Genomic DNA, 115,343 nt, shown 5'->3' on the forward strand with positions numbered 1-115,343 from the left:
AGATGGTGCGCATCCACCACAAGCTCGCCAACCGCTCGACCAAGCTTTCGGGTGGCGAAATGCAGCGCGTCGCCATTGGGCGCGCGCTGGTGCGCAAGCCGTCGATCTATCTGATGGACGAACCGCTGTCGTCGCTCGACGCCAAATTGCGCGCCGATCTCAGGCTCGAACTCAAGCGCATCCAAGCCGAGCTCGGCGCCACCATGCTCTATGTCACGCACGACCAGATCGAGGCGATGACCATGGCGGACCGCATCGGCATCCTCAACAATGGCGTGCTGGTGCAGATCGGCACGCCGCGCACCATCTATTCCGAGCCGGCAAACCTTCATGTCGCCGCACGGCTCGGCCAGCCGGCGATCAATCTGCTGCCAGCGGGACTGCTGCCTGATGGTGGGGCGCCGACCGGAACCAAGACCATCGGCGCGCGCACCGAGCATCTGTCGATCGAGAAGACCGCAAACGGCCATGCCGACGGCGTCGTCGACTGGGTCGAACATCTCGGGGACCAGAACCATCTGCATGTTACGGTCGGCCCGAAGAAACTGGTGACGCTCACCGACCCCGATACGGATCTGGCCGAGGGCGACAAAGTGGTGATCCGCTACCGCTCGCCACTTTATTTCGGCGCCGACGGACAAAGACTGATGTGAGGTTTTCGGTGTCTCGCCAAGGGCACGGCACCGGCTTCTGATTGACGAATACAGGACGAATTCGATGAAGCACTTTTTCAACCGCAGGGAAACGATCGTCACCGAGGCGCTGGACGGGCTGTTGCGGACTATCGGTTCCGGCGATCTCGCGCGCCTCGACGGTTACCCCGAGATCAAGGTCGTGCTGCGCGCCGACTGGGACAAGGCGAAAGTTGCCGTCGTCTCCGGTGGCGGCGCCGGACACGAACCGTCCCATGCCGGCTTTGTCGGCAAGGGCATGCTGACGGCGGCGGTTTCGGGCGAGATCTTCGCCTCGCCGAGTGTCGAGGCCGTGCTGGCCGCCATCCGCGCGGTGACCGGCCCGGCCGGCTGCTTGCTGATCGTCAAAAATTACACCGGCGACCGCCTCAATTTCGGCCTGGCGGCCGAGAAAGCGCGCGCCGAAGGGTTTCGCGTCGAGATGGCAATCGTCGCCGACGATATCGCCCTGCCGGATATCAACCAGCCGCGCGGCGTCGCCGGCACCTTGTTCGTGCACAAGATCGCCGGCCATTTGTCGGAGACCGGTCAGGATCTGGCAGCCGTTGCTACAGCCGCTCGTGCGGCGGCAAAGGACATCATCTCGCTCGGCATGTCGCTGTCGTCCTGCTCCATCCCCGGCCAGCCACATGACGAGCGGTTCGGCGAAAACGATGGCGAACTCGGCCTCGGCATCCATGGTGAGCCGGGCGTCGAGCGCATCGCAGTGCAAAGCGCCGACAAGCTTGTGGCGATCATGGCGGAGCGGCTGGCCGCGCGGCTCGACCCGAACGCCAGCCACGCGTTGCTCATCAACAATCTCGGCTCGGTGCCGCCGCTCGAAATGTCGCTGGTCGCCAATGCCGTGCTGGCCTCGCCGCTGGCCAAGACCGTGAAGCTTGCGATCGGCCCCGGACCGCTGATGACGGCGCTCAACATGAACGGTTTTTCGCTGTCGCTGATCAAGCTCGATGCGGCGCGCGAGGCAGCCTTGCTGGCGCCTGTCGGCCCACATGCCTGGATGCCGGCCAAAACCGTCGTCGCGCCGGCTATCGTGCCTATGGCGAAAGCGGCTGGAAACAGCGCAGCCCAAAGGGCCAGCCAGGATTCCGGCACCAGGCGTTTGATCATCACGGTCTGCGAACGGCTGATCGCGCTCGAAGAGACACTGAACGGGCTCGACGCCAAGGCGGGCGATGGCGATACCGGTTCGACGGTTGCGACCGGCGCGCGCAGCGTGTTGGAGAAGCTCGATGCGCTGCCGCTGGCCGACCCTGCCGCCACGCTTGCGGCTATAGGCGATAGTCTGGGCGTCGCAATGGGCGGCTCCTCAGGCGTCTTGCTGTCGATCTTCTTCACGGCGGCGGCTCAGGCTTCGAACGGCGGAGCAACCCTGTCCAAGGCGCTGCTTGCCGGGCTTGACCGGATGACCTTCTATGGCGGCGCCAGGGTCGGCGACCGCACCATGGTCGATGCCTTGGAGCCGGGGCTGAAGGCGCTCGATGCCAAGGGGCTGGATGCCGCGGCTACAGCGGCACGGCACGGCGCCGAGGCGACCGCTGCCATGGAGAAGGCGAAGGCCGGACGCTCCGCCTATGTTGGCGCCAAATTGCAAGGCGTAGTCGACCCTGGCGCCCATGCCGTGGCCGAAGTGTTCGCGGCCGCCGCCGCGCTGCATGCAGCGGCCTGACGGCATGCTTCGATTGTCGAATGAAAACTCTTGCGATACTGCCGGCAGGATCGAAACCGGGAATCTGGACATGGCAGCGTTCGACCTTGCCAGGCTGATCACCGCCGCCGCGGACACGATCGCCGCTCACTCGGAAGAGTTGACCGCGCTCGACCAGGCGATCGGCGACGGTGACCATGGGCTGAACATGAAGCGCGGCTTCGAGGCTGTGCGCGCCGATGCCGGGGCGTTCGCTGCAAAGCCGCTGCCCGAGGCGCTGAAGGCGATCGGCACCAAGCTGGTGATGACGGTCGGCGGCGCGTCCGGGCCGCTGTTCGGCACATTGTTCCTGGCGCTGGGCAAGGAGATTTCAGGAGAGCCGGATCGCCCCAAGCTGACGGCTGCTTTCGGCAAGGCAATCGAGGCGGTGGCCGCCAGAGGCAAATCGCAGGTCGGCCAGAAGACGATGCTCGATGTGCTGTATCCGGTGCATGACGCGCTCGCGAATGGAAAGACAGGCTCGGAAATCGCTGATATTGCCGACGCGGCTGCCGAAGCGACCGTGCCGATGAAGGCAACACGCGGTCGCGCCTCATTCCTCGGCGACCGCTCAATCGGTCATATGGATGCCGGCGGACGCTCTGTGGCGCTGCTGGTGCGGATCGTCGCCGAAACCGTCGAGGGCCAAGCATGAGCAATGTCGGCATCGTCATCGTCTCGCATTCGCCGCTGGTTGCCGAAGGCACGGCCGACATGGTGCGGCAGATGGTGGGCGACGAAGTGCCGCTTGCATGGTGCGGCGGAAACGGCCATGGCGGGCTCGGCACCAGCGTCGAAGCGATCATAGGCGCCATCGACAAGGCGTGGTCGGAGGCGGGCGTCGCCATACTGGTCGATCTCGGCGGCGCCGAGACCAATTCGGAAATGGCGGTGGAAATGATCGGCGAGCCGCGGGCGCAGAAGATCATCGTCTGCAACGCGCCGATCGTCGAAGGCGCGGTGATGGCGGCGACCGAGTCCTCCGGCGGCGCCTCGCTGAAGGAAGTGGTGGCGACGGCGCATGAATTGTCGCCGTCGTGAGTGAACGGGAATTTTGACCTGATGTCCGCCTTTGCCGAAGCGACCGTCCTGATCACCCACGAGGTGGGTCTGCATGCGCGCCCTTCGGTGAAGTTCACCAAGCTTGCCAAGAGCTTTGCGGCCGAGGTGGAGATTGCGCTTTCTGCCAACGGCCCATGGTTCGACGCCAAGAGCATCGTCAAGGTGATGGCGGCCAGGGCGCCGAAAGGCACCATGCTGCACATCCGGGCCACAGGCGACGGCGCCGATGATGCCGTGAGAGCGCTGGTCGAGCTGGTGCGGCGCGATTTCGACGAAGGCGCGGGCCATGCCCGAACCGCTTAGGCTGCAAGGCATTTCGGCCTCCGCCGGCTACGCCGAGGGGCCGCTGTTCAATCTCGACAACGGCACCGCGCACTACTCACGGAAGGCGACAGCCGGCGAGGAAAAGGCTGCATTGGAAGCAGCTATCGCCAGTTCGGCTGACCGGCTCGCGACCCTGATTGAAACCGCCGATGAGGAGGCCGCCGGCATTCTCGAATTCCAGCTCGCCATGCTTGAGGACGATGCCCTGACCGGCCCGGCTTTTGCCGCGATCGCGTCCGGCATGCCGGCTGACATGGCCTGGCGACAGGCGCTGGACGCCGAGATCTCCGGCTACGAAACGTCAGACCAGGACTATTTCCGGGCTCGCGCCGCCGATATCAGCGATATCCGCGACCGCGTGCTGCGCGCCCTTACCGAGGAGCAGGAGAGCGCTCCACCAGCGGGCGCCATTCTCTATGGCGAGGACATCGCGCCGACGCGCTTTCTCGAGACCGACTGGAGCACCGGCGGCGGCATCGCGCTGAGGGCCGGCAGCGCCGCCAGCCACGTCGCCATGCTGGCGCGCTCGCGCGGCGTGCCGATGGTGGTGGGGCTTGGCGCTTCGCCGGCTAATCCCGTCGGTCTGGCTCTGCTCGATGCGGAGCATGGCGGTATCGTGCTTTCGCCGACCACGACCGAGATCGAAGCGTTCCACCGGTCCTCGTCCTCGTTTGTGGCACATCGAGACAAGGCCGGAGTCTATCTCGCGAAACCGGCGGTAACCCGGGCCGGGACGACAGTGCGCGTGCAGGTCAACATCGCCGATCCGTCCGAGGTCGACGGCATCGACATTTCGACCTGCGACGGGCTCGGGCTGATGCGCACCGAATTCCTGTTCGGCAAGGCGCCGCCGGACGAGGAGACGCAATACCAGGCCTATCGCAAGGTGCTGGAATGGGCAGGCGACAAGCCGGTGACCATCCGTACCGTCGACGCCGGCGGCGACAAGCCGGTGCCGGGCTTCACCGTCGAAGAGAGCAACCCGTTCCTCGGGCTGCGTGGCATCAGGCTGTCGCTGGCAAGGCCGGAGGTGTTTCGCGTACAGATCCGGGCGCTGCTGCGCGCGGCGGTGCACGGCAATCTGAAGGTGATGTTTCCGATGATCGCCGTCGCGGAGGAATACCAACGCGCCGCCGCTCTGTTCGTGGAGGAGCAGGCCGGGCTTGCCGCGCGCGGCATCGCGCAAAAAATGCCGCCGCTCGGCATCATGGTCGAGGTGCCTTCGGTGGCGATCGCGCCGGAGGCGTTCGCCGATGTCGCCTTCTTCTCGATCGGTTCGAACGATCTGACCCAATATGTAATGGCGGCTGCCCGCGATAACGCAGCCGTGGCGCATCTTAATTCTGTCCGCCATCCCGCCGTGTTGCGGCTGATCGGCTCGGTTGCCGCTTTTGGCCTGCGCGCGAAAATCCCAGTCAGCCTGTGCGGCGATGCCGGCGGCGATCCGGCATCGATCCCGGCACTGCTCGAGGCCGGCCTGCGGGATCTCTCGGTGGCTCCCGCCCAACTCGCCATGGCCAAGGCGGCCATCTCGGATGCATCGGTCTAGGATGACTGAGATGGCCGACAAGACACCAGAAGCCGGCTCCGAAGAGGCGATCCGCGCCTACAAGACGATCCTGTCGCAGGTCATCGACCAGCGACCGTCGGGTATGCGACAACGCCTTGCCGACGCGCTTGGCAAGCACCGCAGCTTCGTCACCCAGATTTCCAGCGCGGCCTATTCGACCCCGATCCCGTCAAAACATCTGCCGGCTATTTTTTCGGTCTGCCATTTCAGTCCGGCCGAGCGCGATCAGTTTCTGGCTGCCTATCATCTGGCGCATCCCGGCAAGATGTCGGTTGCGGCAGGCATGCGCAAGACCCGGCATGTCTCGCTGATCGTGCCCGATTTCGGCGACGACAAGCAGAATGCAGCGCTCGACAAGGCGATCAACGAATTCATCCAGAAGATCACCAGCATCACCGGCAGGAGTGGTGGCTGATCGTGTTGTGTCGGGAGGACACATGAAGAAGTTTATGAATTCCGTCGACACGGTGCTGACCGAAAGCCTCAACGGCTTCGTTGCAGCTCATGCCGACATCCTGGTGCTGGGCGAGGAGCACAAATTCATTCGCCGCAAGGTGATGAAGCCGGGGAAGGTGGCGCTGATCTCGGGCGGCGGTTCCGGCCACGAGCCGTTGCATGCCGGCTTTGTCGGTCACGGCATGCTGGACGCCGCCTGCCCCGGCCAGGTCTTCACCTCGCCAACGCCGGACCAGATACTGGCGGCGGCCGCCGCCGTCGATACCGGCGCCGGCTGCCTGTTCATCGTCAAGAACTATGAAGGCGACGTGATGAATTTCGACATGGCCGGCGAAATGGCCGACGGCGTCCTGCAGGTGGTGATCAATGATGACGTCGCCGTCGAGAATTCGTCCTTTACGACCGGCCGGCGCGGCGTCGCCGGCACGCTGGTGGTGGAGAAGATCGTCGGCGCCGCCGCCGAGCAAGGCATGGCGCTGGCGGATCTCAAGGCGCTCGGCGGTCGCATCAACAGCGCGACGCGTTCGATGGGCGTGGCGCTGACCAGTTGCACGGTGCCGGCGGCCGGCAGGCCGACCTTCGAGATTGGTGATGGCGAGATGGAATTCGGCGTCGGCATTCATGGCGAGCCCGGCCGGCGTCGCGACACGTTGAAAAGCGCCGATGCGATCGCCGAAGAGATTTGCGCCGCGATCCTGGGCGATCTCGGCGACAGGGCGAAAGGCCCGGCACTGTTGTTCATCAACGGCTTTGGCGGCACGCCGCTGATGGAGCTCTATCTGATGTACAACAGCGCCCGAAACATCTTCGAAAAACAGGGCGTGACGGTGACCCGCTCGCTGGTCGGGTCCTACGTGACATCGCTCGACATGGCCGGCTGCTCGATCACGCTGACCATGCTGGATGACGAGGTAACGTCAATGTGGGACGCGCCGGTGCACACAGCCGCGCTGCGCTGGGGACTGTAACGGAGGGGCCTTGCCCATATCCCGAACAGGCGGCTTATGAACTTGCCTTAGCCTGCGGGACCGGACGGACCGTTACCCGCAGTCACGCCGACAGATTGCCCGCCTGCAGCGCGGCTTGCCTTGCGGCCGACCGCTCCGGCTTCATCCAAACCGAAGCCGTAGAAGTCTTATCGCGGTATCGGCAGCGACGGCCCGGCCACCACGCTGGACAACTTTCCTGCCTTGCGCAGCACGGGCGCTTCATACTTTTTCTTGGCCATTCCAAACACCCTTTTCAGTCAAGTGCAAAAGAATGGACCGAAACCGTGGAAAGTCAATTCATGAGCTGGTTCTGCCACCACACGCTGGCTTCATGCATGCTTTTCTGCAACATACGCTCCTCTGAGTTGGTTGTTTGACGCAATTCCGGACGGGAATTGCTGATGTGGGCGAACGCAATCCGGGTTTGATGCTGCCATCTCTTGCGCCTGCCGATGAAAAACTGCTGCTGACCTTCGCCGACCCGGAGGCGACGGTTGCCATTGGCCGTGACGTTGCTGCCGAAAGCTTGCTGGCACTGCTCGCCAATGCCGAGTTCCACGGCGTGCTGCCGATCATGCTGCGCAAGCTCAGCGAGATCGGCGACGCCCAACTGCCTGCGGACGCAGCCTTGCGGCAAAAGCTGTCGGAACTGCGTGATCGCTCGACGCTGGCGACCGGCCAATCGATGCTGCTGCAATATCATGGCGACCGCATCATGAAGGCATTGGCGGCGAAAAATGTTCCGGCCCGCATCGTCAAGGGTCCGGTCTTCGCACGCAAACTTTACCGCCACGCCGCTGACCGGCCGTTCACCGACATCGACATTCTGGTCGAGCCGGCCAGCATCATTGAAGCCAACACGGTGATTGCCGGATGCGGCTTCGAGCTCTGGAGCGGCGAGGCGCAGTCGCAGGATCTGCAGGAGTTCAAGTGGCTGGAGAAGGAGAATACCAGCCTGCTGATCGAACTGCACGGCAACCTGGTGCATGATTCCGGCATGCGGCGGCGGCTGTCGCTGGGCTTTCGCGAATTGCAGATCATCGACGGCAGCGAGGCCGACACGCCGGCCGCGCTGCTGACCATCGCCATTGTCCACGCCGCCGGCGGGCACAAGTTCCACCGGCTGCAGCTTTGCGTCGACGTGCTGCAGGGCGTGCGCGCGCTGCGGTCGCCCGCGGATGAAGACCGGCTTTTCGAGGCGGCGCGCATCAGCGGCATCGAGCTCGAACTGGCGACGGTTCTCAATGTGACGGGGCGGCTCTTTGATGCACCGCGCGCGATCGAACTGGCCGACCGCATCAAGCCCGACCTCTCGATATTTTTGGCCAAATGGCTGATCACCGGCGATACGCTGCTCGGCGTCAATTCCAGGGACAAGATGCATTCGCGCCTGCGCCGCGACGCCTTCCGCTGGATCCAGCGCCTCGCCAGGCCAAAGCCGCATTCTGCCTGAAGTGTGCTTTAGTCCCGCGCCGCCAGCGCCGAGCGGATCAGCGGGGCCGCCTCGGCCGGGTTCGCGCCGACTTCCAGGGTAAATGTCGGGACGCCTTTGACCAGCGTTGCGATGGTTGCCATGCGGCGCTTCTGCGCCGGCAAAAGGCCGGTCATGCCGGTCCTGACATTGTCGGTGGCAAGCGCCACCATGGCGTCTGTCCTGGTCATGGGCACGAGCCGGGTTTGCGCGTCCGCCGAGCGGGCGAGATGAAACAGTGCCGCAACCGGTCTGCCGACAGTTTCCTCGATGCGGATGATCTCGGCGAGACGTTCCAGCGAGACGGCCTGCTCGCCATTGGCGTCCCATTTGTCGCCAAGGCAAGGCGCCACGAAGGGCAGCATTGCCGCGGTGTGGCGGTGGACCTTCACCTTGCGCGGCAAGCCCCAGGCCGTGATGCCGCCACCGGCCAAAACCTTGAGGATCATGGCGTCATCCGAGCACAGGCCGAAACCTTGCGACGCCAGCGCCAGCGACGTCGTCGACTTGCCGGTGCCGCTCGGCGCATGGATCAGCACGAGCGCCTCGCGGCCGGGCAATGTCAGGCCGGCGGTGTGCAGCATGTGCTGGTCGCCGGCATCAAGTGCTGCATCCAGCACCATCATCAGCACCGTCCATTTGACCTTGGCATCGGGATGGACTCGTATCTCGGCCCAGCCTCCATCGGCATTGATCGAGACGGTCTGCAGGCCGGGAAAGACCAGATGAACGGTGCCGCCACCGTCGATCAGCCGGCAATGGCCGTCCTCCGGCACCTCGCCGTCGAAAGCGAGTTTTCCGGCAGGCGATTCCGGTAACTCCCGCGTCTCGACGATGTCGACGTGGAAATCGGGCTCGACCGGCCCGCTCACGCGCAACGTGCCGAGCAAGAGGTCGAAGCTCGGCCAGAGATCGGCCCGCGAGGCCGATATGCTGATGACCTGGCCCTGGAGATCATAGCAGAAGGTGGTCGCCGGACCGGTCAAGCAGCGTGCGCCTTTCCGGCATCGGCGTGATGGCGATAGATCTGCACCATGCCGGGGAGGCTGTCCGAGACCACCGGGCGGCCATCGAGACAGACCCAGCAATGGGCAGACATACGCGGCGCCTGCATCGACTTCGGATCGACGCCGAAGCGCAGATCCGGATCGAAGCCGGCAAAGCGCAGGAAGCGGTGGGCGAGCAGGCCCTCGCGCAGGCATCTGCGGTCGCGCATCAGCCAGGGGTGCCGGACGGTCCGGTTGACGGCAGCGACGATGTAGGCTGACGACAGGCCGCGATAAGGGGTGGGTGCGCTGAGCGGCGCCCATTTCAGCACCGATTCGAAGCTGCGGCGGCCGATCAGGGTCGGCATCAGCCGCGCGCTTGCCCATAAATGGACACGAAACAAAGCGCGCAGGAGAACGCCGTCCACCATCAGGGAGCCGGGTCGGCGAGAATGCCTTCGCTCACCAGTTCGGCGGCCAGCGCCGCCATGTCCTGGTCGAGCGTGCCCTTGTCGACCTCGAACTCGTCAGACAACAGGACGACGATCTGGTCAAGGCTGCGGGCGCCGTCCACCTTGTCGAGAAAGGCTTCGGTGGTGCCGTTGCAGGTGTAAAGCTGGCCGCTGCGCGCCAAGAGCACGACGGCGCCATCGCCGACATGCTGGACCGAGGCGTCGTCCGCCAGCCGCAGAACCATTTCAGAACCGATTTGGGCCATGGAGCCCCTCCACCATTTTCCTGGAGAGCAGATAGCGTGGCGATGCGGGTCTGTCCATTGCGCGGACGAGAGGGAGAACAGGCCGGCCTGACCGTTCTGTGGCAATCCGGAAACGCCACCATCCTCACGACACAGGCAACCGAAGACGGCGGGTCTTAAAACAGGGAAGCACCCCAGAAATAGTCGGTGATTGCAGCTGGTAATCACCGCCGCAAGCCGTCAAGCCGGCTATCTCGCAGGGTCAAGGTCTTGCTTTTCTTACCTAAAGTAAGCTATGCAGTCGCGGGGTTTTGGGAGAGCATTGGGTATGCGTTACAATTGGGAGCGGGCGCCGACCGCGTTCGAACGTCATCGAAAAGCGTTGGCAGCCGCCATATTGATTGCGGGTGGCGTCGGGCTGATGCTGGCGGCCTTGCCGCTTTAAGACTGATATCCGACACGAACGCCCTGCTTTCTCCGGGCGCATGAGCTTTTTCTGCCTGCCACAAGACGGGCCGCGGCTTAGCGTGCCTGGCCGGTTACGGCGATGAAGCGGCGGTCGCGTCCTTCGAAGCCCTGGCTGAAGCGCTGCACCAGCACCGCCACTACCGCCGGCCTGCCGGGCGGGGTGTATTCGTAGGATTCCGACAGGCTGTAGGAAGTCGGGCAGTTGCGCGAGCCCGGCACGGCCTTGTCCTCGTGCAGCACCTTGAACGGCTTGCCGTCCTGCCCCTGCAGCGACAGGCGGAAGCCGCGCGCCTTGCCCGTCTTGTCCCCTTGAAGTGTCTTGTCGCCCGGAAGAACCTGGTCGCTTGGCTTGGCGTCATCAAAGCTTGCCAAGCAATCCTCCTTGCTGTCGGCAAGGATCTCATCGAGCTGGATGGTCGAAATCGGTGTTTCGCCATAGAACGGCGACAGCCATTTCTGCGCGGCCTGCTCGAGGCGGGGGATGTCGTTGTACTCGACCGTGTCGTCCGGGAAGGTGAACCTGTCGGAGGCCGTGCGCGTGCCGCGCTCGGCGATGCCGTATTTGGCCAGGATTGGCGCGGCCTGCTTTGCGGCCTGCGCCCGTGCCTGCTCCACCGTCGTGGTCGCCTCTTCCGATTCATCGAGGACAAGGATCGGCTTGCCGCCGACGAACTCGTCTGTGCTTGTGTCGATGATGTCGATCTGCGACCAGCCGGAAACGGCAGCGTCGAGCTCGCCATATTGCTCGAAGGCGAAATATTTGCCGTCGGGGGAAAAGCCGATGATGCGCCGCGCGGCGGCATCGCCGGCCTGGGCGGCGGAAACGATCGTCAACAGCAGCGCTGCTCCAACGGCAGATCCAACCCCGTATCGTACCGTCATTGCGCGCCCTGCCCCGAATTCAAACCCGGCCATGGTGCCTGCAATTTATGGCCAAGGCGAGATCGGCCAAGCCCCAAATTTCGGGAAAGACATGGCATTTGGGGAAAGACGTGGCCGGGAAAACCCGCATAGGCTATTGCAAGATAGAGAGTTTTCCCGAGGAGGGATGAATGGCGTCACGCTACCACGAGGTCTATGACGGCTGGAAACGCGACCCGGAACAATTCTGGGCCGATGCGGCCGAGGCGATCGACTGGTATTCGCCGTGGACCAGCGTCTTCGATGCCAAGGCGGGCGTTTACGGGCGCTGGTTCAACGGCGCCAGCTGCAACACCTGCTTCAACGCTCTCGATCGCCATGTCGCAGGCGGCCGCGCCGACCAGATCGCACTTATCTACGACAGCGCGATCACCGGCACGGTCAAGAAATTCACCTATGCCGAATTGAAGCGCGAAGTGGTAGCGCTGACTTCGGTGCTCAAGAACCGCGGCATTCGCAAAGGCGACCGCGTCATCATCTACATGCCGATGGTGGCCGAAGCGGCGGTCGCGATGCTTGCCTGTGCCCGCATCGGCGCGGTGCATTCGGTGGTGTTCGGCGGCTTTGCCTCGCACGAGCTCGCCACCCGCATCGACGACGCCAAGCCAAAGCTGGTCATCTCCGCGTCCTGCGGCCTGGAGCCTGGACGTGTCGTGGCCTACAAGCCGCTGCTCGACAAGGCGATCGAAATGTCCCGCCACAAGCCGGACGCCTGCCTGATCCTGCAGCGCGACCAGCTGCGCTGCGATCTGAGGGAGCATTACGATATCGATTTTGCCGACGCCGTTGCCCGCGAGCGCGCCGCGGGCGCCAACGTCGATTGCGTTCCGGTGCTCGCCACCGACCCGCTCTACATCATCTACACCTCCGGCACGACCGGCCAGCCTAAGGGCATCGTGCGCGACAATGGCGGCCACATGGTCGCGCTCAAATGGACGATGGAAAACGAGTTCGGCGTCAGACCGGGCGAAGTATTCTGGGCGGCCTCCGATGTCGGCTGGGTGGTCGGCCATTCCTACATCGTTTACGGACCGCTGCTGCATGGTGCGACAAGCGTGCTGTTCGAGGGCAAGCCGATCGGCACACCCGACGCCGGCACCTATTGGCGGGTGATCGCAGAACACGGCGTGGTCGCGCTGTTCACCGCGCCGACGGCCTTCCGCGCCATCAAGGGGCAGGACCCCAAGGGCGAATTCGTGCCGAAATACGATCTGTCGAAATTCCGCACTCTGTTCCTGGCCGGCGAACGCGCAGACCCGGAAACCATCAAATGGGCGGAGCAGAAACTCAACGTGCCGGTGGTCGATCATTGGTGGCAGACCGAGACCGGCTCGCCGATGACCATCAACCCGGCGGGCCTCGGCCTGCTGCCGGTGAAATACGGCTCGCCCGGCGTGCCGATGCCGGGCTACGACATTCGCGTGCTCGACGATGCCGGCCATGAAGTGCCGCGCGGCACACTTGGCAATGTGGTGGTGAAACTGCCGCTGCCGGCCGGCTGCCTGCCGACGCTGTGGAATGCCGACGAGCGTTTCCGGCAGGCCTATCTCGAGGAGTTTCCCGGCTTCTACAAGACGGCCGATGCCGGCATGATCGACGAAGACGGCTACCTCTATGTCATGGCGCGCACAGACGACATCATCAATGTCGCCGGACACCGGCTGTCGACCGGGGCCATGGAGGAGGTGCTTTCAGCGCACCCCGATGTTGCCGAATGCGCCGTCATCGGCGTCGCCGATGTGATGAAGGGCCAAGTTCCGCTCGGCTTCGTCGTGCTCAATGCCGGTGTGTCGCGCGATACAGCCGCCATCGAAGGCGAAGTGGTGGGGCTGGTGCGCGAACGGATCGGCCCGGTCGCGGCCTTCAAGACCGTGGTGACGATCAAGCGCCTGCCCAAGACGCGCTCCGGCAAGATCCTGCGCGGCACCATGCAGAAAATCGCCGACAAGGAAGAATGGACGATGCCGGCGACCATCGACGATCCCGCCATTCTTGACGAGATCACCGCGGCGCTCAAAGCCCGCGGCATCGGGGTCTGACGGCCCCAGTGGCGTTGTTTCAGCGGTCCAGACCTCCCCGGCCGGCGCCGCGCGAGCGCCTGGAAATGGATATGGACGACACCGTCGTCTACGCGATCGGCGACGTGCATGGCTGCTACAAGGAATTGCTGTCGCTGGAGCAGAAGATCCAGCTCGACGCGCTGCAATTTCGCGGCCGCAAGATTATCGTCATGCTCGGCGACTATATCGATCGCGGGCCGCAATCGGCGCGCGTGCTCGACCACCTCTTGGCGCTGCCGCCAACAGGGTTCCTGCGCGTCTGCCTGGCGGGAAACCACGAAGTGGCGATGTTGAACTATCTCGACGGCTATCTGTCGCGGGACCGCTGGCTGGCGGTCGGCGGCCTCGAGACGCTGTTTTCCTATGGGGTCGATCCGGCGCGGCTTGCCAGCCTCTATGCCTCGAGCGACGCGGTCGACCGGCGCGTGAAGGAAGTCATTCCGGCCAGCCATATCGACTTCCTGCGCAGCCTGCCGGTGCTGCTCTGTTCGGATAAATTCGTTTTCGTCCATGCCGGTATCAGGCCGGGCATCGACCTGGCCGCACAGGATGAGCAGGACCTGCTCAACATCCGCGACGAGTTCTTCAACGCCGCCCATCTGCTCGACCGCTTTGTGGTGCATGGGCACACGCCGGTCGATACCCCCAGGCTTGACGGGCGAAGGCTCGGCATCGACACCCGCGCCTTTCAGAGCGGACGGCTGACAGCGCTCAGGATCGCCGGTAAGTTCGGCAAGCTGATCTTTTCCTGACCTGCCGTGCTCCTTCGTTTGAGCGTGATCCTTTCCGAAAACCGGATCCGCTTTTCCGGATCACGCTCCTTTTCAGGATCGCGCTCCGTTCAGGCGGCGGTCTTGGCCCGCACGTCCGATTTCTCCAGATAGTAGGTCGAATAGCGGTCGAAAAACTTTTCCGAGCCGCCGAGGGAGCCGTATTTCGGCAGCTTCTTCAGATCGACCTTGTTGAGCACGGCGCCGACGACCTTGCTTGCGACGTAGGGTTCCTGCTCCAGCAGCGAGCGCACCATGGCGCGCGGCGTGCGGCCCCATTCGGCAACCAGCACGAAGCCGTCGACCAGCGGCGCAAACGCCTTGGCGTCGACCACGGGGCCGAGCGGCGGCAGGTCGACGATTATGTACTTGAACGTCTCCTTGGCGTTGTCGATGAAGCGCCGCATGCCGGCCGACGACAGCAGTTCGCTGGTGTGCGAGAACTGGCCGCGCAGCACGGCCGGGATGATCGCCAGCTTGGTCAGGCGGTCGACCTTACCGACCGACTGCCATGTCTGGCCGTTGACCACCGCCTCCATCAGCCCCTGCTCGGCCTCCATGCCGAGGTTGCGGCTGAGACCAGGATTGCGCAGATCGGCGTCGATCAAAAGCGTCTTCGAGCCGTTGGCGGCCAGCAATCCGGCGAGATTGGCGGCGACCGTAGACTTGCCCTCGCCGGGCAGGACCGAGACCACGCCTATGACCCGGCTGCCCTGCCCTTCCATGACGACGTCGAAGGCGATCTTGGCGTTGCGCAGCGTTTCGGAGAACATCGATGCCGGCGCATCGACGCTGACCCGCATGCGCGCCCGTTTCTCGGCCGCCGACAATGTGTTGGCGCCTTTGGCATCCGCCGCACCGCCGTCGGCGTCCTTGCCGAGCCTGCCGCCGATCATCGGCAAATAGCCGAGGAATTTGAGGCCGACGCGATCGCGAATGTCCTCGCCGGTCCTGAAGAAGCGCTCGTTGAACTCATTCAGGCCACCAAAGCCGGCGCCAAGCAGCACGCCAAGCACCAGCGACAGCGCCAGCACCCTGGAGGTGCGCGGGCTTGAGGCGGAAAGCGGCGTTGAGGCATCCGAGATGATGCGGACCTTGCCGACCGGGAAGGATTGCTGCTGCGAGGCCTCCTCGTAGCGGCTAAGGAAGGTCTGGTAGAGCGTGGTCAGCGCCTGCGCCTGCTGGTCGAGTTCGCGCAATTTGACCTGGCTCTGGTTGTCGATGGAGCTCTTGCCGGCCGCGTCGGCGATCTTCTGCCTCAGTGAGGTCTCGCGTGAAAGCGCGACTTCATATTCATTGCGATAGCTTTCGGTCAGTTGCTTCAACTCGCCGAAAATCTGGGTCGACAGATCGGCCTTTTCCTTGGCCAGCGCCACCGCCTGCGGATGGTCGGCGCCGAAATTGGCCGTCACGTCCTGCAGCCGCTTGGCGACTGTGAGATAGCGGGTCTTGAGCGTTGCAATGACCGAGCTTGCCGGCTGATCGCTTGAGATGGCGGAATCGTTGAAGGCATTGTCCGAGCCGCTTTCGACGATGGTCTTGTATTGCTGATAGCGGGCGCTGGCGCGCGCCGTATCGGCCTGCGCGACGATCAGTTGCGCGGTGAGATCGGCAATCTGCTTGTCGCTGATCAGCTGGCCGTCGCTGTTGGCGGCCAGACCATGCTCGGCCCTGAATTTCTCGACCGCCATAGCGGCCGCCTGTGAGTTCTGACGAAGCTCGGTCAGCCGGCCCTGCAGCCAGACCGCAGCGCGTTCGGTGGCGTCGAAACTGGCGTTGAGCTGGTCGGCGAGATAGGCGTCGGCATAGGCCTTGGTGATGGCGGTGGCGAGCGCCGGATTGGTCGACTGGTAACCGATGGCGAGCACATAGGAGCGGCCGTTGCGCTGCGCCAGCACCTCGCTCTGCAGCTTCAGCACGGCATAGTCGTGGCGCGCCGTCTGCATCATGGCCTGGCGTGTCGCCTCATCGACGTTTTCCATGCCGGGAATCTGCTCGGCGGAACTTGAGCGGAAATAGCCGATCACGCCGCGCACGAAGCCGATGCCCTTGACCAGCGCCGATTGCGGCGGGTTCATGAACTCTGCGTTCTGGTCGAGTTTCAGCTTGTCGACCACCACCGAGGCCAGCCGCGCCGAGGTGATGATTTCGATCTGGCTGAGCAGGGCGGCGTCGGTCTGCATGGTGACGGATGCAGCCGAGATGTCGTCGATGACCTTGTTCAGGCCTTCGTCGATCAGCACGCTGGCGACCGACATGTATTGCTTGGGCGTGGTCTGCAGATAGAGCAACCCCAGGAACAGGCCGATGATGGCGCAGACCGCCACCACCTTGACCTGACGCGCCGCCATGCCAAGCAGGCGCTCGACGTCGATGAAGTCTTCACCCTTTTCCTGATCGGGGTTGGGCAATGGCATCCTCTTGTCGAGAGGAAAGCTGGCATAATTCATCTTCGATCCAATTCTAGGTTACAGGCGCCGGAGCGAGACGGGTCAGGTCCCACCTCGTCCGAAGCTGCGGAGATCGGGGGCAAGATATGCAACGCAAGCTTCATGCCATCCGGCGCCGGGCCTGAGCGGCCAGGCGTGCAGGCATGAGCCGCGCCATCGTCCAAACGCATATGCCCTCGAAAGATGGGCATTATGCGGCCACTTCCTGACGCTCATGCGACCGCACCAACGCCTGCAGCATTTCCAGCACAGGTCCCTTCATGTCGTCGCGCGCCAGCGCGAAGGCGATGGTCGCCTCTATGAAGCCTTCCTTGGAGCCGCAGTCGAACATGCGGCCATTGAAAGGCTGGGCAAAGAAAGACTGGCTTTTCGCCAGCCGCACCATGGCATCGGTAAGCTGGATTTCGTTGCCGGCGCCGCGCTGCTGGTTGCCCAGCAGCGAGAAGATCTCGGGCTGCAGGATGTAGCGGCCGTTGATGTAATAGTTCGACGGCGCATTGGCCGGCGCCGGCTTTTCGACCATGGCCGTCACCTCGAAGCCGCTGCCTGTCTCGGCGCCGCGCCCGACGATGCCGTATTTGCTGGTCTCGCTGGGATCACAGCGCTCGACGGCGATCACATTGCCGCCGGTCTGCTGATAGAGATCGACTGTTTCAGCCAGGCAACCTCGGCGACCGAACGACACCATATCGGGGAGCAGCAGGGCGAAGGGCTCGTCGCCGATGACTTCGCGTGCGCACCACACCGCATGGCCGAGACCATGTGGCGACTGCTGGCGGATGAAGCTGGTGGCGCCGGCCACGGGCAGCATGCTTTCGAGCGCCTCCAGCTGGGTCTTCTTGCCGGTTTGTTCGAGCGTTCCAATCAGTTCGGGGTGCAGGTCGAAGTAGTCCTCGATGACAGCCTTGTTGCGGCCGGTGACGAACACGATGTGCTCGATGCCGGCTTCGAAGGCCTCGTCCACCGCATATTGGACGACCGGCCGGTCGACCACGGGCAGCATCTCCTTCGGAATCGACTTGGTTGCCGGCAGGAACCGTGTTCCAAGCCCCGCCACAGGGATGACTGCCTTCCTGATTTTCTTCATCGCAAATTCCTTCTGAGCAGATCGATTTCAGCCTGTTGCAGGCCACGAACAAACGTCTTCATGTACTCGCCCTCCTTACCTCTCCGCGCCGACGGCAAACTGCGCCGCCACCCTTTTGAGGCGGACGGCGATCGGCATCGACATGTGCCTGACAGCCGCCGGATCACTTAGCGCGGTGCGTATCGCTTTCAACGGCGAACGCGCCTTGATGTGCTGGACCAGCGACAGGAACGATGCCGCCTTGCGCAGGCTGCGGGCGCGTTTGGCGAAGGCGGCCGCAGCAGCAGCGTCCATGGAATTGGTCTCGGCGAAGACCGCGTCGGCCTTGCGCATCGCCTCGATATGGTGAAGCTCGAGCACGCGCGAGATCGAGCCCGTGCGGATGTGGTAGATATAGCCGGTCGTCGGCTCGACGACGCATTTTCCGCTCTTGGCCAGCGCGTTGGCGAGCAGGATGTAATCCTCGCCTATGCTCAGACTTTCATCATAGCGAAGCCCGTTTTCGATCAGGAAACGGCGCTGGAAGATCGGCTTGAGATAGCCAAGGTTGAACGTGGATTCGAAAACGATGTTGCCAGCGATGTAGTCGGCGAGCGTGATTTCACGCAGGCCCTCCAGATATTTGGCGGGAAACATCGTCGCTTCGGCAATGCCGTCCTCGCGCACCACCTGGAGGTTGTCGACGGCGATTACAGCGCCCGCACTTTCGGCTCGCGCGATCATGGCGGCGAGCCGCCCGGGCAGGACGGCATCGTCGGAATCGAGCACCGCGACCCAGCGGCCTGTGGCGAGGTCGAGGCCGGCATTCCTGGCGCCGCCAGGGCCACGATTTGCCGGCAGCGCAACCACTTTGACGACATCTTTTGGATAGGCTCTTGCGACGTCGAGCGTGTTGTCGCGCGACTGGTCATCGGCGACGATGATTTCGACGCTGACATCGCGCTGGGCCATGGCGCTTGCGATCGCCCGGTCGAGCGTGGCCGCGGCATTGTGGGCTGCGATGACAAAGGAGACGTCAGGCTGCACGCTTGCCTCCTTGCTGCGGGGAAGACAGTCCGTATTGGCGAATTTCGCTGATACCGACCAGGCCGCTGACGACGCCGACATGCATGATGCCGCGCAGCACGCTGCGGTTGCGGCGGACCGGGCTAATCGCAGTCAACGCCGCCATGCCGAAGCAATAGGCGGCCTTGGCCGAGGCAAGGCCGACAGCCTTCGCACGCTGTATCACGCCTGCGTCATGGCCGATGAGGTGGCCGTGCGTCTGGCCGAAGCGGAAGCGGCGGCGGCGCAGCCAGTCGAAAGCGGCTCGCGAACGCGGCACGACTTCCTCGACCCACGCCTCCGGCGCAAAGGCGATGCGACCGCCTGCCTTGACCATGCGGTCGAAGAATTCGGTGTCCTCGCCGCCGCTCTGGCCGCGCGCCAGGCTGAAACGACGGTCGCGCAAGCTGTCGGCGCTCATCCTCAAAAGGACGTTGCAGGTGTAGCCGGTGCGGATTTCGCCCTGCACCCAGACCGGCAAGGTCGAATGGAAATCGCCCTTGCGCATCCAGTCCGGCGCATCCGAGCGGTAGAGCGCCCGCACCGGACCGAGCACGGCCTCGGCGCCGCTTGTCTCCGCGATAGCAATCAGTTCGGCCAGCCATTGCCGGGAAGCGGTTTCATCGTCGTCGATGAAGGCGACAAAATCGGCCGTGCTGGCATCAAGACAGGCGTTGCGGGCAACCGAGATGTTGCGCGCCGGGGCGTGCCGGTAGCGGGCCACGAGCTTCAATTCGCTCGCCAGCGCGGTCACCAGCGGCTCGGCGGTCGGCTCGTCGTCATTGTCGGCGACGATGACGCCGATGCCGAAACCGGCAGGCATATCCATGGCAGCGAGCGACCGCAGCGTGTCGGCCAGTTCCGGCCGCCGGAACGTGCAGACGCAGATGTCGATTCGGCGGCTGTCGGCGACCATCATGCCACCCCGCGCTGCGATCGCGAGCCGAGCAGTTGCAGCCAAAACCCGAGCGACCAGCCGAAATGCATGACCATCGCCGAAATGCCCGCCAGCACATTGTTGGGATTGCGCTGGCTGATGGCGGTCACAGCGCCGTAGCCCAGACAGACCGAAGCCCAGACCAGCAGCGGCACCGCCGCCAGCCAGTGGATAAAGGAAAATACCGCGAGAAGGACGACCGGCGCCACCAGCAGCGGGATCATCTGCCGAACTTTCGGGATCATGCGGTGCTTGAGCACATTCTTGGCGCGGCCGCGGCCATAGCCGAGATATTGGAAATACAGGCCCTTCAGCGACGAACGCGGATAGTAGACCATCTGCGTCTTGCCGCTCATCCAGATCCGGTAGCCTGCCCGGCGCAGGCGGTAGTCGAGTTCGGCATCCTCATTGTGGCTGAAGGTCTCGTCATAGCCGCCGACCGCGGTGAAGGCCGAGATCCGGATCAGCGCGTGATGGCCATGGTCCACCCATTCGCCGGCCGAGAAGTGCCGATGCTTGGAGCCGCCGGTGCCGAGCTTGGAATTCTGCGCCGCCGCGACCGCTTTCTGCACCGCGCCGCTGCCGCTGGTCAGCATCGAGACGACGACCGAATCGGCTGAAGTGGCGAGCGCCTCCTCGACCAGCCGGTCGCAATAATCGGCGGGATAGCCGCCATGGGCATCGATGCGGATCAGGTATTCGGCGCCGTCACCGAGGCTGGCGACGGCGAGATTGATCGCCGCGCTCTGGATACGTTTTGGGTTGTGCAGGAGGACGACCTGAGGGTCCTTGGCCGCAACCGCTTCGACAATGGCCAAAGTACCATCGGTGCTGCCGCCATCGGCAACGACGATGCGGGCGCCGAGCCTTAGCGCTGCCGGCCTGAGCTGCTCGAGCAACGCGCCGATATGGGCTGCCTCATTCAGGCACGGAATGACGATCAGGCTTGGCGGCAGCGCTTCGGTTTGCGTCATCGGCGCCTTTCCATGAACTGCACTTTTGTCATTGGTCATCCTTCAGGCCAGTGCCTCGGTGGCGAACGAACCAGGGGCAACCGCAAGGCCGCGCAGCCTGTCGACAAAGGCGCGGCAGTCGCTGCGGTCGTAACTCCAGGTTCGTGGGTTGCGGGCCAGCACACGCGCCTTGGCCTTGCCGAAGTGCTCCTGGTCCATGCGGCCGAGCGCGGTTTCCAGGATTTCGGGCGTGGCATCGGAAAGCAGGATGCCAATGTCCTGCTGGTTGAGAAAGCGCCCCGTCTCGGTAGTGCCCATCGAGATCGGTACGGCGCCGAAGCGGCAGCCCTCATAGAGGCGGTTGGGCAGCAACCATTCCGAATTCTGCCCTTCCTCGAAGAAATCGATCGCCCAGGAAAAATGCACTTCGCCGTAGATCGCGGCCATGTCTTCCGGGTTGCGGTAGGGGCCACGAAAGGAGAGATAGGGTTCGGCCTCGACAAAAGCATGGAAATCCGGGAATTCCGAGAGTGCCGGACGGCCCCGGAGGACGACCTCGAAGCGCCCGCCCTGACGGCGCGTGAAGTCGGCCAGCAGCTCCAGCGAGCGGCGGCAGCGCAGCGCGCCGAACCAGCCGATGCGCCACGGGGGTGCTGCAGGGTTTTCGGCCTTTGACCTGTCATCCAAGGCGATCGGCGCGGTTTCGAAGTATTTGTTTTCGACCAGTTCCACCGGTGCGGCGACCTGCCCGAACGGCTTGAAATAATTGGCGATGAAGGCCGGTGAGCTCGTCACCAGAAGCTTCACGTCGCGGGCGAGATAACGCTCCGCTGTGCGCAGTGCTTTGCCCAGCATGTCATTGCGCAGCACCAGGCGATGAATGTCGAGGCATTCGTAGACGATCGGCACGCCGCCGCGAAAGGCGGCCTTGGCGCGCCTGGCCAGCGCCAGCATTTCCAGATTGCGCGCGATGATGAGGTCGGGCTTCGGCATCGCCGCAAGCTTCGAGCCTATCGACAGCGCCGCCTTGGCGACCGCCGCCAGACGCTGGCCGAATCGGCCGTCACGCGTCGCGCCGAGGTCGACCGGCTGCAGCCCCTCGACGTCGGGAACAGCATTTGTGGTCCGACGGAAGCCGGCCAACGTGACCCGCGCGCCGCCTGCCTTGAGCATTATGATCCGCCGGCGCACGGCCGGGTCGGAAACATCGTGCACAAGGTACAAGACATGCAGCATGAAAACTCGACCGCTGTTGGCCCACCCACGGGAATGCTAACCCAGCTTTTGCTGCATCGCAACATTTTTGGTGCGCCGTAGCATAAGTGCACGTTTTTTGTTGCACTGCAAAATTGATGCGTTACCCTTCGGGCTTGAGCGCCGCTCTGACTGGTCACCCAGCCCGATGCAGCGATGAATTGTGACGCGAGCCGCATCGGGATCGTCCTGGCGTTGGTGTTTTCGGTCACCATGCCCGTCCTAGGCACCGCAGGCCCCGCCGCGGAATCTGCTGACGAAATGAGGTATCCCATGAAGATCGTCGTTGAAAACACAGTCTGCCTGAATACCGGGGATGCGGCGATTCTGCTGGCGATCCGCCACATTCTCAGGACGATCGTGCAAGGCGACGTGCGGTTTGCCGTCTTCGACAGCCAGCCCGAGGTTGCGGAACGACTCTATCCGAAGACGGATTATCCCGACCTCGAATTTCATAAGCTGCTGTCGGAATCTCTGTTCCGATACAAGAATGGCAGCGGGCTGAGGGACCGGTTCAAGCCGATCTACAATCGGCTCGTTCTCCAGGCCCTGCGCTGGTTTGGCAGCAGCGCGCTAGGCAATTTTTTCAGCCATCGCGACCGGCGCGGTCTCGATATCTACGCCGACGCGGACATGGTGGTCACCACAGGGGGAACCTATCTCGTCGAGAACTACAATCTCGAACGACGCCTCAATCAGTTCAGGCTCGATGCCGTATTTGGCAAAGATCCGGTCTTCTTCACGCAATCCCTCGGTCCGTTCGACAAAAGTTACAACCGCCAGGAGCTCGGCCCGATCTTTGACCGCAGTCCGCTCATCCTGTTGCGCGACGAACGGTCGCGGACCCATATCCGGGACTTGGTGAAGGATCTCGGAAAGTGCCACGTGGTGGCCGATGCCGTATTCGCCTTGGCCGATACCGACAGGATCGGCAAGCGTCTCGCTTCCAGCCAGCCGCCGGCGTCGACGGGCCGCGTCGCTATTTCGGTCCGCCACTGGAACTACGTCAGCGACGGTGAGGGCGGCATGCGCCGCTATCTGGATTCGATCCGCGAGATCGCCACAATTCTTGTCAGGGACCTTGGCAAGGAGGTGACCTTCGTCTCCACGTGTCAGGGCGTGCCGGAATATGCCCATGACGATTCCAAGACCGCACAGGCCATCGTTGCCGAGCTCGATCCTGAGATCGCCAGCCACGTGACAGTGGACGCTTCGTTCCACACGCCGGACCAGTTGATGGGGCTGGTGAAGGGCTTCGACTTCGTCGTCGCGACGCGCATGCATATGATGATCATGTCGCTTTGCGTCGGCACGCCGGTGCTGCCGATCGCCTACGAGTTCAAAACCAAGGAAGTGGCCAAGCGAATCGGTGTCGACGATGTGCTGCTCGACATCGACACCGTGACGCCCGAAGAGGCGCGCGAAAAGCTCGGCCGGTTTGCGGGAAATCTCGACCGCTATCGCAAGACAAGCCTTCAGGCCGTGCTCGAAGAACATGCTTCGGCAATGTCGGCCACAAACCTGCTGGCGCCGCTGATCGCCGGCCGCTCAGCGGATATTGCGCGCGGCGTTGGACAGGGTGGTGAACAAGGCGCGTCGCGACTGCGGGACGGCAAGCATGAAAACGAGACCGATGCCGTAGTTGAGGGCAAGCGCCAAAAAGACCGCGAGCAGGTCTGACTGGCCCGTTAGAGACGCCGGCAACCACAGGTACAGGAACCAGGCAAGCAGGGACGAGGCGATGAAAAGCCCCTGCATGAGCAGGAAGTCGGCGGCGGTCACCGGACCGACGCGATGGACCAGTAGCGCCAGCACGGGAACGCGCAGCACGTAACCGCTGATGGCATAGGCCGCGGCAACGCCGACGGCGCCCCAGTGCAGGCCGACGACGAAGGCAGCGACGGTCGTCAGCGACGAATAGATGCCCCAATGGAACATGGTCTTCGTCTTGCCCTGACAGATGAATATCCATCCCGTCGTGCTTGAAACGGACTGGACCAGGCTGGCGATGCCCAGCCAGGCAAAGATCGGTGCGACCGGTGCCCAGCCCGCGCCGAAGAGAAGTCCGACGATCTGATTAGAGGTCAGCGTCAGCGCCGCGATGCCCGGCATGGTAACGGCCGCCAGCATCCAGTTGGTGCGCACATAGATATCGCGAAAGCGGGCCTTGTCATCGTGAATGCGGCTGAGCAGCGGCACCATGACCCGTGTCAGCGGCTGGTTGATGTTCTGCAGCGGGAACAACAGGAGCTTGTAGGCGCGGTCGTAATAGCCGAGTTCGATCGCACCGGAATATTTTCCGATGAGAATGTTGTCGAGATTGCGCGAGAAGAAGTTGGCGAGGTTGAAGCCGGTCAGGTTGGCGCCGAACGACAATATATCGGCATCGACCTTCAGGTCCGGCCGCAAAGGCGTCCAACGCGCCACCAGCCAGGCGGCAGCCAAGGCGATAGCTGCCGAAACCGCCGGGCCGATGACCAGCGACCAGTAGCCCAACCCCGCATAGGCCGCGATTGCGGCGGCCAGAAGTCCGGCGGCGGCGCTTATCACGTCGTTCAGTGCGAGCTGGCCGAACTGCAGGTGCCGGTTCATCAACGCCAGCGGCACTGCGGCGAGACTGCCGAGAAGCAGCGGCAGGGCGGAGCCAAGGGTGATGCCGGACATACGTTGATCGCCATAGAACGCGGCGATGGCAGGCGCCAGGCCGGCCACTACCACGGCACTACCCAGCCCGACGAGCGCGCTGATCCAGAACACCTGGTTGAGCTGCTGGTTGCTGATGTCCTTGCGCTGAACCACAGCCTGCTGCAGGCCCAGATTCTGAAGCAGCCCGACGAAGGCCACGATCGGCCCGACGGAAGCCACCAGACCGAAATCCTCGGGGACGAGCAGACGGGCCAGCACGATGACGGAGAGAAACTGGATCGCCATCTTGAAGCCCTGGGCGCCGATGGTTACCAGCCCGCCGCGCAGGGCGACACGACCGAACTGGGGGGGCGGATTGGCGTTCATGCAAGCGACCTCGTTTCGCCAAGCCGCATGGCGATTTCCACGAAATGTTGGTTCAGCAGATCGGAGTTGAACTCGGCCTCGATCTTCTTGCGCGCCGCGAGAGCGATCTCTTCACACGGCTTCGGATTCTCGGCGATCCAGGCAAGCTTTCCGGTCAGCGCCGCAACGTCCCGCTCAGCCACGAGAAAACCCGTCTTGTGATCGTCGATCAGTTCAGGGATCCCGGAATGATATGTGCTGACCACCGTCAGGCCGGCGGCCATCGCTTCCATCAGCGAAACCGGAATGCCTTCCAGATCGCCATCGCGGGCGCCGACGCTGGGCAGCAGGAACACATGCGCATCGCGCAGACGCTGTTTGACTTCGCTGTGCGGCCGGGGCCCAAGAAAATTCACCCTGTCGGCAATGCCGAGCTCTGCGGCGATCCCCTTCAGCTCCTCGAGAAGTTCTCCGCCGCCGATCACCGAGTAGATCCAGTCTCGCCGCGGCAGGCCAGCAAGCGCGCGAAGCGCATATTCGATGCCCTTCTTTTCAGTCAGGCGGCAAACCGAGATGAAAGAGAGCGTAGCCTGCTCCCATGAACGCCACCGATAGTCGATGTCACTCGGCCGCACCCCCATATGGTGAACCACAACCTGCTCCGGCGATGCACCGACCTCAATCAAGGCATCGCGGAAAAACGCATTCACCGGCAGTTGAAGAACGCCCTTTTCGAACACAATCTTGTAGCGCGCGAGCGTATTGTCATGCAGCGGTTCGCCGACATCACGGCCGTGAAATATCGTCACCAGGGGAGCGGAAATCCTCCCGCGCTTGATGGCGCGGGCCACGCGCATGCCGTTGTTGCCGAAATGGGCAACGATGACGTCGGCGCCCTGCAGTTTTCGCGCATGAGCAATGTCGATGGCGGTCGAGAGCTTGTCCCAGAACCTGCCGGACCACTTCCTGAGCAGCGGGCGATAGCGACCCAGGCCACCCCACCAGCATACGACCTTTCCTGGCAGCGCCTGCCAGCGCGGATCATCGATGTTGCTGTCCCTGCCGAAGGACGTCTCGTTGCAGACGACGCCGACTTCCATGCCGCGCTCAAGGCATCCGGCTATCTGGTCGAGAACAAAGGTTTCGGACAATGAGGGGAACTTGTCGACTACGAAGCAAATCTTCATCGGCAGGATGCGCTCGTGCGGAGAGCCGGTGTGCCCTTGACAAAAGCCGGGCCGAAAACAGGGTGCCGGAGGCACAAGACATGCAGCATGGAACTCTACCGCTGTTGGCCCACCCGCAGGGACGTTAGTATAGGTCTTGCTGCACTGCAACATTTTTGGTGCAGTGTAGCAAGATTTCCCTCGGCTTGGCGTGTCTGCCGATCAAACGCAGAGCAGCAGTGTCAGCCGGCAGATGAAGGATCCGCCAAGCCCTCGGAAACCCCGACATGACCGGCAGGTTCATGCGCAGGGCTCGATGTGGCCAGTTGGGTAACGATCTGCGCAAAACGTTCATTCAGAACATCTGCGTTGAAGTCGTCCTCGACTTTGCGGCGTGCGGCAAGCGCGATACGCTCGCATTCGGTCGGGTGCTCCCCGGCCCAGGCAAGCTTGCCGGCAAGCGCTGAGATATCTCGCTCGGGCGCAAGCAACCCCGTCTCCCCATCCTTGATGAGCTCCGGGATTCCCGAATGATACGTGCTGACCGCAATCAATCCGGCGGCCATGGCCTCCATGAGCGCGACCGGAATGCCTTCCATATCCCCGTCGCTGGCAGTGATACTTGGCAGCAAAAAGAGATGGGCCATGCGAAGCAGTCTTTTCACCTCCGCGTGAGGGAGGCTGCCGAGGAACGTTACGCGACCAGCCAAGCCCAGCTCTACGGCCAGCTTCTCCAGATTCATCCGCAGAGGACCGTCGCCAACAATGTCGTAACGCCAGTCTAGCTGCGGCTGGGAGGCGTTGAGGGAGGCCAAGGCTCGCAAGGCGAACTCGACGCCTTTCTTTTCGACCAGGCGGCAAACCGTCGTCACGACCAGTTGGGTGCCTTCCCACGATTCCCAGCGATAGCCGATTTCGCGGGCGTCAATTCCCATATGGTGGACCGTCGTGCTCGCCTGCGACAGGCCGGCTTCCAGCAGCATCGTGCGGAAGTAATCGTTGACGGGCAGGTTCAGGGTCCCATGCTTGATCAGCCCGGCATATTGTGTCGCGAGCACTGCCTGCCGCGCCGGGATCGCCACGTCCGCGCCGTGAAAGATGGTTATGATCGGTGGTTTGAGCACCTTCCATTTCTTCAGTGCGGCTGCTCTCTCGCCGTTCTGTCCGAAGTGGGCGACAATCACGTCGCAGCGGTTCAGGCGGCGTGCAAAGGCGATGTCGAGAACGGTCGAGGCCTTGTATCGCAGACGCGGCGGCAGACGCTGTACAAATTTGCTGATTACAGCGGCCCATCGCCACCAATGTCGGGTTCTGGCGAGCAGCGTCGCCATCGGCTCGCTTTGCCGGTCAATTCGGTGGTCACCTTGCATCTTTTCGCAGACCACTTCGACCTGAAAGCCCCGCGCCAGCAGCCCAGCCATCTGGTCCACGACGAAGGTTTCCGAAAGCAGAGGGAATTCGCCGACGACAAAGCCCACGCGCATGACCCGCCCATAAGGTTGGGGCTTGCTCGGACCAAGCGGTCCATATCGCACAAGCCCTAATGTAGACAGGCAGAATACACGTTGATTGCTGCAGTGCCACAAAATATTGCACTGCAGCAATTAAAAGTGATCCGGACGGGCGCACGACGTCTGGACCTGGCTAACGGGAACTTTGCGCGACCACGGTCGTGCAGCGTCTCAGCTGAACTGCAACACGACGCCTTTAGGCTGCGCGCTCCAAACCGACACGTCTTGCGCGGTCGAGAACGCCCATGAACGTTGCGAACTGGCTGTCGGGGTTCATTTGCCGCCGCTCCGAAAACTGACGTGCTGTCGCTGACAGCCGCTTGTACTCGGCCTCGTCGCTCCACAGCCGCCTGACCGTTGCGACCCAGTCGGCGAGCGGTGCGTCGTAGTCCAGTACCGCGCCGCCGGCGCCGATCGCTTCCGGCAGACCGCCGCGCCGCGAGCCGACCACGGGAATGCCACTACAATGCGCTTCCGAGGCCACCCGGCCCCAGGCTTCTTCCCATTTGCTGGGCGCAAGCAGGATTTTCGTGCGGCCGTAGACCGTCTTCATGTCGCTGGTGCGGCTTTCAAGCTTGACGTTCTGGAGGGGAGAGATTGTTGCTTCGATCCGGGCTCGATGATCGTCGTCGAGCTTCCAGCTTTCGACGAACAGGAACGGGATCTCGGGACAGGCGGCGGCAATGCGCACCGCAAGATCGAAGCCTTTTTCCTCATACGGATTGATGAGCGTGACAAATTCACCGGTCGTCGGTGTGCTGTAGAACGCGGGATTGATGGTCGGCGGAATAACCGTCGAATCGATATCGAATTTTGCCTTATAGGCGCGCGCGGTGAACTCGGAGTTGGCGATATAGACCGCCGAATGGAGCTCACGCAGATCGCCGGCCAATTCGTCGAATTCGACATTCCTCAGATAGACGGTCAGCGGCACGCCAAGCCTCTGCAGCTCTCTGCCGATCGGCACCGAATTGTGGCACTGCACGACCGCGACATCCGGCCTCAACTTTTTGACGGCGAAGTCGGCCGCTTCCCAGGGGAACCACGCCCGTACAACCGGATAGCCCGGGAAATTGTCGATGACCGCGCGCTGACGAAGGAGCTTCATCTTGGCGCGCGCCCTGAAGCCGAACATGCCGTCGCCGAACAGCGCTGCCAGAACGGATGCCTCGTGACCGTTTTCGCGCAATTGCTCGACCAGGTGGTGGGTGCTCGACTGGACGCCCCCGCTGAATTGCGGCGTGTAGCCGGTGCCGCCTGCAAACAGAACTTTCATGAACCTGGCTCCGCGTTGTGCCGCCCTGCCTTCACGCCGCCATCCTGCCGATCGAGAAATACTCGATGCCGTGACGGGCGATGACCTTGGGATCATAGAGGTTACGGCCATCGAAGATGACCGGCGTGGTCAGGGCATCCTTCACCGCGTCGAAGGACGGGGCGCGGAAACTCTTCCATTCGGTGGCGATCAGCAACGCGTCGGCGCCGCGCAGTGCCGCCTCCTTGGTGCCGCACAACAAAAGGTCGTCGCGCAGGCCGTAGATGGCTTGGCATTCCTGCATCGCCTCGGGATCGTAGGCCTGCACATTGGCGCCGGCCTGCCACAGCGCCTCCATCAGGACGCGCGCCGGCGCCTCGCGCATGTCGTCGGTGTTGGGCTTGAAGGCGAGGCCCCAGAGCGCGAAGGTCTTGCCCTTGAGACTGCCCTTGAAATAACGGTGCACCTTGTCGAACAGCACCGATTTCTGCGCATTGTTGCGCTCCTCCACGGCGCGCAGCAGCTTGGCGTCGAACTTGACGCCTTCGGCGGTCTTGATCAGCGCGCGGACATCCTTGGGAAAGCACGAACCGCCATAGCCGAGGCCGGGATAGATGAAGTGATAGCCGATGCGCGGATCCGAGCCGATGCCCTTGCGCACCTCCTCGATGTCGGCGCCGAGCTGCTCGGCCAGGTTGGCCATTTCGTTCATGAAGGAGATCTTGGTCGCCAGCATGCAGTTGGCGGCGTACTTCGTGAATTCGGCGCTGCGCACGTCCATCACGATCATCTTCTCGTGGTTGCGGTTGAACGGCGCGTAGAGCTCGCGCATCACCGCCTCGGTGTCCTCGCTGTTGGTGCCGACGATGATGCGGTCGGGCTTCATGCAGTCGGCGACGGCGGAACCCTCCTTGAGGAACTCAGGATTGGAAGCGACGTCGAAAGCCAGGTCCTGGCGCCCGCGCGCCTTCAGCGTCGCGACGATTTTGGCCTTCACCTTTTCGCAGGTGCCGACCGGCACGGTCGACTTGCCGACGACGATCTTGGGACTGTCCATCTCGCGGCCGATGGTCTCGGCCACCGCCAGCACATATTTGAGGTCGGCCGAACCATCTTCGCCGGGTGGCGTGCCGACCGCAATCATCTGGATCTCGCCATGCTTGACGCCGGCGGCGGCATCGGTGGTGAATTTGATGCGGCCGGCGGTGTGGTTCTCCTTGACCAGGGCCTCCAGTCCCGGTTCGAAAATCGGCACCAGGCCCTGGTTGAGCCGCTCGACCTTCTTTTCATCGACATCGACGCACACCACCTGGTGCCCGACCTCAGCCAGCACCGCGGCCTGCACGAGACCGACATAGCCAATTCCAAAGACCGTCAAATTCATTCGGGTTAATTCCTGTTCACGCCCTTTGGCCTTATATGGCCGGGCCGGTTCAGATTACTTTATGCTGCTTACACTGCATGCCAACGATTCCGGAAACTGGCACGGCTGGCCGAGTGCGGTGAAGGCGACGCGCTGCACCTGCATCGTCACCTGGCGGCCGGGGTCCGAAAAGGCGCCCATCCAGTTATTCAGCGTGTCGCTGCCCCAGAGGCTGAAGAATATCTTCTGCGAGTGGGTCGGCAATTGCTCGGGATTGGTCACTTCCTGGACCAGCTTGCCGTTGACGTACCAGCGCAGCCGGTCCTTTTCCCAGATAAAAGCATAGTCGTTGAAGCCCTTGTCGGCGCCGCCTTCGACCTCGGCCAGCTTCTCGTTTTTGGGTTTGCCGGCGATGTAGCTGTTGACCTGCACCTTGGATGTATCCTTGGTCAGCACCTCGAAGTCGATCTCATACCAGGGCTGTTTGTCGGCAGGGCCGATATAGGTGAAGAAAGCGGCGTTGAGACCGGATCCGGTGTCGGTCTTCATCCGTGCTTCATAGGTCCCATAGCCGAAGCGCTGCTTGGTCTGGATCTCGGCGCAGGCGAACTCGCGGTCCTTCAGTTTGCGCTTTTCGAAGCCGAGCGTCAGCATGTTGTCGGAAACTTTTACCAGGCTTTTCGACCAGGTGCAGTTCTGGTGATTGCCGTTCGACCAGCCGTCGGAGACATACCAGCGCGAACGATCGAAACTCTTGAAATCGTCGACGAAGGACGGTGCGCTTTGCATCTCCGGGGAGGCGTCCTGGGCGCGGGAGGGGTGCGCGGCGCCGAGCAGAGCTGCGGCTGCCGCCAACAGAAGCGCACCAACGGATAGAAGACGCGTTGGGAATACAAGACGCATTGGCCGATTTGGCCGCGCGGAAATCATGGCATCGATTGCCGCCATGGGCGTCGTCTTCGGATCTGCGTTCATATCAATTCACCTTTGTGCTGTTCCGCCCCAACCCAAAGTCACCGATTGGCCCACATTGCTAACGGGCCGATCCCGATCCTCCGTCCCCGAACTTTCTCTTCTGTGTCTCGTGTGACCGTGTTCAGCCGAAGCGACCTGCGGGTTTGACATATTCGCCGTGCGAATCAGAACCCTGGCCATCCTCGCCGACGATCGCGTCGAGCGAATGACGCAGTTCCTTCATCCGGCTCGTCTGGCGCACCAGCTCGGCGATGCGCTGTTCGCAGTTCAGGATGGACTTCGTCAACTCGCCGACTTCCGACAGCTTGCTTGCCGACGCCGAGCCGTTCTCCATCGACTCGACCAGGAAGGCCGCGTTGGTGGACTTCGACCGGTAGCGGGCCTCCAGCCCGGTCTTCTCGGCCGCAATCTCGGCCGTGATCTGATCCAACAGCTTTGCCAGACGGTCGAAACGCGCCAGATCGGTCTGCTTGTCGCGCGCTGGGTCCCTGGACCTGAAGCCGAAAATTGAAGCCATCCGGTTGGCCTTCCAAAATTGCTGCACCGCAACATACAGTGCCATTGTCGGGGCGTGTAGGCAACCTCCGAGTTTCAGAAAGGCAATTTTTTCAGCCTTGCGGCCGCCGTCCCGGACCTGGCGGAGCCTACTTTTGCGCCGCCGTGCTGGTACCGGCCATGAGGAAGCGCAAGGGCGGCACCGGCTGCTGCCGCGGGGGCAGACCGGCGTGGCGAAACAACGCATCGAGCTTGTCGGCGGCCACGCCGACAACGATGGGAATGAGATTCGACTGGCTGGCCAGCGCGTAGGCGGCGGCAGACGCCATGCCGCGCTCGGCCTTCACATCGAGAAAATTGCGCAGCCGGTATTTGTCACGCACATGCCGCTCGTGCTTGCGCAGCAGGGCCTTGGAGCCTTCCGGCAGGCTGTCGATCTTGAGCAGTGCCAGATCCGCATCGGCGAGGCGCTTCAGATCCTGTGTCTTGTGGCGCCCGCTCAGCGAATCGGCGCGCACGATCGCGCCATAGCCGCAGGAACGGATGACCTTGAAGCGTGCGCCAAGGGCAAAGGCGCGGGCGTACAGTTCATAATCTTCGCCGAGACGCAGGTTCTCGTCGTAACGCAGCCCATGCCTGTCGAGGAAAGCTCTTGATATCACCGGCTTGAGAAAGCCGAGTTCGCCGCGCTGGACACGCCGTCTGGAGATGTTGCCCTCGATGAACCGCTCGAAGTCGAGGAATTCCGGGTCCGCCGAAAAGGACGGGGCGACGATCTTAGAGACGTCGGTCGCCGTATCGTCACGGATCAGCATGATGTTGTCGGCGGCGAAATCCCAGTCGGTGCTGGCAAACAGCTGGCGAAACCGTCCCTGAAGGAAGAAATCGTCGGCGTCGAGAATGCTGATGAAAGGCGATTTCGACCCGGCAATGGCGGCATTGCGAGCGAAGGACGGGCCGCGATTGACGTCGAGCCGGATGACCGAAAGCCGACCGCTGCCATCGTCGGCAGCGCTGGCCACTTTTGCGGTGTCGTCGGTGGAGGCGTCGTCGACGACAACGACTTCCGCCACCTCCGGCTCGCGCAGCGCCGAGGCGATGGCTGCGGGAATGGTCCGGGCCGCGTTGCGCGCCGCGATGATCACGCAGACCCGGGATTCTGTCATGGACATAGGGTGGCCTTTCGATTGCATAAATTGTCGCGAGGCCCCTCGCCCTCCCGGCGCGCGGCGCCGGACCCCGATCCATCCCCCGATCCATCCCCAGCGGATCGGGACGGAACGTTATCTGCCTGCTGCAAGACGACCCTCATCGTCACCGGCTTTCCCGCTCGAAAATCCGCCGGCTGAGGTCGGCTGACGCGGCCCAGCCGGCCTCGGTCAGATAGCGGACAGGTTCGCGGCCGCACAATTCCCACAAAACGGTGCGCCGTTGCGGCCATCGGAGCGACGACAGCCACGGCGCGATGACCATGTGGAACAGGTCTTCATTGCCGATGCGTGACAGGATCCTGGTGGCCCGATCCGACAGCAGCGTGCCGGCGCCACCAAGCAGCACATCGGCGGCGCGCAGGCCCAGCAGCAGGGTGTCAGCCAGCCCCTGCTCGGCCGCGTAGTCGAGCACAGTCTGCTGCTCGGCCTCGCTCAGCCGACTGGCAGCGGCCCGGATATCGCAGACATAGCCCGCGCATGGCTCGCGGTTGAACAGCGCCTTTGCGACACTGATGCAGGACAGAAGCAAAGTGTCGGAGGCCGAGATGAACGGCACGCTGGAGCCGGCGATCGCAAGCGCGCGCTTGCGGCGCAGGAACCCTTCCGTATCGCGCGGGCTGGGCGATCCCGGCTGCTGGAGCCGGTAATGGAGATCGACGGTGGACAATTTCCGACCCTGGCTGCGAACCATGTGCTGCTCGCCCAGAAAGCGCACCCACCAGACGGAGCGGGACTTGCCGGCGACCTCGTAGCCGATCGAGCGCAGCGCATCACGAGCTCTAAAGAAGCCGGCCGGCGACACCAATATGTCGACATCTCCGGACGGCTTCATGAAATGGTCGCCATAGAGCAGTTGCTGCTGGAGGGGGCCCTTCAGGAAGACGAAATCGATGCTGCTGCCGCGCAGCGCCTTGTCGATGGCCATCGAATCCATGATGCCGGACGAGTTCATCGCAATCGTGCGCCGGCGATAAGTGTCGAGCCACTCGAGCAATCCCGGCGGCGTCTCGCCCGCCGGTGGGCGCGACAGCGCCTTCAGCATGAAGGTGGCGACCTTGTTCAGCCTGGCGATATCGCAAACATCGGCAACGGAGACGGCCGGTGCAGGCGCGGCGCTGGGGCTCGCCCCGGAGGCGAAGAACAGCCGCAGGCAAGCCTGCACATAGGCCACTTCGTCGGCGCAGCCAGCGGCGCGCAACCTTTCGAAGGTCCCTTCCTGCAATGCCATTTGCTGCAGCATCTCCGCAAAAAATTCGCCAGGCGCGTTATATTGCAACTGCGAAGCAAAGCATCGCCAAATTCATGCGCCGCGTCCAGTTTTTCCTTTGGAGACAATTTTCCTGCAACCTGGACGTCTGGCGACACAGTCGTACAACGTGATGCAAGGCGTCGCCTGATCGGAGCCTCTGCCGACACGTCAGCAACAATCTTGTGGGAACGCGCCGGCGCCCCAAATGACGAGCATCGACTAGAAAATATGTAATAAAATCAGTTTCTTAGTTAAGCACCACGGACACTGCGCTGAAATCGCCTAGGCTGTGAAAATGCAAGCGGTTTTGATCACCATTGAAGGCTACCGGAACCGAGAATTGATTAACGGCGGGTAAATCAGGCTTGACTCATAAATGCTGCCATGCAGCTATTGCGGTGCAGCAATAGCTCGCTGCCGGCAATCGACAGGCCGCTTCCAGTCCACAAGTGGAGAGTAAATTGGAACAGAATGTTGAAAAGCATGAGTACGAAACCCCTAGCCTGACGGTCCACGGCTCGATCGAGACCATCACGCAAGGCGGTAGCGGTACTACGGCACTCGACGCCTCGTTTCCGGCACATACGCCGGTCGGCGAACTCACCTTCTCCTGAGTATTCTCTCGTTGGGGTGACAAAGTCCGGACTCTGCAAACAGAGCGCACTAAGGAGAGTCGGGGGTCAAACCCCGGCTCTCGCGTCTTTGTCCGGAATTGCCGAAGCGTTGGTTGTGAGCGAGGTTTAGGATGGACTGGAACCCCACGGACCATGATCGGATGAGCGCGAGCAAGGATGCCGTGGCCTGCGAATTCGGCAACGGCCTGGCGCTGCTCGATATGAGGTCCAACATCTATTACAGCCTGAACAGCGTCGGCGCCTTTATCTGGGAGCTGATCCAGGAGCCGCGGCCGATTTCCGAAATCCGCAGCGCCGTGCTGGATCGCTACAATGTCGATCCGGAACGCTGCAAGGCCGATGTCGATGGATTGTTGAAGGGCTTGGCGGACGCCGGGCTTGCGAGGCTCCATGATGAGGAACTTGTCTAGAGCTTTCTCACTGAGCGGGCCGGAGATGCTCTTTCTCGCCCACTGCCTTGCGGTGGTCGTGGCGGTGCGGCTGGGGCTGACGCTGCTTTCCTACAACAAAGTGCGCCGCATGGTGACCCGGCTCGACGCGCGCGAACCAGCCGACATCGGCGATCTCAGGCGTGTCGCCTGGGGCGTGGCTGCGGCTGCCCGCCTGGTGCCTGGCGCAAGCTGTCTGACCCAAGCGCTTTCCGGCCAATATTTGCTTGCCCGCCAGGGCAACGCCTCAAAAATCCGCATCGGCATCGAGCGCGATACCGGCACCGAGTTGAAGGCGCATGCCTGGCTGGTCAGCGGCGACCATATCGTGCTCGGTGGCTCGCTTGGCAGGTTTAACCATCTCGTCGACCACGGCCAGTGAGCGATGAGCGGCGTCGCCGGAATTCTGCTGAGGCAGGAAGGCAAGCCGGCCGCCGCGGCCGACATCCAGCGCATGCTTGCCCGCATGCAACATCGCGCGCCTGACGGCAGTTCGTGGTGGATGGACGAGGGCGTCGTTCTTGGCCACGCCTGGCTCAACACCACCGATGAAGCCGGCCCCGGCCCGCTGACCATGGCCGGCGGCAAGCTCGCGATCACCGCGGACTGCCGGCTGGACAATCGCGACGAATTGCTGGCCAGGCTTGGCATCAGGGACAGTTCGGTTGCCGACGCCGTGCTGTTGATACGCGCCTATCTGCGCTGGGGCGAAGCCTGCCCCGAGCATCTGCAAGGCGACTTCGCCTTTGCCATCTGGGATGGCGAGCGCCGGCAGCTGTTTTGCGTGCGCGACCATTTCGGCGTCAAACCGTTCTACTATCATTCGAGCGACCGGCGCTTCGTCTTTGCCTCGGAGATCGGGCCGATCCTCGATGCCGGCGGCGTCGACATGCGCATCAGCGAACACCAGATTTCGGGATTCCTGGCCGGGCTGCCCGATAATCCGCAGTCGACAGCCTATGCCGATATCTTCCGCCTGCCGGCGCGCCACAGTCTGACCGTGACCGGCAAACAGGTGGTGCTGCGTCGCTACTGGCAGATCGAACCCTCGCCAAGGCAGATGCGATCGGATACGGTCGAGGAATTCCGGCATTTGTTTTCGCAATCGGTCCGCAACCGTATGCGCGGCACGCCTGCGGTCGGCGCAATGCTGAGCGGAGGGCTCGATTCCTCCTCGATCGCCTGCGTGGCGGGCCTTCAGAATGCCGCGCAGAGAAAGCCGAGGCTGCCGACCTTCTCGCTGGTGTTCGAAAAGGGTTCGCCGATGGACGAGCGGCCTTTCATCGAGGCAGTGCTTGGACAGGAGAAGGTCGACGGCACTTTGATTTCCGTCGGCAACTACGCGCCCTTCGCCGAGTTCGAACGCATTCTGGAAGAGCAGGAGGAAACGTTCCTGGCGCCCGGCCTGTCGTTGACCCGCGACATCTACAGGACCGCCGGCGCCAAGGGCATGAAGGTGCTGCTGGACGGCCATGGCGGCGACGAGGTGGTTTCGCAGGGCCACGGCCATCTGCACGAACTCGCCTATGCCGGCAAATGGATGGAGCTGTGGCGCGAGCTGCGCAGCGCCTCCAACACCTATGGCGACGGCATGCTCGGCCTCTACTACCAGTTCCTTACCCTTTACGGACCGGCCTGGCGCATCGCGAGAATCAAGCGGTTCGCGAACCGCGTGCTTGGCAAATTGCGGCGCCATCCAACTGGGCGGCCGGCGACGAGCTGGCGCGGCCTGATCAATCCGGACCTGGCGATGCGCACCGACCTCGTCGAGCGGTTCCGCAGGGCCGGCTACATGCCGCCCGCGGTCAGCGCCAGCGAGACCTTGACCCATCGCTGGCTGCTGTCGAACGGCATGGTGCCGCACGCCTTCGAGGTTCTCGACAAGGCCGCCGCCAATTTCGGCGTCGAGCCGCGCTACCCCTTCTGGGACAAGCCGCTGGTCGAGTTCTGCCTGGCGCTGCCCGGCGCGGAAAAGCTGAACCAGGGCTTTGGCCGCTCGGTGCTGCGCCGCGCCATGGAAGGTATCCTGCCGCCGGCGGTGCAGTGGCGGCGCGACAAGATCGATTTCACCTCGAACCTGGTCAAAGGCATGCTCGGCAATCACCGTGATCTCCTCGACAAGGTGCTGGTAGCGGATGCGGCGCTGATCGCGCCCTATGTCAATTTGCCCGAAGTGACAGCCGCCTATGGCCGCATCGCGCGGCAACCGGACGAAGCCACCCTGCCCGATGTCCAGTATGTCTGGCGTTCGATCGCGTTGTCGCTGTGGCTAAGGCAGGTGCAACAGCGCGGGAGCCAAGCATGACACTGGCCAACATGCCACTCACCGCCGATGCGATCCGCGATGCCGGCCATCCCAAGGCTCGCGCGCAACGCTTCTACAGGGCTTATGGCCTGACGATCGGTTCGCAGGTCGAATTGCCCGAGCTGGAGCCGAGCGCGCCGGCGGCGGTCGATGTGGTGATTACAGTCGGCCCGATCGACTTGCCAAAACCCTCGCCCGAGACCGGAACTGCTTTCCGCTTCGAGGCGCGGCAGCAATATCTGGCATGGCAGACGGTCGGCGCGTTCCTGATTACCGATGCCTGCCGCATCGAGGTGGAGCCGGCGCCTGATGTCGACGACGCGCTGCTGGCGTTTCCGCTGCTCGGTCCGGTCATGGCACTGCTCCTGCACCAGCGCGGCCTGCTCATCCTGCACGCCAGCGCCATTGCCGTCGGCGTCAAAAGCGCTGTTTTCATGGGCGACAAGGGCGCCGGGAAATCGACGACGGCGAGCGCGATGATCCGCGCCGGCCATCGCTTGCTGACCGACGATGTCGTGGCGCTCGATCTCACGGACCGGCCGATGATCGTTCCGGGTTTTCCGCAGCTGAAACTCGCCGCCGATGCGGCCGCCGCGTTTCCCATCCGCCAAGCAGAAATACGCCCGCAGGTGCATGCGGCGATCGACAAGATGCAGCATCGCCTGCACGCCGGATTTGCGGCAGACGCGGTGCCGGCGACCCGGATCTATATCCTCGAGCGCAGCGACAAAGCAGCGATCACGGCGCTGCCAGGCATCGGCGCCCTGCCGGCAATCATCAAATTTTCCTATGTGACGCGTTTCGGCCGTCCAGCCCTGGTCGGCGATTTTGCCACGACACATCTTCGCCAATGCGCCGCCCTGGCCAGCCAGATCGGCGTCTGTCGCCTCGAAGTGCCGACCGGGCTCGACCGTATCTGCGAAGCCGTCGCCCTGATCGAAAACGATCTGGCGGCCGACAAAGGACCGCGGTGAGCTGACATGTCCGCATCGCAGATCCTTCGCTTTTCGTTTTACCGCGATGTCGCCGGCTTCGGCGCCGCCATGGCCCGGATCGGCGGGCGCAGGACCTTCACGGCATTGCTGTTCCTGATCCTGGGAAGCCTGACCGAAGGCATTTCGATCCTGCTTCTGGTGCCGCTGCTGCATCTGGTCGGGCGACCCGAGCAGAATTTCGCGGTCAGGTTGCCTGACCGCGACTGGGTGCGCTGGCTGGCGCCGGACGTAACGCTGCAATTGACCACGGTGCTTTGCCTGCTGGTCGGGCTTGTCGCGCTGCAGGCGGCGTTCAACCGTTATAAATCCGTCTACATGGCGCGGCTGCTGCTCGACTTCATCAATCGCCTGCGCATGAACCTGTTCGAGAGCATCGGCAAGGCGCGGTGGGGGATATTCGCGCGCATGCGCAGCTCGGATCTCGACCATGCGCTGACCGGCGATATCGACCGCGTGCAGTCGGCGGCGTTCTCGCTGCTGATGCTGGTGCAGATCACCGTGCTTTTGGCGGGTTATCTCGTTGTCTCGCTGTTCATTTCGCCAGTGATGACGGCGTTTGCCATTGTCGTCGGCATCGTCACCTTCCTGGCGCTGCAGCCGTTTCGGGCACGAGCCAGCGCCTTCGGCCGGGTTTTGACCAGCAATCGCCAGGAGCAGTACCGAACGGTCTCGGAGTTCCTCGGCGGCATCAAGGTGGCCAAGAGCCTGAATGTCGAGGCGACCTATTACGCGCAGCTTCGCGCGACGCTGGAGAAGATGAAGGCCGACAACATCAACTATGTCCGCAACAGCACCATCGGCACCGCTCTGTTCCAGGTGGCCAGCGTCATTGGTCTGAGCCTGTTCATCTATGTCGCTTTGGTCCGCTTCAACCTCTCGCTGGCCGAGATCGTTGTCCTGCTTCTGGTGTTCATGCGCATCGCGCCGCGTTTCATGGACATGCAGATGCAGGCGCAGCAGGTGCTGATCAATCTGCCGGCCTATGCCTCGATGCGCGACATGCAGGCGCGTTTCGATGCCGAACGCGAGCCGGCAAACCTCGGATCGGATGCCAAGCTGTCGCTCGATGTCGGGCTCAACATCCGCAACGTCTCCTTTGCCTATGAGGCCGGCGGCAAGCCGGTGGTGAGCGATGTGACGTTTGGCCTTCCCGCCGGCAAGGTAACGGCGCTGATCGGTCCGTCAGGATCGGGCAAGAGCACGCTTGCCGACATGCTGCTTGGCCTGCTCGAACCGAGCGAGGGCAAGATCCTGGCCGATGGCGTCGAGATCGGCGCGGCCAACCGCCGGCGCTGGCGCGACCAGGTGGCGTATGTGCCGCAAGACGTGTTCCTGCTGCACGATACGATCGCCGCCAATCTGCGCCTTGCCGCGCCGCAAGCCACTGACGCGGAGCTGTGGACTGCACTGCGCGCTGCGCATGGCGCCGACTTCGTCGAGCGGCTGGAGTTGCGGCTCGACACGGTGGTCGGCGACCGCGGCGTCCGGCTCTCGGGCGGCGAACGCCAGCGCATCGCGCTGGCGCGCGCGCTGCTGCGCAAACCTTCGCTGCTCATTCTCGACGAGGCGACCAGCGCGCTCGACTGGCAGAACCAATCCCTGATCGCCAAGTCGATCGACGGCTTGCGCGGATCGATGACGATCCTGACCATTGCGCACAGGCCATCGATGATCGCCTTCGCCGACTGGGTGGTTGCAGTCGAAAACGGACGAATCGTCGAAGTCGGGCAATATCAGAGGTTGAAAGCGAAGGCCGGCAGCCGCCTGTCGAAAATGCTTTCAGGCGAGCAATCGGAACCCGAGCCGGCCGAAGCAGGCTGAGTCCGGCTGCAAGATGATCCGAGGCCGACCTTGCGGCTTCAGACTGCTCAATGCACGCTGCGCCTCGCCGAGAGCTTCTCGCCTTCAACCGCCTTGTCGGCGCCGAGGCTTCTTTCGGCGTCGCGAGCCCTGTCGGCCGATGTCGGCGCGCTCCTGGCGATCATAACATACACCAGCAGGAAATAACCGACTTGGATGAGGACAGCGCAGCCGATGACGCGAAGCACCGTTGTGGTGACCGTCGCGCCGTCGACATAGGACCACGCGACCACGATCGCGAGGGCGAAAACCATTCCAATGACGAATTTTGGTAATGACATGTTCGGCGGCCCGTCAACCGGCCCGAGCATGCAAAAGCGATGACTTACCCACCCGAGTATCTCCCCATTCGCCATGCGAGCTTATTTAGCTGCTCTTTTTCGGCCGGTTGCTTCCGGCCTTCCCAACCCATCCAGACTCTATCAGGAATAATTTGCGACTCTATTAAGGCGCGAAACTGACGGCAAGGGCAACCTGCAATAATTTTCGGCTTGGCGGCGGCTTGGACTCCGCCATGCTGCGATGCACACGCAGGGGTGATGACCTAACTCGTCATGCGCTTTATACTACAGTAGAATCTACAATGTTGATTAGGATTTTACTTGATTAATTTAGCAAAGCCAGTGATTCGAAAATCAGTTAAAGGCGTTCCCTCTGCGGCAAAGGACGATTTGCCCAAAACCCGCCGAAAAAAGGCATTACATTTCCTACGGTTGCTAATTATTCGTCACAAACCCGCCATAAAGGGCAAAATTTGGGCAAGGAGCGTTTATTATTTAGTCAATTCCTGACGTGACTATTTCAGCCATATGGGAAATTGTGTGTTGCGCTGCAGCATTTTTTTGGTATCGTGGCATAAACCATCCGTTCAACGTATGGAGCTTTTGCATGAGGGACGTTGCCAAGTCGGCCAATGCGGCATTTTCGCATGTCGGCGTAGATTTTCCGCCACCCATCGGCGGGCTGCTGAAGCGCAGTTTCGATATTTTCGGTTCACTTGTCGGCCTGGTGGCGCTTAGCCCGCTGTTCCTCATGGTGGCCCTTCTGGTCAAGCTTTCCGACGGCGGCTCGATCTTCTACGGCCACAAGCGCATCGGACGCGGTGGGCGGATTTTCCCCTGCCTCAAGTTCCGCACCATGGTCGAAGACGGCGAACGTGTGCTGGCCGCCTATCTCGCGGCCAATCCGGAAGCCAACGCCGAATGGATCGCGACCCGCAAGCTGAAGAACGATCCGCGCGTCACCCGCGTCGGCGCCGTTCTGCGCAAGCTCAGCCTCGACGAGCTGCCGCAGATCATCAACATCCTGCAGGGCGACATGAGCCTTGTCGGGCCTCGCCCGGTGGTGCGCGACGAGCTTGAGATCTACGGCAGCGCCGCGGTCTATTATTTGAAGTCGCGGCCGGGCCTGACCGGGCTCTGGCAGGTCAGCGGACGCAACGATGTCTCCTATGACAGTCGCGTCGCGTTCGACCGTCACTATGTCGAGAACTGGTCGCTGTTCGAAGACGTTCGCATCATCCTCAAGACCGTGCCTGCGGTGTGGATGTCGCGCGGTTCCTACTGACCGACCGCAACTGGTCAGCAATCGGGCCGGTACGGCCCGAAGCCAATCCGGTCCAAAGCTATTCGGCGATGGGCCGGTCTCGCATTGCAGCCATAGTATTCTGCCAGGTTCCGAAGGAGGCACTCGGCAGCAGGCCTATCGGGCGGATGGGGCCAAAACGGATCGGAAACGTTCAGTTGAAAACAGACATATCAGCGTATTTTCGCCTTGCCGGCCCGATGCGGCCGGCACGGCTCGTCGCCACGTGCCTCGCTCTGTCGCTCGCGGTTCCGGCCATGGCCGACGAGTACCGGCTCGGCTCGCAAGACAAGCTCAACATCCGCGTCGCCGAGTGGCAGACGGTGGAAGGCACGTTCCGTGACTGGTCGGCGGTAAACGGCGAATATTCGGTCGGTCCAGCCGGCAATTTGTCGGTGCCGTTCGTCGGCGAACTGCCGGCCGCCGGCAAGACCACGTCGGAGGTTGCGGCCGCGATCAGCGTCGCCCTGCAGCGCAAGCTTGCCTTGTCGGACAAGCCGGAAGCCTCGGTGGAAATGGTGCAGTTCCGGCCGTTCTACATCTCGGGCGAGATCCAGACGCCTGGCCAGTTTCCCTATGTGCCGGAGCTGACCGTGCTCAAGGCGATCAGCATCGCCGGCGGCATCCGGCGCAACGCCGATTTCGGCACCCAGCTCGGCAAGGATCTGATCACCGCCAAGGGCAATTTCGACATTTATGACGACCAGCGCGTGCGGTTGATCGTCAAGCGTGCCCGCATCGATGCCGATCTCGCCGGCAAGGAGAGTTTCGAGGCGCCTAAGGAAGTCGAGGGCGACCCGCGCCTGGCGACAATCGTCTCCGACGAAATGCAGATCCTGATCTCCGACCAGAAAGCGTTGAAGCTGAAGCTGCAGGCGCTTGACGATCTGAAAGGGGTCCTGCAGTCCGAAATCGAGGCGCTGCAGAAAAAGATCGTCAACCAGCAAAAGCAGGTCGACTTGGCGCAGCAGCAGGCGGACAGTATCGGTCCGCTGGCGCAAAAGGGCCTGGTCGCCAACGCACGCCTGCTTTCCTCGCAACAGTCGGTCACCGATCTGCAGGGCAAGATCCTGGACTATGAGACGGCGATCCTCACCGCCAAGCAGTCGGTCAGCAAGGCGACGCAGGATGCCATCGATGCCCAGAACACGTTGAACTCGAGACTTGCCGCCGACCGGCAGCAGGTCGAAGCAGACCTCAACGAAGCCGCACTCAGGGTCAACATGCAACAGGGCCTGATGGCCCAGGCATCGGACCCGGCCACGACCGCCGCCATCACAAACAACAATGAAGGGCCGGCGCTCATCTATTCGCTGGTGCGCGTGACCGACGGCAAGACCAGCGAGATCGACGCCAAGGAAGATACGCCGGTGCTGCCGGGCGACGTCATCAAGGTGAAGCTGGCGCCGACGGCCAGCCAGTAACCTGTTTGTTTGGAGCAATTCCGGACGGAAAACCGTTTCCCACTTTTCCCGGAATTGCTCTAGCGCTCGGGCTCGCTCGGCGAGGCCCGCGCGATGGAGGCGGGAGGACCAGTTCGGCTCGTTCGCGCCAGGGTGCGGGCGGGAACTTCCGTTTTTCGACCGCTTGAAGGCATTCCATGCAGCCCGCCGCACCGCGCCACGTCTACCTCAATCTCGATGCCATCCGCGGCGTCGCGGCGATCAGCGTCATGCTCTACCACTTCTCGCCGTTTCTGGCCGCCGGCAAGGTGCTGCCGTCGAGCTATCTGGCGGTCGACTTGTTCTTCCTGCTCAGCGGCTTCGTCATCGCGCATGCCTATGACCGCAAGATCGAAAACGGCATGGGCTTCGGCACGTTCATGGCGATCCGCCTGATACGCCTCTACCCGCTCTACCTCGCCGGCACGCTGCTCGGTTTCTTCTATCTCATCGTCAAGAACCGGCTGATTCCGGCGGAATACATGCCGATCTCCGAGATCGGCACCATGCTGACGACCGGCATGTTCTTCATCCCGCTGGTCAGCGATGCCTATCACACGATCTTTCCGCTCAACCCCGCGTCGTGGTCGCTGTTCTTCGAGCTGATCGTCAACATAGCCTATGTCGCCGTCTTCTTCCTGCTGACGAAACGCGTGCTGAGCGCGCTCATCGCCGTCAGCCTGGTGTTGCTGGTGGTCGCCTCTATCATTGCCGGCACGCTCGACTTCGGCATGACCGGCTCGACCATCGTCAGCGGCCTGCCGCGCGTCTGTTTCTCGTTCTTCCTGGGCGTGCTGCTTTGCCGGTCCATGACACGCTTTCAAAGCGGGCTCGGCTTTCTGCGGCGCGGCTGGTGGATAGAGGTCGCGATCGCACTGACGCTCATCGTCTTTGCCATCGCGCCGGCCGGCGGCGCGCGCGTCGCCTACGATCTCGCCTGCGTCGTCCTGGTCTTCCCGGCGCTGGTGGTGGTCGGCACTATTGCGCCGACGGCGCCGCGCCTGTCAGGCCTCTATGGCTGGCTGGGGCGGATTTCCTACCCAATCTACATCATCCACACGCCGATGCTGATGATCATCGCCGGGGCGGGCAAGGCCGCAGCGATCGACCCGTTCGCGCATCATCCCTGGTTCGGCATCGTCATGGCGGTTTCCGTCATCGTCATCGCCGACATCGCCACGCGCCTCTATGACGAGCCGTTGCGCCGCTTCCTGCAGCGGCTGATGCTGCGCAAGCGCGCCGTCGCCTGAGATAAGCAAGTCAGACGCGCGCCGGCATGCGGCCGTTGGCGGTGTTCTCGTCCGGCACCGGAACATAGGCCCGCCTTGCCCTGGCGAGCGGCACCGGGCGCAGCTTGAACAGGCCGTAATAGACGATGAACGAGGCCATGAAATAGGGGCCGAGGATCTCGACCTCGAAGAAGGAGCGGATCAGCATCATGCCGACCGCGCCGGCGAGCACCACTGAATCGGCGCTCCAGTCACCGAACACCACCTTCGAAACATGGCCCCAGAAGGAGCGCAGGATGATCAGCGCCAGCATCGTCACGCCGATGAAGCCGAGCTCGACCAGCGTCTCGATATAGGTGTTGTGGAAATGGAAGCCGGTGCGGGTGGAGATGTAGAACTCGGCCCAGAGCCGTTCCGGATCGGCAAAACCCTGGATCCAGTAGGCGGCATAGCCATAACCGAGCACCGGACGCTGCTGCGCGGCGGCCCAGCCCTGTTCCCAGAGATAGGTGCGGCCGGTCAGCGTCGAATCCTTGCCGAAGATGCCGAGCACGACATCGAGCAGGCCAAGGTTCAGCGCAGCCATCACACCGCCGACCAGCGCCGTAGCGCCGACGACGAACAGCACGCGGCGGTAGCGGCGTGACAGAACCTTGCTCATGGCAAGCAAAGCAACGACACCGATCACCGCCGGAAGCGAAGCGACCGACGTCGCCGAGTGGGCGATCGCCAGCATATAGACCGACAGCAGGATGATCGGCGCGGTCCAGACGAAGCTCATCCAGTTGCGCCGGTAGAAGGCCAGAAAAGCGAAACAGAAGAAGATGCCGAGCGAGGCGAAGAAGCCTATCTGGTTCTTGGAGCCGAAGGCGCCGACGAAATTGGTGGTGCCGTCGATAGTGTCGAGCGCATAGGCGCCAACCTTCAGCGAATACAGCAGCACGATGAAGATGCCGATCAGCGAGCCCAGCACCAGCGTGCGCGTGCTGATGGTGCGCGCCGCGATGTAGGCGCACAGCATGTGGGAGAAATATTGCAGCCCCGCCCGCGCGCTGGTGCCGGCCGCTTGCGACCAGAACAGCGACAGGCAGACATAGGCCGCAAACAGCAGCGGCAGCCAGGCGCTGGAGAGATCGCGGGCGAAACGCCGGTAATCGACGAACAGCAGCGGCAGCCATACCAGATAGTAGGCGAGGATCAGGATCTGGCCGAAATTGGTGGAGTAGGCGAAGGCAAAGACCGACACCGCAACGGCGAAGGCGGCATAGGCCTTGTTGTTGTCCGGATCGATCAGAATGGATTTCGGGATCTTCATATCCGTACCGGATTTCTCATGCTGCCGCCTTTCGGCTGGGCTGAAGCGCCCATGGTCGGCTTTTCTGCGTCATGCGCGATCGCCGGAACCTGCCCTTGCCGGACCCCGATCAGCGGGCATCCATTGTGCAGTGCACAATATAACCTCTATCGCCTGTCACTCAATGGTAAATTTGCCGCGAGGGGTAAAGTTGCTGCAGGCAGGGCCAAAACGACCATGCAACCGACAAATGGCGTTAATGCGGCTCGCTCGTTCGAAAATTCAAACTGTGGCCGCTACCACAGCGCTCCGCCGGTGATCTGGATGTTTTCCATGGTGATGCCCTTGGCCAGATCCGAGCACAGGAACACGGCTAGAGCCGCGATTTCCTGCGGCTGCAGCATGCGCTGCTGGGGATTGCCCTTGGCGATCTCGGCCATCGCTTCCTCGGCGGTTCTGCCCTTGCCCTCACGCTCGACGACCTGCGCCACGTTGCGGCGCATCAGTTCGGTCTCGACCCAGGTCGGGCTGATCATGACGCAAGTGACACCGTGCGCGGCGCCTTCCAGCGCCACGCAGCGGGTAAGGCCGAGCAGCCCGGCCTTCGAGGCGCAGTAGGCCGGGTTGTCCTTCCAGCCGACGGAAGCCGCTGTCGAGCCGATGTTGACGATACGGCCCCAGCCGCGCTCGATCATGCCGGGCAGCACAGCTCGGGTGACGCGGAACGCTCCGCTCAGATTGGTGTCGACGATCTTGTCCCACAGTGCGTCGGAATGGCCGCAGACCGGCTGTTCGGCGGTGGTGCCCGCGGCATTGACCAGTATGTCTCCCGGGCCGATGGCGGCTTGTGCGTCAGCCGCAAACCGGTTGGTCACATCGCTGTCGCGGACATCGAGATGGGCGGCATAAACCCTGGTGCCGTGTGCCGACAGGGCCAACCGCACGCGCTCGATTTCATCGGCGCCGGGATAGTAGGCGGCGTCGGTTCTGTCGGCGCCGGCGGGGGCGATGTAGGAGCCGACCGCTACATTTGCGCCGGCCTGCGCCAACGCCGTCGCAATGGCGAAGCCCATGCCGGAAAACCCGCCGGTGACGATCGCGCTGCGGCCGGAAAGGTCTGTCATGGGCAGTGAATCTCCGATGCCGACGTTTGATGCCATAGTCTTAGACCCAGCCCGGTGACGAGCGCTACCTTGCCTGCAGCGCTGGTCACCACGTCGCTAAAGCGGTTTGCCCAGCCACTCGCGATAGAAGCCTTCGAGATCGGGTTCGAAATCATGCACGATCGGATAGCCGGGTGCTGCCGCCTCGACCTCGTGCATGGTGCCGCATTGCGGGCAGATGAATTCGCGGATTTCCATCCATTGCGGATCGGGGATATCGCTATTGGGATAGATCTCGCGCAGCGCTGCCTCGGTGTTGCGCACGTTGATCGCGGCCTTGAGCTTCCAGTTCTTGCGGTAGTCGCCGAAGGAGTGGCCGCATTCGCAACGGGTGATGCGCTCGTCGCCGCTCTGGCAGATGAACAGGTGATCCGAGACCGGCAGCAGGATCGGGTCCTTCCAGGTGACACGGTCCTGATAGACGGCGAGCATCTTGAAGAAGCGGTCGTCGTCCTTGTAGGCGCTCATGATGCGCTTTGTCTGCGGCCAGGGCAGCTTGCCGGCTGAGAGATCGCCGAGGACTTCCTTGCTGTATGAGGTCATGGCTTTGCTCCCGGCATGAAGATCGATCTGGCGTCGACGGTCCAGAAATCACTGAAATCCCTGGTGAAGCGCGACGATAGCTTGATCGCGCTGGCATACATTTTCTTCACCTCGGGCGCGAAGTCGGCCTTCTCGACACGGCCGCGTTCGGCAGCGATCCAGTCCGAAACCGGGATCGCCTTGGCCAGACGCTCTCTGCGCATGGCGGCACGACGTTCGACGGTGGCGTCGATATCGGCAACCGGATAACCCTCGGCGTCGTCCTTCAGCACGATGCCGAAAATCTGGATCGCCGCCTGGCGGGTGAGAAAACCGTTCTCGACATCCCAGGCGGTCTTGACCGGATCGCGCTCCAGCACGTCGCCGTAGCCGCCGCCACCATTGTAGGAATGGCTGAAGATGTCCCCCGACTTGTGCGGCGAGGTGATGTAGGGGCCTTCGACCACGGCATGGTCGCCGCCGATGTTCTTCTCGTAGTCGGAGACATGCGGATCGATACCTGGGGCATGCGCGAGCGGTTCGCCTTTTGCCGCCAGTTCGTGGATGTTGGAGTTGCGCACCGCGCGATGCTTCTGGCAGGTCGGCGCGGGATAACCGCCGCACATGCCGCCATTGTCGAATACCCGCGAGGAGTGTTCCGAGGTGTGCAGTCGCAGGTGCGAGGTCTTGTTGATCAGCCAGGTCGAGACGAAGGAACAGCCGCCGCGATATTTGCCGACGCCGCCCGAATTGGGCATGATCGAGCGGCCGATATAGACCATCGGCATCGACTGTTCCCAGACCTCAATGTTGCCCATGTCGGATTCCGGATTCCAGCCGACATAGGCGGTGTCGAGGCCATCGGCGATGGCGAGCGCGCCGGAGCCGGCGGCGGCGCATTCGAAATGCGCCATGCCGAACGGCGTGCCGTACTGGCTTTCGCCGCCCATCTCGATCATCGGGCTGTTGACCTGGCCGACGAAGGCTTCCTCGACGAAGCCGCGCGCGACGAAGCCGCGCGACAAAAGTCGCTGGAACACGCCATAGGCCGGCAGCAGCAGCGCCCAGGATGTGGCGGTCGCCACCATCTCATTGTCGGGATTGGTCCAGGTGCCGTGCGGCAGCTTCAGCTCGGTCGCCATCCAGGCGCCGTCATTGACCAGGCCCTCGAAATTCATGTGCTGGGTCAAGGTGACGAACATGCCGCCATCCATGCCGGCCGGCGTGCAGTTCATCGAATGGTAGCCCCAGGGCTGCGTGCCCTCGAAGTCCATGGTGATCTTGCCGTCGGTGGTGATCTCCATCTCGATCGGGATGTTGTAGAGCCAGTCGGGATCGCCAAGCAGCTGGAAGCCGGGCTTGCCCGTCGTGACATGGCCATAGAAGGTGTGGCCGCGATAGATGCCGGGCACGGTGAGCTGGCGGGTGCGGGCGAGCTGGGCACGACGACCCTCCTCAATGAACTCCTTCGATACCTTCATCCAGTAGTCGAGGCCGATCTCCGAGATCAGCTGCTTGACGCTTTCGCGCATGTCGATGCAGGAGGCGACCTTGGCCTTCTCGTCGAGCACCCAGTAGATCGGCATGCGTAGATTGCGCTCGCAGCGGATGACGTAGTCGCGGCGGATCTCGTCATTCTCGCCGATCTTCTCGGCGCAGACGAACAGGCCTTCGGTGAAGCGCTCCTGCGCCAGGCAGACGTCGCCGCCGGGCGTGATGCCGCCGGCTTCGAGCTCGTGGCAGACCGCACCGGCCCAGCCGACCAGCGTGCCTTCATGGAAGATCGGCACCACGTCCATGACGTCGGGCACCTGCACTGTGCCGATGAAGGCATCGTTGTTGGCAAAGATGTCGCCTTCGCGGATCTTCGGGTTTTCCTCGTAGTTGTTCTCGATCATCCATTTGATGAAGCGGCTCATCGTGTGGACGTGGACCATGATGCCGTTGGACAGCGCGATCGCATCGCCCTCGGGCGTATAGATCGCCACCACCATTTCGCCGACTTCGCGCACGCCGGGCGAGGCCGAGATGCGGCGGGCCATTTCGCGGGCCGAGACGCAATAGGCACGCAGCTTGGTGTGCAGCGTCTCGAATTTCAGCGGGTCCTGGTTGCGTAGCGTGAGCTCGGTGATGCCGTCATAGCAGCCGGTCTCTTCCATCAGCCGTTCTGAATCGAGCAGCCGTTCGCGAAGGCGCAGGGCCGAGGCAGGTCTGTCCAACATGGCGGTGCCCTTTCAAGAATGGGTGTAATGCAGCAGCGTCCACTCATCGACGTGGACACGGTCCTGCGGATGAACAACGAGCGTGGTGGCGGGATGTTCGATGATGGCCGGACCGATCACCTCATGACCGGGCTGCAGTAGGTCCATCTCGTAGAGATTGGCCTTGTGCCAGCGTCCCCCGATATAGGCCTCGCGCACGCCCTTGTGCGCTGCTGCCGGGGCCGACTTGCCGAGCGGGCGCTTCAAGAGCACCGGCTTGACCTTGTCGGCGGTGGCGATCAATCCGAGCTCGGTGATGGTGAAGCCGGCTTCGCCATAGCGCGAAACGCGATGGTTGACCTTGGCGTAGACCGCCTCGAACTCGTCGATGACCCTACGCATGTCGTCAGCCGAATTGACCTCGGCAAGCGGTGCCATGACCTCGACATCCTCGAGCTGGCCGGTGTAGCGCATCATCAGGAACGGCACGGTCTTGATCTTGTCTCTGATATGGCCGTCGCTGATCATCTCGTTGACCGCCGCCTTGGTGAGATCATTCCAGACGTCGGTGACCTTCTTGCCGAAAGCGAGCAGCTCGTTATCGCTTGCGCGGGCGCCGATGTCGTGCTGCGTCGACACCGAATGCCGACGCATGAAATCGGCGGTGGTGCAGCCGAAGGCCGAGAAGGCGGCGGCAAACTGGAAGGTGATGATGTCCTTGAAGCCGATGCCCCTGGAGCAGCCGGCCAGATGCAGCGGACCCGAGCCGCCATAGGACAGCAGCGTGAATTCCGAGGGATGGATGCCCTGGCCGGAAATGACCCGGCGCAGCGCGTTGTTGGCATCGGCTTCCAGCATGTCGATCATGCCTTCGGCAGCCTCCTCGACCCCGACGCCAAGGATGCTGGAGCATTTTTCCTCAAACGCTTTGCGCGCCTTCTCGACCTGCAAGACGACCTTGCCGCCGAGGAAATAATACGGGTTGAGGCGGCCTAGTATGGCGTCGCAATCGGCGATGGTGGGTTCAGTGCCGCCCTTGGCGAAGCAGATGGGGCCGGGGTCGGAACCGGCGCTTTCCGGCCCGAGCGAGACTTTCTTGGTCAGCGGGTCGACCTTGAGGATCATGCCGGCGCCGGCGCCGATCGTGTCGAGATGCAACGTCGGCACGTTGAGCTTGAAACGGTCCATCAGCGGCTCGTTCTCGATCCGCGTCTGGCCGCGCGAAATGACGCCCATGTCGAAGGAGGTGCCGCCCATGTCCGAGCAGATCAGGGAGTCGTTGCCGATGAGCTTGCCGACATAGGCCGCGCCGAGAATACCGCCGATCGGGCCCGAAATCATGGTTTCGTGCAGGCGCGGATGATTGATCGAGGTCAGGCCGCCAAAGGAGAGCAAAGTCTGCACGCCGTATTTGAAGCCGTATTTCTTCGAGACGTCCTCGATACCCCTAAGCTGCTTGCGGCCGCGCGACGTCGCGTAGGCCTCGATCAGCACCGAGTTCAGCCGCGACTGTTCGCGAATGACCGGGCGGACTTCGTGGCTGGTGTAGACGAGAATGTCGGCGCCGGCCTTCTGCACTTCCTCGCGGCAGATCTCGGCGATGCGCTTCTCGTGCACCGGATTGACGTGCGAGAAGATGGTCATGATGCAGATCGCCTCGACCTTGTCGGCGATCAGCTTCCTGGCTGCAGTCGCGACCTCATGCTCGTAGAGCGGCAGCACGATGTCGCCGAACTGGTCGATGCGCTCGGTGACGCCATGGGTGCGGCGGCGTGGCACCAGCGGATCGGGATGGTGGTGGGTGACCGCATGCAGCCTGTCGGCATAGGAATAGTCGGCCCAGGCCTGCAGGCCGCGGCCCATCAGGATCATGTCTTCCAGACCCTTGGTGGTGATCAGGCCGAGTCGGCGGCCGGTGCGCGACAGCAGCGTGTTGAGCATGCCAGTGCCGGAATAGAGCACGACGTTGACGCCGGAAAAGAGCTGCTCCAGCGAGATGCCCCAGGCATCGGCCGCATCCTCGGCCGAGGCCAGGAAACCCTCGGCCTCGTTCTTCGGCGTGGTTGCCGACTTGCCGATCTTGAAGTGGCCGTCCTGGTCGACAAGGATCGTGTCGGTCATGGTGCCGCCGGCGTCGATGCCGATGACGATTGGATTGCCGACGATGGGGCTGGTGAGGTTGGGTTGGGTCACGGTCGCCTCAGGATTGCTCTAGGATGGCTCAAGCTAGATTCCTTGGGCGGCCTTGCGCCATATGCCAAAAGACACAATGACTGCCGGACCGGGATCGCCGAGAAAAGGGCATGCGCATGGGCAATATCTGGGGGCCGCTCGCCAGGGCGATTGCCGCCGCCGGTACGGACAGGCATGTCGACTGCCTGATTGACCTGATCGGAGCCGATATCGAGCACGATCTCGTCACCGTGACCCGATATTCGGCGACGCAGACGCCGGAATTCATCAAGCACCGGCGCTTCTCCGACGAGATGGTCCGGCGCTATCTCGACAATTACTACGTCTTCGACCCGTTCTATGCCTCGTGGCGGCGTGAACGCCGGCTGGGCATCCTGCCGCTGAAGCGGCTTGCCGACGACGAAGCCAAACGGGGCCAGTACATAGCCGGCTTCCTGGCGCAGTCGGAGATCTGCGACGAGGTCGGCATCATGCTGGCCGATGGCGGCGACTGGTGCCTCGGCATCTTCCTCGACCGCTCGACCTCCACCTTCAAGGAGAGCGAGATCGCCCTGCTGGACGAGCGGCTGCCGGTGTTCGGGGCCTTGCATGCGCTCGACATCAAGGCGCGCGGCACCGAGTTCTCTCGCACATGGGCGCCGACCGGCCCCGGCGCCTCGCCCCGGCAGGAGCCGACCATCCCGGCGAGCCTGTGGCCGGAGCTGTCGCTGCGCGAGCGGGAATTGGTGCAGTTGATCCTGGCGGGACATCCGACCGCCAACATCGCGGAACGGCTCGGCATCGCCGTCGGCACGGTGAAGAACCACCGCCGCCGCATCTACGAGAAGCTCGACATAACCACCGAACGGGAGCTGTTTTTGCAGTTCTTCCAGCATCAGGCAGACGGTTAGTCCGCCATCGATATGGCCGTCAGTCGTGCAATTGCCTGGAAATCGGCGGGCCGACAGTAAAGCCGGAGAATGTTACCTCAAACCCTTCGCGCTGCGGCGAGCAGCACATCATGCCGACATCGACGGATTTGGAGATCGGGAAATAAGCCAGCCGCACCGGCTTCCACTTGCCATCGGTGGTATCAAGATATTGGATGCGGATCGCCTCGGCATGGCGGGTCAGCCGGATGCGCACGCCGTCGGGGCCGGTGGGAATGCTGAGCAGCGACCAGTCCGAGGTGTCGTTGGTGACCACCACCGAAAAGTAAGCCAGCCCGTCGGTGTATTCGATGCCGGCCTTGATCCAGTGCGTTTCACTCAGCCGCAGCATCAGCCCGGCCTGGTCGTAGAGCACCTTGTAGTCGCCCTTGACGGTGACTTCGGCGCTGAAGTCACCCTCGACCGGCCGATACAGGAAATGGCCATTGTCACGCCAGAAACCGTAAAAGGTTTCGCGCCAGAAGTCGGTTTCCCCGCCGGTGCGCACATGCACGATGCCATCGCCGAAGGCATGGTGCGGCGGCGGGTTGAGCCAGGTCAGGGCCTCTTTCGCCGCTGCCATCGGGTCACCCGTCGATCAGCCGGCGAATGTATAGGCTGTCTTCACCGTGGTGTAGAACTCCGCGGCATAGCGGCCCTGCTCGCGCGGGCCGTAGCTCGATCCCTTTCGGCCACCGAACGGGACGTGGAAATCGACGCCGGCGGTCGGCAGATTGACCATCACCATGCCGGCCTCGGAATTGCGCCGGAAATGCGTGGCATGCTTGAGGCTAGAGGTGCAGATGCCGGAGGTCAGGCCGAAGGGGGTGTCGTTGGCAACCGCAAGCGCCTCGTCATAGTCCTTGACGCGAATGACGTTGGCTACCGGCCCGAAGATTTCTTCCCGCGAAATGCGCATGGCGTTGGTGCTCTCGGTAAACAGCGCCGGCCGGAGGTAGAAGCCGGGCGTTTCGCGATCGAGCCGCTCGCCGCCGAAGGCAAGGTTGGCGCCTTCCTGGCTGCCGATGGCGATGTAATCCTCGTCCTGCTTCAGCTGGCTCGCATCGACGACGGGCCCGATCTGGGTCTTGGCATCAAGCGCATCGCCGATGACGAGTTTTTCCAGACGCTCCTTGAGCGCGGCGACGAAGCGGTCGTGAATGCCCTCGGTCACCACCAGGCGCGACGATGCCGTGCAGCGCTGGCCGGTCGAGAAATAGGCGCCGTTGATGGCGCACTCGACAGCCGTGGCGAGGTCGGCGTCGTCGAGCACAACCATCGGGTTCTTGCCGCCCATTTCGAGCTGGAACTTGCGCATGTGCTCGACGCTTGCCGCGGCGACGCGTTTGCCGGTGCCGACCGAGCCGGTGAAGGTGATGGCGTTGAGGTCGGGGCTGTCAAGCATGGCCTGGCCGACCACCGAGCCCTTGCCCATGACCAGGTTAAGCACGCCTTTCGGCAAGCCGGCGCGGTGCAGGATGTCGACGATGGTCCAGGCGCTTTCAGGGACGAGTTCGGCCGGCTTGAAGACGATGGTGTTGCCGTGGGCGAGCGCCGGCGCGATCTTCCAGGTGGGAATGGCGATCGGGAAATTCCATGGCGTGATGATGCCGACGACACCGACAGCTTCACGGGTGATCTCGACGCCGACGCCGGGCCGAACGCTGGGTACCAGTTCGCCCGACAGGCGCAGCGTCTCGCCGGCGAAGAAATCGAAGATCTGGGCGGCGCGGATGGTCTCGCCAATGCCTTCGGCCAGCGTCTTGCCCTCTTCGCGCGACAGCGCGCGGCCGATCTCTTCCTTGCGCGCCATGATCTCGTCCGACGCCTTTTTCAGCACGGCATGGCGCACCAGCGGCGCCGAGCGCGACCAGGCCGGGAAGGCGGCTTTGGCCGCCGCGATGGCCTGCTTTGCCTGTTCGGCGCCGGCCGAAGCATATTCGCCAACGACGTCGTCAGTGTTCGAGGGATTGATGTTGCGCGAGCCGACCTCGCCTACCCACTCGCCATCGATCAGATTTTTACGGAACAGGCTCATGTCGCGGTTTCCTTGTATTGGTTCGCTGGGGTGCCGTATGCCTGAATCATTTATCAGACAAATGACGACACTGTGAGGGCTGAAATCTGGCTGCGGACTGGATAGCCGATGGCGCGCGGCTATGAAAGCCGCGGCCTCAAGATGGACAATATGAAGCGGCCCTGTCAGGTCGGAAAGGTCCAGAATAGGCAGGCCAGCGTCGCTGCTGCGAAGATGACGAAGAACAGGCTCCTGAGCAGGATGTTGCGGCGCAGCTCGTTCATGGTGAAATGGCTGCCGACGATGGCCGCGGCGAACAGGAAACGCCAGTTCAGGAGCGCCCACAGCACGCTGCTTTGGCCAAAAGCCCAGCGGGCGACGAGACAGCCGACAATCGTGGCGAACAGGGCAATCACCGCCCAGAACAGCGCATCCGCAGCATGGGTCAAGACGATGCCGGCGGCCCGGATCGGCAGGATCATCATCAGCATAGCGCTGAAGAAGTAGACGGCGGCGAGCGGCAGGAACGAGCCGGCATCGGCAATACCGTCCAGCCGCCTCACGCCGATCGCGCCATAGGGATAGCCGTGCCTAGCCACCGCCAGGCTGAGCGCCATGAGCAATGCGGTGAGCACCGCGACCAATGCGAATGTAATGAGGGCCTTGCTCATGCCGTTCCTTGCTTTGAGGCCCTGTCAGAGCCGAATCACGAGGAACGATTTTAGCGCACGGTCCGCGATTGCGCGTCAGCTTTGCTGAGCGTTCCGCTCTTCATCGATCGCTGTTTTCGAAGGCGCCCATGCCTTGCGCGATCAGATTGGTTGCCATGACAAGCGAAACGATGGCCGCCGAGTTGAAGATCACCACCCACCATTTGCCGCCGGTCAGGAAGCCGTAGCCGTCGGCGACCGCCAGTCCCCAGTCGGCTGAAGGCGGCTGGATACCGAGGCCGAGAAAGCTCAGCGTGGCGATTGAAAAGAAGGCGTAGCCGAGCCGTGTGACCAGTTCGATGAGGATGGTCTCCCTGACGTTGGGCAGGATCTCAAGGAACATGATGGCAAGAGCGCTCTCGCCGCCGAGACGAGCGGCGCTGACATAGTCGCGTTCGCGCTGCTCGCGCACGGCGGCACGCACCGTCCGTGCCACCAGCGGGGCATAGGCGATGCCGATCACAAGGATGACGGTGAGGTTCGATGGCCCAAGCGCGACCAGCGCCATGGTGACGAGGACGATGAAGGGAAAGGCCATCAGCGTGTCGAGCAGCCTGGCGCCGATGGCGTCGATCAGCCCGTCGAAATAGCCGAGCACGAGGCCAAGCACGCTGCCGGCGGCAACGCCGAGCAGTGTTGCTGCCGGCGCGACCAGCAGGATGTCACGCGAGCCGACGACGATGCGCGACAGCACGTCGCGGCCAAGTTGGTCGGTGCCGAACCAGTGCGCGGCATCAGGCGGCGCCAGCATGACGAGGAAATCCTCGGCATAGGGATCGTAGGGCACAAACAGGCTGCCTAACACGGCGCAGCCGACCCAGAACAGCAGGATCAGCGATCCAACGATCACCGAGGGCGGCAGCTGCGAAACAGTCTCGCGGATGCGACTTGCTGCCCGCCAGCCCAGCTTACGGCGCTCCGGCAATTCCATCAGTTCCATCATGGCGACACACGGCGGCGCTGCCGCGGATCGAGCAAGGCATTCACGAGATCGCCTGCCGCGGCCGACAGCACGAAGATGGTCGCCATGACCAGCACGCCGGCTTCGAGCATCGGGAAGTCACGCGACTTGGCGGCGTTGAGCACCAGATTGCCGAGACCCTGTATGCCGAACAGCGCTTCGATGACCACCAGCCCGCCAAGCATGTAACCGGTCTGCGTCGCGAGCACGGCGATGGTCGGCGTCAGCGCATTGCGCAGCACGTGCCGGATGAGGATTTCGCGACGCTCGAGGCCTTTCAGGACGGCGGTGCGCGTATAGTCGGCGGCCAGCGCCTCGATCACGCCGGCCCGCGTCATGCGGGCGATGTAGCCGGCAAGGTTCAGCACCAGCGGCAGCGCCGGCAGGATCAGGTAATAGCCACTGACCCAGAGCCCGGCGCCATCGGGAGCAGCGCCCGTGATCGGGAACCAGTTCAGCCACAGGCCGAAGACGATGAGCAACAGCAGGCCGGAGACGAAGTCCGGGACAATGCCGAAGGACACGCCGGCGAGTACGATCAGGCGGTCGATAAAGCGGCCTTGGTTGAGACCGGCGACGATGCCGGCGCCGATGCCCAGCGGCAGCAGAAAGACGAGGATAATTCCGGCAAGGGCCGCCGAGCGCTTGAGGCTTTCCAGAACGAAGGGCGCCACCGGCAGACGCAGCGACAGGGAGGTGCCGAAGTCGCCTGACAGCACGCTGCTGAACCAGTGCCAGTATTGCACGAGCACCGGCTGGTCGGCGCCGAGCTGCCTGTTCAGCGCCGCGACGGCCTCGGCATCGGCGAACGGCCCGAGCATGAGGCGACCGACATCGCCGGGCAGAACCTGCCCGGCGAAGAACACCAGCATGCTGACCAGCCACAGCGTGAGCAGAAGCGAGGCTGCCCGCACCGACACAGTGCGGCCGGTCAGCATCGGATTTTAGTGCCCGGAGTGGCTGGACGTCTCGCAATCATGCCTGGGCGAACGTCACGCGGTCGAGCAGCAGATGCGAGATCGCCGTGAAGCGGACGCCCTCGACCTTCGACGAGACGATGCGGCTGTATTGCGAGAAGTAGCTGATGACCAGCGGCGTCTCGTCCAGCAGCAAGGTCTGGATCTTGCCCGCGGCAAGGCGTTGAGCCTGAAGGTCGCGGGCCTTGCCATATTCGAGCAGCAGCCCGTCATAGGCCGGGTTGTTGAAATGCGCCGCATTCCAGGCGCCCGAACTCTTCAGCGTCGCGTTGAGGAAGATGTCGGGCGTGCCGCGATGTCCGAAATCGGTAATGCCGAGATTGGAATCGAGCCATGGCGACGAGCCGAACTTCGCCGAGCCATAATAGGCGTCCTGCGGCAGCACGTTGAGCTTGATGTCGATGCCGGCCTTCTTGGCAAAATTCTGGATCAGCACGGCATAATCGGGAATGTCATAGGCGCGCTCGGTGGTCAGCGTCACCGGGAAGCCGTTCGGCACGCCGGCTTCGCCAAGCAGGCGCTTGGCCTCGGCGATGTCCTGCTTGCGCTGCGGCACCGACGGATCGGCCGAGGGGAAGATCGGCGCGAACGGGGTGTCGTTGCCGACGATGGCGCGGCCCTTGAGCAAGCCCTTGACCACCGCCTCGCGGTCGATGGTGAGCGCCAAGGCGCGGCGGATGCGCTTGTCGGTGAACGGCGCCTGGTCGGTCCTCAGATGCACCTCGTCATGCGAACTTGCCTGCACGCTGAGCAGCTTGAAGTTGGGATTGCCCTCGATCGCCAATTCCAGCCGGGTCGTGCTCGGGATGACGTCGAGCTGGCCGGCCTGCAGCGCCAGCACCTGCGCCTGCTCGTCGTCGAAGAACTTGATTTCGACGCGGTCGGGCAGCGCCTTGTCGCCCCAATAATCAGGGTTGCGCACGAAGCTGGCGCCCTGCTTGGGGCGGAAGGATTCGAGCTTGAACGGGCCGGTGCCGTTGAAATTCTTCTCGAAATCGCCGGCATAGTCGGCCGGCAGGATGACGGCATTGTAGACGTCGGACGAGACATAGAAGGGGAAGTTGCTGTTGGGCCCGTCGAGATCGAAGGCGACTGTCTGGTCGTCGACGACCTTGGCGCCGCCCTTGGACAGGATGCCCTTATAGGCCGACAACGCGGACGAACCGCTGGCCGGATCGACCAGCCGCTCGAAGCTCGCCACCACATCCTTGGCGGTGACGGTGCGGCCGTCGTGGAATTTTACGCCCGGCCGCAATTTGAAGGTCCAGCGGCTAGCGGTCTCGTCGGCCTCCCACGACAGAGCGAGCTTGGGCTGCAGACCGTCCTTGGGATCGTCGAGGATGAGATATTCGCCGACCTGGCTGATGACGCCGATGCTGGCCGGATCGGTGATGGAGACGGGATCGATCGCCTTGGTCGGCTGTCCGAGCCCAACGCGGACCGTGCCGCCGGCGCCGGCAGCGCGCGCCGTGCCGAAACCAGCAAGTCCCTGCGAGGCGGCAAAGCCGGTGAGGCCGATCAAGGCTGCGTATTTCAGCAGATCGCGGCGCTTGAGGAAGCCGGCCTGGTGCTCATCGACGGCGACGTTCCAGATGTCGCCGGACAGATTGCGAAGCGTATTGATGTCGTTGCGTTTGGTCATTCTGGAACCCCTGTCTGAAATGACTGTTGAATGGCTTAAGCGACTGGTTCGCCGTCGAGATGGATGCGGTCGACGGCTTGCGGGTAAAAGGCGATGAGGCCCCTGATCTTGGGCATTTCGGCAATGGGATCGCGGTAGCTCCAGGCGACATCGGGGCTCACCGAGCCGTCGGCGCGCCGGCCCGACCAGTAGGAGGCGATGCCTTTGTAGGGACAGCGCGTCGTGCTGTCCGAGTCGACCAGACGGTCGAGCCTGACATCGTCCGGATGCAAATAGAAACGCGTCGGCAGATGCGTTTCGAACAGCAGCACCGGGCGATGGCTGTCGGCGATCACTTCGCCGTCGAACCAGATCTGGACATGGCTTGAACTCTGCAGAGCGTCGATGCGGGCGTATGGGTCGCGGGCGTGGACGAAGACTTCTTCCTCCTCCTCGAACCATTGGTCGACCGCTTTCCAGGTGAAGGCGATGCGGCCGGCCAGTGGCGACAGGCTTTCATCCTGCGGCGCGACAAACGACCAGGCCGCATTGGGAGAAGCTTTCGATCCCGTCTCCAGGTCCCAATAGGTGGTTTCGCCGCCGACTGGATGCGGCTGGCGATGCTCGGACGGCTTCAAGAGCGAGCGGTCCACCGAGGAGGCCGGGAAGAAATAGCTCGGCAGAAAATGGTTGGAGCGCAGCACCAGGACGTTGCGGCTGTCGGCGATGGTGCGGCCGGCGAATTTGACCCGAATGCGCTTGGGGCTGTGCAGAACATTGATGAGCTGCGGAGCCGTGGCTTCGCGGGGCTGAAGTTTTGGCGCTGCGGTCATATCAGTTGCCCCAAGTCAGGATACGGCGCGCACATTGTCGCGCTGTTCGGCGAAGCGGTTGGCCGGCCGAGCCAAGCCGAAACGATCACGCAGCGTCCCCGGCGCATATTCGGTGGGGAATACGCCGCGGCGCTGCAGTTCCGGCACGACCTGCTCGGCAAAATTCACCCAATCCTCCGGGAGCAGCGGGAACATCAGGTTGAAGCCGTCGGTGGCACCTGCCTCGAACCAGTCCTGCAGCTGATCGGCGATCTGGTTCGGTGTGCCGACGACGGTCGGCACCGAACCGCTGTTGGCGAGCTTGCGAGCGATCTCGCGCAGAGTGAGGTTCTGCTTCGACCATTCCTTGACGCGATTGAGCGAGGTGCGGCCGCCATTGAAGGTGCTCTCGTCCGGCAGCGGCGGCAGCGGGCCGTCCGGCGGATATACGGAGAGATCGACGCCGCTCCAGCTCGAGAGAAGGTCGATGCCGACCCGATCGGGAAGCAAGCTCTGCAGATACTCCTGCCGCTCGCGTCCCTCCGCTTCGGAAGCTGCGACGATCGGCAGGATGCCCGGCAGGATCTTGAAGCTCTCGGGCTTGCGGCCGTAACGGGCGAGGCGCTCGTTGATGTCCTGCCTATATTTGATGCCGTCTTCCTTGGTGCTGTAGATGGCAAAGTGCGCATCGGCATGCGCGGTAGCGAAATTCTTGCCGTCTTCGGACGAGCCGGCCTGGACGATCAGCGGATGGCCCTGCGGCGGGCGCGAGACATTGAGCGGTCCGCGCACCTTGAAGTGCGGGCCCTTGTGGTTGATCGCATGGACCTTGTCGGGATCGGCGAAATAGCCCGATGCCTTGTCGATAAGCAGGGCTTCGTCTTCCCAGCTGTCCCACAGTGCCTTGACGATATCGAGGAATTCGGTGGCGCGCTCATAGCGAAAGGCGTGCTCGATATTGCCGTCGCGGCCGAAATTGCGGGCCTCCTCGTCCATGGCCGACGTCACCACATTCCAAGACGCCCTGCCCTTGCTGATATGGTCGAGCGAGGCAAACATGCGGGCGACATTGTAGGGCTCGCTGTAGGAGCTCGAGGCGGTGGTGATGAGGCCGATATGCCTGGTCACGCCGGCAAGCGCCGACAACAGCGTCAGCGGTTCCAGGCGGGCATTGGCGTAATGGGCTACGCCGCTCTGTACGGAATCCCAGATCGCAACATGGTCGGCGACGAAGATCGTATCGATCCTGGCGCGCTCGGCAGACTGGACGAGATCGCGGTAGAAGTCGAAGTCGAGCACTTCGCGGCCGGGCGCGCGCGGATGGCGCCATGACATACGATGATCGCCCTGCGGGTTGAAGAAAAACGCGCTGAGGATCATGTGGTCGCGTGCCATGTCGGCCTCCTTGCAGAACTGCTCCAAGGGACCGTCGCGACGCCTCGACCGGCTGCGACAATCTCTCCTGAGCGATGAAAGGTAGATTGCGCTCCAGCTTAATTCGAGTAATTTTATAGAGATTGTGCGGCGCGAAAGCGGAAGCGATTGCCCTCGAAGACCGCGCCGAAAGAAAGTGGTTTCAGCAAGACATGTCGTCATCGGTTCTGAACGTCGAGCAGCTCACCGTCGCCTATGATGGACGCCGGGGATCGCATCCGGCCGTCAACGGCGTGTCGCTCGCCATCGGCGAAGGCGAAGCGCTCGGCCTTGTCGGCGAGTCCGGATCGGGCAAGAGCTCGGTGGCTCTCGCTATTCTGCGCTATCTGCCGCGCAACGCCCGGATCGCCGCGTCGGCGCTCGAATTCCAGGGTCGCGAGATCCGCAGTCTCTCCGGCGAGCAGCTTCGCCGGCTAAGGGGCGATCGCATCGCGGCTGTCTACCAGCATCCAGGTGCGGCACTCAATCCGGCCATGACGATCGGCCGGCAGATCACCGAAACGATCATGCGGCATCGCCAGGTTCGGCAGGACGAAGCACGCACCCGCGCCGCCGAACTGCTGAGCCGTGTCAGGGTGAGCAATCCGGAACGGGTGCTCGATCTCTATCCGCACGAATTGTCGGGCGGCATGCAGCAGCGCGCCAACATCGCGATTGCCATTGCGCTCGACCCGTCGCTGCTGGTGCTGGACGAGCCGACGACGGCGCTTGACGCCAGCGTCCAGTCCGAGATCGTCGCCATCCTGCAGGACTTGCGCCGCGATCACAAAACCAGCGTTCTGCTGATCAGCCATGACATCAACATGGTCCGCCGGGCCTGCGATCGGGTGGCCGTGATGCAGTCGGGGACGGTGGTCGAAAGCGGCATCGCCAACGATGTCTTCGAGAACCCTGTTCACGCCTACACCAAGGCGCTGATCGCCTCGATCCCGGCGCTCAACTTCACCAAGCGCGACGGCAGGCTGGCCGAGATGCACACAACCAGCCCGTCGAAGCCTGTCCGCAGCGATCAACCGGAAGCCGCACGTCCGATCGCCGTCGCCTGCAAAGGCATCAGCCACGCCTTCGGCTCCCAGGCCGTCCTGCACGATATCGACCTGGAGATAGCCCAGGGCGAGACGTTCGGGCTGATCGGCGAATCCGGCTCCGGCAAGTCGACATTGGCAAGGATCGTGACTGGCCTCCAGACGCCGGACGCTGGGTCGGTCGAGCTGTTCGGCAGCACTGTCGCGCCGCGCGTCGAGAAAAGAAGCCTGAGCGAACGGCGCGACGTGCAGATGGTGTTCCAGTCACCCGACCGCACGCTCAATCCGCGCCAGCGGATCGGCAGGATCCTCGGCCGTCCGCTGCGGCGGCTCGCCGGCTTTGGCCGCAGCGAGGTGAAGCAGCGTGTCGGCGATCTCCTGGCCTCGGTTCGTCTTGCCGCTACGACCGTCGACCAGAAGCCGAGATCGCTGTCTGGTGGCCAGCGCCAACGGGCGGCGATTGCGCGCGCCTTTGCCGGCGTGCCGAAGCTCGTGGTGTTGGACGAGCCGACCTCTGCGCTCGACGTTTCGGTGCAGGCGACCGTGCTCAATTTGCTCAACGACCTGCAGCGCGACAAGGACGCCACCTATCTGTTCATCAGCCACGACCTAAGGGTGGTGCGCTATATGGCCGACAGGATCGGCGTGCTCTATCGCGGCCGGCTCGTCGAGACGGGGTCATCCGAGCAGATTTTCCGTGGCCCCAACCACCCCTACACGAAGCTGCTTCTGGCCGCCTCCTCGGATGAGACGGCGCCGAGGGCTCCGGCTCAGCTCCACGTCGCGGCACACGATGCCGAAACCTCCGGATGCTCCTTTGCCGCCCGCTGTCCTGTCGCGCTGCCCGATTGCCGAAAGGCGCAACCACCCGTCAGGCAGGCCGGCGACGGTCATCTGATCGCCTGCTGGAGGGACACAGGCAGTCTCTGATTGCGAAGCGGGCCGGCCCAACTGCAAGCCTGCCTTCGAAGAGATGTCCCCCGGCCGATGCGCCGGAGGACAGGCTTGGGAGGCGCCGGACGTCGGCTGGAAATTTCCGGCGATGGTTTTGACCAGCGTCGATTTGCCGGCACCATTGTCGCCCATCAGGCCGAGAACCTCGCCCTCATTGATGTCGAGCGACACATTGTCCAGCGCGCGGACGGCACCGAAATCCTTCACGATATGTTCGAGACGCGCTAGAACCGGCACGCATCCTCCCATGCCAATTTGTAAGTTTCTGATACAAATCCTCGTTTGAAACTTGGGTCAATGGGCTTGGGGATGCTGAATATCTTGTTGCAATGCACCCAACCTTGGGTCTTTCAAACCGCCTAGAAATTCTATTAGTATGCAAATCAAACAAATTGTGGAGAACGACGTGCTGGTGTCGACCGATCTTCGGCCGAACGAAACGAGGGCACTTGCGGCGCTGTTTCGTGCCGGCGCGTTGAGCCGAGCGGCGCTCGCACGCGATCTCGGCCTGACCCGGTCGACCACCGGCGCCCTGGTGCTGGGGCTGACCGAAGCCGGTCTGGCGCGCGAGCGGTCGGATGGAACGGATGACGAGCAGGATAGCGAGGGTCGGGTCGGCCGTCCCGGTATCCTGGTCGAGATCGAAGGCAATGGCGGCTTCTTCCTTGGCGCTTATATCGGCGTCAACTGGATCGCAGCCGTGGCTGTCGACCTTGCCGGCGCGCGGCGTGCGAGCGCCTCTAGGGCATTTGCCGGCCCGGGCAGCACGCCTGAAGCCGCGGTTGCCATCATCGGGGAACTCGTCGCCGAGATCCGCTCGCAATTGCCTGCGGGCACGCGCCCCTACGGGCTCAATGTCGCCGTGCCCGGCTTCCCCGCCGCCGACGGGATTTCATACCATGCCACCATCCTTGGCTGGCACGGGGTCAATCTGGCGGAGCTTTTGCGCACTGCCTTTGGCGCGGACTTTCCAATCCTCTTGGAAAACGATGCCAATGCCGTGGCGGTGGCCGAGACATACCGGTCGCGGCCAGGAAAGGACGACGAGGATACTCTGGTCATCCTGATCGAGAACGGCGTTGGCGGCGGCATCATCAATGCCGGCAGGCTGCATCGCGGCCGGCTCGGCGGCGCCGGCGAAATCGGTCATCTTCGCATTGGCGACGAAGGTTTTGTCTTCGACGCGAAGCGCCCGGGGCGGCTGGAATCCTATGTCGGCAAGGATGCGTTGCTGACTCGCTATTTGCACATAAGCGGACTGCGCGCCGGCCTGCATGAGTTTGTGGCGGCATTGGCCGACGGCGATCCGCCAGCCGTTGCCACGGCGCGCGACTGGGCGCTCTGGTTCGGTCGCGGGCTGGCGACACTTGCCTGCACCTTGCAGCCGGAGCGCATCATCCTCTCCGGCTCGGTCAATGCGGTTTATCCCTTTGTCGCCAAACAGGTGGAAGCTTTCCTCTCGGACTTCCTGGCTGAAGGTTATCCGGTTCCCACAGTCGAACTGTCGCGCGTCGGCGCCGACGGTCCGGCATTGGGCGCTGCCTGTCTGCTGCATCAGGCAGCTTTGTCGGGCGATCCGCAATTTCAACTTCGCGGCCTCGCCGCGCGCTAATCAGGAGAGATTCCATGCCTCGCAAAGACGAAAAGCGGCTGCGCGTCGGCGTGCTCGGCTGCGGTCCGATTGCGCAGGCAGCGCATTTCGAATCCTGCACCAAGGCACGCAATGCCGATCTCCATGCCATCTGCGATGTCGCCGACGATCTGCGCGACAGGATGGCCGCGACCTACGCGCCCGAAAAATCCTATGCCGACTACGGCCAGATGCTGGCCGATCCCGACCTCGATGCCGTCATCATCGCGACATCGGACATTTTTCACGTCAAGGCCGCGGAACTGGCGCTCGATGCCGGCAAGCATGTGCTTTGCGAAAAGCCGCTGGGCGTTTCGGTCGAGGAGGTCGAAGGCTTGCGGGCCACGCTCGACAAGAGCGGCAAGGTGCTTCAGGTCGGCCATATGAAGCGCTTCGATCCCGGCATCCAGGCGGCAAAGGCTTTCGTCGACGACGAAATGGGCGAGCGGCTGGCGTTCAAAGGCTGGTACTGCGACAGCACCCACCGCTACCCGATGACCGATGCGGTGCAACCGCTGATCATCACCAGCGCCAAGGCGCGCAAGCCTGCCGTCAATCCCAAGGCGGATCTGCGCCAATACTACATGCTGGCGCATGGCAGCCATCTCCTTGATACGGCGCGCCATCTGCACAGGCCGATCGAGGCGGTGGAGGCCCGGCTCACCGAGCGCTATGGCGCCTATTGCTGGTTCGTCACCACCATCTTCGCCGACGGCACGATCGGCCATCTCGACCTGACGGTCGCCGTGCGCATGGACTGGCACGAAGGGTTCCAGATCTACGGCGAGAACGGCAGCGTTCTCGCGAAGACGTATAACCCCTGGTACTACAAGAGCAGCGAGGTCGACATTTTCCGCGAGGCCGATGGCAGTTGGCACCGCACGCTTGGCGCGGATGGCCACTTCTATCGCCGGCAGCTCGAAGGCTTTGCCGATGTCGTACTGAATGGCGCGCCGATGATCGGCGCCGGCATCGAGGACGGCATCGCCTCGGTCAGGGGCATGGCGGCCATCGCCCGCTCGGCCGCTGCCGGCGGCCGCGCCGTCCGTCTGGCCGATGTCGACGGGGTCGTGTGATGCAGCTTGGGATTTTCGCCAAGACCTTCGCCACCACCGGCGCTCTGCCGGTGCTGCGCGCGGTCGCGGACGGCGGCTACACGGCGGCGCAGTTCAACATGGCGTGCCTTGGACTGCCGTCGATGCCGGACAGCATTGAGCTCGGCGCGGCCCGGTCCGTCGCTGAGGCGAGCGGCGAGGCCGGCGTTTCGATCGCGGCGGTTTCGGGAACCTACAACATGATCCACCCGGATCGCACGGTTCGCATCCAGGGACTCGCCCGGCTTGAGGTACTGGCCGCGTCATGCGCCGATATGGGCACCCGTCTGATTACGCTGTGCACCGGCACAAGGGATGCGCAGGATCAGTGGCGCTGGCATCCCGACAATGCGAGCGAGGCGGCATGGAGCGATCTGCGGATGGACATGGAAGCGGCGATTGCGATTGCCGAGCGCTTCGACATCGAGCTTGGCATCGAACCGGAACTGGCCAATGTCCTCTCCAGCGCCCGGGCCGCACGCCGCCTGCTGGACGAAATGAACAGCACGCGGCTGCGCATCGTGCTCGATCCGGCCAATCTGTTCGAAGTGGCCGACAGCGCGGAGCGTCATCGCCTCATCGACGAAGCCATCGATCTGCTGGCCGCCGAGATCGGCATGGCCCATGCCAAGGACCGCCATGCCGATGGCAGTTTTGCCGCAGCCGGAAAGGGCGTGGTCGACTTCCCGCATTTCATCGGCCGCCTGAAGGCTGCCGGGTTCGACGGCCCCTTGATCACACATGGCCTGACAGAGGCCGAGGCGCCCGGCGTCGGCGCTTTTCTGCGCACCGTGCTGGAAGCGAGCGACGACACGTGAAAAAGACCTTCAGCCGAGATGGCGTCGACCTTGCCTACCGGGACGTCGGCGCCGGGCCTCCCTTCATCTTTCAGCACGGCCTAGGCGGCGACGACGCGCAGGTCGCCGACGTGTTTCCCGATCTGCCGGTGACCCGGCGGGTGACGCTCGAATGCCGTGGCCAGGGTGGATCCGGCTACGGGCCGGTCGAGCGGCTTTCGATCGCGACGTTTGCCGAGGACATTGAAGCGTTGGCCGACGATCTCGGCATCGGTCCGGCCGTCGTCGGCGGCATTTCGATGGGCGCGGCGCTGGCACTGCGCCTGGCGGTGCATAAGCCGGCCCGCGTGCGCGCGCTGGTGCTCGCGCGGCCCGCCTGGGTAGCCCAGGCGGCTCCGGAAAATATGAAGCCCTATGCCGTCGTCGGCAATCTCTTGATGCGCCATTCGCCTGAAGACGCCAGGCGTCTGTTCGATGACAGCGCTATTGCCGGCGAACTGGCCAGGCTGGCGCCGGACAATCTCGCCAGCCTGCAAGGCTTCTTCAATCGCCCGGACCCGGTTCTGTTCGGTAGGCTGCTTTCGGCGATCGCCGGCGATGGTCCCGGCGTGAGCGAGGCGGACATCCGCGCTATCGCGGTGCCGACTCTTGTCATCGGCCATGACCATGACCTCGTCCATCGCCTGGCCGACGCACAGACGCTGGCCGGACTCATTCCGTCGGCCCGGCTTTGCACCATCACAGCCAAATCGCAGGATCGCGCCGCCTACCGGCTGGAATTCCGCGCCTGTCTTTCGGAATTCCTGGAACCGCTCGCATGACGCATCAAACGATGGACGACACGATCGCCGTGGTCGAGATCGGCGGCACGTCGGTCAAGGTTGGCTTTGCCGACCACGGCATCCCGGTGGATTTTGCCCGCACCTACCCGACCGCGCAACTGCGCAAGGGCGCGCCTGTGGCGGGGTTGGCCGATGCGGTCACCGCAGCCTGCCGCGATGCCGGGCTCAAACCTGCACGGGTCGTTGCGACGGTGCCTGGGTTCATCGACCGCGACTTCGACACGGTGCTGCACACGGCCAACATTCCCGAGCTGAACGGCATCCGGCTGGGTACGGAACTGGCATCGCGGCTCCGCGTTCCCGTGCGGCTCGAACGCGACGTCGTGCTGCAATTGCTCGGTGAAAGCGTCGCCGGCGCAGTGAAGCGGCAAAAGGAAGTGCTGGCGGTCTATCTCGGCACCGGCATCGGTGCGGCCTATCTCGGCAAGGACGGCATTTTCAGGGGCGGCGGCTGGGCGCTGGAAATCGGCCATATGCCGATCTACCGGCCTGACGAAAGCGGACCGCCAAACCGCGTCGAGACCTACGCCTCAGGGGCAACGCTTGTCGACCTTGCCGCGGACTACGATATCCCGGTTGCCGAGCTGTTTTCGGCAACCGGGCAGCCGCCGTCGCTGCGCGAATGGCTCGATGAGATCGTCTGGCAGCAGGCGGTGACCATCGCAACGGCAGCCGCTTTGTTTTCCCCGCAGACGATCCTGATCGGTGGCGGCATTGTCGACATGAAGTCCTATCCCCGCCAGGCGCTCAAGCAGCGCATCGCGGACAGCCTGCCGCATTCGCTTGTTGTAGAGCCTCTGGACATACGCTGGGCGGCCCTGGGCTGGCAGGCGGCGATCCATGGCGCGGTGCTGCTCGGCGCGGTGTGATCGCCGTGGTTGCTGTCGGCGAAGGATTACTTGATCGTCTTCCCGTCCGCCCCAAACCGGTATGTCTTACCCGGCTCCGGCGTTGCATACAGCGTCGCACCTGGCTCGGCGTCGTAGACACCGAAAATGCGGACCGTGATCAGCCCGGCCTTTTCGCAGTCGAGATAGAGGTTGGTGTCGGCGCCGAGATGTTCGGCATGCACCACCGTTCCCTTCCAGGCGCCGGACCTTGGATCCACGGTCAGATGCTCCGGCCGCACGCCGATCGTCTTGGCCGTCTCGCCCAATCTGGCGCCGTCGATGAAATTCATCTTCGGCGAGCCGATAAAGCCGGCGACGAACTCGTTTGCCGGCGAATTGTAGAGCTCCATCGGGCCGCCGATCTGCTCGATCTGGCCGGCGTTGAGCACGACGATCTTGTCGGCCAGCGTCATCGCCTCGACCTGGTCGTGGGTGACGTAGATCATCGTCGCCTTCAGCCGCCGGTGCAGCTGCGCGATCTCGAGCCGCGTGTTGACGCGCAGCGCTGCATCGAGGTTCGACAAGGGCTCGTCGAAGAGAAACAGTTTTGGCTCACGCACCACGGCGCGGCCGATGGCGACGCGCTGGCGCTGGCCGCCCGACAGTTCCGCCGGCCGCCGCTCGAGATACGGTTCCAGCGACAGCATCGACGAGGCGACGCCGATGCGGCGTTCGATCTCCGGGGCGGGCGTGCCGGCCTGCTTGAGGCCGAGGCCCATATTGTTCTTCACCGTCAGATGCGGGTAGAGCGCGTACGTCTGGAACACCATGGCGATGCCGCGTTTTGCCGGGGGCGTGGCCGAGACATCGGCGCCGTCGATCACCACCCTGCCGGAGGTCGAATCCTCCAGCCCGGCGATGACCCTGAGCAAGGTTGACTTGCCGCAGCCAGATGGGCCGACGAAGACGACGAATTCGCCGTCGGTCACTTCGAGGTTGATGCCTTTCAGCACCTCGACCGGCCCGAAGGCCTTCTTCACATTCTCGATTACCAGCGAGCCCACGGCTTCGTCCTTGTTCTAGAGTTTGCCCTACTAGAGCTTAACTGGGGCGCCGCTGCGCACGCTCTCATCGGCGGCAAGGCAGACGGCGAGCGATTTCACCGCGTCGTCCATGTGGCGGGTCAGGTCGATGTCTTCCCGGATCGCCTTCAGCACGAAGGCCTGTTCGAGGTCGCAGAGATCCTGGTGGCCGGGTTCGCCGTCCATCGACAGCATCTCGTCCGGCCTGGCGAACTTGCCGTCCGCACCCGTCGCAGCGCTGTGCAGGCGGATGGTCGAGGTCTTGGTGTGGGTGTCGATGTCGTCCGACTTCACACCTTCCTTCATGACGATCGACACGCAGCCATTGGGCGACATCACGTCCTTCACGAAGAACGCCGTTTCCGAAATCATCGGTCCCCAGGCAGCTTCGTACCAGCCGACCGAACCGTCATCGAACAGCACCTGCAGATGGCCGTAATTGTACATGGTCGGCGCGATTTCCTCGGTCAGCCGCAGCCCCATGCCGCGCACCTCGACCGGCTTGGCGTCGGTGATCTGCAGCATGACGTCGAGATAGTGCACGCCGCAATCGACGATCGGCGACGTCGTCTGCATCAACTGCTTGTGCGTCTGCCAGGTCGGGCCTGACGATTGCTGGTTGAGGTTCATGCGGAACACGTAAGGGCCGCCAAGCTTGCGCGCTTCGGCGATGAGCCGGACCCAGGACGGGTGATGGCGCAGGATATAGCCAATCACCAATTTTCGGCCGTTGGCCTTGGCCGCGGCGACGACGCGCTTGGCGTCCGCCACCGTCGTTGCGAGCGGCTTCTCGACGAAGACGTGGCAGCCGGCCTCGAATGCCTTCACCGCATAGTCGGCATGGCTGTCGGAATAGGTGGCGATGCAGGCGACATCCGGCTTTTCATCGCGCAACGCGTCGTCGAAGGAGCGCCTGATGCCATAGCCCGACAGCCCGTCCGGTAACGGCACGTCGGAGCGGTTGATCAGGGCCGCGATCTCGAAGCCCGGATTAGTGTGGTAGGCCAGCGCATGGCTACGCCCCATATTACCGAGGCCTGCGACGACGACGCGAAGGGGCGATTTAGAGGTCACCTAACTACTCCAGATGTTCCAGTTGTTCCTTCTGAGAGGGTGTCACCCCACCCGGCGCTTCGCGCCGACCTCCCCATCGAGGGGAGGTAGGACGTTGGCGCGAACACCCTCACTGCCAAAGAAGCTTCTCCGAAAGTCGCCCTTTGGCGGTCGTGAATGAAGCCACGACCTTTTACCTCCCCTTGATGGGGAGGTCGGCGCGCAGCGCCGGGTGGGGTGAAGGCTCCAGCAGAGATTTGTAGGGCTCCGCTCACTTGACGGCTCCGGATGTGATGCCGCGGATCAGCTGCCGCGAGAAGATGACGTAGAGGGTCAGCACCGGCATGATCGCCAGCGAGAGTGCGGCCAGGATGGCGTTCCAGTTGGTGACGAACTGGCCGAGGAACAACTGCGCGCCGAGCGTCACCGTCTTGGTCTCTTCCGACGGCGCCAGGATCAGTGGGAACCACAGATCGTTCCAGATCGGGATCATGGTGAAGACGGCGACCGTCGCCATCGAGGGCCGCACCAGCGGCAGCACCAGCCGGAAGAAGATGGTGTATTCCGACAGGCCGTCGATGCGGCCGGCATTCTTCAGATCGTCGGACACCTGCTTCATGAATTCCGACAGGATGAAGACGGCCAGCGGCAGCCCCTGCGCGGTGTAGACCAGGATCAGCGCCGTCAGCGTGTTGACCAGCCCGCTCGCCACCATCAATTGCAGGATGGCGACGGTGCCGAGCCGGATCGGGATCATGATGCCGAGCGCGAGGTAAAGCCCCATCAGCGTGTTGCCGCGGAAGCGGTATTCCGACAGCGCGAACGCCGCCATCGCGCCGAACAGAAGCACGAAGAACAGCGAGGCGACGGTGACGACGAGGCTGTTCTGAAAATAGTGGATGAAGTCGCCCTGCCCGATCACGGTGGTATATCCGATCAGGTCGAAGGTCTTTGGCGTCGGCGGCGTCAGCGGTTCGCTGAAGATGCCGGCGCGGGACTTGAACGAATTCATGATGACCAGGATCACCGGAAACAGCGCGATCGCCGTGTAGGTCAGCAGGATCGCGTGGGCGCCGATGGTGCGGGGCAGCGAACGAGTGGCGGTGCTCATTGGAAGGTCTCCTGACGAGCCAAGGCAGGCGAGGTTGGCGCCAAGGCACCCCCCTCTGTCCTGCCGGACATCTCCCCAGCAAGGGGGGAGATCAGATGCCGCGACTGCTTTCGCCAATCGCCAACGTTGCAAGACGAGCGGCAAGGCCAGAGCTGCCAATCTCCCCCCTTGCGGGGGAGATGGCCGGCAGGCCAGAGGGGGGTGTTCAAGCTCGACATCTCGCCCCTCTAAAACTGGTAGCGACGCAGGCGCGTCTGGACGAGGAAGAGGTAGACGCAGACGCCGCCGAGGATGATCAGGAACATCATCGTGGCGATCGCCGCGCCCATATTGGGATCGCCGGTCTGCAGCTGAAAGCCGAAGAAGGCGCGGTAGAGGAAAGTGCCCAGAATATCGGTCGAATAGTTCGGGCCGGCGAGCGCCCCTTGCGCGGTGTAGATCAGGTCGAAGGCGTTGAAATTGCCGACGAAGGTCAGGATCGAGATGATGCCGATCGACGGCAGGATCAGCGGCAGCTTGATCTTCCAGAACTGCGACATGCCGGTGATGCCGTCACATTCGGCCGCCTCGATCACCTCTTCGGGGATCGACAAAAGGGCTGCATAGATCAGCATCATCGGGATGCCGACGAACTGCCACACCGAGATCAGGCTGAGCGCGGTCAGCGCATATCGCTCCTTGCCCAGCCACGGCGTGAACAGGCTTTTCAAGCCGACCAGGTCCATCAGATGCGGCGCCACGCCCCATAACGGCGACAGGATCAGTTTCCAGGCGAAGCCGACGATGACGAAGGACAGGATGGTCGGCACGAAGATCGCGGTGCGGTAGAAGGCGGCGAATCTCAGCCTCGGGCTGGACAGCAATGCCGCCAGCATGACACCGATCGGGTTCTGCACCACCATGTGGATGATGAAGAACCAGGTATTGTTCCGCAGCGCGTTCCAGAAGCCGACCGACCAGTTGGGGTCGCCGAACAACGTACGGAAATTAGTGAAACCGACGAACACCTGATGCTGATCGACATTGCGGAACAGCGACAGCTGCAGCGTGCCGGCGAGCGGCAGGATCATGATCGCCGTATAGACCAGCAGCGCCGGCGCCAGGAAGACGCCGATATGCCAGCGGAACGGTCGTTTCGGTCGTGTTTGTGCGGCCATGAGTGCGGTCCCCGCCGAGGTTTAGCAATGCCTTCGACGGCAGCGCTGCCCCCTCACCCTTACCCTCTCCCCGTGAAGGACGGGGAGAGGGGGCGCCTGCGTTTCGGCTGATCCTTCTCCCCGTCACTATACGGGGAGAAGGTGCCGGCAGGCGGATGAGGGGCGGCGCCGTCGTTCGCAGTCGATGATGCTTTCGAAAAACGCAGGGCCGTCCACTTGGGGCCCTGTCTGTCTCTGAGCTTACTTGCCCGGCTTGTACCAGCTGTCGAGGCCGTCCTGCAGCTTCTTGGCGGCAGCTTCCGGCGTGTCGGTGCCGTTGATGACGTTGGCCGATTCAACCCAGGTTTCGTTCTCGAGGTTCGGCGTGCCGCGCGACAGGATCTGGTAGGTCGAGCGGATCGTCGACTTGCACTTGTCGCGCCAGGAGACGAATTCCTGCGCCAGCGGGTCTTCCATCTTCACCGGGGTGGAATTTAGGCTGAAGAAGCCCGGCAGTGCGTTGGCGTAGATGGTGGCGAAGTCCGGCGAGGCGACCCAGGACAGAAAGGTCTTGGCCGCGTCGGCATTCTTCGACGCCGCATTCAGGCCCATGCCGATATCGGTATGGTCGGAGATGTAGCAGGTGTCGCCGGCCTTCTCGACCGGCGGCGGGAAGGCGCCCATCTTGAACTGCGCCTGGGTGTTGAACAGGCCGATCTCCCACGATCCCGCCGGGTAGATGGCGGCGCGGCCAAGCGTGAACAGGTTCTGGCTGTCCGGATAGGTCTGGGCCTCGAAGCCGTCGCCGAGATAAGGCTTCCACTTGGCCAGTTCCTCATAGGGAGCAACCCAGTCCTTGTCGGTCAGCTTCTGGTCGCCCTTGATCAGCGCTGCGCGGCCCTCTTCGCCCTTCCAGTAGTTCGGACCGATGTTCTGATAGCCCATGGTCGCGGCTTCCCAGAGGTCCTTGGTGCCCATGGCCATCGGGATGTAGGTGCCGTCGGCCTTGATCTTGTCGAGCGCGGCGAAGAACTCGTCACGCGTCGTCGGCACCTTGAGGCCGAGCTTGTCGAAGGCGTCCTTGTTGTAGATGAAGCCGTGAATGACCGAGGCCATCGGCACGCAGAAGCTCGCCTTGCCGTCGTCGGTCTGCCAGGCGGCCTTGGCAACGGGCGAAAAGTTTTCCATGCCGGGCAGCGCCGACAGGTCGGCAAGGTTGCCCTTCTTGAACAGTTCGAGCGACTTGTCGAACGGGCGGCAGGTGATCAGGTCGCCAGCCGAGCCGGCGGCGAGCTTGGCGCCGAGTGCGGCGTCATACTCGGTCGGCGCCGACGGTGCGAACACCACTTTGATGCCCGGGTTCTTGGCCTCAAAGGCCGGGATCAGCTTGTCCTTCCAGATGGCAAGGTCGTCGCCGCGCCAGCTTTCGATATTGAGCGTTACGTCATCGGCGTGAGCCAACCCGGCGGTGCCGAGAATGCTGGTGCCGAGAAGCAGTGCCGTCAGTAATTTCGTTGTCATGCTAGTCTCCCTGTTGACCTTTTTCAGGTTCGGTTTTGAGAACAGGGGCCTTCACGCCCTTGTTCCCCTCGATCGCGGAAAGGGCTGGCCGCAGCTTCTGGCCGGTCCCTTCCAGTATCTTCTCGGCCGCAACGGCGTTGGCAGCGCCGGCGGCGAGCAGAATGGCTGTCTTGACGACGCCGCCGCTCGCTTCGAGCAGCCGCACGGCGTCTTGCCGGTCGCGGCCGCTGATAGCGGCGACGATGCGAGCCGCGCGGTCGCGCAGCTTGATGTTGTCGGCGGTGAGATTGACCATGTAGCCGTCATGGACATGGCCGAGATGAATGGCGGTAAGCGTCGACAGCATGTTGAGCGCGATCTTCTGGGCAGTGCCGGCGCCCATGCGCGTCGAGCCGGCAATCACCTCCGGTGGCGTCTCGAGCAGGATGGCGACGTCGGCCAGCCTGAGCAGGGGCGTGTCCTTGTTGTTGGCAATGGCGATGGTTGCCGCGCCCCGGCTGCGCGCATCCTTCAGCGCCTGCACCGCATAAGGCGTCGAGCCGCTGGCCGAAATGGCGATCAGGCAGTCGCCCTTGCCGATGCCGGCGCCGGCAATTGCCGTCGAGGCTTCGTCGGTGTCGTCTTCCGGTCCGCCGGCCAGGGTCTTGAAAGCGTCGTCGCCACCGGCGATGAGGATGGCGATGCGTTCGCGCTTGATGCCGAAGGTGCCGGGCAACTCCAGCGCGTCGGCCAGCGCCATCAGGCCGGAGCTGCCGGCCGCAGCATAGGCGAGCTTGCCGCCGCCGTTCAGCCGCCCGGCGATGATTTCGGCTGCGGCGGCGATGGCGGGAATGGCGTCGCGCACAGCCTTGGCGGCCTCGATCTGCGCATTGACCAAAGAAGAAAGGATGGCGTCCGGGGCCTGGATGTCCAGTCCCTCGGCATTGCTGTGAAGCGCTTCGGTGCGCGGTTCGGTCATCCCTGTCCCTCCGATGGAAGAACAATACCAAAAAAATACCACTTGTCCACACGCATTAACGAAATTGCGAACTGGAAATCGTTGAGCCGGCAAAATTCCCGGGTTTTTCAACCTGATGCGCCTTAATCTTTTTGAAACGGAAATTAATCCCTTGGCTATTGGTATTTTATTGGTATTATCCGCCCGGAGGAGACATCGCGTGAAATTCGTGCTCGGTATCGACGGCGGCGGCACCAGCTGCAGGGCAGCCCTTGCGACAGGCGATGGCGTTGTCATTGGCCGTGCCAAAAGCGGCGCCGCCAACATCCGCACCGATCTCACCGGCGCTCGCACCCACATCGTCGAGGCTGCTCGCCAGGCCTTCATCGCCGCCGGGCAAGATCCGGACCTGATCCCGCAGACACCAGCCATTCTCGGCCTTGCCGGCGCCAATGTCGGCACCTATCGCCAGCAGCTTGAAGCGATCCTGCCGTTCAGCATCAGCCGCGTCGAGACGGACGCCGAGATCGCGCTCGAAGGGGCAGTCGGCTCTGGTGACGGCGCCATGGCCATCCTCGGCACCGGCACCGCCTATATGGCGCGCAAGGGCGGCACGTCGCGCGCCATCGGCGGCTGGGGCTTTCAGGTCGGTGATCAAGGCAGCGGCGCCCGGATCGGCCGCGACCTGCTGGAGCAGACGCTGCTCGCCCATGACGGCGTCCGGCCGCGCTCAGCCCTGACCGACAGCATGATGGCCATTTTCCGCAACAATCCCGAAGACGTGGTCGAGTTCACCACCAATGCCAAGCCCGGCGATTTCGGCGGCTTCGCGCCCAAGGTTTTCGAGCATGCCGAGAAGGGCGACAGCGTCGCCAACTGGATCGTGGACAAGTCGGTTGCCGATGTCGAGGCGTCGCTCCACGCGCTCGACCTCTCTGATGACGCCCCGCTCTGCCTGCTCGGCGGGCTGGCGCCGCTCTATGGGCCGCGCCTTTCCCAGCGCTACCAGGCGCTGCTGAAAGCGCCGCTCGACGATGCCCTGGGCGGCGCCGTGCAGATGGCGGCCCGCATCTTCGTCAAAGCGGAGGCGACGCGATGAGCGATGCCGCCGACCAGATCTTCGCCACGCTGAGGCAGTCGTCGCAGAGCGGCGCCCCGCTCTACCTGCAGCTCAGGAAAAGCATCGAGGACGCCGTCAATCGCGGCCTGATCGGGCCGGGCGATGCGCTGCCTTCCGAGCGCGACATCGCCACCAAGGCCGACATTTCGCGCGTCACCGTCCGCAAGGCGGTGCAGGATCTGGTCAAGGGCGGCATCCTCGTGCAGCGCCACGGCTCCGGCACCTTCGTGGCGCCGCGCATGGAGCGCGTCGAGCAGTCGCTGTCCAGGCTCACTTCATTCACCGAGGACATGGCAAGGCGCGGCATGGCGGTGCGTTCAGCCTGGCTCGACCGCGACCTCTACCCGCCCTCGCCCGACGAGATGATGGTGCTCGGCCTGTCCTCGAACGAGCTGGTGGCGCGCGTGGCGCGCCTGCGCATCGCAAACGACACGCCGCTGGCCATCGAGCGCGCCTCGTTGTCGGCCAGCGTGCTGCCGGATCCGGCCGGGATAGGCTCGTCACTCTATGCGGCGCTGCAACTGACCGGCAACCGGCCGGTGCGGGCGGTGCAGCGCATTTCCGCCGCCAATCTCGGCGACGCCGATGCGCGTCTGCTCGAAGTGCCATCCGGCATTGCCGGCCTGCACATCGAACGCATTTCCTATCTCGCGAGCGGCAAGGTGATCGAGTTCACCCGCTCCATCTACCGCGGCGACGCCTATGATTTCGTCGCCGAACTGCGCCTGACAGGGCCGAGCGAAGAGGGCCGACCATGATCCCCAAGACCACCCATATGCGGCGCGAGATCGACGAAATTCCGCAAGCCGTCGCGCGTCTGCTCGATGGCTCGGCGGCGGTGCTGACCGAGGCCGGACGCGGCATTCGCGAGCGCGATCCGAGCTTCGTCGTTACCGTCGCGCGCGGTTCGTCCGACCATGCCGCCACCTTCATGAAATATGCCGTCGAACTGACCGCCGGCCTGGCCGTCGCTTCGGTCGGTCCATCGGTCGCCTCGATCTACGGCGCCAAGCTCAAGCTCGCCGGTTCGGCTTGCCTCGCCATCTCGCAATCCGGCAAGAGCCCTGACATCGTCGCCATGGCCGAGACGGCACGAGCCGGCGGTGCGCTCACCGTCGCCATCACCAACACCGCCGATTCGCCGCTGGCGCGGGCTTCGGATTTTGCCATCGACATTCTGGCCGGCCCCGAGCGCAGCGTCGCGGCGACCAAGACATTCGTCAATTCGGCGGTCGCCGGCCTGGCGCTGATGGCGCATTGCACCGGCGACGACAGACTGCTGGCCGCCCTTGCCCGCCTGCCCGAGCATTTCAGCAAGGCGATCGCCTGCGACTGGATGGCGCTGGCCGGCGCATTGGAGACGCCGCAATCGCTGTTCATCCTAGGACGTGGCCCGTCGGCGGCGATGGCCGACGAGGCGGCGCTGAAATTCAAAGAGACCTGCGGCATGCATGCAGAGGCCTATAGCGCCGCCGAAGTCATGCACGGCCCGCTGGCCCTGGTCGGGCCAGGCTTCCCGGTGCTGGCGCTCGCCGCCCGCGATGCCTCCGAGCCGTCCGTGGCAGAGGCTGCCGACAACCTTGCCGGCAAGGGTGCAGCCGTTTTTGTAACCTCGGACAAAGCCAAGAGCGCGGCGCGGCTGCCGCATGTCGCCACCGGTCATCCCTTGACCGACCCGCTGACGCTGATCGTCTCCTTCTACGGCTTCGTCGAAGCCTTCGCCCGCCATCGCGGCCTCGATCCGGATGTACCGCGCAATCTGCGCAAGGTGACGGAAACCGTATGAGCGACCGTTTTGCCCTGACTGGCGCCCGAATTTTCGATGGCGACGACTGGCATGACAACGCCGCCCTTGTCGTGCACGGCGATGTGGTCGAAGGCATTCATCCCGTCGGCGCCATTCCGTCGGGCGTTGCCCGCATCGACGCCGGGGGCGGCATGCTGGTGCCGGGTTTTGTCGACCTGCAGGTCAATGGCGGCGGCGGCGTCATGCTCAACGACCATCCCGATGTCGCCTCGCTGGCAACAATCTGCCGGGCGCATGCGCCGTTCGGCACGACCGCACTGCTGCCGACGCTGATCACAGATACGCCTGACATCACCGCCGCGGCCATTGCCGCCGGCACCGGGGCGGCACGGCAAAAACTGCCGGGATTTCTCGGCCTGCATCTCGAAGGGCCGCATCTCTCCGTCGCCCGCAAGGGCGCGCATGAACCGGCGCTGATCCGGCCGATGACGGATGCGGATGAAGCGGCGCTGGTCGCGGCACGCAAAAACCTGCCGGTGCTGCTGACGACGATAGCGCCTGAATCCGTCGAGCCTGCCCGCGTTGCGGCCTTGGCCAAGGCCGGTGTGATTGTCAGCCTCGGCCATTCCGACACCGGCTACGCCACGGCCAGAGCCTTTGCCGATGCCGGCGCCAGCGTGGTCACACATCTGTTCAACGCCATGAGCCAGATCGGCAACCGTGAGCCGGGGCTGGCGGGTGCGGCCATCGACATAGGCAGTCTGTCGGCCGGGATCATCGCCGACGGCATCCATGTCGATCCCGCCACCATGGCAATCGCGCTGCGCGCCAAGCAGGGGCCGGGCAGGATCGTGCTGGTCACCGACGCCATGGCGACGATCGGCACCGACATGACGTCGCTCACCCTCAACGGCCGCATCATCTATCGCAAGGATGGCAGTCTGCGGCTGGCCGACGGCACGCTGGCCGGCGCCGATCTCGATATGATCTCGGCCGTCCGCTACATGCACAGGATCGTCGGGCTGAACCTGTCGGAAGCGTTGCGCATGGCCTCGCTCTATCCGGCGCAGGCGGTCGGCCAGGCCCACCGGCTCGGCCGCTTCGCCAATGGCACGGCTGCCGATATCGTCGCTCTGTCGGACGCCCTCGACGTCAACGGCGTCTGGATCGGCGGCGACAAGGTTTTTGCAGGCGCGGACAGTCCGCGCTAAAGTCCACCCATGCATGATGTCGACTGCGTTGTCGCCGGAGCCGGTGTTGTCGGCCTCGCCATTGCCCGCGCGCTGGCGCTGTCGGGCCGCGAGGTGCTGGTGGTCGAGAAGGCCGCAGCCATCGGCACCGGCACCAGTTCGCGCAATTCGGAAGTCATCCATGCCGGGCTTCATTATACGCCGGGCAGCCTGAAGGCCCGTCTCTGCGTCAACGGCCGCGAGCGTCTCTATGCCTATTGCCGCGAGCACGACGTCGCCCATCATCGCACCGGCAAACTGATCGTTGCCGTCGAACCCGACCAGTTGGACAAACTGCAGGCGATCCAGATCAACGCGGCGCAATGCGGAGTCGGTGACCTCAAGCTTTTGACGCGCGCAGAGGCCGAAAGCCTGGAACCGGCGCTGAGCTGCGCCGGCGCGCTGCTGTCGCCGTCGACCGGCATCGTCGACAGCCAGGCGCTGATGCTGTCATTGCGTGGAGACGCGGAAGCGGCCGGCGCATCTTTCGCCTTGCTCACCGTTGTCTCAGGCGCGAGCATCGAAGCCGACGGCATCCGGATCGACACGCGCGACGCCGATGGCGAGGGTTTCACCTTGAAGACCGGCGCCTTCATCAACGCCGCCGGCCTCGACGCGCAGGCGCTCGCCGGCCGCATCGAAGGCCTCCCGCAAGACCGTGTTCCGCCGCTGTGGCTGGCGCGCGGCAATTATTTCGCGCTTTCCGGCCGCTCGCCCTTTTCGCGGCTGATCTATCCGGTGCCGGTCCATGGCGGCCTCGGCGTGCATCTGACCCTCGACATGTCGGGGAGCGCGCGCTTTGGCCCGGATGTCGAATGGATCGATCGCGTCGACTATACCGTCGATCCCGCACGAGGCGCTGCCTTCTACGACGAAATCAGGCGCTACTGGTCCGGCCTGGCGGACGGCGCCCTGCAACCGGCCTATGCCGGCGTCAGGCCGAAACTGTCCGGTCCGGGCCAGCCGGCCGCCGACTTCGTCATCCAGGGACCGGCTGACCACGGGGGCGGTCAGATCGTCAATCTGTTCGGCATCGAGNATCGAGAGCCCTGGCCTTACCGCCAGCCTCGCCATCGCAGAACATGTCGTTGGGCTTTTATATCCGCAATGACGGGCGTTCCTGAAACTTCGGGCAGGCGCATACCATGAAACCTTTTGATATGGAGGTCGTTGTCGGGGCATATGTCCGAGGCAAAACCCAAATCGAAACCGGCCGACGGTGTCGGAGCGCGCGATGTCACGAAGTCGCGTCGGGAAAAGCCGTCACGGCAAACGCGCGGAGATGGACCGCGCGAGGACACGCCGCGCGAGAAAAAAGCATCGGCCGCCGAAGCCACGTCCGAGCCCGTTGGCGAGGCTGCGCCGCCGCCGGATGCCGTCGAACCCGATCCCAAGCTGACGCCTGAGCAGGCCGAGCAGGCGCGCAAGAAATATCTGCTGCGGCGTTTCTGGATCAGCGGGCGCGGCTATTGGGGGAGGCATGGCGACAAGCTCGCCTGGCCTTTGACGATCGGAGTGCTGCTGCTGATCTGCATCAACATCGGTTTCCAGTATGGCATCAATGTCTGGAACCGCTCGATGTTCGATGCCCTCGAGCAGCGCAACGCCCGCACAGTCTATCTCCTCAGCGCCGTATTCGTGCCGCTGGTGATCTGCAGCGGCAGCCTTGTCGTCGCGCAGGTCTACCTGCGCATGACGATCCAGCGCCGCTGGCGTTCCTGGCTGACCACCGGGGTCGTCGCGCGCTGGCTGGCAAACGGCCGCTACTACCAGCTGAACCTCGTGGGCGGCGACCACCAGAACCCCGAGGCCCGCATGACCGAGGATCTGCGCATCGCCACCGAGTCGCCGGTCGATTTCACCGCCGGCGTCCTCAACGCGTTCCTGTCGGCCTCGACCTTTATCGTCGTGCTGTGGACCATCGGCGGCGCGCTCACCCTGCCGATCGGCGGCGAGAGCATCACCATTCCCGGCTTTCTGGTCATCACCGCGATCATCTATGCCGCCATCACCTCGACCTCGATGGTGGTCATCGGCCGCGATTTCGTCCAGCTCTCCGAGCGGAAGAACCAGGCGGAGGCCGAACTGCGTTACACGCTGACGCGCGTGCGCGAAAACGGCGAGAGCATCGCCTTGCTGGGAGGCGAGGACGAGGAGCGCAGCGGCATCGACAGAAATTTCGGCCACGTGCTGAGGCAATGGGCTCTGCTGACCGGACAGCACATGCGCACGGCGGCGGTGTCGCAGGGATCGAGCCTGTTTGCGCCGGTCGTGCCGATCCTTTTGTGCGCGCCAAAATTCCTCGAAGGCTCGATGACGCTTGGCGAGGTGATGCAGGCGGCGTCTGCCTTTGGCATCGTGCAAGGCGCGTTCGGCTGGCTGGTCGACAACTATCCGCGCCTTGCCGACTGGAACGCCTCCGCGCGGCGCATTGCCTCGCTGATGATGTCGCTAGACGGGCTCGAGCGCGCCGAGCAGAGCGATGCGCTCGGACGCATCAACCGAGGCGAAGCCGAAGACGGCGCCATCCTCAGCCTCGACAATCTTTCCGTGACACTCGACGACGGCACCTCCGTGGTCAAGGAAACCGAGGTCGTGATCGAGCCGGGCGAGCGGGTGCTGGTTTCAGGCGAATCCGGTTCAGGCAAGTCGACGCTGGTGCGGGCCGTCGCGGGCCTGTGGCCATGGGGCGGCGGCAGCGTCAATTTCCACACCGACAGGCGCCTGTTCATGCTGCCGCAACGCCCCTACATCCCTTCCGGAACGCTTCGCCGCGCGGTCGCCTATCCCGCGGCGGCGGACAAGTGGACCATCAAGCAAATCAAGGCTGCCCTCGACAAGGTGGGGCTTGGCTATCTCACCGGCAGGATCAAGGAAGAGGCGCCATGGGACCAGACGCTGTCGGGCGGCGAAAAGCAACGCCTCGCCTTCGCGCGCCTGCTGCTGCATCGCCCCGATATCGTGGTGCTGGATGAAGCGACTTCGGCGCTCGACGAGAAGAGCCAGGACACGATGATGTTGACGGTGATCCGCGAACTGCCTGACGTCACCATCATCAGCGTGGCGCATCGTGCGGAGCTCGAAGCCTTCCACAGCCGCAAGATCACCCTGGAGCGGCGGGAGGGCGGCGCCAAGCTCGTCAGCGACGTCGACCTCATCCCGCGCAAGCGCAAACGCAGCCTGCTGAACCGCGCTTTGTGGGGTTCCAGCACTCGGGTGAAAAAGCCGCGCAGGTAAAAGGCGCCACTGCCGAACCGCGAACAGAGATGTCCAGGCGAAGCGCTTGGGCAAATACATTAGCCGGCTATGGATTAGCCGTAGAGACCCTTGTAGGTCTCGCGCAGCAGGTTCTTCTGCACCTTGCCCATCGTGTTGCGCGGCAGCTCGTCGACGAAGATCACCTGCTTCGGGTGCTTGTATTTGGCCAGCTGGCCGGCAATGGCGCCAACGATCTCGGCCCCGGTGATCTGCGATGCCGGCGCCCGCACCACGACAGCGGTGACGCCTTCGCCGAAATCGGGATGGGCAATTCCGATGACGGCACTTTCCAAGACGCCGGCAACGGCGTCGATCTCGCTCTCGATCTCCTTGGGATAGATGTTGTAGCCGCCGGAGATAATGAGATCCTTGCCGCGGCCGACGATGTGGACGTAGCCGTCCGCGTCGATGATGCCGAGGTCGCCGGTGATGAAGAAGCCGTCCTTGCGAAACTCCGCCTTGGTTTTTTCCGGCATGCGCCAATAGCCGGAAAAGACATTCGGACCTTTGACCTCGATCATGCCGACTTCACCCTGGCCAAGCGCATCGCCGCTGTCAGGGTCGGCGATGCGCAGCGAAACGCCGGGCAGCGGGAAGCCGACCGTGCCGGCGCGACGCTCCCCCTCATAGGGGTTCGACGTGTTCATGTTGGTCTCGGTCATACCGTAGCGCTCGAGAATGTCGTGGCCGGTGCGCTCGCGCCAGGCCTTGTGCGTTTCGGCGAGCAGCGGCGCCGAGCCGGAAACGAACAGGCGGATGTTCTTCGCCGCCTGGGCATCCAGCCCGTCCTGCTGCAGGAGCCTGGTATAGAAGGTCGGCACCCCCATCAGCACTGTCGCGCGGGGCAAGAGCGAGACGATGCGGCCGGCGTCGAATTTCTGCTCGAACAGCATCGAGGCGCCGGCCATCAGGGTGACGTTGGTGGCGACGAACAGGCCATGCGTGTGGAAGATCGGCAGGGCATGGATCAGCACGTCATCCCCGGTGAAACGCCATTGCTCGACCAGCACGCGCGCATTGGAGGCCAGGTTTTCGTGGCTGAGCATGGCGCCCTTGGAGCGTCCGGTGGTGCCCGATGTGTAAAGGATTGCGGCCAGATCGTCCGGCCCGCGCGCCACGGCGTCGAAATCCGTGGGCTGTTGCGCCGCCAGTTCGGTCAGCGAGCCCTCACCATTGCTGCCAAGCGTGAAGGTGGCAGCACCCGACGCCTGCGCCAACGGCGCGATAGCGCCGGCGCGGGCCGGGTCGCAGACGACCAGCCGCGGCTCGGCATCACCGAAGAAATAGCCGAGTTCGGCCAGCGTGTAGGCGGTGTTGAGAGGCAGGAAGACCGCGCCGGCGCGCAGGCAGGCGAGGTAAAGGAAAATGCATTCAGGGCTTTTTTCGACCTGCACGGCAACGCGGTCGCCCGGCTCGACGCCGAAATGCCTCAGCGCATGTGCCAGCTGTGCCGATTGCGCCAGCATGTCGCCATAGGCGATCGCGCGTCCGTCATCGGTCGCGATCAGGATGCGCTCGGAGGCTGAAATCCGGCTGCGGAACGCGTCGAACAGGTGATTGGTCATGCGCATTCCCTAGAGATGATGCCGAAAAGTGTGAAGCGGTTTTCGGAGGACATCATGCTCTATCCCTTTGATTTAGAGCCGGATGGCTTTGGAACAAAGGAAACGATTTCGCCTCCGTCCGGCAAAAACGTGAAATCGGGTTTGCCGCCGATCAGATGAAGTCAAGCGGACTTGGATAACGGGCGATTTTGGATAGCGGGCGGATTTTGGATAGCGGACCGGAAGCGCTTCTATCTGCGGCTGCGCAGCGCCTTGGTGGCGCTCACGCGTGGATCGCCGCTGTCGTTGAAGCGCTCCATGCACATGGCTGCCGTCAGACGGTAGTGGTTGAGGAGGGCTTCAACGGCGCCGTCGGCATCGCCATCCACCGTGCGCTCCGCAATCAGCCGATGTTCACTGATTTCGTCGCGCTCGCTGCCGTCCTGGGAGATCAGCCGGTAACGGGAGGCCTGATCCGAAAGCTGGTCGCAAAAGCCGGTCAGCCAATGCGATCGGCAGCCTGCGATCAGTGCCCTATGGAAGGCGCGGTGCAGCTTTTCCCATTCCGGATTGTTCGAGGACGGGTCCTCCGGCAAGCGGCGCGGGGCACGCGCCAGGCGATGCAAGGCCAGCACGAGCTGCTCTTCCCATTCGCCGGTGCGGTTGGCAATGGATTCACGCAGCGCCCGCTCTTCCAGCCAGCAGCGGGTGCGCGTCAATTCCTCAAGTTCCGGGGCACTGACCGGCATGATGAAAAAACCGCGCTGGTCGTGGCGGCCGAGCAGGCCTTCCGAAGCAAGTCGGTTGAGGGCCTCGCGAACCGGTGAGGCGCCGGCGCCGTAACGGGAAACCACCCATTCGACACGAAGCTTGCTTTCACTTTCAAACACGCCGCGCAGGAGATCGTCGCGAAGCTGTTGATAGACCGTACTAGCGAGTGTGCTCTTGGGTCCCGCGCCTTCGCTCACATCGGCAGATCCGTAGGTCAATATGACTCCTGTAGCTCTCCCATGCTCCGCTAGCCCGTTCGCGAAGCAAACGATTTCCCCTGTAAACTTACTGTAACTCCTAAGGCATCCGCCCCTCAAGCGAAAGATCACGATATTCGACTTAAAGAGGAAGGTTGACCGCATCTTATCCGCCGGAAGTAACTAAAATCGTGAAAAACTTGTTCTTCTGAAGAAAGTTTGTCTGCCAGCATGGCAGGTGCCCTCGAGAAACAGCTTCGAGATCCGAATACGGATAATTTTTTCTTAACGCGCGTCATGCCGCCGGATTGACCTCTCCCCGCATGCAGATCCCTTCGGCAGTTATCCACTAGATTTATGGGCCAAAACTAGTGCCGGATGCCGCGATCCTGTCGCTTGCCGCGATGCCCTTGCGGCTGCCACCCGTTGACGGCTTTTTGGGAGATCGAAGGATCAGGCAGGGAGATCAGGCCGAGGAGAACCGACCAGCCGGGAACTTGCCCTGGAACTGATGTCAGCCGGCAGCCCGGTCGGCCGCGGTTCGGATGGCTTCTATATTGGCCCGATAGGCTTCGACGCTGCCGCCCTTGAAGATGGCGGCGCCTGCCACCAGCACATCGGCGCCGGCTGATGTGACCAGGGGGGCGGTTTCCGGCGACACGCCGCCGTCGATCTCGATGCGAATCGGCCGGTTGCCGATCAGCGCTTTCACCCGCTTGACCTTGTCGACCATGGCCGGGATGAAGGCCTGGCCGCCGAAACCCGGATTGACGGTCATGATCAGGATCAGGTCGAGCCGGTCGAGCACATATTCGATCGCACTTTCCGGCGTCGCCGGATTGAGCGATACGCCGGCCTTCTTGCCGAGACCCTTGATGGTCTGAAGCGAGCGGTCGAGATGCGGTCCGGCCTCGGCATGCACGGTCATGCCGTCGCAGCCGGCATCGGCAAAGGCGGCCAGATAAGGATCGGCCGGCGCAATCATCAAATGGCAGTCGAAAAAGGCCTTGGTGCGGTTGCGGATGGCCTTGATCACCGGCGGGCCGAAGGTGATGTTGGGCACGAAATGCCCGTCCATCACGTCGAGATGGATCCAGTCGGCGCCGGCCGCGGTCACCGCCTCGACCTCGTCGCCGAGCTTCGAGAAATTCGACGCCAGCACCGATGGCGCGATCAGGGTCTTCCTGCTCATGATGCGGCCCCTTTGGGCGCCCTGTTTGCGGGCGCGGCCTTGACGACTGCTAGAGCAATTCCAGGAAAAGTGGGAACGGCTTTCCGTCCGGAATTGCGTGAAAACAAAGAGATAGAGCGGTTCGGCGTTTCCACGAAACGATGAACTGCTCTAGACTATGATCCCGGAAAGGGAAAGTCGGTATTTGCTGCGCCCGGCAGCGGGTTCGGCGAATACCTGGCCGCCTGATCGCCGCAGCGCGCCCAAGGAAAAAACCCGCCGAATCGCTCCGGCGGGGTTCTGAATTTTGACTCGTATCAGATCCTATGGCTTGAAGTTGGCCGCCGGATCCCTTTGCGGCTGTACCTGCGTCTGCGGCGTGCGCTTCGGTATGAACTGCTGAAGGACACCTGGATTGAGCAACAGGGTCGGGTCGAGCGACGGCTGCTGCCGGATGGCTCTGCAGTTCGGGAACCGACCAACGGTGCCTTCGGGGCAGCGCCGCCTGATGATCGGCACGCACTGGCCGCCGACCATCTGCGAGCCCGGGGCGCAGTCTCCCACCTGCGGCCTCGGCTTGCGGCATGCGCCGTCGATCACCTGGGTGCCGCGCGGGCAAACACACTCGCCGCGCTTGTTGTGCACCTGGCCGCGTATGTCGCACTGTTCCAGCACAGGCTTCTTCTGCCGGCAGGCATTGCCTTGCACCTCGGTACCCCGCGGGCAGACACAATTGCCGTTGGCGTCGTGGACCTGGCCGCGGATCGAGCACTGCTCGGGCTTCGGCCGGATCGGCCGGCAGACCTTGCCCCTGACTTCTGTGCCGTCCGGGCAGACGCAATCGCCGTTGGCGTTTTGGATCTGACCACGGATCGAGCATTGTTCAGGCTTTGGCCGGATCGGCCGGCAGGCTCCATTGCGCACCTCTGTCCCACGCGGGCAGACACAATCGCCATCGGCGTCATGAACCTGGCCGCGTATGCCGCACTCCTGAGGCTTCTGCTTGTCGCGCACGCAGGCGTTTGCCTGTCGGTCGAGATGCGTACCTTCCGGGCAGTAGCAGCCATTGCCGTCCGACGTCGGGACCGAACCGGGGATGGTGCAGCCAGGCTTGTCGGTCTTGACGCAAGCGCCGTTCTCAAGCTCGGTTCCGCGCGGGCAGACACAGCGTCCATCCTCGGTGCGGATCTGGCCCTTGAGCAGCACGCAGGGCCTCGGATCCTTCGGCTGGATGATGACGCCGCCGTCGGGCGAGCACTGGCCGTTGCGGAACGTCGTGCCTTCCGGACACACGCACCGGCCGGCATCGTTCATGACGAAGCCTGGCGAGCATTCCTTCTTCACCTCGCGCTTGATGGTGAACGGATGGCAGGCATAGGCCTTGCCGCGATCGCCCTGGACGTTGGTCAGGTCGCCGGGCAGTACGTCGCCGCCGCCTTGCACCCTGGTGTCGGGAGACAAGACGCCGACGCAGTTCTGGCCGCTGACGTTGCCCCGCAGATTGACCAAGGGAGCGTCGGGAAGGACCACGGTGACCTTGTGCACATGGCTTTCCCCGGCGCCGAGCGTCAGGTTGGCAATGCAGGTCAACGGCAAGGTCGTCGGTTCGGGCGAGCAGCCGAAGGGCGGTTCGATCGAGGTGATCGCGACGCCTTGCAGCCGCCCCAGCCCGTCCACCCCGATCGCATCGCCGATGCGGACCGGACCGGAGAAGGCGGTCTGGCCATCATTGGTGATGGTGATCTCGAACGAGCAGGGTTGCCCCGGCTGGCACTCGGCATCGCCGGTCTTCTTGACGCTAATGGTGGACGTGCCGCCGCCCTTGGCGCAGGCCTGGCCGATCGGGTAGACGACGTCGTCTCCAGGGGCCGGGCCGTATGAGCCGCGTGCGCAGTTCTCGAACGCGCCATTGGCCAAGACCGTCACGTCGAAGTGCCTGGAGGTTCCGGGCGTCATCGCGGCGCCGGGTATCTGGCATGACAGCGCATTGGCCGGAACCGCTCCGCAGGCCCATTCCGCACCGTCGGGTGTGACGGTCTGGATCTGGACCGGCGCGCCACCCGATATCAGCGTGGCAGCATCGTTGACCCGCACCGGACCGGTGGGGGCAGAGGTGCCAAGGCTGATGACGGTGATGCGGCAGGAAACCACCGCCGCACCGGCGAGCGAGCCATTGCAGACCTTGGTGATGCGTAGGGTCGGCTTGCCGCCATTGGGATGACGGAAGCGTTCCTTGGCGCAGGCCTTGTTGTTGGTGAGGTCGACCTCACCGGGGACGGGCTTCAGCGCCGCGCAGTTCTCGACCGAATCCGACTGGTAGCCGGCCGGCATGACCGCCCTGACGACGATCGGCGTCGATGCGCCCGGCATCAGCACGATGCCGGCATTGTCGCAGCGGAACTGGCCGGGACCGTTCGGTCCGCATGTCCAGGGCGGAGACGGGCCGAAGGTCGAAGAGGCCGGCGCGCCGCCCGGGTAATTGTCGACAACCGTCAACGGCCCATTATAGGGGACGCTGCCATTGTTGATGATGTCGATCACGAAGTAGCAGATGCCGTCGGGCGTGCAGACCGGGATGCGGGCACGCTTCTTCAGGATCAAGTCGACCTTCTTGTCGACCGGGGGCCGGCAATCGCGGTCGCGGTCGCCACGCCGGCAGATCGGGATTGAGGCACAGCCGCGATCGTTCTGCTGGCTGCCGAACAGCGGCTTGCCGCTGGCGCCGTAATTATAGGTGGCGCAGTTGCGCAACGCGCTGCCTTGCCAACCACCCGCCGGCTTGAAGCCGAGCTTGAGGTTGATGGAGGCCCCCGGATTGAGCGTGGTCACCGGATAGGTGCACGTCATCGGGGTCACGCCGGGCATGCATACCCAGGGCGGGTTGGGCCCTGAATCCAGAGTCGAGCCGGCCGGCAGCGTCACCTCGTCGAGCACGATCTTGCCGTGATACGGCCCGTCGCCGACATTGGTGACCTTGATGGTGAAGTCGCAGCCGCCGCCCATCGTGCAACGCGTCACGTCGGCGCGTTTCTCGACCTTGAGGTCCGGTTCCTTGTCCTTGGGGGGACATCTCAAGTCACGCGGGATGACGATGTCGATGGTCTGCGTGCAGCATAGTCCCCAACCCTCCTTCGGGCCGGCATAGGTCTCGATGCCGGTGACGATGAGGTGGATGACGTCGCCGGGCGATGCACCGACGATCTTCCAGTTCAGCACACCGCCGCCCGCCGGCACCAATTGCGTGTCGGGGATGATGGTGATGCCTGGGGTCGTCGTCGATACCTGCACCCATTTGCCGCCCATCTCCGGGCCGACAGGCATGTGGTAGATGAACGCGCCGCCGCCTTGCACGCAATCGACCGTGCCGCGCTCCACCTTGAAACATTCCCGGTCGGGAGGCGGAGGCCGCTTGTCACAGTTGGTGAGGTCGATCTTGATCGAGGTCTTGGCCCCGGTCTTGTAGTCGCCGTCGTCGGGCTTGCCCGGATCCTGCGACGGGATGATGGCCCCCGTGCCGACGCCCGGCGTCACCTTGATCATGCCCTGGTTGTCGACGATGGTCGGCGAAGGAAACGCCGCATGGTCGATCTTGGCGGTGATCTTGAAATTGATGACGCGTTCATTGCCAGCCCCAGCGCCGTCGAGATCGGTGGTGGAAATCCGGAAATCGGAAACCGTTGCCGTATCGTTCGGATTAGCCGAGGTGCTGATTGTCGCACCCGGCAGCGGTCCGCCAGACGCATCCGTGCCGTCGCCGGACACGTTGACGTTGACGATCGCAAGACCGTGCGGAAGCTGATCCTTGAAGTCGAGTTGGAGTTTCTTCAGCCTGGCCGAAAAGCTTGGGTCGGCAAAGCCTTGCGAGTCGCCGCGCAGGCCAAAGCTCAGGGAGTAGACGACGTAGTCGCAGCTCCTCTGTGTGCCTGTTTTGGTGAAGAACGGCACGATCCGTTCCGGCCTCGGATTGACGATTTTTGAATTGTCGAGGTCGAGCCGCAGTTCCGGAGTGATCGGGACTGCATCTTCGGCGTGGCTTGCCACAGGGGTGAACATGGCGACCGCGATACCGGCCGCCATCAGCCAGCGCGCGCCGCGCCTGGCATATGACAGGGGTTTCATGATGGTCTCCATGACGTTGGATTGACTGCTGTTCGCGGTCGGGGAAAGTGCGAGATTTTTCATCTTCCCCTCCTCAACGTTCGCAGCTGACGGCTGGGGTTCTGAGCGGCAAAGTCATCTTGCAGCAAGGGTAGTAGCCACCCTTGTCCTTGTCGGACTGCCTGTAGAAGCAAAGTCCAACATCGACTCTGTCGCCCGGAGAATGGCCGGTGATGTCGACCGTGTAAGGCTTGCCGGGAGCATGCGACTGGGGTGATGTCACCCCGACGCCTGGTGTCCTGGACTTTGTCTCACTGGAAGGCTGGACCTTGATCGAATCGCCGCCAAAGCCGGCATGGTCATGGAGATAGAGGTCGGCCTGGAGGCCGCGAGGCGTGCAGTAGAACTGAACATCCTCGACATCGATGCACGGAGGCAGATCGCCGGGCGGTGGGAAGTCCGGCGGATAGAACGGCGGCAGATAACCGCCGGGGATCTCTTCATAATAGCCGGCACGGCCTTCGCAGGGGTGCCAGACCTCGACGTCGCCGACGTGGCCTTCCACTTCCGGGTCTTCGAAATAGCCGTCGAAGTCGACGAACCACGAGCCGAAAGGCGGCACGTTGGCCGGCTTGACCAACGGCGTCGGCGTGATCTGCACGCCGTGCACGGCAAGCGGCCCGCCGGCGGCGAGCTGGTCGGCAAGTGTCGGGTTGTCGCGCAGCTTGTCGCCGGTGTTGACCAGCGTGTCGGTGCACACGCCGGTGTCGAGATTGCCGTCGGCGTCATAGCCATATTGCAGGTCGAGCCCACCGGCAGACTGCCGGTTTCCTTGCGGGAAGCCGACCGCATATTCCTGCGGCTCTTCCACCCAGACCGATTCCGTCGCCGGATCGTCCGGGTTTTCGCGCCAGTAGCGGATGACCTCGCCCTTGCCGGAATCGGCGAACTGGCTGTAATCGTAGCGATTCTCGACCGGGCCGCGCTGCGCCAGATACATGAAGCCCTGGTTGTCGAAGGCGATGTCGGTGACGGCGTAGTCCTTGTCGGCCTTGACCGTCAGCTCCCAGCGCGGATCACCGGCAAAGCTGCCATCGCGGGCAATGCCAACCGACCAGATCTCGGCCTTTTCGCCGACCGAATAATAGAGCCGGCCGCCATGATAGGCGACGGACCAGACGCGGCGTTCGTCCTGCGTGTAGCCCCATGTGTCGGGGTCTTCCGAGTCGAAGGCAGCACCCTGTATGTCCATCACCGCACCGTCATCGGCGACGGGAGCCAGCCCATGCGCCGGCCGCCCGGCAACGCCGTGATCGAATGTGTCGATCAGCGTGCCGTTGGCATCGAGGCGGTGGATGAGGCCGGTGCCGAGATCGCTGGCGAAGAACTCGCGGTGATTGCTGTCGAAGCTGATGTCGCCGATGCCGGAACCGCTGTTGGTGTCAATGTCGGCGAATTTGGAGACCGCGCCGGTGATGCCGTCGATCTTCCAGATCGTGCCCGGACCGCCACCGCTTTCGGTGCCGAACTGGCCGTCCATGAAGACGGCGCCTGCGGTTCCGCGGCGCTGTCGCTCGGGCCGACCGTCGGCATCTTCGTCCGGGGTGACGATACGGATGCCGTGCAGCGAGGTAGCGCCGGCATAGAGATTGGGGACGCCCGAGGGAACGCCGTCGCGCACACCGTCATCATAGGTGATGGCGAATACCTGGCCGATCTGTTCGGCCGTCACCTCGAAAGGCGGCGGCGTGTAGACGAGCTGGCCGGAAGCCGGTCCGCCGAGCGCCGAAACGTCGAAGACGCGCAAGGTGGCGCGCGTCGTGTCGATGAAGGTTTCGTCGACCGGGTCGACGCCGGGCGGCAGCCCCCCCCTTTCGGAATCGGCAGAGTCGAAATTGGGAATGACGGTGCCGGAAAATCCGGTGACCGCCATCGAGCCGGGATAGATGATCTGGGTTTCCTGCGCTTGGGCGGCTGTGCCCAACCAGAGCGCGGCGCTCAGCGCCAGGGCAAGCAAACCGCCGGCCAGATGGAGCGAACGGCGCAAACCGCCGCTTGGAGACGACATGGACGCGCCGCGATCGCAGGACATAAAACTCCCCCCGAAGTTTTCGGGAGGAACATCCGGTCCGGCCGCGCGAAACAGGGCAAGGCGCGGCGTTCCGGCACGTTCGTCCCTGATCGAATTGTCTGCTTTCCTCATCTTCACGATACGCCTGCTCCTGCGCAGGGTCAACGGAATCAGCCGAAAGCCCAGCACATCGACTCCATCCCGAAGGCGGTGGTCGCGCTGAGCTTGCGTTGGTCCCGGAGACCGTGGAGCCTCTGGGGTCCTGGTCATGGGGGCATCCTTTCCGGCCCGCACCATGCGGCGCCTGGTCGTCAGTCGCAGGCTGAAGCGGAAAGGTTCATGCAAAACGGCGGCCGGGTCTGTCCGCCATTTCACAGAGGCGCGGCTAATTCCTTGTGTCAACTCAAGGTGGAAAACAGTCTTGGCGCGCGAAAGACCGGCCGGCTTACTTACCGTCAGTGCCGGCTTCTGCTAGCGTCTTCCCAACCCTGGGGGGATCATGACACGCAGGCACTTCGTTCTGTTCCTGGCGGCGCTTTTTCCATGTGCGTTGCCGGTCCATCAATCCGTGGCCAAGACCTTGATCTACTGCACCGAGGTCAGTCCGGACACGTTTGATCCCGCACTCGCCTCCGGCGCCCGCGACGCCTCGGCCACCGCTCTCTACAACCGCATGGTCGAGTTCGAGCCCGGCACCACGAAGGTACGCCCCGGCCTTGCCGAAAGCTGGGAGATTTCCGACGACGGCCTCACCTACACATTCCACCTGCGGCACGGTGTGAAATTCCACAGCGTCGAGGGCTTTACGCCGAGCCGCGACTTCGACGCCGACGACGTGCTGTTCACCTTCGACCGTCAGGCCAACGCTCAGAATCCGTTCAACAATTATGCCAAACGCCAGTACATTTACTTCGACGGCATCGGCATGCCGGATCTTGTCGCCGGCTGGCGCAAGCTTGACGACCATACCGTCGTGATGACGCTGAAGGCGCCGCATTCGCCGATGCTTGCCGACCTGGCGATGGATTTCGCTTCGGTCGTTTCCAGGGAATATGCCGATAAGCTCGTCGCCGAGAAGCGGCTGCTCGACCTGGCGCTGAAGCCGGTCGGGACGGGTCCGTTCCAGCTTGTCGACTACCAGCAGGATGCGGTCATCCGTTACAAGGCCAATCCGGACTACTGGCGCGGCAAGCCGAAGATCGACGATCTCGTCTTCGCCATCACCGCCGATGCCAGCATTCGCATGGAAAAGCTGCGCGCCGGCGAATGCGACCTGATGCCCTATCCAAATCCGGCCGACCTGGAGGCGATCAAGGCGACACCCGGCATCAAGGTCATGCGGCAGGAGGGCCTCAATACAGGATACCTCGCCTTCAACACTTTGCAGAAGCCCTTCGACGATCCAAAGGTGAGGAAGGCGATCGCCATGGCCATCGACACCCAGGCGCTGGTCGACGTCGTGTTCCGCGGCACCGGTGAAGTCGCACGCAATCCGCTGCCGCCGACGTCCTGGGCCTATGACAAGACGAGCCCCGATCATGTCTTCGATCCCGCTGCCGGCAGGCAGGGGCTCGCCGATGCAGGCATCAAGGACCTGCACATGAAGATCTGGGCGATGCCGGTGCAGCGTCCGTACAACCCGAATGCGCAGCGCATGGCCGAAATGATCCAGTCCGACCTGGCAAAGATCGGTGTCACCGTGGAAGTCGTGACGTATGAGTGGACTGAATACCTTGCCCGCTCGAAGTCACGCGACCGCGACGGCGCCATGCTGTTCGGCTTCACCGGCGACAATGGCGACCCCGATAACTTCCTGTCGGTGCCGCTTGGCTGTGCCGGCGTCGGCACCACCAATCGTGCCAACTGGTGTTTTCCGGCCTTCGACGATCTGCTCAAGCAGGCAGCCGGGATCGTCGATCCCGCTGCCCGCGCAAAACTCTATTCGCAGGCGCAAACGATCTTCAGGGAGCAGATGCCGTGGGTCGCTATCGCCCACTCCGTGGTCTCGATCCCGATGCGCGAACAGGTGACGGGCTATGTCATGGACCCCTTTGATCACCACGATTTCTCGGGCGTCGATATCAAGGAATAGCGTTCGGTGTCTGCCGCAGATCTCGATGTCTATGTAGAGAGCCTGCGCAATTTCCGACTGGTGCGGAGCTATTGCATCGCGCAGTTACTGCCTTACCTGGAACAGGCTGGATTGAAAGTGCGCCTGCTCGACCGGCCGGCCGGCCGAGATCGGGCGCCGGTGGCCTTTCTGCATGTCGACCTGACAATCGTGCCGCCACCGTACCGCGGTCTCGGCCACCTCTACGACCGCACCATCAATGGCCGCGCGCTGTCCATCCACCGGCACCTTTATTCGACACTGAAGCTGGAGGCCGGCGACAGCCACAAGGGGCCGGTTGTCGTCAAGACGGTCCTCAACTCCAGGGGCCGACCAGAGCAGCGCTGGTGGCAGCATCGCAACGGCCTGACCAGGAGCGCGCATGCCATCCGCAAGCTCTTCGAACCCGGCTACAAGGACCGCCTGTGCCCGCCCTATAAGGTCTACCAGACGATCGGCGAGGTTCCGCGGGATGTATGGCGCAACAATCGCCTGATGGTGGAAAAGTTCGCTTTCGATACGCTCGACCTGCCCATCGTCAAGCACCGCTACATGTTCCTGCTCGGTGCCGAGGTCAACATGCGGCAGGTCTACGACGATGTGTTGTGCGCCGGCTCAAAAATCCTGAGCAATGAGGTGGGCGGCGCCGTGCCACCGGAAGTGCTGGCGGTGCGGCAGCGGCTCAACCTGGACTTCGGCGCCATCGACTATTTCATTGTCGATGGCAAAGGCGTTGTCGTGGATGCCAACAAGACCGTCGGCTCAAACCCTGAATGGCTGAAGAAAAACCGCTTTCGTCGGGAATTCAACGATCGCATGGCTGAGGAACTGATCGCCTTTGTCCGCGGTTGAGCCGGATCACCAGATCCAGTCGCCCTTGCCCAGCACCGACACCGCTTCGACGATACGGTTGAAGCTGGCGCGGGCCCGGCCGACCGTGTGCCTGGCCCGGAGATAGCCGTGCACCAGTCCCGGCTCCTCGAACCAGGCGGCATGGCCGCCGGCAGCGAGGACGCGATCGCGATAGGCCTCGCCGTCCGACGACAGCGGGTCGCATTGCGCGGTGATCAGCACTGTCGGTGGCAGGCCGATGAAATCTGCGTCGGCCAGTGGATACAAAGTGATGTCGCCGGTCCCATCGAGGCCGCCGGTGCGGACATCCCTGTAGAAGTCGAGATCGCGCACCGTCAGCATCGGCGCTTCCGCATGCGTCAAATAGGAGCCTTGCGAACGGTCGCCGCCGAGGCCGGGATAGATCAGCACCTGGCCGATCGACTTTTTGGCATGGCTGCGCGTCGCGTGGGCGAGAGCCGCGCAGAGATTGCCGCCGGCGCTGTCGCCGCAGAGCAAAATAGGGCAGTCGTAGTTTGAGGCCGCCCATTCGAAGGCATGCAGCGCATCGTCGAAGGCGGCCGGGTGCAGATGCTCCGGCGCCAGCCGGTAGTCGATGGAGACCACTTCGAAGCCGGTCCGGGCGCACAGCTCGGCGCAGACATCGTCATGGCTGTCCAGCCCACCGAGGATGAAGCCGCCGCCATGGATGTAAAGCACCATCGCGGCATGGCCCGGTGTCGTGCTGCGATAAATGCGGATCGGGATGTCGTGGGCGGCAATGATTGTCGTTTCCGCCGTCACGCCATCGGGATAGCCGGCAAAAAACTCGCGGCACATCCTGTCATAGATCGCACGCTGCTGGGCGATGGTGTAGTCGATCGTGTCGGGAGGATAGTAGGAGTTGGTCTTCTCGATGAAGGCCCAGGTCTCGGCGTCGATGAGGGTTTTGTAGTCGGTCATGCAGCTCCTTTACCTCCCCCTTGATGGGGGAGGTCGCCGCGAAGCGGCGGGTGGGGGTGGTGGCGCATCAACCCCCCCCCCCCCCCCNGGGGGGGGGGGGGGGGGGGGTGGTGGCGCATCACCCCACCCCGGACCTTCGGTCCGACCCTCCCCATCGAGGGGAGGGTAAAGAGGCTACTTCCCCTTCCACACCGGGTCGCGCTTTTCTGCGAACGCACGAAACCCTTCCATATTGTCCTCCGAGCCATACAGCGCATCGACCGTCGCCAATTGCCGACGCGTCACGCGGTTCATCGCGTCCTGGAAGGTCAGCGCCTCGGCCACCCGCGCCGTCTCCTTGATCGCGGCAAACACCAGTGGCGGACCGCCGGCGAGCAGCCGGGCGATCTCCCAGACGCGCTCCTCGAGCTTGTCCTTGGGCAGCACTTCGTTGACCAGCCCCCAGCGATACGCTTCCGCCACATCCATCCAGCGGCCGGTGAGCAGAAGGTCCATGGCGACATGGTAGGGAATGCGCTTGGGCAGCTTGATCGTCGCGGCATCAGCCAGCGTGCCGGCGCGGATTTCGGGCAGGGCGAAGGAGGAATGGTCGGAGGCGAAAATGAGGTCGCAGGACAGCGCTAGCTCGAAGCCGCCGCCCACCGCCATGCCGTTGACGCAGGCAATGATCGGCTTGTTCATGTCGCGCAGCTCCTGCAGGCCGGCAAAACCGCCGACGCCATAGTCGCCGTCGACCGCGTCGCCACCGGCGGCTGCCTTCAAATCCCAGCCGGCGCAGAAGAACTTGTCGCCGGCGGTCTTGACGATGGCGACGCGCAATCCGGGATCGTCGCGGAACGCCTTGAAGGTCTCGCCCATCAGCCGCGAGGTCTTGAGGTCGATGGCGTTGGCCTTGGGCCGGTCGAGCGTGACCTCGAGAATGGTGCCCTCGCGGCGGGTGGAAATGACGTCAGACATTCTTCTTCTCTCCCAGCACCAGCAGCGCGTCGGCGATCCAGGCGCCCTTGCCCTCGGCGCAGACGATCAGCGGGTTGATGTCGAGTTCCTCGATCTCTCCGGCATTCGTCTGCACGAAGCCGGCAATGCCCGCGATGGCGTCGATGGCAGCCCCGACATCGGCCTTGGGCCGGCCACGATAGCCGTCCAGCAGCGGAAACAGTTTAAGGCCACGCAGGGCGGCCTCGATGTCGTCGCGCGTCGCCGGCAGCATGAGCGTAACGCTGTCGCGCAACAGTTCGACCAACACGCCGCCGGTGCCCAGTGTCATGACCGCGCCGAACATCGGATCGCGGGTGAAGCCGACGATCAACTCGGCAACGCCGTCGCGCACCATGCGTTCGACATAGAGGCCGGTGCCGAGCGGCAGCAGATCATGCGCGGCCGTGCTGACCGATTCGGCGTCTTTCAGATTGAGCCGCACCGCGCCGACCTCCGACTTATGGGTGACGCCGAGCGCCTTCAGCGCCACCGGGAAGCCGAGCGCCATGGACGAGATGACGGCCTCGACAGCGTTAGCGGCACGTTCTGCCTTCGGCACCGGCAAGCCGGCCTTGATCAGCCGCGCCTTGGCTTCGGCCTCGTCAGGGGTGACATGATCGCCGCCGGCAGCACCGGCAGCCGATGTGTCGATCGGCTGCGCCTGCGGCTCGGCCCAGGCCCAGCCGATGAAGGCCGCCGCACCTGCGGCATCCATGGCCTCGGAAATACCGAACAACGGCACCATGCCGCGCGCCATCAGCTCGGCGGTGTATTCCTCCGGCAGGTTCTCCGGCAGCGACGAGACAATCGCGCCATGCGCCTTGTTGGTCTTCAGCGCCGATTCGAAGGCGCGCAGCGTCGCCCACCAGTCGGTGACCGAGCAGCGGTCGGGGCGCGGGAAATCGAGCACCAGCATGTTGAGGTCGAAACCGCCCGACACCATGGCGGTGAAGGTGGCGGTCATCGCCGGTTCGTTGTTCCAGATGAAGGTGTGATAGTCCAACGGGTTGGCGACCGCGACCAGCGGCCCGAGCGTCGATTTGACATGGGCGCGGTGCTTGCTGGTGAGCTCCGGGAAATTGAGCCAGCGGCCTTCGGCGCTGTCGGCCATGACAGAGGCTTCGCCGCCCGAGCAGCTCATCGATGACAGTCGATAGCCGGGCAGTGGTCCTGTGACATGCAGAAGCTTCAGCGCCTCGATAAAGGCGGGGATGGAATCGACGCGGGCAATACCGAGCCGCCGCAGGAAAGCGCCCGAGGCAGCGTCCGAGCCAGCCAGCGATGCCGTGTGCGAGACCGTCGCCTGCCGCGCCTGTTCGGACCGGCCGACCTTCATGGCGATGATCGGCTTCTTCAGTTCGCGCGCCCGCGCCGCCAGCTTCTCGAAGCCGGCTACCGAATCGAAGGCTTCGATGTGCAGGCCGAGCGAGGTGACGCGCTCGTCCTCGATCAGGCCGAGCGCCATTTCGGAGAGGCCGGTCTGCGCCTGGTTGCCGGCGGTCATCAGGAAGGCGATCGGCAGGCCGCGCTTCTGCATCGTCATGTTGATGGCGATGTTGGAGGACTGGGTGATGATGGCGACGCCCTTGGCGCCTTCGGGCAGCCTGATGCCGCCATGCTGGTCGGGCCATAGCAGCGCGCCATCGGCATAGTTGATCAGGCCGTAGCAGTTCGGCCCGATGATCGGCATCTGGCCCGCGGCAGCCACCAGTTCGGCCTGCAGCCGCTCGCCGTCATCGTCATAGGCCTCGGTCTCAAGAAAGCCCGCGGCAAAACAGACGGCGCCGCCGGCGCCACGCTTGGCCAGCGCCTTGATCACCTCGATGGTGAGATGCCGGTTTACGCCGACAAAGGCGGCGTCGGGCGCCCCGGGCAATTCGGCGACCGAGCGATAGGCCTTGCGGCCGGCGACCTCGTCCTTGTTCGGATGCACCGGCCAGATTTCGCCGACAAAGCCCATCTTGATCGATTGGGCGACGACGGCGGCGGCCTGGGCCCCGCCGAACACCGCGATGGATTTTGGGCGCAACAGACGCTCAAGCTTGTGCATGGGTTATGCCCCGAACGGGCGCAGCAGCGCCCGCGAAATGATGTGGCGCTGGATTTCCGACGTCCCTTCCCAGATGCGCTCGACGCGGGCGTCGCGCCAGATGCGTTCCAACGGCAGGTCGTCCATCAGCCCCATGCCACCATGGATCTGGATGGCTTCGTCGGCAACGAAGGCGAGCATTTCGGTAGCCTTCAGCTTCGCCATGGCCATGTCCTGATCGGTGACGGTGCCCTGATCGTACTTCCAGCCGGCTTCGAACACCATCAGGTCCGCCGCCTTCAATTCGGTCGCCATGTCGGCGAGTTTGAACGACACGCCCTGGAACTTGCCGATCTGCTGGCCGAACTGCTGGCGCTGCGCGGAATATTCGATGGCATGACCGAGCGCCCGCTCGGCGCGGCCGAGACAGGTGGCGCCGACCTGCAGGCGCGTGGCGCCGAGCCAGGAATTGGCGACGTCGAAGCCCTTGTGGACCTCACCCAGCACCTGGCTTGCCGGCAGGCGGCAATCGTCGAATTCGAGGATGGCGTTGGTGTAGCCGCGATGCGAGACGTTGCGGTAGCCGTCGCGCACGGTGAACCCCTTGGTGCCCTTGTCGACGAAGAAGGCGGTGATCTTCTTGCGCTTGCCGCGCGGCGTTTCTTCCTCGCCCGAAGCCATGAAACAAATCGCGAAATCGGCAAGATCGGCATGGGAGATGAAATGCTTGGTGCCGTTAAGGACCCAGTCGTGGCCGTCCTGCACCGCGGTCGCCTTCATGCCTCGCAGGTCGGAGCCGGCGCCGGGCTCGGTCATCGCCAGGCAGTCCCACTTCTCGCCGCGGATGCACGGGAACAGGTACTTTTCGCGCTGCTCGGGCGTGCCGGCGAGCAGGATGTTGGAGGGGCGCGCGACGCAGGTCCAGTGCAGCGCATAGTTGGCGCGGCCGAGTTCCTTCTCGTAGAGCAGCCAAGTCACCGTATCGAGGCCGGCGCCACCGACATCGGCCGGCATGTTGGCCGCATAGAGCCCGGCTTCGATCGCCTTGACCTTGATCTCCTCGATCAACTCGCGGCGCAGCACGCCGGTGCGCTCGACCTCGCGTTCATGCGGGTAAAGCTCATTCTCGACGAACGCGCGCGTCGTCTCGACGATGAGCTTCTGTTCCTCCGAAAGACCGAAATCCATGGTCCTCAGCCCTTCTTCTTTTTCTTCGGCTTTTCCGCCTTCTTCACCGGCTTCGATGCCTTGGCCTTTTCTGCGGCCCTGGATGCGGCCGGCTTCTTCGCCGCCAGCTTGGCCAACTGCTTGGTATAGTCCTTGTGCAAGGCGCCGGCGCCCCAGCCCTTGCCTTTGTTCTGTTTCGACAGAGCATCCATGATCGCGACCAGATTGTCGTCGCGGATCTTTTCCAGTTCGCGGATCGACAGGCCGTGCGCCTGGTCGTCCGACTGGGTGGCGATCAGATCGACCAGCTCGTCGTTGAACTCCGGCACGTCCATCAGCTTGGTCCACGGCCATTTCAGGCACGGCCCGAACTGCGCCATGAAGTGGCGCATGCCGGCTTCGCCGCCGGCGACGCGATAGACCTGGAACATGCCCATCTGCGCCCAGCGCAGGCCGAAGCCATAGCGCATGATGTCGTCGAGTTCCTCGACGGTGCAGATGCCGTCCTTGATCAGCCACAGCGCCTCACGCCAGGCCGCTTCGAGCAGGCGGTCGCCGACAAAGGCCTCGATCTCCTTGCGGATCACCACCGGCTTCATGCCTATCGATGCATAGATCTCCTTTGCGACCTCGATCGCCTCTGGAAAGGTCTGTTCTCCGCCGACGATCTCGACCAGCGGCAGCAGATAGACCGGGTTGAAGGGATGTCCGACAACCAGACGCTCCGGATGCTTCTTCATCGCCACCTGCATGTCGGTCGGCTTGATGCCCGAGGTCGACGAGCCGACAATGGCGTTGGCCGGCGCGTAGAGATCGATCTCGGCCAGTACGCGGTGTTTGAGGTCGAGCCGCTCCGGCACGCTCTCCTGGATGAAATCGGCGTCGGCCACCGCCTCGGCGATGGTCTTGGCAAAGGTCAGTCTGCCTTCCCTGGGCAGGCCGCCGGGAACCATCTGCTTGTAGGCGCGGCGCGCGCCCTTCATCACTTCCGAGACCTTGCGCGACGCTTCCGGGTCCGGATCGAAGATCGACACGTCGATGCCGTTGAGCAGCAGCCGCGCCACCCAGCCGGCGCCAATGACACCGCCGCCAATGGAGGCTGCCTTGTTGATGATGCTCATGGTCAGGCTCCGGTTCTTGTCTTGGCGGTTTCGGGGTCGATGAGAGGCACGCGCTCGCCGGAGCGGATCACGGAGGGGTCGTAGGCCTTGCGGGCGAAGACTTCGAGCACGAAGGGCCGGAAGAATTCGATCGGCAGCGTGTCGAAGTCCGGGTCGAAGCTCGACTGGTCCCAGCGTTCGCAAAACTGGTCGCAATCGTCGAAATAGGCATGGCTGGCGAAGCGGTCGCGAGCATGGCGGTTGCCGCCGAGATGATGCGCGTAATAGAGCCGCTGGAAGTCGCCATGCTTTTCCACCACCCAGGTGCATTGCTCGCGCACGAAAGGTTTCAGGATCGAAGCGGCGTATTCGTCGTGATTGTAGGGAGCGTAGATGTCGCCGATGTCGTGCAGCAGCGCGCAGGCGATCCAGTCGGTGTCGGCGCCGTCACGCCAGGCCCGCGTCGCCGCTTGCAGCGAATGGCCGAGCCTGGTGATCTTGTAGCCCGACAGGCCTTCGTCGAATTGCACCAGTGCGTCGAGCAGCCGCTCGCCGGTCCTGGCGGCATAGTCGATCTCATGGGCGGTCAGGAACTCATAGTCTTGCCTGTCGCCATCCTTCATCGCGGTGAATTTGACGGTAGCCATGATCCGCTCCCGTCTTAAGCAGCCGCTGCGATCGGCGCCCGCTTGGTGAGGTTGAGCTTCCTGCGCACTTCCTCCGGCCCCAAAATCCTGGCGCCGAGATTGGTGACGATGCTGGCGGCGCGCTCGACCAGCTGCGCATTGGTGGCCAGCACGCCCTTGTCGAGCCAGAGATTGTCTTCGAGACCGACGCGGACATTGCCGCCGGCGAGCACTGCAGCGGCTGCATAGGCCATCTGGTTGCGGCCGATGGCGAAGGCCGACCAGTTCCAGGTCGACGGCACGTTGTTAACCATGGCCATGAAGGTGTTGAGGTCGTCCGGCGCCCCCCACGGCACACCCATGCAGAGCTGCACCAGCGCGTCGGGATTCAAGACCTTTTCTTCGACCAGCTGCTTGGCGAACCAGAGGTGGCCGGTATCGAAGGCTTCGATCTCCGGCTTGACGCCGAGCGCCGTCATCATGCCGCCCATTGCGCGCAGCATGCCGGGCGTGTTGGTCATGACATAATCGGCCTCGGCGAAGTTCATGGTGCCGCAATCCAGCGTGCAGATTTCCGGCAGGCACTGGCGCACATGTTCCATGCGGTTGGTGGCGCCGCCCATATCGGTGCCTTTTTCATTGAGCGGCAGCGGCGCTTCCGGTGAGCCGAACACCATGTCGCCGCCCATCCCGGCGGTCAGGTTCAGGATCACATCGACTTCTGCCGCGCGGATGCGGTCCGTCACTTCGCGGTAGAGATGGACATCGCGGCGCGGCTTGCCGGTCTCGGGGTCGCGGACATGGCAGTGGACGATGGCGGCACCGGCCTTGGCCGCATCGATCGCCGAATCGGCGATCTGCTTGGGCGAGCGTGGCACATGCGGGGAGCGGTCCTGCGAGCCGCCGGACCCGGTCACGGCACAGGTAATGAAAACCTCACGGTTCATCGCGAGCGGCATGGACATCTCCTCCCCATAGAAACAGACCCTAACAATGACCGACTTGCCGGAAACTGTTTTGCAATTTACGAAGCTCTCGTGATCAAAAGCGAAAAACCGACCATCTTTCGCGCTGAGCGATCGCCGCTCAAGGTGACGCTGCTGGTGTTTTCAGGCTCGTCCATCATGTGCGTGGCGTCGACCGTCGACCCGCTGCGCGCCGCCAACCGCATCTCAGGCGAGACGCTGTTCGATTTCAAACTGGTCTCGGTCACCGGCGAGGCGCCGGTCACCACATGCGGCCTGCCGGTGGCGGTCAGGGGCCGCTTCGATGCGGCCGAGCCGACCGACGTGCTTGTCGTCGTCGCCGGCTTCGGCACCCAGAATTACGCGACATCGGCTCTGCTTTCCGGATTACGGCGAGCGGCCCGCGCGGCTCGCGCCTGCGGCGGCGTCGAGGCCGGCACATGGCTGGTGGCGCGCGCCGGCCTCCTCGAAGGCCGCAGCGCCACCACCCATTGGGAAGACATGGAGGATTTTTCCTCCGCCTTTCCCGGCGTCGACGTGCGTCCGGACCGCTACGTCATCGACGGACCGGTGTTCACCTCGGGCGGGGCGTCGCCGACCTTCGACCTGATGCTGCATCTGATCCGCACCCGGCTCGGCATGGCCGTCGCGCTCGATGTCGCCAGCGTCTTCATCTACGACCAGGCGCGCGCCGCGACCGACGCGCAGCCGCTGGTCTCGCTCGGCCGGCTCGACGGCTACGACCCGCGTCTGGCGCAGGCTATCCGGCTGATGGAATCGCATGTCGACCAGCCGCTGACCATCGACGCGGTGGCAAAACGCGCCGGGGTGACGGCGCGGACATTGGAGAGCATTTTTCGCAAGTCGATCGGCGAGACGCCGGGCGCATATTATCTCAGGCTGCGGCTGGGCGCGGCGCGGCGGCTGGTGGTCGACACGCGGATCGCCATGGCGGATATTGCCGGGCGGACGGGGTTCTCGTCCGCCGCGGCATTTTCCAGAGCGTTTTCAAGAGCGTTCGGCGAAGCCCCGGTCAGGCTGCGCCGAGGTTGATGCATGTCGCCCAAAAGTGTGTCGCGGTTTTGGGATTACGACATGCACAGACAAAGGGAGATCAGGCTGCGTTCTGTCGATCGCTGCCGGCGTCCATCTGCGAGCGCATCTGCCTCGCCAGACGGACTTCAAATCGGCTGCTGACAGCACGATCCCATTCGTTTTTCACGCTGTCGGTCGGCCGCGGCAGCGCCATCAGCCGGTCGATGATCGATCCGGTCTCGCCGGATGAGAGCAGGGCGTCGATTTCGCGTTCATGCTGCATATCGGTTCGCCTCCTTCCTTTTCACCCGCCACAACCGCATCCTTATACGAGATACGTGACGGCAGTTTGAAGGCAAGAGCGAGGTCATTGAGGGGCGCCAAAGGGCAAACCCTTGTCGTCGGATAGGGTCTTGCGCAAACCCCATTCCGGGGCGACCGGAATGTTATCCAGCCACCCTTGAGCACAACGAATCGGCTTTCCGCCCTCAGACGTAGCGGTTGACGATGTTTTCCAGCAACTCCTGGCGGCCGGAGCGTGGCTGCGGCTCGATCTTCTTCTTCACCACGCGCTCGGCGATGTCTTCCAGCGAGCGCTTGCCCGACAGCATCGCCTTGCCCTCGGCCGTGTTCCAACCGGCATAGCGCTCGGCCAGCGGACCCGACAGCGCCTTGTCCTCGACCATCTTGGCGGCTGCCTTGAGGCCTCGTGCGCAGGAATCCATGCCGCCGATATGGCCGATCAGCAGGTCCTGCGGGTCGAGCGACTGGCGGCGCAGCTTGGCGTCGAAATTGGTGCCGCCGGTCTTGAAGCCGCCGGCCTGCAACACCTGGTAATAGGCCAGCGCCATCTCGGGCACATTGTTGGGGAACTGGTCGGTGTCCCAGCCCGACTGGTAGTCGTTGCGGTTCATGTCGATCGAGCCGAAGACGCCGAGCGCATTGGCCAGCGCCAGCTCGTGCTCGAAGGAATGGCCGGCAAGAATCGCGTGGCCCTGCTCGATGTTCAGCTTCACTTCCTTCTCCAGCCCGAAGCGCTTGAGGAAGCCGTAGACCGTGGCAACGTCGTAGTCGTACTGATGCTTGGTCGGCTCCTGCGGCTTCGGCTCGATCAGGATCGTGCCTTTGAAGCCAATCTTGTGCTTGTAGTCGACGACGAGACTGAGGAAGCGCCCAGCCTGCTCCTGCTCGCGGGCAAGATCGGTGTTGAGCAGCGTTTCATAGCCCTCGCGCCCGCCCCACAGTACATAATTCTCGCCCTTCAGCCGCTTCGTGACGTCGATGCAGCTTTTCACCGTCGCCGCCGCATAGGCGAAGACATCCGGATCGGGATTGGTGGCGGCGCCCGACATGAAGCGGCGGTTGGAGAACAGGTTGGCCGTGCCCCAGAGCAGTTTGACGCCGGTCTTCTTCATCTTGGCGGCAAAATAGTCGGCGATCTCGTCGAGCCGCGCGGCACTTTCGGAGAAATCCTTGCCTTCCGGCCGCACGTCGGCGTCGTGGAAGCAGAAATAGGGCGCGCCGAGCAGCGAGAACATCTCGAAGGCGACGTCGGCTTTCAGCTTGGCCAGTTCCATCGTGTCGACGCCGCCAGCCTTGGGAAACCAGGGCCGGTCGAAGGTCTGGCCGCCAAAGGGATCGCCGCCCGGCCAGGCGAAAGAATGCCAGTAGGCGACGGCGAAGCGCAGATGGTCTTCCAGCCGTTTGCCGGCCACCACCTCGTCGGGATTGTAGAAGCGGTAGGCCAGCGGATTGGTCGAATCCGGCCCCTCATACTTGATCGCTTTGATGTCGCCGAAAAATCCGCTGCTCATGATTTCTGTCCTCTCTCGAATAGTTCACCCTGATTACCTCAGGCGTAATTGGTTTCGCTCTCGCTTGGGGTGAAAAGCCTCGTGTCAAAGCCACTCAACGAAGGAGACAGACCATGACCGACCTCAATACGATCGCCCAGAACTACATCACCGCCTGGAACGAGGCCGATGCGGATCGCCGTGCCGAACTGCTCAAGGCCACCTTCACCGAAGACGTCAGCTACCGCGATCCGCTCATGCAGGGCGACGGCCACGCCGGCGTTGCTGGGCTGATCGACGGCGTACAGCAGCGCTTCGCCGGCTTCCGGTTCTCGCTGAAGGGTACGCCGGACGGGTTTGGCGACCGCATCCGCTTCTCGTGGAATCTTGGGCCGGAAGGCGTGCCGTCGGTTATCGAAGGCACCGATATCGGTGTTATCGAAAATGGGCGCCTGAAGAGCGTCACCGGGTTTCTGGACAAGGTGCCGGCGCAGTGATCGATCAAGGGTGGCGCGAGACACCCCCCTCTGCCCTGCCGGGCATCTCCCCCGCAAGGGGGGAGATTGGCTGGCATCCACGCCTTCGCTAATCACCCACCTTACAAGACTGGCATACCCGCCGACGCTGCCGATCTCCCCCCTTGCGGGGGAGATGCCCGGCAGGGCAGAGGGGGGTGCCTCGCGCCGACTCACGCGGTCACGCCTTTGATCGCCGGGTATAGCGCCCGGTAGCGCTGGTACGCATCGGCATACGCCCCGCCAAGCGCAGCATCCGGCTCGATCGTCGCATCCGTCCTCGGCGCCGTGCACACCGCCAGCGGATCAGCCCCTGTCGCCGCGATCAGACCAAGCCTCGCCGCGCCAAAGGCAGCACCGAAATCGCCGTCGGCCGGAATGTCCACGGGCACCTGCAGCGCCGTAGCGATCGCCTTCAGCCAGTAGCGCGAGCGCGAGCCGCCGCCGATTGCCGTCACCCGCGTCAAATCCGTGCCGGCGGTCTTCAAGGCTTCGAGACTGTCGCGGAATGCGAAGGCGACGCCTTCGAGCACGGCCTGCGTCAGCACCGCGCGGCTCGACTCATGCGCCAGTCCGGTGAAGGACCCACGAATGGCGGAATCATTGTGCGGCGTGCGCTCGCCCGAGAGATAGGGCAGGAACGACACCCCGCTCGGCGCTTTCAGCACATCGCCAAGTTCGGCGGTCAATTCGCCGGCCTTCTTGCCTGAAATCTCCGACAGCCAGTTCAGCGAGTCGGTCGCAGACAGGATGACCCCCATCTGGTGCCAGGTGTTGGGCAGGGCATGGCAGAAGGTGTGGACCGCACTTGCCGGATTGGGCAGGTAGGAAGCGTTGGCGGCAAACAGCACGCCAGATGTGCCCAGCGACACAAAAGCGTGGCCGGCGCCGACCGTGCCCATGCCGCAGGCCGAAGCAGCATTGTCGCCGGCGCCGCCGGCAACCGGGGTGCCCGATGCTATGCCCCAGCTGGCGGCCAGTTCGGCGCGCAAGGCTCCGGCCTTCTCCGTGCCTTCGACCAGCGACGGCATCTGCCTTTCGTCGAGCGATGTCGCCGCAAGCAACTCGGGGGACCAGCGCCGTTTGCCGACATCGAGCCAGGAGGTGCCGGCCGAGTCGGACATTTCTGAGATATGCTCGCCGGTCAGCCACAGCCGCAGGAAATCCTTCGGCAAAAGCACCTTCGCCACTTTGGCGAAGACGGAGGGCTCATTGTTCTTCACCCAGGCGAGTTTCGGCGCCGTGAAGCCGGGGAAGACGATATTCCCGGTGAGTTGGCGAAAGCGCGGGTCGGCATCGAGCGCCGCGGCCTCAGCGTGGCTGCGCGTATCATTCCACAGAATGCAGGGGCGCAGCACCTGGTCGCCGGCATCGAGCAAGGTGGCGCCATGCATATGGCCGGAAAGGCCGATGCCCTTGACCGCGGCAAGCTCTTTCGGGTGCGAGGCTTTCAGCTCGGCAATGGCCGTCTCGCAGGCGCGGATCCAGTCCGTGGGGTTTTGTTCGGACCAGCCGGGATGCGGCCGCGATACGTCAAGCGAAGCATGGCCGGAGCCGATGATCTTCTGCCCGGCATCGATCAACAGCGCCTTGACGCCCGACGTGCCGAGATCGAGGCCGAGATACATGCATTCCTCCCATTGCCATTAATTTTTTCGGGTCTCGAAAAAATCTGGCTTGCCAGTTTTTAAAACAAGATCCGCCGCGGGTCAATTCTCTGACAAATTGGCGGCGCGTTGCGAAAACAGCGCCGACAGCGGACTGTCCGGCCGGGCCAGTGCGCGCTCGGCCGTCAACGCCCGGGCAAGCGCTGTGTCGCCGGCGCGCAACGCCGCCTCGATCAACGTGAGATCAATCACATCGCGCTGGGCGTGGCTGCCGCCAAAGCGATGGGCAATGGCGCGGATCGGTCGGATCAGGCGCACCGCTTCGCTGTAGTTGCCCTCGCCGAATGCCTTGATGCCTTCCGTCAGTGGCTGGCCGACATCCCGGGTGAAGGCGGCGTTGTCGTCGCTGCCGCGCATCGCCTCGTGCTGGGCTTCGAGCAAGATCTTGACCGGCGCTTCGAGACCGGCGCCGACGAATGCCATCATCGCATGCGCATCGTTGAAGGCGTAATTGCCGGCTCCAGCCTTCGGCGCCCAGTTGGCAGCGAGCGCTGCCCAGCGGTCGCCGACATCGACACCGCCGAGATAAAGCCGCCACAGGATCGCAGAGGCGTCGACCATGTTCAGCGCCAGCGTCGAACGCTCGCCATAGATCGGCCCGTCATAGAGCTTGAGCACCTCGTCGGTCTCGCCGAGATCGTAGTGGAACAGCGCCAGATGCCACCAATTATGCACCTGCAGGAAGCTTTCCTTCGTCCACGCCTCGGGGTTGGTGCGCATCCAGGCGATGCCGTCGCGTTGCCGGCTCTGCATCTCCATGACATGGGCGACCGCATGCTGCGCCCAGCCGTCTCGCGGCTCGATCTCGATCGCCTGTCGGCCGAAACTTTCGGCCCTGACATAGTCGCCCATCTCCTCGAGACCGAAGGCCTGCATACCGAGAATGGCGTGATAACCCGGCATGCCGCACCGCCAGGACGGCAGCGCGCGGCCGATACGGTCGCGCAGCATGCGGGCATTGCCGGTGAAGAAGTCGATCTGGTGGCCGACCTGCAACGCCACCGCGTCGAGCGGGTTGTCGATGGCGATATCTTCGAGCAGGCGCGCGGCGTCATGCCAGCGTCCCCCGGCAAGGTGGCCAAGGGCCGCCAAATGCGCCTGTTCGCGCGGCGTCGCGGCAAGCGGCAGTGCCGCAGCATGGCACGCCTGGGCGACCGCCGTTGCCTCGCGTTCGGTGGCGAGGCCGAACAGATACCCCTTGAAGACATGCGCCATGACGAAACCGGGATCCGCCGATATGGCGCGGTCAACGGAGCCGACCGGGTCGCCGACGAAGCATTGCAATTCATGAACGGCCTGGCTGTAGGGTGAAAACCCGGCCTCGGTCGCGCCCGAGAACATTAGGCCGAATGGATCTCTTACTGCCATATCGGCCCTGATGCTCCGCAGTTCCTAATTGCCCGAGCGCATCGCCACCGTGGCGATCCCGGCGCCGACCAGCAGCGTGCCGCCGGTGCGGTTGAAGATGCGGGTCGCCTTGGGGTTGCGTACGACGTTGCGGGCGCGCGCCGCAATCAGCGCGTAGCCGAAGGCATTGGCGAAGGCGAGCGCCAGGAAGGTCGCTTCAAAGATCAGCATCTGAGCCCAGAAATCGGCTTCCCGGTTGAGGAACTGCGGCAGGAAGGCGACGAAGAAGGTGATGCTCTTCGGGTTGAGTGCGGTGACCAGCCAGGCGTGCGCCATCATCTTGGCGGCCGAGACGGCATCTGTGCGTGGTTCGGCTTTGAGCGCGCCGCCGGCGCGAAACAGTTTTACCCCGAGATAGATCAGATAGCAGGCGCCGATCAGCTTTAGAATGGTGAACACGGTCGCCGACGCGGCCAGCAGCGCGCCGATGCCCAGCATCGACAGGGTCATGGCGGTGAAGTCGCCCAGCGCCACGCCGACGGCCATCGGCAAGGCGGTGCGCCAGCCCTGGCCCAGCGCATAGGACACGACCAGAAGAATGGTCGGGCCGGGAATGATGAGCAGAACGGTGGAGGCGGCGGCGAAGGCGGCCCAGTTTTCGAACGACATCTTTGTCTCCTTGAGCGCAAAGAAAAGGATAAATCCTCGTGTGCGGAGGAATGTAAAGAGCCCTCTCCCAAAAATGCACGGCGGACCATTTCGCCAGATCGCTGCGGCTATTGGCGGCACAGGCTTAAGACCGGTCGTTGGGCCTTCACCCTTTTTCAACCATGTTTGGCGAAACTGCCTGCTATCCGGCCGGACCATGTTTCCCGCCGACAGCGTAGGGTTTGGGTGCATGCGTGAGTTGCCGCAGAATGTGACGCCGCCAGCAAATGGCGACGCAAACGAGACCGAACATCTCTATTCCCGCCGCTTCGTCCTGTCAGGGGCCGGCGCCATGACGCTGCTCGGCATGGCCGGCTGCAGCACTTCGACGCTCGAGCTGCCGCAATTCCAGCTGGATGACACGGTCACCGGCTCGGTGCGGCCGATCCGTCCGGCGATCAGCGTCGACAAGAACGTCACCGGCCCCGATGTCATGTACGCTTCGCTCAACGATGGCGGCTTCGAAGTGCCGGCGGTGCCCTATCAGAAGGTCAAGCCGGAGTTCCGCCGCCAGATCGTCGTCAACGAGACCGGCGAGGCGCCCGGCACGATTGTCGTCCATCTGCAGGAGCGAAAGCTCTATCTGGTGCAGGAGGGCGGCGACGCCATCCGCTACGGCGTCGGCATCGGCAAGGACGGCTTCCGCTGGTCCGGCCGCGCCAACATCCAGTACGGCAAGGAATGGCCGACCTGGACGCCGCCGCCGGAGATGATCCAGCGCAAGCCGGAACTGGTGAAATGGCAAAACGGCCAGCCCGGTGGCCTCACCAACCCGCTCGGCGCACGCGCTCTTTACATCTACCAGGACGGCAAGGACACCGGCTACCGCATACACGGTTCGCCGGAATGGGCGAGCATCGGCCAGGCGATGTCGTCGGGCTGCGTGCGCCTGATCAACCAGGATATCATCGACCTCTACAGCCGCGTTTCCAAGAAGAACCCGGTCGTCGTCGTCTGATCCTGTGCGGCGGTTTGGCGCCGGTGGAAACTCCCGTTGCGCGATGCGGCAAGCTAGGCCAAGGTGCCTTGAAAACCACAGCGCCGGGAGAGATCGAGCATGGCTGGAACGTTTGTCATCGCACAGGGCGGCGGCCCGACCGCCGTCATCAACCAGACGGTTGTCGGGGCCACGCTGGAAGTCCGCAAGCGCCATCCCGGCGCCAAGGTGCTGGGCTCGCTCCACGGCGTGCGCGGCATTCGTGACGGCAACTATGTCGACCTCTCCGCCATCCCAGAGGACCGGCTGCGGCTGATCGCCGGCACGCCGAGTGCCGCGCTCGGCTCGACACGCGACAAGCCCGACGCTGCCTATTGCGAAGTCATCCTCAACGGGTTGAAGAAGGCCGGCGCCGACGCATTCATCTACATCGGTGGCAACGACACGTCGGGCACGCAGCAGATTCTGACCGACGCCGCCGGCGGCAGCATTGCTTTCGTCCATGCGCCAAAAACCATCGACAACGACCTCGAGGAAAACGACCACACGCCGGGCTTCATCTCGGCGGCCGAATTCGTCGCCGGCGCCTTCCTGTCCGTCGATCTCGATTTCCGCGCATTGCCCGGCATCTATGTCGGCATCGTAATGGGTCGGCATGCCGGCTTCCTCACCGCGGCGGCTGCAGCCTGGCAGCTCGATCCCGACAGCGGCCCGCATCTGGTCTACGTGCCGGAACGGCCGTTCTCCGCCGCCGGTTTCATCGACGACGTGCGCGCCACGCTCGACCGCCACAAGCGTTGCATCGTCGCCGTCTCCGAAGGAGTCAGCACCGCCGACGGCAAGGCGCTGGTCGAAAGCCTGGTGCCGCCGGACAAGCTCGAGCGCGACGCGCATGGCAACGTCAAACTGTCGGGCAGCGACCTGCCGTCAGCTCTGGAACGTGCGCTCGCCGAAGGCCTGCCGGGCAAGCGCGCGCGCGTCGATGCGCTTGGCTACATGCCGCGCGGCTATGTCGGCGCGATCAGCGCCGTCGACGCGCAGGAGGCTTTCGGCGCCGGCGCCTTCGCGGTTGCCGTTGCCGGCGAAGGCGGTGGCTCGGTGGCGCTGCAATATGACGGCTCCAAAACCGTGCTGAAGAAGGTGCCGCTGAAGAACGTCGCCGGCAAGACGCGCCATATGCCCGACGATTTCATGAAGCCCGATGTCAACCAGCTGTCGGAAGCGGGCATGGCTTACCTGAAGCGGCTGGTGCCGGAAAAATACAAGGTGGGAAAGCCCTTCGTCTGATGGGCGGCCGTTTTGGCGGCACCCGTTTTGGTGGCGAGCGCGTTGTCGGCGACTGGTTCGGCAAGACGATCATCGACGACCGCACGACGATGCTGACCGAGCCGTTCGTGCATGATTTCGTGCGCGCCAACATCTGGCATTTCAGGGGACGCGACGCCGACCTGCTGGTCGACACCGGGATGGGCATCTGCCCGCTGGCGCCTGAGATCGACACGCCCGAGGGCAAGCCGCTCATTGTTGTCGCCACCCACATCCATCTCGACCATGTCGGCTCGCTGCACGAGTTTCCGCTGCGCGCCGGGCCGCGGCACAGTGCCGAGCATTTCGAGACCATGAACGATCAGGTGACCTACGCCTACATGTTCAACAATCTCGACGGCGCCGTTTCGAAATTGCCGGCGCCGGGCTGGACGGCGGCCGAATACAAGATCCCGCCGGCGCCGCTGACGCGCACGCTGGACGAGGGCGACATCGTCGACCTCGGCGACCGGCAGTTCCGCGTCCTGCATCTGCCCGGACATTCGCCGGATTCGATCGCTTTGTTCGAAGAGACGGACGGGTTGTTCTTTGCCGGCGACGCCATCTACGATTCCATGCTGATCGACGACCTGCCGGATTCCTCCCGGCCTGATTATCGCCGTACCATGCAGCGGCTCCTCGATCTGCCTGTCCGTCTCGGCCATGGCGGCCATGGGCCGAGCTTCGACGGCAACCGGATGCGCGAGATCGCCACAACCTATCTCAGGCGCACCGAAGGCCGCTGACGACATTGTGATCGGAACCAGCGTGGCGCCGTGGTCGAGCGCGTCAATCCGGACAAGGCAGCCGCCAATGCGGGCCTGCAGCCGGGCGACGTCATCGTCGCCGTCGACCAGTCGCCGGTGCGGAATGCGCGGCAAGCCAACCAGGCGATCGCCGAGGCCGGCAGATCGGGCCGGAAGTCGGTGCTGCTTTTGATCGATCGCGGCGACGCGCAAATCTTCGTCGCCGTATCCTTCGCCGCCGGTTGAGACATCATGGCAGGCTCGCCGGACCACCGACAGGCCTGCCGCACGGCCGCCGAAATTCCTGTTGCCCGCCGCGACATCTTCGAGAACATTACGGCAGGCCGGCAATGGCCTGCTAAAAACGGACAGTCAAATGGTCACTCGCGGTTTTTCCTCCGGTCGAAAGCCTCCGACGGAGACCGATGCGCGCATTCCGCCCGGTCAGTATCTCGAACAGGGCTTTCCGGTGCTGTCGGCGGGGCCGACGCCGCGCGTGCGCACCGAGGACTGGTCGTTCACGCTCAAGCACGGGCCACGCCCGATCAAGAAGTGGAACTGGGCCGAGTTCAACGCGCTGCCCTTGACCAAGATGACGCGCGACATCCATTGCGTTACCGCCTGGACCAAGTTCGATACCGCCTGGCAAGGCGTGCTGGTCGACGACATCCTTGCCGATGCCGGTATCGAAGCGCCGACCGGCTTCCTGCTGGCGCATGGCTATGACGGCTACACCACCAACGTGCCGGCCAAGGATCTCACAGCGGGGAAGGCGATGGTGGCGCTCCTTTATGAAGGCAAGCCGATCACTGCCGACCATGGCGGCCCGGCGCGGCTCCTGGTGCCGCATCTCTATTTCTGGAAATCGGCCAAATGGCTGAACGGGCTGCAGTTCACCGAGCGCGACGAGCCGGGCTTCTGGGAATTGCGCGGCTATCACATCTATGGCGACCCGTGGCGCGAGCAGCGCTATAGCGGCGATCCATGAGCGAAGCGCCGCAATCTCCCTGGCAGACGGCGAAAATCACCCGGATCGAAAAGCGGACGGCACGCGTTGCCAGTTTCTTTTTCGCGCTGTCACGGCCATTCGCCTATCGCGCCGGACAGCATGTCGATGTCAGGCTGACTGCGCCTGACGGCTACCAGGCACGCCGCACCTATTCCATCGCCTCGGCGCCGGAGAGCGGCGCCACGATCGAGCTGGCGATCGAGAAGTTCGACGACGGTGAAGTCTCGCCCTTCTTCCACGACATCGCCGCGGTCGGTGACGAGATCGAACTGCGCGGGCCGCTCGGCGGCCATTTCGTCTGGTCCGATGGGGATGGCGGTCCGCTGCTTCTGGTCGGCGGCGGCTCCGGCGTCGTGCCGCTGATGGCGATGGTGCGTCACCGGACCTTGCGCAAATCGGCGGTGCCGGTGGCGCTGATGTTTTCGGTGCGGGTCTGGGACGAGGTGATCTTCCGCGACGAGCTGATCGGTCTCGGTGACCGCCGCGACGGGTTCGAGCTGGTGCTGACGCTGACGCGCGAGGCCGTACGGCGCCCGTCCGCCTATTCGAGGCGCATCGACACGGCAATGGTTATGCAGGCGCTCACGCGGCTGCCGCGGCCGCCGGCGCTCGCCTTCGTCTGCGGGTCGAACGCCTTCGTCTCGGCGGCTGCCCGGGCGCTGATCGACGCCGGCATATCAGCGGAAATCATCCGCACCGAGCGCTATGGCGTCTGAGAGGGCCACAGTGGTTCAATGTTTCATGGAAACAGCGACCCGCTCTCAGGCGGGTGAAAACCTTGCCGACAGCAATTGGAACGGCAGCGCGCCATAGGCGGCGACTTCGGCCTCATTGTCCCAGTTGCGGAACTGGCGCGATGGCCGTGCCTCGATCACCAGAGGCCGGCCGGTGTCGTCCACCGTTACCTTG

The 115,343-nt window shown here is 63.5% G+C and carries 98 protein-coding genes and 4 pseudogenes (2 of these 102 cut by a window edge); 44 read left to right on the forward strand and 58 right to left on the reverse strand.

Translation table 11 applies throughout. The annotated features are described in order from the left end of the window. From X756_RS153715 to X756_RS153675, 9 genes are all read left to right on the forward strand, one after another. Positions 1 to 653, forward strand: partial view of an ABC transporter ATP-binding protein gene (locus X756_RS153715; protein WP_023729626.1) — the 3' portion only. Its footprint begins 361 nt before the window's first position; the window shows 653 of its 1,014 coding nt (coding positions 362-1,014); the start codon falls outside the window, past its left edge; its stop codon occupies positions 651 to 653. A 64-nt stretch (positions 654 to 717) separates the two neighbouring features. Then, positions 718 to 2,361, forward strand: a complete 1,644-nt coding sequence (locus X756_RS153710; protein WP_023729627.1) for a dihydroxyacetone kinase subunit DhaK — start codon at positions 718 to 720, stop codon at positions 2,359 to 2,361. A 70-nt stretch (positions 2,362 to 2,431) separates the two neighbouring features. After that, on the forward strand, positions 2,432 to 3,034 hold the full coding sequence (gene dhaL, locus X756_RS153705) for a dihydroxyacetone kinase subunit DhaL (protein WP_023729628.1): 603 nt from the start codon (positions 2,432 to 2,434) through the stop codon (positions 3,032 to 3,034). Next, positions 3,031 to 3,420 carry a dihydroxyacetone kinase phosphoryl donor subunit DhaM gene (gene dhaM, locus X756_RS153700; RefSeq protein ID WP_023668781.1) on the forward strand — a complete coding sequence of 130 codons (390 nt, stop codon included), beginning with the start codon at positions 3,031 to 3,033 and terminating at the stop codon, positions 3,418 to 3,420. Before dhaL ends, dhaM begins: the two co-directional genes overlap by 4 nt. A 21-nt stretch (positions 3,421 to 3,441) precedes the next feature. Further along, entirely contained in the window at positions 3,442 to 3,744 is a 303-nt protein-coding gene (locus X756_RS153695; protein ID WP_023729629.1) for an HPr family phosphocarrier protein, read from the forward strand. Further along, on the forward strand, positions 3,728 to 5,314 hold the full coding sequence (ptsP, locus tag X756_RS153690; protein WP_023729630.1) for a phosphoenolpyruvate--protein phosphotransferase: 1,587 nt from the start codon (positions 3,728 to 3,730) through the stop codon (positions 5,312 to 5,314). Before X756_RS153695 ends, ptsP begins: the two co-directional genes overlap by 17 nt. 10 nt (positions 5,315 to 5,324) lie before the next feature. Beyond that, positions 5,325 to 5,750 (forward strand): hypothetical protein, encoded by a 426-nt coding sequence (locus X756_RS153685; protein WP_023668784.1) that lies wholly within the window; start codon positions 5,325 to 5,327, stop codon positions 5,748 to 5,750. 22 nt (positions 5,751 to 5,772) lie between these two features. Further along, entirely contained in the window at positions 5,773 to 6,759 is a 987-nt protein-coding gene (dhaK, locus tag X756_RS153680) for a dihydroxyacetone kinase subunit DhaK (RefSeq protein WP_023694188.1), read from the forward strand. Positions 6,760 to 7,207: 448 nt separating this feature from the next. Then, positions 7,208 to 8,233, forward strand: coding sequence for a nucleotidyltransferase family protein (locus X756_RS153675; protein ID WP_023668787.1), 1,026 nt, complete (start codon positions 7,208 to 7,210; stop codon positions 8,231 to 8,233). Positions 8,234 to 8,241: 8 nt separating this feature from the next. Here the strand turns inward: X756_RS153675 and X756_RS153670 are convergent, their stop codons facing one another. The 4 genes from X756_RS153670 to X756_RS153655 form a co-directional block, all read right to left on the reverse strand. Further along, positions 8,242 to 9,237 (reverse strand): HPr kinase, encoded by a 996-nt coding sequence (locus X756_RS153670; protein ID WP_023729631.1) that lies wholly within the window; start codon positions 9,235 to 9,237, stop codon positions 8,242 to 8,244. Next, positions 9,234 to 9,668 (reverse strand): lasso peptide biosynthesis B2 protein, encoded by a 435-nt coding sequence (locus tag X756_RS153665; RefSeq protein ID WP_023668789.1) that lies wholly within the window; start codon positions 9,666 to 9,668, stop codon positions 9,234 to 9,236. The genes X756_RS153670 and X756_RS153665 overlap by 4 nt, the downstream gene beginning before the upstream one ends. Next, entirely contained in the window at positions 9,668 to 9,955 is a 288-nt protein-coding gene (locus tag X756_RS153660; RefSeq protein WP_023684213.1) for a PqqD family protein, read from the reverse strand. Before X756_RS153660 ends, X756_RS153665 begins: the two co-directional genes overlap by 1 nt. Positions 9,956 to 10,456: 501 nt before the next feature. Further along, positions 10,457 to 11,236 (reverse strand): DUF2259 domain-containing protein, encoded by a 780-nt coding sequence (locus X756_RS153655; protein WP_245264497.1) that lies wholly within the window; start codon positions 11,234 to 11,236, stop codon positions 10,457 to 10,459. 218 nt (positions 11,237 to 11,454) lie between these two features. Here X756_RS153655 and X756_RS153650 point away from each other — a divergent pair, with 218 nt between their 5' ends. Both X756_RS153650 and X756_RS153645 read left to right on the forward strand, forming a co-directional pair. Next, positions 11,455 to 13,362, forward strand: coding sequence for a propionyl-CoA synthetase (locus X756_RS153650; RefSeq protein ID WP_023729633.1), 1,908 nt, complete (start codon positions 11,455 to 11,457; stop codon positions 13,360 to 13,362). 71 nt (positions 13,363 to 13,433) lie between these two features. After that, positions 13,434 to 14,135 (forward strand): metallophosphoesterase family protein, encoded by a 702-nt coding sequence (locus tag X756_RS153645; RefSeq protein WP_348529822.1) that lies wholly within the window; start codon positions 13,434 to 13,436, stop codon positions 14,133 to 14,135. 89 nt (positions 14,136 to 14,224) lie between these two features. Here X756_RS153645 and X756_RS153640 read toward each other — a convergent pair whose 3' ends face one another. The 6 genes from X756_RS153640 to X756_RS153615 form a co-directional block, all read right to left on the reverse strand. Beyond that, positions 14,225 to 16,603 carry a polysaccharide biosynthesis tyrosine autokinase gene (locus tag X756_RS153640; protein ID WP_023729635.1) on the reverse strand — a complete coding sequence of 793 codons (2,379 nt, stop codon included), beginning with the start codon at positions 16,601 to 16,603 and terminating at the stop codon, positions 14,225 to 14,227. 190 nt (positions 16,604 to 16,793) lie between these two features. After that, entirely contained in the window at positions 16,794 to 17,690 is an 897-nt protein-coding gene (gene galU, locus X756_RS153635) for a UTP--glucose-1-phosphate uridylyltransferase GalU (RefSeq protein WP_023729636.1), read from the reverse strand. A gap of 75 nt (positions 17,691 to 17,765) precedes the next feature. Next, a complete protein-coding gene (locus X756_RS153630) occupies positions 17,766 to 18,716 on the reverse strand; it encodes a glycosyltransferase family 2 protein (RefSeq protein WP_023668796.1) in 951 nt (316 codons plus the stop codon). Then, positions 18,706 to 19,653, reverse strand: coding sequence for a glycosyltransferase family 2 protein (locus tag X756_RS153625; RefSeq protein WP_023668797.1), 948 nt, complete (start codon positions 19,651 to 19,653; stop codon positions 18,706 to 18,708). Before X756_RS153625 ends, X756_RS153630 begins: the two co-directional genes overlap by 11 nt. Continuing rightward, positions 19,650 to 20,645 carry a glycosyltransferase family 2 protein gene (locus X756_RS153620; protein ID WP_023711254.1) on the reverse strand — a complete coding sequence of 332 codons (996 nt, stop codon included), beginning with the start codon at positions 20,643 to 20,645 and terminating at the stop codon, positions 19,650 to 19,652. Before X756_RS153620 ends, X756_RS153625 begins: the two co-directional genes overlap by 4 nt. A 42-nt stretch (positions 20,646 to 20,687) precedes the next feature. Beyond that, entirely contained in the window at positions 20,688 to 21,860 is a 1,173-nt protein-coding gene (locus X756_RS153615; RefSeq protein ID WP_023729637.1) for a glycosyltransferase, read from the reverse strand. Between the two features lie 291 nt (positions 21,861 to 22,151). Between X756_RS153615 and X756_RS1000000167360 the strand changes: the two are divergent. Then, positions 22,152 to 23,201, forward strand: a pseudogene (locus X756_RS1000000167360) (polysaccharide pyruvyl transferase family protein); the annotation flags it as partial. A 225-nt stretch (positions 23,202 to 23,426) separates the two neighbouring features. Here the strand turns inward: X756_RS1000000167360 and X756_RS153610 are convergent. The 9 genes from X756_RS153610 to X756_RS153570 form a co-directional block, all read right to left on the reverse strand. Beyond that, positions 23,427 to 24,890 (reverse strand): lipopolysaccharide biosynthesis protein, encoded by a 1,464-nt coding sequence (locus X756_RS153610; protein WP_023684224.1) that lies wholly within the window; start codon positions 24,888 to 24,890, stop codon positions 23,427 to 23,429. Next, positions 24,887 to 26,056 (reverse strand): glycosyltransferase, encoded by a 1,170-nt coding sequence (locus tag X756_RS153605; RefSeq protein WP_023684225.1) that lies wholly within the window; start codon positions 26,054 to 26,056, stop codon positions 24,887 to 24,889. The genes X756_RS153610 and X756_RS153605 overlap by 4 nt, the downstream gene beginning before the upstream one ends. A gap of 221 nt (positions 26,057 to 26,277) precedes the next feature. Continuing rightward, positions 26,278 to 27,519 carry a glycosyltransferase gene (locus tag X756_RS153600; protein ID WP_023729638.1) on the reverse strand — a complete coding sequence of 414 codons (1,242 nt, stop codon included), beginning with the start codon at positions 27,517 to 27,519 and terminating at the stop codon, positions 26,278 to 26,280. Positions 27,520 to 27,742: 223 nt separating this feature from the next. After that, positions 27,743 to 28,822 (reverse strand): glycosyltransferase, encoded by a 1,080-nt coding sequence (locus tag X756_RS153595; RefSeq protein ID WP_023729639.1) that lies wholly within the window; start codon positions 28,820 to 28,822, stop codon positions 27,743 to 27,745. A 31-nt stretch (positions 28,823 to 28,853) separates the two neighbouring features. Beyond that, complete coding sequence (locus X756_RS153590) at positions 28,854 to 30,185, reverse strand: UDP-glucose/GDP-mannose dehydrogenase family protein (RefSeq protein WP_023729640.1); 1,332 nt, start codon at positions 30,183 to 30,185, stop codon at positions 28,854 to 28,856. A 54-nt stretch (positions 30,186 to 30,239) separates the two neighbouring features. Further along, positions 30,240 to 31,139 (reverse strand): family 16 glycosylhydrolase, encoded by a 900-nt coding sequence (locus X756_RS153585; protein ID WP_023729641.1) that lies wholly within the window; start codon positions 31,137 to 31,139, stop codon positions 30,240 to 30,242. Between the two features lie 121 nt (positions 31,140 to 31,260). Next, positions 31,261 to 31,656 carry a hypothetical protein gene (locus tag X756_RS153580; protein ID WP_023694203.1) on the reverse strand — a complete coding sequence of 132 codons (396 nt, stop codon included), beginning with the start codon at positions 31,654 to 31,656 and terminating at the stop codon, positions 31,261 to 31,263. 127 nt (positions 31,657 to 31,783) lie between these two features. After that, entirely contained in the window at positions 31,784 to 32,806 is a 1,023-nt protein-coding gene (locus X756_RS153575; protein ID WP_023729642.1) for a glycosyltransferase family 2 protein, read from the reverse strand. Between the two features lie 142 nt (positions 32,807 to 32,948). Then, complete coding sequence (locus X756_RS153570) at positions 32,949 to 34,073, reverse strand: nucleotidyltransferase family protein (protein ID WP_023729643.1); 1,125 nt, start codon at positions 34,071 to 34,073, stop codon at positions 32,949 to 32,951. A gap of 482 nt (positions 34,074 to 34,555) precedes the next feature. Here X756_RS153570 and X756_RS1000000167365 point away from each other — a divergent pair, with 482 nt between their 5' ends. The 6 genes from X756_RS1000000167365 (at position 34,556) to X756_RS153545 (ending at position 40,278) form a co-directional block, all read left to right on the forward strand. Further along, positions 34,556 to 34,708: a lasso RiPP family leader peptide-containing protein gene (locus X756_RS1000000167365; RefSeq protein WP_023684233.1), complete on the forward strand. Its 153-nt coding sequence runs from the start codon at positions 34,556 to 34,558 to the stop codon at positions 34,706 to 34,708. 161 nt (positions 34,709 to 34,869) lie between these two features. After that, positions 34,870 to 35,139, forward strand: coding sequence for a PqqD family protein (locus X756_RS153565; RefSeq protein WP_245261017.1), 270 nt, complete (start codon positions 34,870 to 34,872; stop codon positions 35,137 to 35,139). Positions 35,140 to 35,164: 25 nt separating this feature from the next. Further along, entirely contained in the window at positions 35,165 to 35,539 is a 375-nt protein-coding gene (locus X756_RS153560; RefSeq protein WP_245261015.1) for a lasso peptide biosynthesis B2 protein, read from the forward strand. 3 nt (positions 35,540 to 35,542) lie between these two features. After that, positions 35,543 to 37,462: a lasso peptide isopeptide bond-forming cyclase gene (locus tag X756_RS153555; RefSeq protein WP_023729644.1), complete on the forward strand. Its 1,920-nt coding sequence runs from the start codon at positions 35,543 to 35,545 to the stop codon at positions 37,460 to 37,462. Continuing rightward, complete coding sequence (locus X756_RS153550) at positions 37,459 to 38,436, forward strand: HPr kinase (RefSeq protein WP_023729645.1); 978 nt, start codon at positions 37,459 to 37,461, stop codon at positions 38,434 to 38,436. The genes X756_RS153555 and X756_RS153550 overlap by 4 nt, the downstream gene beginning before the upstream one ends. Before the next feature lie 6 nt (positions 38,437 to 38,442). Next, the gene (locus tag X756_RS153545) at positions 38,443 to 40,278 is read left to right on the forward strand and encodes an ABC transporter ATP-binding protein (protein WP_023729646.1); all 1,836 of its coding nucleotides are present in this window, start codon (positions 38,443 to 38,445) and stop codon (positions 40,276 to 40,278) included. Between the two features lie 47 nt (positions 40,279 to 40,325). On the opposite strand, the gene X756_RS153540 is transcribed toward X756_RS153545, so the two are convergent. After that, a complete protein-coding gene (locus X756_RS153540) occupies positions 40,326 to 40,598 on the reverse strand; it encodes a hypothetical protein (protein ID WP_023711266.1) in 273 nt (90 codons plus the stop codon). Between the two features lie 607 nt (positions 40,599 to 41,205). Between X756_RS153540 and X756_RS153535 the strand changes: the two genes are divergently transcribed. The 3 genes from X756_RS153535 (at position 41,206) to X756_RS1000000166645 (ending at position 44,593) form a co-directional block, all read left to right on the forward strand. Continuing rightward, positions 41,206 to 41,883, forward strand: a complete 678-nt coding sequence (locus X756_RS153535; RefSeq protein ID WP_023668816.1) for a sugar transferase — start codon at positions 41,206 to 41,208, stop codon at positions 41,881 to 41,883. Positions 41,884 to 42,101: 218 nt separating this feature from the next. Then, the gene (locus X756_RS153530) at positions 42,102 to 43,325 is read left to right on the forward strand and encodes a polysaccharide biosynthesis/export family protein (RefSeq protein WP_032999377.1); all 1,224 of its coding nucleotides are present in this window, start codon (positions 42,102 to 42,104) and stop codon (positions 43,323 to 43,325) included. A 176-nt stretch (positions 43,326 to 43,501) separates the two neighbouring features. Next, positions 43,502 to 44,593: an acyltransferase gene (locus X756_RS1000000166645; RefSeq protein ID WP_023729648.1), complete on the forward strand. Its 1,092-nt coding sequence runs from the start codon at positions 43,502 to 43,504 to the stop codon at positions 44,591 to 44,593. A gap of 10 nt (positions 44,594 to 44,603) precedes the next feature. On the opposite strand, the gene X756_RS153525 is transcribed toward X756_RS1000000166645, so the two are convergent. The 5 genes from X756_RS153525 to X756_RS153505 all read right to left on the reverse strand — a co-directional run bounded on the left by X756_RS153525 (position 44,604) and on the right by X756_RS153505 (position 51,945). Continuing rightward, the gene (locus X756_RS153525; protein ID WP_023689977.1) at positions 44,604 to 45,887 is read right to left on the reverse strand and encodes an O-antigen ligase; all 1,284 of its coding nucleotides are present in this window, start codon (positions 45,885 to 45,887) and stop codon (positions 44,604 to 44,606) included. A 275-nt stretch (positions 45,888 to 46,162) separates the two neighbouring features. After that, positions 46,163 to 46,990: an SDR family oxidoreductase gene (locus X756_RS153520; protein WP_023729649.1), complete on the reverse strand. Its 828-nt coding sequence runs from the start codon at positions 46,988 to 46,990 to the stop codon at positions 46,163 to 46,165. Between the two features lie 96 nt (positions 46,991 to 47,086). Next, a complete protein-coding gene (locus tag X756_RS153515) occupies positions 47,087 to 47,572 on the reverse strand; it encodes an acetone carboxylase subunit gamma (protein ID WP_023729650.1) in 486 nt (161 codons plus the stop codon). After that, complete coding sequence (locus X756_RS153510; RefSeq protein WP_023729651.1) at positions 47,569 to 49,773, reverse strand: hydantoinase B/oxoprolinase family protein; 2,205 nt, start codon at positions 49,771 to 49,773, stop codon at positions 47,569 to 47,571. The genes X756_RS153515 and X756_RS153510 overlap by 4 nt, the downstream gene beginning before the upstream one ends. Positions 49,774 to 49,785: 12 nt before the next feature. Further along, positions 49,786 to 51,945 (reverse strand): hydantoinase/oxoprolinase family protein, encoded by a 2,160-nt coding sequence (locus X756_RS153505; RefSeq protein ID WP_023729652.1) that lies wholly within the window; start codon positions 51,943 to 51,945, stop codon positions 49,786 to 49,788. A gap of 110 nt (positions 51,946 to 52,055) precedes the next feature. Between X756_RS153505 and X756_RS153500 the strand changes: the two genes are divergently transcribed. Beyond that, positions 52,056 to 52,835, forward strand: coding sequence for a LuxR C-terminal-related transcriptional regulator (locus X756_RS153500; RefSeq protein ID WP_023729653.1), 780 nt, complete (start codon positions 52,056 to 52,058; stop codon positions 52,833 to 52,835). Between the two features lie 19 nt (positions 52,836 to 52,854). On the opposite strand, the gene X756_RS153495 is transcribed toward X756_RS153500, so the two are convergent. From X756_RS153495 to X756_RS153460, 8 genes are all read right to left on the reverse strand, one after another. Further along, positions 52,855 to 53,436 (reverse strand): DUF1349 domain-containing protein, encoded by a 582-nt coding sequence (locus X756_RS153495; protein ID WP_023729654.1) that lies wholly within the window; start codon positions 53,434 to 53,436, stop codon positions 52,855 to 52,857. 15 nt (positions 53,437 to 53,451) lie between these two features. Next, positions 53,452 to 54,891, reverse strand: a complete 1,440-nt coding sequence (locus X756_RS153490) for an aldehyde dehydrogenase family protein (protein WP_023729655.1) — start codon at positions 54,889 to 54,891, stop codon at positions 53,452 to 53,454. 164 nt (positions 54,892 to 55,055) lie between these two features. Continuing rightward, complete coding sequence (locus X756_RS153485) at positions 55,056 to 55,541, reverse strand: hypothetical protein (RefSeq protein WP_023729656.1); 486 nt, start codon at positions 55,539 to 55,541, stop codon at positions 55,056 to 55,058. Between the two features lie 100 nt (positions 55,542 to 55,641). Beyond that, on the reverse strand, positions 55,642 to 56,523 hold the full coding sequence (locus X756_RS153480) for an ABC transporter permease (protein WP_023729657.1): 882 nt from the start codon (positions 56,521 to 56,523) through the stop codon (positions 55,642 to 55,644). After that, entirely contained in the window at positions 56,520 to 57,479 is a 960-nt protein-coding gene (locus tag X756_RS153475; protein WP_023689971.1) for an ABC transporter permease, read from the reverse strand. The genes X756_RS153480 and X756_RS153475 overlap by 4 nt, the downstream gene beginning before the upstream one ends. Positions 57,480 to 57,516: 37 nt before the next feature. Then, entirely contained in the window at positions 57,517 to 59,160 is a 1,644-nt protein-coding gene (locus tag X756_RS153470) for an ABC transporter substrate-binding protein (protein WP_023729658.1), read from the reverse strand. Positions 59,161 to 59,195: 35 nt separating this feature from the next. Then, a complete protein-coding gene (locus X756_RS153465; protein WP_023729659.1) occupies positions 59,196 to 59,972 on the reverse strand; it encodes a DUF427 domain-containing protein in 777 nt (258 codons plus the stop codon). Positions 59,973 to 59,987: 15 nt separating this feature from the next. After that, entirely contained in the window at positions 59,988 to 61,346 is a 1,359-nt protein-coding gene (locus tag X756_RS153460) for an LLM class flavin-dependent oxidoreductase (RefSeq protein ID WP_023729660.1), read from the reverse strand. A gap of 191 nt (positions 61,347 to 61,537) precedes the next feature. Between X756_RS153460 and X756_RS153455 the strand changes: the two genes are divergently transcribed. Continuing rightward, on the forward strand, positions 61,538 to 63,340 hold the full coding sequence (locus X756_RS153455; protein WP_023729661.1) for an ABC transporter ATP-binding protein: 1,803 nt from the start codon (positions 61,538 to 61,540) through the stop codon (positions 63,338 to 63,340). A gap of 81 nt (positions 63,341 to 63,421) precedes the next feature. Here X756_RS153455 and X756_RS1000000167370 read toward each other — a convergent pair. Next, a pseudogene (locus tag X756_RS1000000167370) lies at positions 63,422 to 63,601 on the reverse strand (ATP-binding cassette domain-containing protein); the annotation flags it as partial. 139 nt (positions 63,602 to 63,740) lie between these two features. Here X756_RS1000000167370 and X756_RS153450 point away from each other — a divergent pair. The 5 genes from X756_RS153450 to X756_RS153430 are packed head-to-tail and all read left to right on the forward strand — an operon-like array spanning position 63,741 to position 68,596. Beyond that, on the forward strand, positions 63,741 to 64,976 hold the full coding sequence (locus X756_RS153450; protein ID WP_023729663.1) for an ROK family transcriptional regulator: 1,236 nt from the start codon (positions 63,741 to 63,743) through the stop codon (positions 64,974 to 64,976). A 14-nt stretch (positions 64,977 to 64,990) separates the two neighbouring features. Continuing rightward, entirely contained in the window at positions 64,991 to 66,070 is a 1,080-nt protein-coding gene (locus X756_RS153445) for a Gfo/Idh/MocA family oxidoreductase (RefSeq protein WP_023729664.1), read from the forward strand. Beyond that, positions 66,070 to 66,906, forward strand: coding sequence for a sugar phosphate isomerase/epimerase (locus tag X756_RS153440; RefSeq protein ID WP_023729665.1), 837 nt, complete (start codon positions 66,070 to 66,072; stop codon positions 66,904 to 66,906). The genes X756_RS153445 and X756_RS153440 overlap by 1 nt, the downstream gene beginning before the upstream one ends. Continuing rightward, on the forward strand, positions 66,903 to 67,706 hold the full coding sequence (locus X756_RS153435) for an alpha/beta hydrolase (RefSeq protein WP_027049253.1): 804 nt from the start codon (positions 66,903 to 66,905) through the stop codon (positions 67,704 to 67,706). The genes X756_RS153440 and X756_RS153435 overlap by 4 nt, the downstream gene beginning before the upstream one ends. Beyond that, positions 67,703 to 68,596, forward strand: coding sequence for an ROK family protein (locus X756_RS153430; protein ID WP_023696938.1), 894 nt, complete (start codon positions 67,703 to 67,705; stop codon positions 68,594 to 68,596). Before X756_RS153435 ends, X756_RS153430 begins: the two co-directional genes overlap by 4 nt. A gap of 26 nt (positions 68,597 to 68,622) precedes the next feature. Here the strand turns inward: X756_RS153430 and X756_RS153425 are convergent, their stop codons facing one another. The 6 genes from X756_RS153425 to X756_RS153400 form a co-directional block, all read right to left on the reverse strand. Continuing rightward, a complete protein-coding gene (locus X756_RS153425; RefSeq protein WP_023668840.1) occupies positions 68,623 to 69,621 on the reverse strand; it encodes an ABC transporter ATP-binding protein in 999 nt (332 codons plus the stop codon). A 30-nt stretch (positions 69,622 to 69,651) separates the two neighbouring features. Next, positions 69,652 to 70,713: a Gfo/Idh/MocA family oxidoreductase gene (locus tag X756_RS153420; protein ID WP_023729667.1), complete on the reverse strand. Its 1,062-nt coding sequence runs from the start codon at positions 70,711 to 70,713 to the stop codon at positions 69,652 to 69,654. A 250-nt stretch (positions 70,714 to 70,963) separates the two neighbouring features. Continuing rightward, on the reverse strand, positions 70,964 to 71,803 hold the full coding sequence (locus X756_RS153415; protein ID WP_023668842.1) for a carbohydrate ABC transporter permease: 840 nt from the start codon (positions 71,801 to 71,803) through the stop codon (positions 70,964 to 70,966). Positions 71,804 to 72,030: 227 nt separating this feature from the next. Beyond that, positions 72,031 to 72,960: a sugar ABC transporter permease gene (locus tag X756_RS153410; RefSeq protein WP_023668843.1), complete on the reverse strand. Its 930-nt coding sequence runs from the start codon at positions 72,958 to 72,960 to the stop codon at positions 72,031 to 72,033. A 240-nt stretch (positions 72,961 to 73,200) separates the two neighbouring features. Further along, entirely contained in the window at positions 73,201 to 74,460 is a 1,260-nt protein-coding gene (locus X756_RS153405; RefSeq protein ID WP_023668844.1) for an ABC transporter substrate-binding protein, read from the reverse strand. Between the two features lies 1 nt (position 74,461). After that, positions 74,462 to 75,418, reverse strand: a complete 957-nt coding sequence (locus X756_RS153400; RefSeq protein ID WP_023729668.1) for an N-acetylmuramic acid 6-phosphate etherase — start codon at positions 75,416 to 75,418, stop codon at positions 74,462 to 74,464. Positions 75,419 to 75,617: 199 nt separating this feature from the next. On the opposite strand from X756_RS153400, the gene X756_RS153395 reads away from it, so the two are divergent. The 6 genes and pseudogenes from X756_RS153395 (at position 75,618) to X756_RS153375 (ending at position 82,730) form a co-directional block, all read left to right on the forward strand. Beyond that, entirely contained in the window at positions 75,618 to 76,496 is an 879-nt protein-coding gene (locus tag X756_RS153395; protein WP_023668846.1) for an N-acetylglucosamine kinase, read from the forward strand. Further along, the gene (locus X756_RS153390) at positions 76,493 to 77,275 is read left to right on the forward strand and encodes a GntR family transcriptional regulator (RefSeq protein ID WP_023668847.1); all 783 of its coding nucleotides are present in this window, start codon (positions 76,493 to 76,495) and stop codon (positions 77,273 to 77,275) included. The genes X756_RS153395 and X756_RS153390 overlap by 4 nt, the downstream gene beginning before the upstream one ends. Beyond that, the gene (locus X756_RS153385) at positions 77,272 to 78,303 is read left to right on the forward strand and encodes an SIS domain-containing protein (RefSeq protein ID WP_023703601.1); all 1,032 of its coding nucleotides are present in this window, start codon (positions 77,272 to 77,274) and stop codon (positions 78,301 to 78,303) included. Before X756_RS153390 ends, X756_RS153385 begins: the two co-directional genes overlap by 4 nt. Continuing rightward, on the forward strand, positions 78,300 to 79,475 hold the full coding sequence (nagA, locus tag X756_RS153380; protein WP_023729669.1) for an N-acetylglucosamine-6-phosphate deacetylase: 1,176 nt from the start codon (positions 78,300 to 78,302) through the stop codon (positions 79,473 to 79,475). Before X756_RS153385 ends, nagA begins: the two co-directional genes overlap by 4 nt. A 9-nt stretch (positions 79,476 to 79,484) precedes the next feature. Further along, positions 79,485 to 80,604: pseudogene (locus X756_RS01000000165420) on the forward strand (NAD(P)/FAD-dependent oxidoreductase). A gap of 71 nt (positions 80,605 to 80,675) precedes the next feature. Beyond that, positions 80,676 to 82,730 (forward strand): ABC transporter ATP-binding protein/permease, encoded by a 2,055-nt coding sequence (locus X756_RS153375; RefSeq protein WP_023729670.1) that lies wholly within the window; start codon positions 80,676 to 80,678, stop codon positions 82,728 to 82,730. A gap of 74 nt (positions 82,731 to 82,804) precedes the next feature. On the opposite strand, the gene X756_RS0134160 is transcribed toward X756_RS153375, so the two are convergent. The 5 genes from X756_RS0134160 to X756_RS153355 all read right to left on the reverse strand — a co-directional run bounded on the left by X756_RS0134160 (position 82,805) and on the right by X756_RS153355 (position 92,900). Beyond that, the gene (locus tag X756_RS0134160) at positions 82,805 to 84,316 is read right to left on the reverse strand and encodes a malonyl-CoA synthase (protein WP_031238356.1); all 1,512 of its coding nucleotides are present in this window, start codon (positions 84,314 to 84,316) and stop codon (positions 82,805 to 82,807) included. A 230-nt stretch (positions 84,317 to 84,546) separates the two neighbouring features. Beyond that, complete coding sequence (locus tag X756_RS153370) at positions 84,547 to 85,284, reverse strand: GntR family transcriptional regulator (RefSeq protein WP_023694237.1); 738 nt, start codon at positions 85,282 to 85,284, stop codon at positions 84,547 to 84,549. 493 nt (positions 85,285 to 85,777) lie between these two features. Beyond that, positions 85,778 to 86,455 (reverse strand): ribulose-phosphate 3-epimerase, encoded by a 678-nt coding sequence (gene rpe / locus X756_RS153365; protein WP_023729671.1) that lies wholly within the window; start codon positions 86,453 to 86,455, stop codon positions 85,778 to 85,780. Positions 86,456 to 86,758: 303 nt separating this feature from the next. After that, positions 86,759 to 90,616 carry a hypothetical protein gene (locus X756_RS153360; protein ID WP_023729672.1) on the reverse strand — a complete coding sequence of 1,286 codons (3,858 nt, stop codon included), beginning with the start codon at positions 90,614 to 90,616 and terminating at the stop codon, positions 86,759 to 86,761. A 10-nt stretch (positions 90,617 to 90,626) separates the two neighbouring features. Continuing rightward, the gene (locus tag X756_RS153355) at positions 90,627 to 92,900 is read right to left on the reverse strand and encodes a hypothetical protein (protein WP_031238358.1); all 2,274 of its coding nucleotides are present in this window, start codon (positions 92,898 to 92,900) and stop codon (positions 90,627 to 90,629) included. Between the two features lie 202 nt (positions 92,901 to 93,102). Between X756_RS153355 and X756_RS153350 the strand changes: the two genes are divergently transcribed. After that, on the forward strand, positions 93,103 to 94,695 hold the full coding sequence (locus X756_RS153350; RefSeq protein WP_023729674.1) for an ABC transporter substrate-binding protein: 1,593 nt from the start codon (positions 93,103 to 93,105) through the stop codon (positions 94,693 to 94,695). A 6-nt stretch (positions 94,696 to 94,701) separates the two neighbouring features. After that, the gene (locus tag X756_RS153345; protein WP_031238360.1) at positions 94,702 to 95,565 is read left to right on the forward strand and encodes a hypothetical protein; all 864 of its coding nucleotides are present in this window, start codon (positions 94,702 to 94,704) and stop codon (positions 95,563 to 95,565) included. Positions 95,566 to 95,571: 6 nt separating this feature from the next. On the opposite strand, the gene X756_RS153340 is transcribed toward X756_RS153345, so the two are convergent. The 7 genes from X756_RS153340 to X756_RS153310 all read right to left on the reverse strand — a co-directional run bounded on the left by X756_RS153340 (position 95,572) and on the right by X756_RS153310 (position 103,366). Continuing rightward, on the reverse strand, positions 95,572 to 96,507 hold the full coding sequence (locus X756_RS153340) for an alpha/beta hydrolase (RefSeq protein ID WP_023668857.1): 936 nt from the start codon (positions 96,505 to 96,507) through the stop codon (positions 95,572 to 95,574). Between the two features lie 174 nt (positions 96,508 to 96,681). Beyond that, positions 96,682 to 97,464 (reverse strand): carnitinyl-CoA dehydratase, encoded by a 783-nt coding sequence (locus X756_RS153335; RefSeq protein WP_023729676.1) that lies wholly within the window; start codon positions 97,462 to 97,464, stop codon positions 96,682 to 96,684. Continuing rightward, entirely contained in the window at positions 97,457 to 99,535 is a 2,079-nt protein-coding gene (locus tag X756_RS153330; protein ID WP_023729677.1) for an acetate--CoA ligase family protein, read from the reverse strand. The genes X756_RS153335 and X756_RS153330 overlap by 8 nt, the downstream gene beginning before the upstream one ends. A 3-nt stretch (positions 99,536 to 99,538) precedes the next feature. After that, entirely contained in the window at positions 99,539 to 100,702 is a 1,164-nt protein-coding gene (locus X756_RS153325; RefSeq protein ID WP_023694246.1) for an acyl-CoA dehydrogenase, read from the reverse strand. A gap of 5 nt (positions 100,703 to 100,707) precedes the next feature. Next, positions 100,708 to 101,802, reverse strand: coding sequence for a carnitine 3-dehydrogenase (locus tag X756_RS153320; protein ID WP_023729678.1), 1,095 nt, complete (start codon positions 101,800 to 101,802; stop codon positions 100,708 to 100,710). Positions 101,803 to 101,804: 2 nt separating this feature from the next. Next, entirely contained in the window at positions 101,805 to 102,428 is a 624-nt protein-coding gene (locus tag X756_RS153315) for an HD domain-containing protein (RefSeq protein ID WP_023729679.1), read from the reverse strand. 14 nt (positions 102,429 to 102,442) lie between these two features. Next, positions 102,443 to 103,366, reverse strand: a complete 924-nt coding sequence (locus tag X756_RS153310) for a 3-keto-5-aminohexanoate cleavage protein (RefSeq protein ID WP_023668863.1) — start codon at positions 103,364 to 103,366, stop codon at positions 102,443 to 102,445. 78 nt (positions 103,367 to 103,444) lie between these two features. On the opposite strand from X756_RS153310, the gene X756_RS153305 reads away from it, so the two are divergent. Beyond that, entirely contained in the window at positions 103,445 to 104,425 is a 981-nt protein-coding gene (locus tag X756_RS153305; protein WP_023668864.1) for a GlxA family transcriptional regulator, read from the forward strand. A gap of 61 nt (positions 104,426 to 104,486) precedes the next feature. Here the strand turns inward: X756_RS153305 and X756_RS153300 are convergent, their stop codons facing one another. Together X756_RS153300 and xylA are read right to left on the reverse strand one after the other, a co-directional pair. Next, complete coding sequence (locus X756_RS153300; protein WP_023668865.1) at positions 104,487 to 104,690, reverse strand: hypothetical protein; 204 nt, start codon at positions 104,688 to 104,690, stop codon at positions 104,487 to 104,489. A 205-nt stretch (positions 104,691 to 104,895) separates the two neighbouring features. Next, positions 104,896 to 106,221, reverse strand: coding sequence for a xylose isomerase (xylA, locus tag X756_RS153295; RefSeq protein ID WP_023684279.1), 1,326 nt, complete (start codon positions 106,219 to 106,221; stop codon positions 104,896 to 104,898). Positions 106,222 to 106,334: 113 nt separating this feature from the next. Between xylA and X756_RS153290 the strand changes: the two genes are divergently transcribed. Further along, positions 106,335 to 106,697 (forward strand): nuclear transport factor 2 family protein, encoded by a 363-nt coding sequence (locus tag X756_RS153290; RefSeq protein WP_023689938.1) that lies wholly within the window; start codon positions 106,335 to 106,337, stop codon positions 106,695 to 106,697. Between the two features lie 191 nt (positions 106,698 to 106,888). On the opposite strand, the gene xylB is transcribed toward X756_RS153290, so the two are convergent. The 3 genes from xylB to X756_RS153275 form a co-directional block, all read right to left on the reverse strand. Next, positions 106,889 to 108,343 carry a xylulokinase gene (xylB, locus tag X756_RS153285; protein WP_023729680.1) on the reverse strand — a complete coding sequence of 485 codons (1,455 nt, stop codon included), beginning with the start codon at positions 108,341 to 108,343 and terminating at the stop codon, positions 106,889 to 106,891. An 81-nt stretch (positions 108,344 to 108,424) separates the two neighbouring features. Next, positions 108,425 to 109,750, reverse strand: a complete 1,326-nt coding sequence (locus X756_RS153280; protein ID WP_023729681.1) for a tetratricopeptide repeat protein — start codon at positions 109,748 to 109,750, stop codon at positions 108,425 to 108,427. Between the two features lie 24 nt (positions 109,751 to 109,774). Further along, a complete protein-coding gene (locus X756_RS153275) occupies positions 109,775 to 110,398 on the reverse strand; it encodes a LysE family translocator (protein ID WP_023729682.1) in 624 nt (207 codons plus the stop codon). A gap of 229 nt (positions 110,399 to 110,627) precedes the next feature. On the opposite strand from X756_RS153275, the gene X756_RS153270 reads away from it, so the two are divergent. The 6 genes and pseudogenes from X756_RS153270 (at position 110,628) to X756_RS153245 (ending at position 115,150) form a co-directional block, all read left to right on the forward strand. Continuing rightward, positions 110,628 to 111,395, forward strand: coding sequence for a L,D-transpeptidase (locus X756_RS153270; protein WP_023668871.1), 768 nt, complete (start codon positions 110,628 to 110,630; stop codon positions 111,393 to 111,395). 99 nt (positions 111,396 to 111,494) lie between these two features. Then, the gene (locus tag X756_RS153265; RefSeq protein WP_023729683.1) at positions 111,495 to 112,661 is read left to right on the forward strand and encodes a diphosphate--fructose-6-phosphate 1-phosphotransferase; all 1,167 of its coding nucleotides are present in this window, start codon (positions 111,495 to 111,497) and stop codon (positions 112,659 to 112,661) included. Then, on the forward strand, positions 112,661 to 113,425 hold the full coding sequence (locus tag X756_RS153260) for an MBL fold metallo-hydrolase (protein ID WP_050589248.1): 765 nt from the start codon (positions 112,661 to 112,663) through the stop codon (positions 113,423 to 113,425). Before X756_RS153265 ends, X756_RS153260 begins: the two co-directional genes overlap by 1 nt. A 15-nt stretch (positions 113,426 to 113,440) precedes the next feature. After that, a pseudogene (locus X756_RS153255) lies at positions 113,441 to 113,671 on the forward strand (PDZ domain-containing protein); the annotation flags it as partial. 130 nt (positions 113,672 to 113,801) lie between these two features. Continuing rightward, on the forward strand, positions 113,802 to 114,413 hold the full coding sequence (locus X756_RS153250; protein ID WP_023684287.1) for a sulfite oxidase-like oxidoreductase: 612 nt from the start codon (positions 113,802 to 113,804) through the stop codon (positions 114,411 to 114,413). Further along, positions 114,410 to 115,150 carry an FAD-binding oxidoreductase gene (locus tag X756_RS153245; RefSeq protein WP_023729686.1) on the forward strand — a complete coding sequence of 247 codons (741 nt, stop codon included), beginning with the start codon at positions 114,410 to 114,412 and terminating at the stop codon, positions 115,148 to 115,150. Before X756_RS153250 ends, X756_RS153245 begins: the two co-directional genes overlap by 4 nt. A gap of 45 nt (positions 115,151 to 115,195) precedes the next feature. Here X756_RS153245 and X756_RS153240 read toward each other — a convergent pair whose 3' ends face one another. After that, positions 115,196 to 115,343: the final stretch of a nucleotidyltransferase family protein gene (locus X756_RS153240; RefSeq protein ID WP_023729687.1), read on the reverse strand. 1,319 nt of this gene lie beyond the right edge of the window; only the last 148 of its 1,467 coding nucleotides appear in the window; its start codon lies off the right edge, out of view; its stop codon occupies positions 115,196 to 115,198.

Origin of the sequence: Mesorhizobium sp. LNJC405B00 (genome assembly GCF_000502615.1) — a bacterium.
In the GTDB taxonomy this organism is placed as follows: Bacteria; Pseudomonadota; Alphaproteobacteria; order Rhizobiales; family Rhizobiaceae; genus Mesorhizobium.

Bases quoted from the DNA above. Each gene is read 5' to 3' on its own strand.
- X756_RS153550 (WP_023729645.1), top strand. From the start codon at position 37,459: ATGACACTGGCCAACATGCCACTCACCGCCGATGCGATCCGCGATGCC.
- X756_RS153245 (WP_023729686.1), top strand. From the start codon at position 114,410: ATGAGCGAAGCGCCGCAATCTCCCTGGCAGACGGCGAAAATCACCCGG.
- X756_RS153300 (WP_023668865.1), bottom strand. From the start codon at position 104,690: ATGCAGCATGAACGCGAAATCGACGCCCTGCTCTCATCCGGCGAGACC.
- X756_RS153555 (WP_023729644.1), top strand. From the start codon at position 35,543: ATGAGCGGCGTCGCCGGAATTCTGCTGAGGCAGGAAGGCAAGCCGGCC.
- X756_RS153605 (WP_023684225.1), bottom strand. From the start codon at position 26,056: ATGAAGATTTGCTTCGTAGTCGACAAGTTCCCCTCATTGTCCGAAACC.
- X756_RS1000000166645 (WP_023729648.1), top strand. From the start codon at position 43,502: ATGCAGCCCGCCGCACCGCGCCACGTCTACCTCAATCTCGATGCCATC.
- X756_RS153360 (WP_023729672.1), bottom strand. From the start codon at position 90,616: ATGAAAAATCTCGCACTTTCCCCGACCGCGAACAGCAGTCAATCCAAC.
- X756_RS153470 (WP_023729658.1), bottom strand. From the start codon at position 59,160: ATGACCAAACGCAACGACATCAATACGCTTCGCAATCTGTCCGGCGAC.
- X756_RS153600 (WP_023729638.1), bottom strand. From the start codon at position 27,519: ATGCGCGTGGGCTTTGTCGTCGGCGAATTCCCTCTGCTTTCGGAAACC.
- X756_RS153390 (WP_023668847.1), top strand. From the start codon at position 76,493: ATGAGCGATGCCGCCGACCAGATCTTCGCCACGCTGAGGCAGTCGTCG.
- X756_RS153315 (WP_023729679.1), bottom strand. From the start codon at position 102,428: ATGGCTACCGTCAAATTCACCGCGATGAAGGATGGCGACAGGCAAGAC.
- X756_RS153615 (WP_023729637.1), bottom strand. From the start codon at position 21,860: ATGCTGCATGTCTTGTACCTTGTGCACGATGTTTCCGACCCGGCCGTG.
- X756_RS153490 (WP_023729655.1), bottom strand. From the start codon at position 54,891: ATGAGCCTGTTCCGTAAAAATCTGATCGATGGCGAGTGGGTAGGCGAG.
- X756_RS153560 (WP_245261015.1), top strand. From the start codon at position 35,165: ATGCTCTTTCTCGCCCACTGCCTTGCGGTGGTCGTGGCGGTGCGGCTG.
- dhaL (WP_023729628.1), top strand. From the start codon at position 2,432: ATGGCAGCGTTCGACCTTGCCAGGCTGATCACCGCCGCCGCGGACACG.
- X756_RS153520 (WP_023729649.1), bottom strand. From the start codon at position 46,990: ATGACAGACCTTTCCGGCCGCAGCGCGATCGTCACCGGCGGGTTTTCC.
- X756_RS153565 (WP_245261017.1), top strand. From the start codon at position 34,870: ATGAGCGCGAGCAAGGATGCCGTGGCCTGCGAATTCGGCAACGGCCTG.
- X756_RS153465 (WP_023729659.1), bottom strand. From the start codon at position 59,972: ATGACCGCAGCGCCAAAACTTCAGCCCCGCGAAGCCACGGCTCCGCAG.
- X756_RS153440 (WP_023729665.1), top strand. From the start codon at position 66,070: ATGCAGCTTGGGATTTTCGCCAAGACCTTCGCCACCACCGGCGCTCTG.
- X756_RS0134160 (WP_031238356.1), bottom strand. From the start codon at position 84,316: ATGACCAATCACCTGTTCGACGCGTTCCGCAGCCGGATTTCAGCCTCC.
- X756_RS153495 (WP_023729654.1), bottom strand. From the start codon at position 53,436: ATGGCAGCGGCGAAAGAGGCCCTGACCTGGCTCAACCCGCCGCCGCAC.
- X756_RS153455 (WP_023729661.1), top strand. From the start codon at position 61,538: ATGTCGTCATCGGTTCTGAACGTCGAGCAGCTCACCGTCGCCTATGAT.
- X756_RS153525 (WP_023689977.1), bottom strand. From the start codon at position 45,887: ATGAAGATCCCGAAATCCATTCTGATCGATCCGGACAACAACAAGGCC.
- nagA (WP_023729669.1), top strand. From the start codon at position 78,300: ATGAGCGACCGTTTTGCCCTGACTGGCGCCCGAATTTTCGATGGCGAC.
- X756_RS153665 (WP_023668789.1), bottom strand. From the start codon at position 9,668: ATGGTGGACGGCGTTCTCCTGCGCGCTTTGTTTCGTGTCCATTTATGG.
- X756_RS153275 (WP_023729682.1), bottom strand. From the start codon at position 110,398: ATGTCGTTCGAAAACTGGGCCGCCTTCGCCGCCGCCTCCACCGTTCTG.
- X756_RS153650 (WP_023729633.1), top strand. From the start codon at position 11,455: ATGGCGTCACGCTACCACGAGGTCTATGACGGCTGGAAACGCGACCCG.
- X756_RS153530 (WP_032999377.1), top strand. From the start codon at position 42,102: ATGCGGCCGGCACGGCTCGTCGCCACGTGCCTCGCTCTGTCGCTCGCG.
- X756_RS153400 (WP_023729668.1), bottom strand. From the start codon at position 75,418: ATGACCGAACCGCGCACCGAAGCGCTTCACAGCAATGCCGAGGGACTG.
- X756_RS153250 (WP_023684287.1), top strand. From the start codon at position 113,802: ATGGTCACTCGCGGTTTTTCCTCCGGTCGAAAGCCTCCGACGGAGACC.
- X756_RS153460 (WP_023729660.1), bottom strand. From the start codon at position 61,346: ATGGCACGCGACCACATGATCCTCAGCGCGTTTTTCTTCAACCCGCAG.
- X756_RS153445 (WP_023729664.1), top strand. From the start codon at position 64,991: ATGCCTCGCAAAGACGAAAAGCGGCTGCGCGTCGGCGTGCTCGGCTGC.
- X756_RS153625 (WP_023668797.1), bottom strand. From the start codon at position 19,653: ATGATGGTCGCCGACAGCCGCCGAATCGACATCTGCGTCTGCACGTTC.
- X756_RS153320 (WP_023729678.1), bottom strand. From the start codon at position 101,802: ATGAGCATCATCAACAAGGCAGCCTCCATTGGCGGCGGTGTCATTGGC.
- X756_RS153450 (WP_023729663.1), top strand. From the start codon at position 63,741: ATGCAAATCAAACAAATTGTGGAGAACGACGTGCTGGTGTCGACCGAT.
- X756_RS153410 (WP_023668843.1), bottom strand. From the start codon at position 72,960: ATGGCCGCACAAACACGACCGAAACGACCGTTCCGCTGGCATATCGGC.
- X756_RS153510 (WP_023729651.1), bottom strand. From the start codon at position 49,773: ATGTTGGACAGACCTGCCTCGGCCCTGCGCCTTCGCGAACGGCTGCTC.
- X756_RS153350 (WP_023729674.1), top strand. From the start codon at position 93,103: ATGACACGCAGGCACTTCGTTCTGTTCCTGGCGGCGCTTTTTCCATGT.
- X756_RS153545 (WP_023729646.1), top strand. From the start codon at position 38,443: ATGTCCGCATCGCAGATCCTTCGCTTTTCGTTTTACCGCGATGTCGCC.
- X756_RS153595 (WP_023729639.1), bottom strand. From the start codon at position 28,822: ATGAAAGTTCTGTTTGCAGGCGGCACCGGCTACACGCCGCAATTCAGC.
- galU (WP_023729636.1), bottom strand. From the start codon at position 17,690: ATGAAGAAAATCAGGAAGGCAGTCATCCCTGTGGCGGGGCTTGGAACA.
- X756_RS153500 (WP_023729653.1), top strand. From the start codon at position 52,056: ATGCGCATGGGCAATATCTGGGGGCCGCTCGCCAGGGCGATTGCCGCC.
- X756_RS153265 (WP_023729683.1), top strand. From the start codon at position 111,495: ATGGCTGGAACGTTTGTCATCGCACAGGGCGGCGGCCCGACCGCCGTC.
- X756_RS153540 (WP_023711266.1), bottom strand. From the start codon at position 40,598: ATGTCATTACCAAAATTCGTCATTGGAATGGTTTTCGCCCTCGCGATC.
- X756_RS153475 (WP_023689971.1), bottom strand. From the start codon at position 57,479: ATGCTGACCGGCCGCACTGTGTCGGTGCGGGCAGCCTCGCTTCTGCTC.
- X756_RS153710 (WP_023729627.1), top strand. From the start codon at position 718: ATGAAGCACTTTTTCAACCGCAGGGAAACGATCGTCACCGAGGCGCTG.
- X756_RS153685 (WP_023668784.1), top strand. From the start codon at position 5,325: ATGGCCGACAAGACACCAGAAGCCGGCTCCGAAGAGGCGATCCGCGCC.
- X756_RS153260 (WP_050589248.1), top strand. From the start codon at position 112,661: ATGGGCGGCCGTTTTGGCGGCACCCGTTTTGGTGGCGAGCGCGTTGTC.
- X756_RS153430 (WP_023696938.1), top strand. From the start codon at position 67,703: ATGACGCATCAAACGATGGACGACACGATCGCCGTGGTCGAGATCGGC.
- X756_RS153535 (WP_023668816.1), top strand. From the start codon at position 41,206: ATGAGGGACGTTGCCAAGTCGGCCAATGCGGCATTTTCGCATGTCGGC.
- X756_RS153570 (WP_023729643.1), bottom strand. From the start codon at position 34,073: ATGGCATTGCAGGAAGGGACCTTCGAAAGGTTGCGCGCCGCTGGCTGC.
- dhaK (WP_023694188.1), top strand. From the start codon at position 5,773: ATGAAGAAGTTTATGAATTCCGTCGACACGGTGCTGACCGAAAGCCTC.
- X756_RS153270 (WP_023668871.1), top strand. From the start codon at position 110,628: ATGCGTGAGTTGCCGCAGAATGTGACGCCGCCAGCAAATGGCGACGCA.
- X756_RS153310 (WP_023668863.1), bottom strand. From the start codon at position 103,366: ATGCCGCTCGCGATGAACCGTGAGGTTTTCATTACCTGTGCCGTGACC.
- X756_RS153640 (WP_023729635.1), bottom strand. From the start codon at position 16,603: ATGAATTATGCCAGCTTTCCTCTCGACAAGAGGATGCCATTGCCCAAC.
- X756_RS153675 (WP_023668787.1), top strand. From the start codon at position 7,208: ATGCTGCCATCTCTTGCGCCTGCCGATGAAAAACTGCTGCTGACCTTC.
- X756_RS153280 (WP_023729681.1), bottom strand. From the start codon at position 109,750: ATGGCAGTAAGAGATCCATTCGGCCTAATGTTCTCGGGCGCGACCGAG.
- X756_RS153330 (WP_023729677.1), bottom strand. From the start codon at position 99,535: ATGCACAAGCTTGAGCGTCTGTTGCGCCCAAAATCCATCGCGGTGTTC.
- X756_RS153645 (WP_348529822.1), top strand. From the start codon at position 13,434: ATGGACGACACCGTCGTCTACGCGATCGGCGACGTGCATGGCTGCTAC.
- X756_RS153695 (WP_023729629.1), top strand. From the start codon at position 3,442: ATGTCCGCCTTTGCCGAAGCGACCGTCCTGATCACCCACGAGGTGGGT.
- X756_RS153340 (WP_023668857.1), bottom strand. From the start codon at position 96,507: ATGACCGACTACAAAACCCTCATCGACGCCGAGACCTGGGCCTTCATC.
- X756_RS153325 (WP_023694246.1), bottom strand. From the start codon at position 100,702: ATGGATTTCGGTCTTTCGGAGGAACAGAAGCTCATCGTCGAGACGACG.
- X756_RS153580 (WP_023694203.1), bottom strand. From the start codon at position 31,656: ATGGCTTCAATTTTCGGCTTCAGGTCCAGGGACCCAGCGCGCGACAAG.
- X756_RS153620 (WP_023711254.1), bottom strand. From the start codon at position 20,645: ATGACGCAAACCGAAGCGCTGCCGCCAAGCCTGATCGTCATTCCGTGC.
- xylB (WP_023729680.1), bottom strand. From the start codon at position 108,343: ATGTATCTCGGCCTCGATCTCGGCACGTCGGGCGTCAAGGCGCTGTTG.
- X756_RS153485 (WP_023729656.1), bottom strand. From the start codon at position 55,541: ATGAGCAAGGCCCTCATTACATTCGCATTGGTCGCGGTGCTCACCGCA.
- X756_RS153415 (WP_023668842.1), bottom strand. From the start codon at position 71,803: ATGAGCACCGCCACTCGTTCGCTGCCCCGCACCATCGGCGCCCACGCG.
- X756_RS153515 (WP_023729650.1), bottom strand. From the start codon at position 47,572: ATGACCTCATACAGCAAGGAAGTCCTCGGCGATCTCTCAGCCGGCAAG.
- xylA (WP_023684279.1), bottom strand. From the start codon at position 106,221: ATGAGCAGCGGATTTTTCGGCGACATCAAAGCGATCAAGTATGAGGGG.
- X756_RS153335 (WP_023729676.1), bottom strand. From the start codon at position 97,464: ATGTCTGACGTCATTTCCACCCGCCGCGAGGGCACCATTCTCGAGGTC.
- rpe (WP_023729671.1), bottom strand. From the start codon at position 86,455: ATGAGCAGGAAGACCCTGATCGCGCCATCGGTGCTGGCGTCGAATTTC.
- X756_RS153590 (WP_023729640.1), bottom strand. From the start codon at position 30,185: ATGAATTTGACGGTCTTTGGAATTGGCTATGTCGGTCTCGTGCAGGCC.
- X756_RS153290 (WP_023689938.1), top strand. From the start codon at position 106,335: ATGACCGACCTCAATACGATCGCCCAGAACTACATCACCGCCTGGAAC.
- X756_RS153480 (WP_023729657.1), bottom strand. From the start codon at position 56,523: ATGATGGAACTGATGGAATTGCCGGAGCGCCGTAAGCTGGGCTGGCGG.
- X756_RS153585 (WP_023729641.1), bottom strand. From the start codon at position 31,139: ATGAACGCAGATCCGAAGACGACGCCCATGGCGGCAATCGATGCCATG.
- X756_RS153355 (WP_031238358.1), bottom strand. From the start codon at position 92,900: ATGGTGCGGGCCGGAAAGGATGCCCCCATGACCAGGACCCCAGAGGCT.
- dhaM (WP_023668781.1), top strand. From the start codon at position 3,031: ATGAGCAATGTCGGCATCGTCATCGTCTCGCATTCGCCGCTGGTTGCC.
- ptsP (WP_023729630.1), top strand. From the start codon at position 3,728: ATGCCCGAACCGCTTAGGCTGCAAGGCATTTCGGCCTCCGCCGGCTAC.
- X756_RS153575 (WP_023729642.1), bottom strand. From the start codon at position 32,806: ATGTCCATGACAGAATCCCGGGTCTGCGTGATCATCGCGGCGCGCAAC.
- X756_RS153385 (WP_023703601.1), top strand. From the start codon at position 77,272: ATGATCCCCAAGACCACCCATATGCGGCGCGAGATCGACGAAATTCCG.
- X756_RS153660 (WP_023684213.1), bottom strand. From the start codon at position 9,955: ATGGCCCAAATCGGTTCTGAAATGGTTCTGCGGCTGGCGGACGACGCC.
- X756_RS153610 (WP_023684224.1), bottom strand. From the start codon at position 24,890: ATGAACGCCAATCCGCCCCCCCAGTTCGGTCGTGTCGCCCTGCGCGGC.
- X756_RS153375 (WP_023729670.1), top strand. From the start codon at position 80,676: ATGTCCGAGGCAAAACCCAAATCGAAACCGGCCGACGGTGTCGGAGCG.
- X756_RS153405 (WP_023668844.1), bottom strand. From the start codon at position 74,460: ATGACAACGAAATTACTGACGGCACTGCTTCTCGGCACCAGCATTCTC.